Below are 113673 nucleotides of genomic sequence, written 5' to 3'. Positions count from 1 at the left end.
GGGGCGCCGGGCCGGGCACGGTCGGCCTCGTCGCCGTCACCGCGGTCTGGTGGTCGCGTTCGCGTCGAACGGGCGACGCGGGCACCGCCACGGCTTGACCCGTCGAGGCCGCCGCGGCGCCGGGCGAATCCGGGTTGCCGGCGTGCACACATGCGGGGCATCCTCTACCCGGACTCGGGAGGCGATCTTGGAGCGGCGGTTCGTCGAGCACGATCAGTTGGCCGGTCTCGTGCGCGAGGCCTTCGGCGCGGCGCGGCGACCGGTCGACGTCGTCCGGCTCACGGGCGGCAGCAAGAAGGGGGTGTACCGGATCACCCTCGACGATGGCGGGTCGGTGATCCTCTACGTCTGGGGCATCGACGAGAACTACTGGCCGGAAGGCGGCGACGACCTCGCCGATCCGTTCGCCGACGCCTCGGGTGCGGACCTGTTCGAGGCGAGCCGCGCACAGTTCGACGCCATCGGGGTCCGCACGCCCCGGCTGTACCTGATGGACCGCAGCGGCAGCCATCACCCGGCGGACCTGGCCCTCGTCGAGGATGTCAGGGGCGGCACGCTGGAGGCGCTCCTCGCATGCGATCGGCAGGCGGCGCAGGCGGCGCAGGCGGCGCTGCAGGAGCTCGGCGCCGCGCTGCGGGCGATGGCGCGGCAGCGGAGCCCGCACCTCGGCAAGGTCGCGCTCATCGAGAACGGGACGGCCCCGCAGGACCGCAGGCCCGAGCAGGTCGTCCTCGACCGGGCCGTGCGGCACCTGGCGGTCGCCGCCGAACGTGCCGAGCGACTGCGACCGTCGAAGAGCCGGATCGAGGACCTGATCCGCGAACGTGCCGCCGCCGTGCAGCCACGCGAGGGGTACGGCCTGATCCACGGCGAACTCGGACCTGATCACATCCTCGTCGACGGGCAGGGCCGGCCTGTGCTCATCGACATCGAAGGCGCTATGTTCTTCGACGTCGAATGGGAGCACGCGTTCACGAGCATGCGGTTCGGCAGCGCGTACGCACCGCTGCGGCAACCCGGCCTCGACACCGCCCGCCTGGACTTCTACCGGCTCGCGCACTCCCTGGCGCTGATCGAGGGCCCCCTGCGCATCGCCGACGGCGACTTCCCCGGCCGCGGGTTCATGCTGGGCATCGCGGACTGGCACATCGGGCAGGTGCTGGCGGCTGCCGGGGCGCGCTGAAAGCGATCGACACTGGTGACATCGCCGATGCGTATGCGGGCGCGGCTGACCAGGATGCCGGTGTATGAAGCATCGTCGCACGTACCGCGCGGCCGTTGCCGTCGCTGTGATCGTGACACTCGTCCCGGCCGTGCCCGCGGTCGCCGGCGAGCGGTCGCCCGTCCCGGTCGCGGTGGTCTCCGCGCCGATCCCCGGCACGGTGCCCGGTGACCGGCTCGCGCCGGCCGTCGAGGACACCTATCCGTTCTTCTCCACACCCGACGACCTCGCCGCCAAGGGCTACGTCGAGCAGGAGTTCTACCTGTCGGGCGTCGCCGACGGCTGGGACACGCAGGGCAACCAGGTAGCCACCGACGTGCCCTACCGGACCCGGATCGTGGTGCGCCGCCCGTCCGCCGATCGCCGGTTCAACGGCACCGCGCTGGTCGAGTGGCAGAACGTGACCGCCGGCTACGACCTGGACGCGCTCTGGAACGGCACGGCCATGATGCGCGCCGGATACGCCTGGATCGGCGTGTCCGCCCAGCGGGTCGGGGTCGACCAGCTGCGCGGCTGGAGCCCCGCGCGGTACGGCGGCCTCGACGTCACCGGCGGCGGGCAATACGTGGCCGACGAGCTGTCGTACGACATCTTTTCCCAGGCCGCGAAAGCGGTCGGCGCGGGCGGCTCACCGCTGGGGCGGCTCGACGTGCGCACCGTGCTCGCGATCGGCGCGTCGCAGTCCGCCGCGCGGATGACCGTCTACTACCAGAGCATCCTGCCGCAGGTCGAGCCGGTGTTCGACGGGTACGCCTTCATCGTCGGCAACGCGCCGACCCGGGTGGGCCCGGAGCCGGTGTTCCAGGTGCTGTCGGAGACCGACGTGCGCACCCCCGTCCGGCCGTCGCCCGACACCGACCGGTTCCGCCGCTGGGAGGTCGCCGGCGGAGCGCACTCCGGCTGGCGCGGCCAGCAGTACCGGGCCCCGATCTCGGTCCGCGACCTGGGGGCGGCTCCGGTCTACGACTGCGCCCAGCCGCCGTTCAGCCGGGTTCCGGTCGATCACGCCACCGCGGCCGCCTACGACCACCTGGTGCGGTGGGTGCGTACGGGCGCCGCGCCGCCGACCGCCCCGCCGCTGCTGTTCAACGCCGACGGCACCAAGGCCCGGGACGAGCTGGGGCTGGCCCTCGGCGGCATCAGGTACTCCCAGGTGACGGTGCCGACGGCGCGCAACACCGGGGACAACGCCGGGCAGTCGTTCTGCTTCCTGTTCGGCAGCCACCAGCCGTTCGACGAGGCCACCCTCGACGGGCTGTACCGCACCCGGGGTGGCTACGTCGCAAAGGTCGTGCACGCCGACCTCGGCAACGTCCGCTCCGGCTACCTGCTCCCCGCCGACGCCCTGGGCAATCTCCGCGACGCCCTCGCCTCCGGCGTGGGTGGGTGAGTCAACCGCGAGACGGTGACGCGGCACGGACTCCGCGCCGCGTCACCCCTTGGCCGTCAGGTGTTTGGCGAGCACGTCGAGGTGGCTGCCGGGGAACTCCTTCACCGCGGTCAGCAGGGTCACCGGGCCGTCGTGCAGGGATCGACGCAGTTCGGCCAGTGCCTGCTGCGCGGCCGGGTCGTCGAGTTCGGCCTCGTAGCGGGTCACGAACTCGGCCTGGCGCTCGCCGGGAGCCTCGTGATACCAGCGGCGCAGCTCGTTCGACGGGGTGAGGTCCTTGGGCCACTGCGCGATCTCGGCCCGCTCCTTGGCCAGGCCGCGCGGCCACAGCCGGTCCACGAGCACGCGCAGGCCGTCCTCGGGCGAGGGCGGGTCGTACACGCGGCGCATCCGCAGGTTGCCCGCCGGGTCGGCGCGTCTTGTCGGCATACGCCCATTGTCGGACGGCGGGCGGCGCTATCGCGCGCGCTTGGCGTCGAGTCGCTCAGGCACCGGCCAGCGCACGTCCCGGGCGAGCCCGAGCTTCTCGAAGATCCAGATGAGCCGGGCGGCCGGGTCGAGTTGGCCGCGCAGCACGCCGTGCCGGGCTCCGGTCGGATCGGCATGGTGGGAGTTGTGCCAGCTCTCGCCGAAGGACAGCAGCGCCAGCGGCCAGAAGTTGGTGGCCCGGTCCTTGCTGACGAAGGGGCGGTCGCCGACGACGTGGCAGATGGAGTTCACCGACCAGGTGACGTGGTGCAGCACGGCCATCCGGACCAGCCCCGCCCAGAAGAAGGCGCTCAACGCACCCGCCCAGGTGCCGGTGACCAGACCGCCGATCAGCGCGGGGGAGAGCAGCGACACCGCGACCAGCGGGCCGAACAGGCGGTCGACCACCTGGATGTCGCGGTCGGCGACCAGGTCGGGGGCGAACCGGGCCCGGTTGCTCACCTCGCGCCGGAACATCCAGCCGATGTGCGCGTGGAACAGTCCCTTGAGCACCGCGGTGACGCTGGTGCCGTAGCGCCAGGGGGAGTGCGGGTCGCCCTCCCGGTCGGAGAAGGCGTGGTGCCGGCGGTGGTTGGCGACCCACTGGGTCGGCGAGCCCTCGACGGCGAGAGACCCGGCCACGGCCAGCGCGACGCGCAGCCCGCGCCGTGCCTTGAACGACCCGTGGGTCAGGTGCCGGTGGTACCCGGCCGCGATGCCGAAGCCGCTGACCAGGTACGTGGTGATCGCCAGGGTCAGGTCGACACCGGACAGGCCCCAGCCCCACGCGATCGGCATGGCGGCGAGCAGGGCGAGGAAGGGGGTGACCACGAAGATCCAGATCGCGATCGCGCCTGCTCTGCTCTGCGGTGGGGCGAGCATCGGCTTCGGTCCCTGCGCGGTACGGGGGACATCGAGGTGATCGACGACTGCCGTCGGAGTGGTCGCGCCCATGCGACTCCTGTCTGAGATCCGGTGGTGAGGTTCGAGCCGGTAAAACGACACGGCCGGGAGCCCGATGGGTTCCCGGCCGTGATCAGGTTTGCTCAGAGGACGCGAACGCCCGCCGCCTGGGGGCCCTTCTGGCCCTGCACGATGTCGAACTCGACCTTCTGGTTCTCCTCGAGGCTGCGGAAGCCGTTCGACTGGATCTCGGAGAAGTGGACGAACACGTCCGCGCCGCCGCCGTCCACGGAGATGAAGCCGAAGCCCTTGTCGGCGTTGAACCACTTCACGGTGCCCTGTGCCATGTCGTTCCTCCTCAGGAATGGGGCCGCACTCTGCGGCACCCAGCCGTTGTCCCGGCGGCAACATCCGCCCCAAGAGGAAGACGAAACCACCCGCGTGACCTGATTCGCGGGTGTCAAAAGATCAACTACTGAACACGCAAAATCACGACTGAATGACTACAACTCTCCCACACCCGCCGCGATTCCCTGCACGCGGCTCCAATTTCCCGGAAACCGCAGGCCAGCGCCGGTCGGAGCCGGTCTGCGGCTACGCTCCGGGGAGACGCTGATCACCGCCGCGTACCGGTCGAGGAGGAGTCGTGGCCGTCACATCCACCGACCCGCGCGAGCCCGTCCTGTCCGGGGCCACGGTCGTCGTGATCGGCGGCAGCGCCGGCATCGGCCTGGAAACCGCCCGGCTGGCCCGCGCCGAGAGCGCCGAGGTCATCCTCACCGGCCGCAACGCCGACCGCCTGGCCCAGGCCGCCGCCGACCTCGGCGCGCAACGCAGCGCCGCGTTCGACGCCACCGACCCGGCCGCGCTCGAACGGTTCTTCCAGGACCTGCCCGGACCGGTCGACCACGTGATGGTCACCGCCGGCCGGCCCTACTACGGGCTGCTCGCCGACATGGACGTGGAGCAGGCGCGCCGCTCGTTCGACGAGCACATGTGGCTGCCCATCAACGTGGCACGGCTGGCCACGGGCCGGGTCCGGCCCGGCGGGACACTGATCTTCATGGGTGGCACCGGTGCCCGCCGCCCGCATCCGGGCCTGACGGTCGCGGCGATGGGCACCGCGGCGCTGCCCGCGATGACCGCCAACCTCGCCCGGGAACTCGCACCGATCCGGGTCAACCTCATCGCCGCCGGGTTCGTCGACACCCCGCTGTCCGCGCAACTGCTCGGCGACGACCTCGACCGGCGCCGCGAGCGGCTGCGCGCCACGCTGCCGATCGGGCGGGTGGTCGGACCGGCGGACGTGGCCGCGCTCGCCGTGCACCTCATGGTCAACACGGCGCTGACCGGCGCGACGTACGACATCGACGGCGGGCAGCAGCTCCTGCCCGGTTGAGACGGCTCAGAGCCCGTCGACGACGTCCTTCGCCTCGCGCAGGCCCAGGCCGGTGTGCTGGCGTACCAGTTTGATCGCCTCGATCGCCCGGCCCTGCCGTTTGAGCCGGCGGGCGTCGGTCATCAGCTCCGGCCCGAGCAGCGGATCCGCCGGCTGACCGGCTGCCGTCGGCAGGCCCGACTTCGGCAGGGCTGGCGTGCCGCCGGCCGCGATCAGCTCGACGGCCTTGACCGCGTCGGCGAGCGACACCCCGGTGGCGTCCCGCCACAGCTTCACGGCAGGGATCTTCTGGCGCTGGTTCATCAGCATCCGCACCTGCTGCACGAGGAACTCGGCCTCGGGCGCGCCGGAGCCCGCGGAGCCGGTGCCGCTCGCGCGGGCGTGCTCGGCCTGGCGGGCGGCCATCGCGGACCCGAGCAGGTCGGTCGAGTCATGGCGGCTCCGCCGGGCGAGCAGCAGAGCGATGACGACGAGCAGCACCACGATGGCAGCCAGCAGGATCTCGGTCATGGCGCACACGGTATCGGGCGGCCGCCCGTCGCCTCCGGTGCGCCGAACGGCCCGCGTCGGGATGTAGACGCGGGCCGTTCGCAGGACATGTCGCGCAGACCGCGCGAGGTCACCGCTGGCCGTCACCGGCCGCGGGCCCGCCGGGTCATCGGGTCCGGTGACCCGAGGCCCGCCGGGTCGCCGTCAACGATGCGGCCACCGCCACGGCGGCCGTGGCCAGCACGGTCGCCACCAGCACCGGCCAGTGCAGGCGCAGCGCGACCGGCACGCCGACCTCTTGCTCCAGGCCTGCGGCCATGCCCAGCAGCGGCGGGACGGTCACCGCCAGGCCGAGGCCCGTGCCCAGCGCCACCACCAGCAACGCCTCGGCCGCCGCGTAACGCAGCGTCTGGCGCGGTGTGGCTCCGGCCCGGCGCAGCACGGCCAGGTCCGGGCGTCGGCTCTCGGCCGACATGGCCATCGTGTTGACGACCGCGATGCCCGTGTAGCCGACGGACAGTGCGATCAGCACTGACGCGAACAGCCACAGCAGCCGGCTGTCCTCGCCGCTGCCGCGGTCGGCGTACGCCTTCGCGTCGAGCACCTCGACCCCGGGCAGCCCGGCCAGCGTGGCGGCGTCCACTCCCACCACCGCCTCGGCCAGGGCGGACGGATCGTGGCGGCGGACCAGGTCCCGCTGCAGGATGAGATCGTCGTCGACCTGCCCGTCGGGGGTGATCTTCGCGATGGTCAGCCGCTCGGTGTTCCCGTCGGCGAAGACCACGTCGACGGTGCCGCCGACCCGCACGCCCAAGGCGTCGGCGACGCCGGCCGCGACGCTGACCGGGCCGGTCGCGGTGCCGAACGCGGCGATGGACAGGCCGTTCGCGTACACCCGGCTCGGCAGGACCGACCGGCCGCCCGCGGCGGCTTCGGTCAGCCCCGGGGTGCCGTCGGGCACCGCCACGGTGATCCCGGCCAGCTTCGCGGCCTGCCCGGCGGGGTACGCCTCCCGCATGGTGGAGACCATTCCGGACAGCAGCACCGCGAACCCGACCGTGGCGATCACCGGGGCCGCGGTGGCGGCGGTGCGCCGGGCGGCGGTCAGCGACTCGGCCCGCACCAGCATCGGTCCGGCTCCCCGGGTGCCGCGCAGCGGCCAGGAGACCAGCCGCACCAGCGGCGGCACCAGCACCGGGGCGAGCAGCGCGGCGGCGGCGGTCAGCGCCATCGCGGCGAACAGCGCCGAGTTGACCCGCTCGTCGGCCGCGGCGGTGGCGGTGCGCAGCGCCAGGAAGCCGCCTAGCAGCAGCGCGCCGCCGCCGAGCAGCCAGCGGCCAGTTCCCATGACCCGCGCCTCGACCGAGGCCTCCCGCAGCGCGGCCATCGGCGGCACCTTCGCGGCCCGGCGCCCGGCCGCGTACGCGCCGACCAGCGCGACCCCGACGCCGACCGCGACCGCCGCGAGCACCGGCAGGAGCTGCGGCCGGACCTGAAGCCCGGGATCGGCCAGGCCCCACCGCACCAGCAGCCCGCCCGCCGGACCGGCCGCCGCGGTGCCCAGCAGCGCCCCGGCGACGCCACCGGCCGCGCCGACGAGCAGCGCCTCACCCAGCACGAACCGCCGGATCTGGCCCGGGGTCGCCCCGACCGTGCGCAGCAGGCCCAGCTCACGCCGCCGCTGCGTGACGTTGAGCGCGAATGTCGACGCGACCACGAACACGGTCACGAACACCGCCAGGCTCGCCATCGCGATCAGCAGCTGGGTGCCCAGCCAGCGGGTCTTGGCCTGCTGCACCGGCTCGAGCGCGGCCCGCTGCTCACCGGTCGCGACGATCGCCGCGGGTGCGGCGTCGCGCGCGGCGGCCGCGACCGCTTCCGGATCAGCCCCGGCCCGCAGCAGCAAGCCGATCACCAGCACGCCGGGCGACAGCCGCTCCGCCGCGGCATCGGACGTGTACACGCCCGGCCCGCCGACCAGACCCGTGACGGTCACCTCGGCCGGGCCGCCGGCGGTCAGCAGCGTGGTGTGCGCGCCGACCGCGAGTCCGGTCGCGATGTCGGCGGCGACCTGCCCGTCGGCATCCGGGGCCGCACCCGCGACCAGGGGGTATCCGCCCAGCGCGGCACTGGACCAGCCGTGCCCCGCCCCGGCGTCCTCGGCGTCGCCGACCGGCCTGCCGCCGACGACGAGCTGCGCGTAGAACGAGCGGTCGGGCACCGCCGCCGCGACACCGGCCAGCCCGGCCAAGCGATCGGCCAGCGCGGCGGCGTCGGTGGCAGCCCACGGCCGCACGCCGCTGCCGACCCCGGCCGCGTCCGGCGCGACCGGCCCGTGCACCAGCACCGGCGCGGCCGCCAGGCGCTGGGGGGTGCGGGGCTGCGCCGACACGTGCACGAGCAGCGTCATCGCGATCAGCGCGACCCCGAGGGTGAGACCGGCGAACGTGCCGGCCAGCGACGCGGCCCGGCCGCGTACCGCGGCGAGCGCGATCAACGCTGCTCCAGGCGTGCCATCAGGCCGGCGATCTGCTCGGCGCGGCCGGGCATCCGGGCGGCCCCGCTGAGCCGGTCCGCGATCCGCCCGTCGCGCAGGAACACCACCTCGTCGGCGTACGAGGCCGCGACCGGGTCGTGGGTGACCATCACCACGGTCTGCCCGTGCCCGTCCACGGCGGTCCGCAGCAGGCCCAGCACCTCGCGCGAGGCCGCGGTGTCCAGCGCGCCGGTCGGTTCGTCGGCGAAGACCACGTCCGGGCGGGTGATCAGGGCGCGGGCGATGGCGACGCGCTGCTGCTGGCCGCCGGACAGCTCGGCCGGCCGGTGTGCGGCCCGGTCGGCCAGCCCCACCTCGGCGAGCGCGGCCCGCACCGCCGCCGCGCCCGGACGGCGGCCCGCCAGGCGCAGCGGCAGCTCCACGTTCTGCGCCGCGGTCAACGACGCGACCAGGTTGAACGCCTGGAACACGAAGCCGATCCGCTCGCGGCGCAGCACGGTGCGCCGCTGCTCGCTCAGCCCGCCCAGGTCGATCCCGCCGACGCGGACGGTGCCCGAGGTCAGCCGGTCGAGCCCGGCGGCGCACTGCAGCAGGGTGGACTTGCCGGAGCCCGACGGGCCCATGACGGCGGTGAAGGTCCCGGCCGGGAAGGCCAGGGTCAGTTCGTCCAGCGCCGTGACGGCCTGGGCTCCGGCCCCGTACGCCTTGCTGGCGCCGGTCAGCCCGACCGCCTCGGCGATGGGGGATGTGGTGATCGTCATGGCGTCCAGTCCACCCGCGCGGCGGGGCGGGCGCATTGGCGTGGACGGGACTTTGGAGGTAGTGCGTGCACTACCGTCACGAGATCAACCGGCGGGTACCGTCGAGCCGTGCACGCGCGTACCGCCTGGCAGGCCCTGGCTCAGCGGCCGCTGCGGTTCCTGACCTCCTGGTGGCCGTGGCGCTCCTTGGCGTACCTGGTCTCCGGGGTGCTCGTCGGCGGGCTGGTCGGCGCGGTCGTGCTCATGCTCGCCGCGGCCGGGCTGGTGCTGCTGATCGTGCTGGTCGGCGTGCTGGCGATCCTGGCGCTGCTGCTGTCGGGCATCTACGTGGCCCGGTTTGAGCGCTGGCGGCTGCGGCTGGTCGACCTCGACCCGGCCCCCGACCCGCACCAGCAGCCCGCCGTACCGGGCGCGCGGGCCTGGCTGACGACCCGGCTGCGCGAGCCCGCGACCTGGCGCGAGCTGGGCTTCACCGCGCTGTCGCTGGTCGGGCTGTGGTGGATGGACCTCGGCGTGCTGTTCGGCGCGCTCGCCGTGCCCGTCATCGTGATGCTGTCCCCGGTCGACGACTCCGACGTGTGGGGCCTGGCCATTCTCGGGTTCGTCCTGCTGCTGCCCGCCCCGTACACCATCACCGCCTGGGCCGGGGCCAGGGCCGCGTTCACCCGCGCCGTGCTCGCCCCGCGCGACGACGAGCTCGGCGCGCAGCTGCGCGAGGTGCGCGCGTCCCGGGCCCGGCTGATGGACGCGTTCGAGCTGGAGCGCCGCCGGATCGAGCGGGACCTGCACGACGGCGCGCAGCAGCGCCTCGTCTCGCTGAGCGTGCAGCTGGGCCTGGCCGGGCTCGACGCCGAACCGGGTTCGCCGGTCGCCCGGCACCTGGCCGCCGCGCAGGACCAGGTCGCGCTGACGTTGCAGGAGCTGCGGGCGCTGATCCGCGGCGTGCACCCGCAGGTGCTCACCGACCACGGCCTCGCCGACGCCGTCGGCGAGCTGGCGACGCTGTCGCAGGTCCCGGTCGGCGTCGACATCCGGCTGCCGCACCGGCTGCCCGCCCCGGTCGAGGTGACCGCCTACTACGTGGTCGCCGAGGCGCTGGCCAACATCGCCAAGCACAGCGGCGCGCACCGGGCCGAGGTGACCGGGCGGCTGCACACCGACCTGCTCGTACTGGAGATCCGCGACGACGGCACCGGCGGGGCCGACGCCGCGGCGGGCAGCGGCCTGGCCGGGCTGGCCGACCGACTGTCCGTCCTCGACGGACGGATGCGCCTGTCCAGCCCGCCGGGCGGGCCGACCCTGCTGCACGTGGAGGTGCCGTGCCACTCCGGATCGTGATCGCCGAGGACAGCGTGCTGCTCCGCGAGGGCCTCACCAGCCTGCTGGAACGCTTCGGCCACACCGTCACCGCGGCCGTCGGCGACGCCCCGGCGCTGGTCGCCGCGGTGACCGCCGACCGCCCCGACCTGGTCGTCACCGATGTGCGCATGCCCCCGGACCACAGCGACGACGGCCTGCGCGCCGCCGTCACCCTGCGCGACGCCGACCCCGCCCTGCCCGTGCTCGTGCTCAGCCAGTACGTCGAGCAGTCCTACGCCGCGAAACTGCTCGACACCGGCGGCGGCCACGCCGTCGGTTACCTGCTCAAGGACCGCGTCGGCGCGGTGGCGGAATTCGCGCGGGCCGCCGAGCGGGTCGCGGCCGGGGCCACCGTCGTCGACCCCGAGGTCGTCCGCCAACTCCTGCGCCGCAGGCAGGACCCGCTGCAGCGGCTGAGCCCCCGCGAGCGCGAGGTCCTGGAGCTGATGGCCCAGGGCCAGGCCAACGCGGCCATCGCCCGCAGCCTGTTCGTCACCGAGGCGGCCGTGAACAAACACGTCAGCAGCATCTTCACCAAACTCGACCTGCCCCCGGCCGGCGACCAGCACCGCCGCGTCCTGGCCGTGCTCGCCTTCCTCCGCGCCTGATGAAAGGAAGGGCACCTTCTACAACGCATAGCGATGTGAAGGTGCCCTTCCTTCGTGCGCGGGGGTCAAGCGGCCCCAGGCGCGGTGCGGGCCGGGGGCGTCACTGGCGGCGGGGGGCGACGGGGGCGGACAGGCCCGCGCTGAACAGCCGGGTGTCGACCTCGTTGAGCGACAGCTTGAGCGCGCCGAGGGCCACCGAGTCCGCGCCCAGGGTGGACGCGCGTACCTCGGGCATGCGCAGGACCAGCCGCTGGAGTTCGTGGCGCAGCGGGTCGAGCACGAGATCGGCGGACCGGGAGAAGCCGCCGCCGAACACGACCACCTGCGGGTCGAGGGTGAGCACCAGCGCGGCCGCGCCGACGGCGAGGTCCTTGACGTACCGGTTGACCGCGCCGCGGGCCGCCTTGTCGCCCTGCCGAGCGGCGTTGAACACCCAGGCCGCGGCGTCGTCGGGGCTGACCGTGTCGGGCACACCGGGGCAGTTCTGCAGGTGCTCGGGGGCGTTGAGCCAGCGTACGTGCTTGAGCGCGCCGATCTCGCCGGCCGCGCCGCCGAACCCGCGCCGCAGCACCCCGTCGATGATCAGGCCGGCGCCGTTGCGCATGCCGCCGAGCAGGTAGACGATGTCGTCGGCGTCGGTCGCCGCGCCCTTCCACCGCTCGGCCAGCGCCGCCAGCTTGCAGTCGTTCTCGACCACGATCGGGCAGGAGAAGCGCGCGCCGAGGTGCCCGGCCAGGTCGACGCTCTTCCAGCCCGGCAGCGGGGTGAAGAAGCTGGTCCGCCCGGCGGCGTCGACGGCGCCGGTGACCGCGGCGGTGACGGCCCAGATGTCGCCGGCGGACTTGCCTGCCCCGGTCACGCAGGCCTCGAGCACCGCGTCGAGCACGGCGAGGCGCTCGGCGGGCGCGGCCTCGGCGGCGACGGACTGCCGTACGGACTGCACGATGTTGCCGTCGAGGTCGGCCAGCAGCGCCAGGATCTTGTGCACGCCCACGTCGACGCCCACCACGTACCCGGCCCCGGCGCGGAACTGGTAGCGCCGGGCGGGGCGGCCGACGGCGCTGCTCGCGCCGGGTTCGAGCACGGTGGCCCAGCCGTCGGTGACCAGCCCCTGGGCGATGACGTCGACGGCGGGCCGGGACAGGCCGGTGCGCTGGGACAGTTCGGTGACGGTGGACGGCGGGTGGTCACGCAGCGCCCGCACGATGCTCAACGAGTTGAGTTCGCGCAGCCGCGGCAGATCCGTTCCGGTCGTAGCTAGCTCTGTCACGTTCTGTCCCTTGTTTGCGTACGGGAAGACCCGCACAATACGCTTTGATCTTTACAAAATCGTGAAGTGATGGCAAGCCCACTGACAGTGAGCTGACGGTCCGGGCCCGGCTGCGTGTCCCCCTGGCGGGGGAGTGCAACCGGGCCGGTGCCGCCGTGGGCCGGAGCCGTCTTCAGGAGATGGGGTAGGCCTGTGCCGCGGGTGTCACCGCCGGGGCGAAGTCGACCCGCCGCCCGTCGACGGCGTACTCGTACCGGCCGAGCTGCCGGACGTCCGGGCGCGCCGCCAGGTAACCGGTCATGTCGTCCAGCTCCGTGGCCGACAGCCAGCTCGGCGGGTCGGACACGGCCCGGAATCGGCAGATGTCGGCCAGGTCCCGCAGCCACTCCAGCTGCTGCTCGGTGAGCAGGTTCAGGCGGCTGCGGAAGTAGATGACGTCCGGGTCGACCTCGGCCAGCGGCTGCTGCCACAGCCGGTGCAGTGTGTTGACCACGGCGTTGCGGGCCATCGCGTCCGACGGGTCGTCGCTGGCGTAGTTCTGCCACATCGGCGCGACGTCCGGCCCGCTGCGCAGCCCGTCGAGGATGCCCAGCGACGGCAGCAGCATCGCACCGCTGCCCAGCAGGTAGACGTCGTCCCCGGCGACCTCGCGGATCAGCGCCAGCGCGTCGCGGTAGGACTGCTCCCGCTCGCCGCCGTCGGCGCGTACGCCCAGCGCGGCCCCGGCGTTGACGAAGTCGAGCTTCAGGTACTTGAAGCCCCACTCGTGCACCACCCGGTGGGTCAGCTCGGCCAGGTACTCGCGGGTCGCGGGCCGGGACAGGTCGAGGGCGTGGTAGCCGCTGCCCCAGTTGTTGCCGGCGATGACCAGCTCGCCGCGGGAGTCGCGGAGCAGCATCTCGGGCCGCTCGCGAGCCAGTTCGGAGCCGGGCAGGGCGATGAACGGAGCCAGCCACAGCCCGGCCGTCATGCCCGCGTCGACGATCCGGTCCGCCAGGGCCTTCATGCCGGAGGGGAACTTGTGATTGGGCTGCCAGTCGCCGACCAGCCGCTCCCAGCCGTCGTCGACCTGCACCACGTCGAACGGCAGCCCGCGCAGGTCGTCGACATCCTTGGCGAGCTGCTGCTCGGTGATGGTCTCGTAGTAGGCGTACCAGGAGCACCAGACGTTGCCGGCGCGGCGGCCGCTGCTGCCCAGGCGCTGCGCCAGCTGCCGGGTGTACGCGGCGAAGACCTCGTCCTCCGGGCCGTACGCGGCGAACCAGCGGTGGGCGCCGGTCTCGTACCAGCCGGAGATGGTGTCCCGGTCGGCGGCCAGCCGCGGCACGCCCAGGCCGAGCGCGCCCAGCAGCAGGATGTTGCCGTCACCGGCGTCCAGGGCGGCCACCGCGGAGGAGTGGTGGCGGGCCGGGTCGTCCCAGACGGTGTCGTCGGCGGTGAGCCGGCGCTGCGGGTTGGCGATGCGCAGCGGAGCCTCGCTCAGCCGCCGCCAGCCGCAGGGGCTCCATGAGTTGTGCCCGTGCCGGTAGAACAGGGCATCGCCCAGTCCGTGCAGCAACGCGACCCGTCCCGGTGGCAGGACCAGGCCCCCGTCGGCTGCTTGCGGGCTGCCGGGGCCGTCGTGTTCGAGGGCGAAAGTGTGGCCGGCCAGCTCGATGAGCAGTGCCATGGTTCTCCTTGGCGGGTGAGATGCAGATGAGTCGCTGGTGTGGGGTGCGGCGGGACGCGACCATGCGTCCCGCCGCACCTGTGGCGCCGTAGGGCTACTTGAACAGGGCGTTGACCTGGTCGTTGGCCTTCTTCAGGGCGGTGGCCGAGTCGCTCTGGCCGAGGATCGCCGACTGGATGGCGTCCTGCACGAGCTGGCTGACCTCGTTGCCGTGCTCGGTGATCGGCACGAAGAACGTGCCACCGGGCGCGGCGGCCTCGTCGACGAACACCTTCACGTCGCGGCCCTTGGCGGTGTGCGCGGCCAGGGCCTTCTCGCTGGCGGTCTTGATGGCGGGGAAGACCACGCCGTTGCCGCCCACGATGTTCTGGCAGTCGGCCGAGCCCAGGAACTTGACCCACTTCCAGGCCTCGTCCTTGTGCTTGGTGCCGGCCCAGATCGCGTCCGACAGGCCGTTGATCGCCGTCTTGCGGCCCTGCGGGCCGGCCGGCAGCGGAGCGAACGCGAACTTCAGCTTCGCGCCCTCGCCCAGGTAGCTGTTGATCATCCAGGAGCCCGCGAAGGTGATCGCGCCCTTGCCCGCGTTGAGCAGGGAGTCACGGCTCAGCGTGGACGCCTTGTCCAGCGCGGGGGCGTAACCCTTGGCGCTCAGCGACTTGAACCAGTCGATGGTCTGCGCCAGCTTGGGGTCGTCGTACTTGTACTGGGTGCCCCACGGGTTCTTGTCGAGGTAGGTGAACCCGTTGCTGGCGGCCAGGTTGCCCCAGCCGTTCTGGCCCTGCGAGCCGTCGGCCCACTCCGGCAGGTAGCCGAACACCTTCACCTTGGTCTTGTCGAACGCCGGGTCCAGGCCGTTGCGGCCCTTCTCGTCGACCGTGGCCTTGGCGATGAGCTGCTCGAAGGTGCCGCCGTCGGTGGGGTTCCAGGTCAGGTTCGCCAGTGACGCGGCGTCGATGCCCTGGGCCTTGAGGTGCTCGGTGTTGTAGACCAGGGCCATGGTGTCCCAGTCCTTCGGCAGGCCGAAGCGCTGGTCGCCCTTGGTGAACAGGTCGGCCAGGCCGCCCTGGTACTGCGACAGGTCCACCTTGTCGGCGGTCACGTAGGGCTGGATGTCGAGGATCTGGCCGGAGCTGACGAACTGCGGGTAGTACGAGCCCTGGTTGGTCCACACGTCCGGCGCGTCACCAGCGGCGATCTGCGTGGTCAGGTTCTGCCAGTACTCGTTCCAGGCCGCCTGGCTGATCTTGATGGTGATGTTCGGGTTGGCCTTCGTGAACTCGTCGGCGCACTGCTGGTAGGACGCCTTCTGGTTGTCGTCCCACAGCCAGTAGTCGAGGGTCACGGCCGCGCCGGGCTCCTCCTCGGTGCTGCCGCAGGCGGCCAGGCCGGCCGCCACAGCCAGGGTCAGCAGCGCCGCCCCGACCCGTGATGTGCGGATCATCATTTCCTTCTTTCTCGGGGGTGGGTGTGTCACTTGCTTCCGGTGAAGTTCAAGGACTGGACCAGCCGCTTGCCCACGAAGACGAGCAGGAGCAGCACGGGCAGGACCGACAGCGTCGAGGCGGCCATCAGGCCGGTCCAGTCGGGTTGGGTGTTGGGCGACTGCTGGAGGAACACCCCGAGCGCGACGGTGACCAGGCGGTTCTCCTCGTCACGGCCGACCAGCAGCGGCCACAGGTAGTCCTTCCACGCCCACACGGTCGTGGTGAGACCGATCGTGATGAGCGGGCCGCGGCTCATCGGCAGCGCGATGCGCCAGAAGATGCCCCACGGGCCGTTGCCGTCGAGGATCGCCGCCTCCTCCACGTCGCGGGGCAGCGACAGGAAGAACTGGCGCAGGAAGAACACCGCGAACGGCGTCATCAGGATCGTCGGGGCGACCATGCCGGCCATGGTGTTCATCCAGCCGAGGTCCTTGACCAGGATGAAGTTGGGCAGCAGCGTGAAGATCGGCGGCACCATCAGCGCCGCGATCACGATCGCGAACACCAGGTCGCGGCCGGGGAAGCGCAGCCGGGCGAACGCGTACCCGGCCATCGCGCAGAACAGGGTCTGCACCGCGGCGATCAGTCCGCAGTAGACGATCGAGTTCCACAGGTAGCCGGCGAAGTCGAGGTGCGCGCCGGACCCGCCCGCCGCGCGGGCCTCGGCCTCGGTGGTCAGGCCGAGCACCCGCAGGAAGTTGATCAGCGTCGGGTGCTCGGGCAGCAGGCTCGCGTTGTCGGTGTAGATGTCGGCGGCGGGGGTGAGCGCGGTGCGGACCATCCACCAGAACGGGAAGACGGTCACCACGATGACCACGGCCATCGCCACCCAGGCCAGGGCGCGTCCGGGGTTGAAGGTTCTGCGGGTCATGTCTGTCGTCCCCTTCACGCCAGATCCGAGCGCGAGGCGCGCAGCAGGCGCATCTGTATCGCGGTGAGCACGCCGAGGATCAGGGCCAGGAAGACCGCCGCCGCGGCGGCGTAGCCCAGGTGGAAGTACTTGAACGCCTGCAGGTAGATGAAGTAGTAGATGACCTGCGTGGCCGAGACCGGGCCGCCCTTGGTGGTGACCGCGATGGTGTCGAAGATCTGGAACGAGCCGATCAGCGACACGACCAGCACCAGCGCGAGCACCGGGCGCAGCAGCGGCAGCGTGATCCGGCGGAACATGCGCCACTCGCCCGCGCCGTCGATCGACGCGCCCTCGTAGAGGTACTGCGGGATCTGCAGCATCCCGGCGTACAGCAGCAGTGCCGTGTAGCCGGTGTAGGCCCAGGTGTTGATGCCGGCCACGGTCGGCATCGCCCAGGTCTCGTCGGTGAAGAAGCCCACGGGGCCCACGCCGACGGTGTGCAGGAGCTGGTTGACGAAGCCGAGGTTGGTGTCCAGCAGCCACATCCAGAGCAGGCCGATGGTGACGTTCGGGACCAGCCACGGCAGCAGCAGCGTCGCCCGGAGCACGACCGAGCGGGTCAGCCGGTGCATCAGCGACGCGATGCCCAGCGCCAGCAGGGTCTGCGAGCCGATGTTGAGCACCACGTACCAGGCCGTGACCAGCATCGCGTTCCAGAACTGCTCGTCTCGCAGCAGCTTGGTGTAGTTCTCCGCGCCGACGTACGTCGCCGTGTTGAGCATGTTGTAGTCGGTGACCGAGTACCACACGCCCCGGGCGGCCGGGTAGCCGTAGAAGACGGCGAATCCGACCAGCACCGGCAGCAGGAACAGCCACGCCGCCCGCCGGTCGTCTCGCGGTTTTGTCGAGCTCATCAACGTCCTCGGATCCGTCTATCGGTCGGCTCTTGCCAGCCGCCCCGCTCTCGAATAATGATGTAGACCTTCGAAATTTTGTCAACACCTCTTCGTATTACTTCGGTAACGACGAGGAGGACGACCAGCTCAGACCCGCTGCGCCAACGCTCCGACCAGGGCCTATGTGGACCCCGTGTGTCGGCTCAGTGGTGTGCCCGCGTGGCACAGGCACCTCGCACCGCCCGGAGAACAGCCCGACTCCCACCGGAGATCACCGTGAAATCACGTTCACGCGGCCGTACCGTCCTGGCCGCACTCGCCACCGCCGCCCTCGCCGCGGCCCTGACGCTCGCCGGCCCGTCCGGAGCGTCAGCCGCTCCCGCCGGACCGCCGCCCCGTCCCTCGGCGCCCGCCAGCCCCGACCCGTCCCTGCAGGTCCACGCCCTGAGCGCGGCCCCCGGGCCGGTGGACAACCCGCTCAAGGGCTGGGCCAGGTTCTACTCGCCCGGCGGCGACCAGAACAACGGCTTCCCGCACGCGCTGACCTGGGGCTATTTCGGCCTTTCCGAGATCATGACCAGCGCCTCGAACTGCGGCAGCTACAACTGGTCGATCATCGACAGCATGCTGGCCGAGACCGCCGGCTACGGCAACCAGGCCGCCATCCGCATCTACATGACCTACCCCGGCGGCACCGGCAGCCACCCGGCCAACGCCATCCCGCCGTGCTTCAACGGCAACGTCGCCACCCGCGCCGACGCCACCTGGAACGTCACGCACCCCGACTACGACAGCCCGTTCCTGATCAACGCGTTGAAGAACTTCATCGCCGCGTTCGGAGCCCGCTACGACGGCGACCCCCGGCTCGGGTTCATCCACCTGGGCCTGGTCGGGCTGTGGGGGGAGTGGCACACCTGGCCCTACGACACCGACACCGGCGACGGGCTGCCCGACTACATGCCCACCGACGCCAACGGGGCGCAGCTAGTCGCCGCCTTCGACACCGCGTTCAACACCACCAAGGTCGAGATCCGCTACGCCGACGCGGCCGGGGGCGCGGCCAACTCCCGCGACATCGGCTACCACGACGACTCGTTCTGCTTCCGGGAAGGCTCACCCTTGCAGGGCGTGACCCTGCCGCAGTCGATGGGCGGCACCTCCTACGCCCACCTGCAGCGCAACATCGCCACCGGCACCGAGAACAAGTGGATCAGCAGCTCGATCGGCGGTGAACTGCGCCCGGAGATCCAGACGTTCGCGTTCCAGTCCTGGCCGAACGGCTCCGGCACCGTCGACAACCTCAAGGCGTGCATCGAGCTCGCCCACGCCACCTGGATGATCAACGAGGGAAGCGCCGCCTACTCGCCCACGGACGCGAACGTCTCGGCCGCCGTGCGGGCGATGGGCTACAACCTCACCGTCGGCAACTCCTACTTCAAGGACACCGCCAGCGGCACGACCAACGTCGGCGTGCAGATCAGCAACACCGGCGTCGCCCCGTTCTACTACCCCTGGACCATGACCCTCGGGCTCAAGAACAGCTCGGGCGCCGTGGTGCAGACCTGGGACACCCCTTGGGACCTGCGTACCGTCCAGCCGCTGTCCATCCGGGCGTTCCCCGACTGGAACGTGGGATCGGATCCCACGTATCGCAGCTTCGGCTACCCGCAGTACTTCCAGACCAGCGTCAACCTCTCCGCGGTGCCGCAGGGCGGCTACCAGTGGGTGCTTCGGGTGAAGAACCCCCTGGAAACCGTCGACGCCGACGCCAAGAAGCTGCGGTTCGCCAACACCACCCAGAACGCGGACGGCTGGCTCGGCCTGGGCGCGGTGACCGTCGGCACCGGCGGCGGTGGCGACACCTCCGCGCCCTCGGTCCCCGCGGGGCTCACCTCCCCCGGCCAGACGTCGTCGTCGATCTCGCTGTCCTGGTCCGCCTCGACGGACAACGTCGGGGTGACCGGCTACGAGGTGTTCCGCGGCTCGACGCTGGTCGGCAGCCCGGCCGGAACCTCGTTCACCGACACCGGCCTGACCGCGTCGACGAGCTACAGCTACACCGTCAAGGCCCGGGACGCGGCTGGTAACCGTTCTGCGGCAAGCAACACGGTCACCGTGTCCACCACGTCCGGCGGTGGCACGCCCACCGGCTACGAGGCTGAGGCTTCGGGCAACACCCTGTCCGGCGGTGCTCTGGTGGCGACCTGCGCCACCTGCTCGGGCGGGTCGAAGGTCGGCTACCTCGGCAACGGAGCGTCGATGGCGTTCACCAACGTCGCCGGGGGCACCGGCGGCTCGCGAACGGTGACGATCTACTACCTGACGGCCGAGGCGCGCACCGCCGTGGTCAACGGGCAGACCGTCAACTTCGCCTCGACCGGTAGCTGGACCACTGTCGGCTCCACCACCGTCACGCTCAACCTTGCCGCCGGGAACAACACCGTCACCATCGCCAACCCGTCCGGCTGGGCTCCTGACATCGACCGCATCACCGTGTCCACCGCGGGCGGCGGAGGCGACACCACCGCGCCGAGCGCCCCCATGGGCCTGGCCTCGCCGAGCAAGACCGCCAACTCGGTCACGCTGTCGTGGAGCGGCTCGACCGACAACGTCGGCGTGACCGGCTACCAGATCCTGCGCGGCGGCAGCCCGGTCGGCACGTCGACGACCACCGGTTTCACCGACACCGGGTTGGCCGCGTCGACCGCGTACACGTACACGATCAAGGCCTATGACGCCGCCGGGAACTACTCGGCCGCGTCGAGCCCGCTGACCGTGACGACCAACGCGGGCGGCACGACGCCCGTCAGTTACGAAGCCGAGTCCTCCGGCAACACCCGGACCGGCACCGCGGCCGTGGCATCCTGCGCGGCCTGCTCGGGCGGTTCGAAGGTCGGCTACGTCGGCAGCGGCGCGACCCTGTCGTTCAACAACGTCGCCGGTGGCACGGGCGGCACGCGCACCGTGACGATCCACTACCTGTCGGCCGTGGCACGTTCCGCCACGGTCAACGGCCAGACGGTGAACTTCGCGCCCACCGCCAACTGGGACACCGTCGGCACCACCACGGTCACCCTGAACCTGACGGCGGGCAACAACACCATCACCTTCGCCAACCCCTCCGGCTGGGCGCCTGACATCGACCGCATCACCGTCGGCTGACCCTGCCTCGCACGCTCCGGCCAGGCAACGGGGGCCTGGCCGGCCCACCCCCGACCGAGGAAACCCACATGAGAAGAACAGTCCGCCTCACGGTCGCCCTGCTGGCGGCCCTCACCCTCGCCGCGGGCACCCCTGCCGCGGCTCGGCCCGCGCCCACCACACCGGCGTGGACGCCGCTGGCCTACGCCTCCGCGCCCGCCGACAACCCGCTCAAGGGCTTCATGCCGTACGCGGGCAGCTACCAGACCTTCCCGTACAGCATGGAATGGTTCTACCTGCCGGTGCGCGACGTCATGACCGGCCCGAACCAGTTCCGCTGGGACGCCGTGGAACGCCAGCTCAACGCGATCGCCGCCCGGGGCCACCAGGCCGTGTTCCGGTTCTACCTCGACTACCCGGGCAAGCCCACCGGCATCCCGCAGTACCTGCTGGCCCAGGGCCTGGCCACCCACGCCTACGACGACTTCGGCAACAACGGCGTCAGCGTCGCCCCCGACTACAGCGACCCGCGCCTGGTCAGCGCCCTGCAGAACTTCATCACCGCGCTCGGGCGCAAGTACGACGGCGACCCGCGCATCGGCTTCCTCACGCTCGGCCTGATCGGCTTCTGGGGCGAGTGGCACACCTGGCCCTACGACGGCTGGACCAAGCCGGAGAACTGGATGCCGTCCACCGAGATCCTCACCGGCATCCTGAACGCCTTCGAGACCTCGTTCGACGAGACCCGGCTGCTGGCCCGCTACCCGAGCCCGCAGAACAAGGAGCTGGGCATCGGCTACCACGACGACTCGTTCGCCTTCGAGACGCTGCCCGTGCAGTCATGGCACTTCGTGCAGCGCCTCATCGACGAGGGTGTCACCGACAAGTGGCAGCGTGAGCCGATCGGCGGCGAGCTGCGCCCCGAGATCCAGTCCTGCCTGTTCGAGCAGCCGGTCAGCTGCGGGCAGTACGAGGACTTCACGCAGTCCGTCGACCAGACCCACATCAGCTGGATGATCAACCACGCGGCGTTCGCCCCGGACGGCTACACCGGTGACGAGTACTTCCGTGCCCTGGCCGCGGCCAAGTCGCTGGGCTACGAGCTGACCGTCACCGAGGCGGCACTGTCGCGCGACCGGGTGTCGGTGCGCGTGGCCAACCGCGGCACCGCGCCCTTCTACTACGACTGGCGCGCCGAGCTGGCCGCCGTCGACAGCCAGGGCCGTCTGGTGAAGCGCTGGAAGACCGACTGGACCGTGACCGGCATCCAGCCCGGCCAGGACCCCGCCGAGCTGACCAGCCGCATCGACACCCGCGGCCTGCGCCCCGGCAGCTACGACATCGTGCTGCGCGTGGCCAACCCGCTGCCCAACGGCATCCCGATGCGGTTCGCCAACACCAGCCAGGACATCCACACCGGCTGGCTGCACCTCGGGGCCGTCACCACCCGCTGACGGCGCCGCCGCACCACCCGCACCACGGCGCCGCCGGCACCCCGTCGGCGGCGCCCGCACCGAACCCCTTGCTGTTCCTGCACTTCGTCCCGAAGGGAACACCGGTTCATGCCATCCCTACGCAAGCTGCTCGCCACGACGGCGGCAGCGCTGACGATCGCGCTGGTCGCCACCAGCGCGGCCGCCGCACCCGCGGGCCCGCCCGCCCGGCCGCCCGCCGGACCCGGCCCCGACACCAGCCTGACCACCCACACCTACACCTACGCCGACGCCGCGCTCGGCCAGCCGCTGAAGGGGTTCGCCCCCTACCTCTTCCCCGGTGACAACCTGTCCACCAAGTACCCCGGCGGCCTGGTCTGGAGCTACTTCGCCCTCAACGAGGTGATGAAGGACCCGGCCAACTGCGCCGACATCGACTGGAGCGTCTTCGAGAAGGCGCTCGACGAGGCCGCCGTCTGGAGCCGCCAGACCGCGTTCCGCTTCTACCTGGAGTACCCGGGCGGCAGCGGCACCCACCCCGGCAACGGCATCCCGCCGTGCCTGAACGGCAAGATGGCGCTGCGCACCAACGGGTTCTGGGGCACCGTCAGCCCCGACTACGACGACCCGGACGTCATCAGCGCGTTGGTCACCTTCATCAACGCGTTCGCCGCCCGCTACGACAAGGCCGGGCCCGGCGGCACCGCCGACCCGCGCATCGGGTTCATGTCGCTGGGCCTGGTCGGCCTGTGGGGCGAGTGGCACACCTGGCCCTACGACCGGGACCTGGCCGACGGCTACCCGAACCTGATGCCGACCGACACCACGATCCGCACCATCATCGGCGCGTACGACACCGCGTTCGACAACATCCAGCTGGAGGTCCGCTACCCCCTGGCGGGCACCGAGACCGCGAACATCGGCTTCCACGACGACTCCTGGCCGTACAAGGAGTTCCGCAACGGCGGGCAGCTCAAGAGCATGACCCTGCCGATGTCGATGAACGGCTGGGAGGACGCGTTCCTGCAGCTGCAGCTCAACACCGGCACCGAGAACCGGTGGGTCACCCAGTCCATCGGCGGCGAGGCCCGGCCCGAGATCCAGGGCACCCTCTACGCCAACTGGCCGGGCGGGTCCGGGCAGGTCGACGACGTGCTCGCGGCGACCGAGCTCACCCACATCACCTGGATGATCAACCAGACCGGCGCGGGCGGGTACAGCACCAGCGACCCGAAGGTCTCCGCCGGTGTCCGCAAGATGGGCTACAACCTGCACATCCCGCAGGCCAACTTCAATGCCACCGCCTCGGGCGCCTTCAAGGTCGGCGTTACCGTGCAGAACGACGGCGTCGCCCCGTTCTACTACCCGTGGACGGTGCAGCTCGGCCTGCGCAACAGCGCGGGCACGGTCGTGAAGACCTGGGACACCAGCTGGGACCTGCGCACCGTGCAGCCCCTGAAGATCCGCGCCTTCCCGGACTGGAACGTCGGCGCCGACCCGAAGTACCTCGACTTCGGCCGGCCGGTCAACTTCGCCACGACCGTCAGCACCGCGGGCGTGCCCGCAGGCGCTTACAGCCTGGTCCTGAAGGTGCGCAACCCCCTGGAGGCGGTGACCCAGGACGTGCTGCGCGCCCGCCCGGCCGCCAGCAGGCTCACCGACTGGATCATCGACCAGTGGCGGCCGCGCCTGCCGCTGTCGTTCGCCAACACCAACCAGGGCGCCGACGGCTGGGTCAACCTCGGCGCGGTCAGCACCTCGGGGACCTGCACCGGTGACTGCACCGCGCCGTCGGTCCCGGCGAACCTCGCCGTCACCGGGGTCACCAACACCAGTGTGTCGCTGTCCTGGTCCGCCTCGACCGACAACGTCGGCGTGACCGGCTACCAGGTGCTGCGCGACGGGGTCCAGGTCGGCACCCCGACCGGGACGACGTACACCGACAGCGGGCGCTCGCCGGGGCAGACCTACCAGTACACGGTTCGGGCGGTCGACGCCGCGGGCAATGTGTCCAATTCGTCCGCAACGATGTCGGCGACGACCACGGGGTGCGCGGGTGACTGCACCGCCCCGAGTTCTCCCACTCTGTCCTCGCCGGGCAAGACCGACACGAGCGTGTCGCTGTCGTGGACGGCATCCACGGACAACGTGGGCGTGACCGGTTACGAGGTGTTCCGGGGCGGGACGCTGGTCGCCAGCCCGACGGGCACGTCGTTCACGGACAGCGGCCTGACCGCGTCGACGGCCTACAGCTACACCGTCAAGGCGCGTGACGCGGCGGGCAACCGGTCGGCGGTCAGCAACACGGTCGCCGTCACCACGAACGCGGCACCGCCGCAGCCCACCGGCTTGGTGCTCGACAACTACGACGGCACCCCGGCGTACCCGTCGGCGAACCAGAACGACCTCGGCAAGTGGACCGGCGGCAACTGCTTCCTCGACGGCGGCGGCAACGGCGTGATCACCGGCGGGGCGCTGAGCCTGCGCTACAACAACTGCGGCTGGTTCGGCTCCGACGTCGGCGTGGACCTGAGCTCGTACACCTACCTGGTCGTGCGGATCAAGGGCGCGGCCGGCGGCGAGCAGACCCACTTCAACCTGGGCCTGGGCGGTTCGACGAAGGTGTTCGGCGACTTCACCCTCGACGGCGGCGCGCACCCGGTGATCACGACGTCCTACCAGGACATCAAGATCCCGATGGTCGCCAACGGCATCAACCGCAACAGCCCGTCCCAGCTGGCCATGGGCTTCTGGTACGGCGGCAACTCCACCATCACCATCGACCACATCTCGTTCCAGTAGTCGCCCGGCCGCCTGGCAGGGCTCCCGACCCGGCCAGGCGGCCTACCCTCCCGATGCACAGGAAGGCTGCCATGCCCACCCGCTTCATGCGGATGTTCACCGCGACAACGTTACTGGCCACCGTCGCCGCCGTGGCGCTCGGTGCCGCGCCGGCCCAGGCCGCGACCGTCACCTACTCGGCCGACCTGGCCACCGCGTTCGCCAACCCGGAGCGCGGCTACCACAACCGCTACGAGATCATCAACGACCCGGCGGTCAACGACTACGTCAACGCCGCCACCATCCCCGGCTTCAACCCCGACCTGCTCGACCGGACCTTCGCCCGTGCCAAGGCCAACGGCAACACCCTGGTGCACAGCTACCTGCACCTGGACAAGTACAAGACCCAGGCCCTGCCGCAGGCGCTGCTCGACAACCTCGCCTCCGGCCTGGCCGCGGTCCGCACCGCCGGGATGAAGATCGTCCTGCGGCCCGCGTACACCTGGGACGGCTACGCCAGCGTCGCCGAGTCGCAGATCCTCGCCCACATCGCCCAGATCAACGCCGTGATCACCGCGAACGCCGACGTCGTGCTGCACCTGGAGACCGGCTACCTGGGCGCGTGGGGGGAGTGGCACACCGGCACCCTCACCAACTCCTCGTCTGTCGAGGAGGCCCCCGCCCGGTACCGCATCGTCAAGAAGATCGCCGACACCACCCCGGCGAGCATCCCGCTGGCGATGCGCTACCCGATCTACATCAAGGAGATGATCGACCCGACCTCCTGCGTCGTGCCCGAGGGCTGCGGCCTGACCCAGGCGCAGAAGGACCGGATCAGCTTCCACAACGACTGCTTTCTCGCCGACGTCAACGACATGGGCACCTACGACAACCCGTCCTGGATGGGCTGGTACTACATCGAGCAGAAGAAGCAGTGGATGTACGACCTGGCCACCTCGACCGGGTTCAACAAGATGGTCGGCGGGGAGACCTGCGGCTCCGACGGCTACAACGACGCCGCCTGCGTCAACGCGCAGACCGAGATGAACAGGCTCAACTTCACCGAGATCAACGAGGACTACGCGGCCGTCAACACCGACAAGTGGAAGGCCGCCAACCTCGCCGCGAGCGGCAACGACCCGGCCGAGACGTGCTTCACCCGCATCAAGCGCAAGATGGGGTATCGCCTGAGGCTGCTCGACGCCACGTTCCCGACCGCCGTGGCCCCCGGCGGCAGCCTGGCGCTGACCGCGCACCTGAACAACGACGGCTGGTCCGGCCTGATCAAGCACCGCACCGCCTACCTGGTGCTCGACAACGGCGCCAACCGCTACAACCTGCCGCTGAGCAGCGTCGACCCGCGCAGCTGGCTGGCCGGGGCGAGCACCGTCACCGCGAGTGTCACCGTGCCCGGCGGCGCGGTGGCGGGCAACTACAAGCTGGCGCTGTGGCTGCCGGACCCGACGGCGGCGCTGCATTCCCGGCCGGAGTACTCGATCCGGCTCGCCAACACCGGCACCTGGGACGCGGCCAAGGGCTACAACGTGCTCGCGTCCTCGGTCACCGTGGGCTCCTGCACAGGTGACTGCACGGCTCCGTCGACGCCGGCGGGCCTGACCGTGTCCGGGGTGACGAACACGAGCGTGTCGCTGTCCTGGACGGCGTCCACGGACAACGTGGGCGTGACCGGCTACCAGGTGTTCCGCGGCGGCACGCAGGTCGGCACCGCGTCGGGGGCCTCGTTCACGGACACCGGCCGCTCGCCGGGGCAGACGTACCAGTACACGGTCCGGGCGGTGGACGCCGCGGGCAACGTGTCCGGGCAGTCGGCCACGGTCTCCGCGACGACGACAGGCTGCTCCGGGGACTGCACCGCGCCGAGCGCGCCGACGCTGTCCTGGACCGGCAAGTCCGACACGAGCGTGTCGCTGTCCTGGACCGCGTCCACGGACAACGTCGGCGTGACCGGCTACGAGGTGTTCCGTGGCGCGACCCTGGTCGGCAGCCCGACGGGCACCACGTTCACCGACACCGGCCTGACCGCGTCCACGGCCTACGCCTACACGGTCAAGGCACGTGACGCGGCGGGCAACCGCTCGGCGGCGAGCAACACGGTCGCGGTGACCACGGATGCGACGCCGCAGCCGCCCACCGGGCTGATCCTGGACAACTTCGACGGCACCCCGGCGTATCCGTCCGCGGCGCAGAACGACCTCGGCAAGTGGACCGGCGGCAACTGCTTCCTCGACGGCGGCGGTTCCGGCACGGTCACCGGCGGGGCGCTGAGCCTGCGCTACAACAACTGCGGCTGGTTCGGCTCCGACGTCGGCGTGGACCTGAGCGCCCACACCTATCTGGTCGTGCGGATCAAGGGCGCGGCGGGTGGCGAGCAGAATCACTTCAACCTCGGGCTGGGCGGGTCGACGAAGCTGTTCGCCGACTTCACCCTCGACGGGGGAGCGCATCCGGTGATCACGACCGGCTACCAGGACATCCGCATCCCTCTGGTCGCCAACGGCATCAACCGCAACAGCCCGTCCCAGCTGGCCATGGGCTTCTGGTACGGCGGCAACTCCACGGTCACCATCGACCACATCACCTTCCAGTAGCCGATCACCCGGCCGGCCGGGCTCCGCACGCCTCGGATGCCTGGTCGGCCGGCCACCTGCCGGTCGAATATCGGCAATCGACTCATTTTAGGAGTTTTGCGATATAGGCGCAGCATACGCGGGCAGAATGAGCGCGAAGACTCCCTGGTCGCGGAGGCGGGACGCTCATGTCGAACGTAGATCTGGCCCGGATTCAGTTCGCGATGACGTCGATCTACCACTTCATCTTCGTGCCGATCACCATCGGGCTGGCCTTCCTCACCGCGATCCTGCAGACCGTCTGGCACCGCACGGGCCGCGACGAGTACCTGCGCCTGACCAAGTTCTTCGGCACCCTGCTGGTGATCAACGTGGTCGTGGGCGTGGTCACCGGCCTGGTGCAGGAGTTCCAGTTCGGCATGGACTGGTCGGCGTACTCGCGGATGGTCGGCGACGTCTTCGGTGCGCCGCTGGCGATGGAGGGCCTGGCCGCGTTCTTCCTGGAGTCGACGTTCCTCGGATTGTGGATCTTCGGCTGGGGCAAGCTGCCGCGCCGGATCCACCTCACCTCCATCTGGCTCGTGGCGCTGGGCGCCGCCGGATCCGCGGCGTTCATCCTGGCCGCGAACTCATGGATGCAGCACCCGGTCGGCTACGAGATCAACGCGACGACCGGGCGTCCGCAGCTCAACAACATCTGGGCGGTGATGACCAACCCGGTGTTCCTGTGGGGCTACGCCCACGTGCTGCTCGCCGCGCTGGTCACCGGCTGCGTCGTCATGCTGGCCGTGTCGGCGTGGCACCTGCGGCGCCGATCCGAGGCCCCGGTGTTCGCCCGCTCGGCGAAGCTCGCCCTCGTCCTCCTGGCCCCCGCCATGATCTTCCAGATGTTCATCGGCAGCGAGCTCGGCGTCGTCGAGGGCAAGTACCAGCCGATGAAGATCGCCGCGGCCGAGGCGCAGTGGGAGACGTGCCAGCCGTGCTCGTTCTCGATCTTCCAGATCGGCGGCGGCAAGCAGGACCAGACCCCCACGAAGATCATCGAGGTGCCGCACCTGCTGTCGCTGCTCGCCACCAACCACTGGAACGGCCAGGTCATCGGCCTGAACGAACTCAACGCCCAGTACCAGCAGCAGTACGGCCCCGGCGACTACGTGCCCAACGTCTTCATCCAGTACTGGGCCATGCGCGTGATGGCGTACCTCGCGCTGGTGATCGTCCTGCTCGGGTTCTGGGGACTCTGGGTGATGCACCGCAAGCGGCTGGAGACCGCGCACCGATTCCTGTGGCTGGCCGTCTGGGCCCCGGTCCTGGTCGTGCTCATGAACACCGCCGGCTGGCTGCTCACCGAGAGCGGCCGCCAGCCATGGATCGTGCAGGGCCTCATGCTGACCAAGAACGGCGTGTCACCGTCGGTCAGCGCCACCACGGTCGCGATCAGCCTGACCGTGTTCTTCCTGCTCTACGCCGCGCTGACGCTGGTCTGGCTGGTGCTGATGCTGCGCTACGCCCGAAAGGCGCCGCCACCGACCGTGCCCGCCGCCGACGACGTCACCACGCCCGAACCGACCTTCGCTCGCTGAGGCCGCCATGACACTGCCCGACATCTGGTTCATCGCCATCGCCGTGCTGTGGACCGGCTTCTTCATCCTGGAAGGCTTCGACTTCGGGGTCGGCATGCTGCACGGCGTCGTCGGCCGCGACGACGCCGGCCGGCAGATGGCCGTCGGCTCCATCGGACCGCTGTGGGACGGCAACGAGGTCTGGCTCGTCGTCGCCGCCGCGGCCATGTTCGCGGCGTTCCCCGGCTGGTACGCGACCATGTTCTCCGCCCTCTACCTCGCCCTCGTGCTGGCGCTGGTCGCGCTCATCGTCCGCGGCATGGCCTTCGAATACCGCAACAAGGACGCCCACCCGCGCTGGCGGCGCACCTGGAGCACCCTCATGACCGTCGGCAGCGTCGTGGCACCCTTCGTGCTCGGCGTCGGGCTCGGCGACCTCCTGCACGGCCTGCCGATCGGCGCCGACCAGGAGTACGCGGGCACCTTCGCCGACCTGCTGCCGCCCTACTCGCTGTTCGTCGGCCTCACCTTCGTGCTGCTGTGCGCGCTGCACGGCGCCACGTTCCTGGCCCTGAAGACCACCGCCGACGTTCGCGAACGCGCCACCCGCCTCACCCGCCGGGTCGCCCCGTTCACCGCGCTCGCGGTGCTGATCTACATCACCTGGTCCCACGTCCTGTCGGGCAAGGGCTTCTTCCCCAACGTCATCGAGATCGCCGCGGTGCTGGCCGTGCTCGCCGCCGCGTGGCTGGTCAAGGAAGGCAAGGAAGGCTGGGCGTTCACCGCCACGACCTTCGCCATGGCCACCAGCGTGCTGGTCATCTTCACCAACCTCTACCCGCGCGTCATGGTCTCCACCCTGGGCGAGGCCAACGACCTCACCCTGGCCAACACCGCGTCCGGCTCCTACGCCCTCACGGTCATGACCTGGGTCCTCGTCGTCCTGCTCCCGGTGGTCCTGCTCTACCAGGGCTGGACCTACCACGTCTTCCGCCGGCGCATCACCGCCGCCGACCTCGGCGACGAGTGACCCGCTCCGCCGCCGACCCGGCCGCGTGATCAAAAGACGCTATGATCGCCGGATTCGGGTCATGGGGGAGGACAGTTGACAGACACCGCCGTCGCCCCCGCGGGAGCATCCGGCCAAGCCGGAACCGGCAGGCGGCGCGGACGAGCCCCCCTGACGCTCGCCCGGTGGGCGCTCGGTGTCGTCGGCGCGGTGTCGGGCGGGCTGCTCCTCGTCCGGCTCACCGGCCTGGACGCGGGAACCCCGCTGGCGGTGCCCGTGGTGCTGGTCCCGTACGCGGCAGCGCTCAGCGTGCTCGGTCTGGGCGTCATGCTCGCCGTCCCCGCGTTGCGCTCGCGATGGGCGGTGATCGCCGCCGCCCTGCTCGTGGCCGCCCAGGTCGCGGTGCTGACTCCCCGGTTCCTGCCGGACGGGCGGCAGGTCCCGCCAGGGGCGGTCGAGCTGCGGGTGGCCACGATCAACGCCAACGTCGGCGGCGCGGACCCGCAGGAGCTGGTGCGCCTGGTCCGCGAAGAGCGCATCGACGTGCTCGCCGTGCAGCAGCTGCCGACCGCGGGCATCGCCGCGCTCACCGAAGCCGGGCTGGACCGGCTGCTGCCCCACCATGAGCTGCGCCCCGAGTACGACTCCTCGATCTACTCGCGGCTGCCGCTGTCTCTCAGTGGGCCGCTGAACGCCGACACCGCCTGGCCGCAGACCACTGCGGCGGTGACCGTCGGCGGGCGCACCGTACGCCTGATCGCCGTGCACACGTACTACCCGGTCGGCGACCCGCAGCGGTGGACCCGGGACATGGCCGCGCTCGCCGACGTCGCCCGTTCGGCCGGCCCGGACATGGTGTTCCTGGGCGACTTCAACGCCACACTGGACCACGCGCCGATGCGCGACCTGCTTACGGCGGGCCTCGTCGACACCCACGCCGAGCTGGGCCGTGGCTGGGCCCGCACCTGGCCCGTGGGCAAGACTCTCGTGCCGCCCCTGGTGCAGCTCGACCACGTCCTGCACGGGTCCGGCCTGGTGGGCGTCTCCGTCGGCGAACGCACCGTGCCGGGCACCGACCACCGGGCGGTCGTCGCCGTCCTGGCGGTGCCGCCCGCGTAATGCCCCAAGGGAGCGGGCACAGGACCTGCTGGAGTCACCGGACGCCTATGCGAGAAAGCGTCCGGCACGCAGCTCGGGTATCCGGGCGACTTGATTTGGCAACGCCAGGCTCGCGTCGACGGACAGCAGTGACAGCAGCCGGAGCGGCCGTCCGGTCTGGGCGGCCGCCTGCATCTTGTGGTTGCCGTCGAGCAGGAAGTGCGTCAGCGCCCAGTGGGTGGCGTACTCGCCGGTGATGTTGGCGGCGGGCGCGCAGATGTCGAGGATCGACACCGCGACCGCGGTCATCGTGCTCCGCTCGGCGAGCGCCTCGGCGTGGGCCGCGACGCGGGCGGCCTCGTTCCAGGACGGCGGCACCATCGGCACGACGAACTCGAACAGGTGCGTGCCGTCGTCGACCCTGGTGCCGAAGGTGCGGTAATAGGGCGTGCGCGGATTCTCCGGCAGGTCCCAGAAGTTGTTCATACCCCAGACGGCGACCTGCTCCTCGGCGAAGTAGTCGCCGGGCTGCGAGGGGCGGACCAGCCGGGGTTCGACCGACAGCAGCAGGGGCAGATAGTCCCCGCGCGGCAGAAGTTCACTGAACCGGGTCACCACGTCCTGGTCGATGTCGTGCAGGCCGTCGGTGAGCCGGTGCTCGACGTCGGCGATGGAGCACGTCTCGTTCGCGCCCTCCATGCGTTCGAACAGGAACGCGCAGGTGCCGCACCAGAAGCTCAGCTCGTAGGCGGGCTTGTCGCCCAGCCACAGGAACCGGCGGCCGCGCCAGGCGCCGTCGGGTTTGGCGTCCTCGCCGAAACGCAGCCGCGGCTCGGACTCGGTGCCGAGCGACTGAACCGGTCCAGCCGAGATCAACATAGGTGCAGGCTAACTGACCTTGGCGGGTATGTCGCAGGCGTTACCGCGAGATATTGACAGCGTTAATTGAGCGCCCTAGGGTCTGGGCACCGGCCGTGCAATGAAACGTTTTAATCGACGCGATCTTCTCATAAGGAGACGCCATGCACCGTCCCGATCCCGTATCCAGCCCCCGTGGACGACTGGCAGCCGTCCTCGCCGTCCTGCTCACCGCCACCGCCGTCCTGTCCGCCGTACCCGCTGCCGCCGCCACCCCGGTCAGCGTCAGCGGCGCGCACTGGATCTGGTATCCCGAGGGCGACCCGCGCACCACCGCGCCCGCCGCCCACCGCTACTTCCGCAAGACCTTCACCGCGCCCGCCGGCACGGTCACCGACGCACAGCTCGTCGTGACCGGCGACGACACGGTCGACGTGTGGCTCAACGGCAAACCCCTCGCAGGGTCGCCCCGGGCCGTCGACTCCTGGAAGAACGCCCTCTACATCGACCTGGCCCCCGCCCTGGTCAGCGGGACGAACACCCTGGCGATCGCCGCGCAGAACACCGCGTCCGGCCCGGCGGGCCTGCTCGGCCGGGTGCAGGTGACCACTGCGGGCGGCACCACCGACCTGATCACCGACGGCGGCTGGAAGGCGTCGCAGAGCCCCGCGACCGGCTGGGAGCAGCCCGGATTCAACGACAGCGGCTGGCCCGCCGCCGCCGACCTGGGGGCCTACGGCGTCGCCCCGTGGAACAGCTCGGTGATCGCACCGGCGGGTTCCGGCACCTCGCCGTTCGCGGTGGGGGAGGCGACCGTCGAGCGGCGCGTCAACCCGCTGGGCGTGGACGCCGCCGTGCCCCGGTTCGGCTGGAAGCTGACCTCCGGCACCGGCCAGCAGTTCCAGGCCGCGTACCAGGTGATCGTGGCCAGCAGCAGTGCCAACGCGGGCAGCGGCACCGGCGACGTGTGGGACAGCGGCCGGGTCGTCGGCCGTCAGGCCGTCGACGTCGCCTACGCCGGTCCCGCGCTGACCTCGCTGCGCCGCTACCACTGGCGCGTGCGGGTCTGGGACACCCACGGCCGCGTCAGCGGCTGGAGCACCACCCAGTTCTTCGAGACCGGCCTGCGCAACCCGGCCACCGAATGGCAGGCCTCCTACATCGGCCAGCCCGCCGTCACCGACGGCCTGAGCGGCGCCACCTGGATCTGGTATCCCGAAGGCGACCCGATCGCCGGACTACCGCCGATGACCCGCTACTTCCGCCGCACCGTGAGCCTGTCGAGCGCGCCGGCCCAGGCGAGCCTGGTCGTCACCGGCGACGACACCGCCGACGTGTGGGTCAACGGCACGCAGGTCAGCAGCTCGCCGCGGGTCGTCGACTCGTGGAAGCAGGCGACGGTCGTCGACCTGGCGGGCCGGCTGACCACGGGCAACAACGTCATCGCGGTCGCCGCGCAGAACACCACCCAGTCGCCGACCGGTGTCATCGCCAAGCTCACCATCGGCGGCGGCCCCACCGTCACCACCGACGCGAGCTGGAAGGCGTTCCAGTCCGCCCCGTCGGGCTGGCAGCAGGTGGGCTTCAACGACAGCGGCTGGGCCGCCGCGCGAGCGCTCACCGCGTACGGCAGCGGTCCGTGGGGGTCCAACGTGGTCGTGCGTCGGGCGGCTCCGCTGCTGCGCAAGGGCTTCACGATCAGCAAGGCGGTCGCCTCGGCCCGCCTGCTGACCACCGCCCTCGGCCTGCACGAGACCCGGCTCAACGGGGCCAAGGTCGGCGCGGACGCGCTCGCGCCCGGCTGGACCGACTACAACAAGCGCCTGCAGTACAAGGTGTACGACGTCACCGGCCAGCTGCGGCAGGGCACCAACGCCCTCGGCGCGTGGCTGGGCAGCGGCTGGTACTCGGGCAGCCTCGGCATGGCCGGCTCGCAGCGCTACGGCACCCAGCCGTGGTACTCCGCCCAGCTGCACATCACCTACACCGACGGCACCAGCGCGGTGATCCGCACCGACAACACGTGGAAGGTCGCCACCGGCCCGATCCGCGCCGAGGACCTGTACGCCGGTGAGGAGTACGACAACCGGCTCACCGTCAACGGCTGGGACGGCCCGGACTACAACGACGCCTCCTGGGCTACCGCCGCGGCCCGCACCGGCACCGCGCCCCGGCTGGTGTCGCAGGTGGACAACGGCGTCACCGTGCAGAGCGAGCTGCGCCCGGTCTCGCTCAACCAGCCCAAGCCCGGCGTATGGGTGTTCGACCTCGGCCAGAACTTCACCGGCTGGAACCGGCTGCGGGTCACCGGAACCGCCGGGACCGTGGTCACGATGCGCCACGCCGAGGTGCTCAACGCCGACGGCACCATATACACCGACAACCTACGCGCCGCGGGCCTGGCCACCGACCGATACACCCTGGCCGGAACCGGCGCCCAGGAGGTCTGGACGCCGCGGTTCACCGTGCACGGCTACCGCTACGTCGAGGTGACCGGCTTCCCGGGCACCCCGAACCTGGACACCGTCACCGGCCTGGCCGCCTGGACCAGCGCGTCCCAGCCGGGCACGCTGACCACCTCCAACACCCTGATCAACCAGCTCCAGCAGGCGATCGTCTGGGGGCAGCGCTCCAACATGCTGTCCATCCCGACCGACTGCCCGAACCGCGACGAGCGGCTCGGCTGGACCGGCGACATCGCCTCCTTCGCGGCCACGTCCACGTTCAACATCGACATGCAGGCGTTCCTGGACAAGTTCGCCGACGACCTGACCGACGCCCAGCACGCCGACGGCGCGTTCACCGACACCGCACCCGACGCCTGCTGCGGCGCGGGCACGGCCGGCTGGGGCGACGCGGGCGTGATCGTCCCGTATACCCTGTGGCAGCGCTACGGCGACCTCAACGTCGTCAACCAGCACTTCGACGCGATGGCCCGCTGGGTCGACTACCTGCGGTCCACCTCCGGCGCGGACCTGATCCGCAACACCGGCGGCTACGGTGACTGGCTCAACGTCAACGACGACACCGCCCGGGACCTGATCGCCACGGCGTTCTTCTCCTGGTCGGCGCGCCTGGTGTCGCGGATGGCCGCGGCGACCGGGCGCACCGCGCAGGCGAGCAGCTACGGCACGCTCGCCGACCAGGTCGCCACGGCGTTCACCAACCGCTGGGTCGCCGCCGACGGCACCGTCGCCGGCAACACCCAGACCGGGTACGTGCTGGCGCTGGCGTTCGGGCTGCTGCCCGCCAGCCGGGTCGCCGGGGCGGTCAACAAGCTCGTCGCCGAGGTCGCGGCGTCCGGCGGGCACCTGACGGTCGGCTTCCTCGGCGTCGAGAACCTGCTGCCGGTGCTCGCCGACAACGGGCGGGCCGACATCGCGTACCAGATCCTGCTGCAACCCGGCTATCCCGGCTGGGGCTACATGCTCAGCAAGGGGGCGACCACGATCTGGGAGCGCTGGGATGGCATCCAGACCAACGGCGCATTCCAGACCCCGTCGATGAACTCCTTCAACCACTACGGCCTCGGCTCGGTCGGGGACTTCCTCTACCGGCAGGTCGGCGGCCTGTCCGCGGCCAGCCCCGGGTACCAGACGCAGCTCGTCGCGCCGCGTCCCGGCGGCGGGCTGACCTCGGCGAAGTCGGCCATGCAGACGCCGTACGGGCAGGCGGTCAGCGACTGGTCGGTGTCCGGCGGGGTGCTCACGCTGCGGGTCACTGTCCCGGCGGGCACCTCGGCGACGGTACGGGTCCCGGCGGCCTCGGCGGCCGCGGTCACCGCACCGGCGCAGGCCGTGCCGTTCGGCTACGGCCAGGGCGCGGCGTCGTACCACCTGCCCTCGGGCAGCTACGTGTTCACCGCCCCGGCGTGACCACGCGTCGCTGAACCAGGGACCGCCCCGGCCCGTCCGGGGCGGTCCCGCCCGTCGACACGTGCTACCGTTCGCGCATGATCTCGCGTCGTCAGGGCTGGTGGCCCGCCACTTAGGCGGTCACTCCCTGCACGCGTACACCGCGGCCGCCTCCGGACGAGGCGGCCGTCGTCGTTGACAGGCCTCGACCGGTCGCCCGACCTTCGAGGACTGACGATGACCTGGACCACGATCCTCTCCACGCTGCTCGCCCGGCGCGACCTCACCGCCGCCGAGTCCGCGTGGGCGATGACGCAGATCGTGCGCGGCGAGACCACCCCGGTGCAGCTCGCCGCGTACCTGGTCGCGCTGCGCGCCAAGGGCGAAACGGCCGTGGAGGTCGCCGGTGCGGCGGACGCGCTGCTGGCCCACGCCGCGCCCGTCGACTTTCCCGGCCCGGCCGTCGACATCGTCGGCACGGGAGGCGACGGCACCGGGGCCGTGAACATCTCCACCATGGCGGCGATCGTCGTCGCGGCGACCGGCCTCACCGTGGCCAAACACGGCGGGCGGGCGGCCTCGTCGACCTCGGCCGGTTCCGGTGACGTCATCGAACGCCTCGGCATCCCGCTCGACCTGCCGCCCACGCGGGTCGCGAAGGTCGCCGAGCAGGCCGGCATCGCCTACCTGTTCGCCCCGGCCTTCCACGCCGGGATGCGCCACGCCGGGCCGGTACGCCGCGAACTGGGCGTGCCGACGATCTTCAACGTGCTCGCGCCGCTGATCAACCCGGCCCGGCCCGCGTACGCGCTGGTCGGGGTGGCCGACCCGCGGTTCGTGTCGGTGCTCGCGTACGTGCTGGCCGCCCGCGGCTGCCGGGCGCTGGTCGTCCGCGGCGACGACGGCCTCGACAAGCTGTCCACGAGCACCACCTCGCAGGTCGTGGAGGTGCGCGACGGGCAGGTCCGGCACGCGGTGCTCGACCCGGAGCGGTTCGGCATCGCCCGGTCCGCACCCGGGGCCCTGCGCGGCGGCGACGCGGCAGCCAACGCCGCGGTCGTGCACGCGCTGCTCGCCGGGCAGCGCGGCCCTGTGCGCGACGCGGTGCTGCTCAACGCGGCCGCGGCCTGCGCGACGGCCGACGGGGACGGGGACCTGGACGACCGGATCGCGGCTGCGCTGGTCCGCTGCACCACCGCGATCGACACCGGGGCGGCCGCGACGACCCTCGACCGCTGGATCACCGCATCCAGTTGCTGATTCCCGCAGCGGGCCTACAGGTCTCGTTCATCCAGGACGCGTTCCCACTCGCCGATCAAGCCGGTCGTGAGCGCCTCGTCCAGGTGACCGTCTTCGACGGTGCCGATCTCTTCCCCTGCGAATTCAACTACCAACGAGACATGATGCTCGTCAGAGAATCGACCGATCTCGCCGAGAAGGTCCTTGACCTCGTCCAGGTGGGCTCGGTCGATCGCGGGATCCATCTCCTCGCCCCAGGGTGGCCGCGCCGTGTGGATCGACAGCACGAACCCCGGCGGGCCACCTGATTCGTTCAGCAGTTCAGGTGGCCCGAGGATCCAATGCCGCCGGTGGGCCAACTGCTGAGACAACACTCGCATCGCGTCGGCGACCGGGCCGGACGTCCGTCCTTCCACCATGGCGCTGAGCCGGTCGATCGGGTGATCGTCTCGCATGGGACCCTCCCGCGACAGTTTGCCGACCGGGCTCGCGCCGGTCGCTCCGGGTTCGTTCAGCGGGCGGTCAGGTCCAGGTCCCAGGAACCACGGACGTAGCAGAACAGCTGGGGCGGCTCGTCGGTCGGCCGTGCGCCCGACCAGGCGGCGGTGATCTCCGCCCATACGGGTTCGTCCGGATCGTGGTTGTGGCCGAGTATCTGGTAGGCGAGGTCGTCGCCGTTCTTGGCCGCCGACTGCAAGACTTCGTAGGCCGCCCGGTCGGTGCCGCGTCCATGCAGCACGGACGCCAGATTCGTCGCGGCGTACGGGTCGCCGTCGGCGACCGCTCGGCGGAACATTTCTTCCGCCCGCTGATCCTGCCCGGTGTCGGCCAGGACGTTGCCGAACGCGTTGGCTGCTCCAGGTACGTCCTCGATCGCCTGGGAGAGCAACTCCTCGACCTCGACGATGACGTCCTGCCGATCGCGGCTGCTCTCGTGCCACAGGAACTCGGCCAGCCGCACCAGCGCAGGTCGATGTCCGGCGGCTATCGCGTCGCGAAGAAGCTGCTCGGCCTCTTCCTGGTGACCGCCGCGAGAGGCGAGGTCGTCAGCCCGATCGAACCACACCTGCGCGTCGTTCACGGCAGACACGATATGCGACCGTGCACCGACGCGCAGACCAGTACTCCGCCCGGCGGCGCATCCGTTAACCCCTAAACCGGCGTTTGTCCAGGCCTGCCTTCGGCATACAACTGGATCTAGATGATTTTTCGTCGTCCAGGCGACAACAAATCATCTAGATCCGGGGCAGGTCATGGGGTTTCATGTACTTGATCTTTGCTGCTGTCCATGATTGCTTGTAGGAGAGCAGGGGGTAGGTGTCTGCGGGCATCGAGGATCTCCAGGCCGAGGATGCGGCCCTCGGCGTCGGCATCCAGGTTGAACATGCCGTCTGCCGGGTCGAAGGGAATCATCTGCTTCGCCGCCCCGGCCGCGAGCGGGTGCTCGAGGTAGACGTACGCCGCGTCGGCTTCGCTGTCGTAGGTGCAGACCAGTGGAATTCGAGCCTTCACGTACATGGCCGTCAGGCTCGCACGGAACGGGTGTCGCCGCTGCCCTGCCTACGGCTCACTGAGTCTCGGCGGCCTGATCGGGTGCGGTCTCCGGCTCGGCGGCAGGCCCGGCCATCGGGATGTTGCGCAGGCTGAGGACCAGGATAAGTGCCACGCCACCGACCAGCGCGATGTCCGCGACGTTGCCCACGAACGGGCCGTAGTCGATGAAGTCCACCACGTGCCCGCGCATGAAGCCGGGCTCCCGGAACAGCCGGTCCAGCAGGTGGGTGAACGCTCCGCCGAGCATCATGCCGAGCCCGATCGCCCAGGCCCGCGACTGCACCCGGCGGGAGACGTAGATGATCGCCACGACGGCCGCGGCCGCGATCAGCGTCAGCACCCAGGTGTACTCGGTGCCGATGGAGAAGGCGGCCCCCGGGTTGTAGGTCAGCCGCAGCTGCAGCAGGTCGCCGATGACGTCGATCGGCGCGCGGCCGGTCAGTTCGGCCACCGCCCACCACTTGGTCAGCTGATCCAGCACCACCAGCACGGCCGCCAGGACGAGCACCAGCACGAACAGCCGCGAGCCGCGGCGTCCCGCCGCCGGGACGGTGGAAGCAGACTGCCCTGTTGCCATCACGATCTCTCCGTACACCGTTGACCGACTCGCCGGCTGGCAACCTTAACCTACGCGCGAGCCGCCCCGGGAGCTGTGATCACAGGTCTGGCAGGGCGCCGGTCCGGACGTGGTCGTGGACTGCCGCCCGCAGCAGGTCGAGGAAGCCGACCAGGTGCGGGGCGACGATGCCCACCCGCTGATCGGCGTTGCGATAGACCCCGTCACACACCTCGCCGATCGCGTACCGGGCTGCCGCGGCGTCCGCGCCGGGGTGTTCCGCCACCGCGACGTCGGCGAGCCTGCCGATGGCGTGTTCCGCCTGCTCCTGGCCCAGCAAGCCGGCGCGCGGCAGGTCCGCCAGGTGCTCGGCGGCGGTCTCCCGGGTGCGCGGGTCGGGCCCGGAGAGGCGTGCCAGCAGCGGGGCGAGGTCGGTCGGCAGCCAGGTCATCGGAGGAGCCTAGAACGGCGGCCGCCGCGTGCGGTGATCATCCGTGGGCGGCAGGTCTTGCCGATTCGTGCATAACATCTCAAATCAGTACGAGACACTGTAATCGCGGTGTCTCGCGCATCGGGGCGGCCGCCTGCCGACGTGAAGGGTGCGTTACGTGCTGATTCTTGCGATCTTGGTATGGGGCTTCCTGGTCGGCTGGCTGGCGTGGTTGATCGTGCGCGGTGGTGGTTTCCGTGACATCCGCTGGCCGCAGGCGGTGGCCGCCGGGCTGATCGGCTCCTTCGTCGGCGGCCTGGGCATCAGCTTGCTGAGCGGCGACGGTCTGGCCCTGCGCCCGTCCGGCCTGATCGGCTCGGTGATCGGAGCTGTGATCGTGCTGCTGATCTGGGGCGCGATCCAGCGCCGCCGTGCACGCTGAGCAGCCCGGTCAGCGGCGGCGTACGGCGAAGCGCTCGACCGTGAGCGTGCCCCCGTCGACGCGGACACCGAAGCCGTAGCGGTACGTCGCGCGCACGGCCGGGTCGTCCAACCGGATGTGCCGGCCGACGTCGGCGGTGAACAGGTACTGCCACACGCCGTCGTTGCCGATCGCGTACGCGGTCAGCTCGTCGCGGTGCAGGACGCAGGCCAGCCGGGCGTTCGGACCCGGATAGTTGATCTGCCCGTCGAGTTGGGTGACGCGGTTGCCGGTCAGCACCCCGCCGACGCGTACGTCCCAGCCCGCGCGCTTGAGCTTGTGGTTGTACCAGACCAGGGCGTAGTTGGACGCGTCCTTGACCAGCCCCGCGAACAGGCTGTCCTGGCCCGTCGCGGCGGAGTTGGCGTAGGAGCGCTGGCTCACGATGGCAGCGACGTTCGTGTGCGTGGCGGCCACGTCGGAGCGCAGCAGCCCTGCGGCAGGTCGGGCAGCATGAAGTACGGGTGGAAGTAGTCGCCGTCGGCGATGTACTTCTGCTCCGAGGCGATGACGTCGGTGAAGCCGTGCGACCAGGGGTCGCCGGGGCGGTCGCGGACCGGGCCGCTGTACGTCTCGGTCAGGCGCCACTTGCCGATGAGGCAGGTGCGGTAGCCGGCGTCGCGCAGCGTCGCGGGCAGGGTCTGGAACGTGGTCGGCAGGAGGTCGTCGCCGGACGGGCCGAGGAACTCGGTGATGCGCACCCGGGCCGCGAAATGTGAACGGCGCGGGCGGACCGGACGACCGGCCTGCCCGCGCCATGGTTTCACGGTCACGGATTGGCTGCGGTGACCAGTTGCGCGATCGTTTCGAGGGTCAGTGGGCTGCCCGGGAACGCCGCCATCCGGCTCAACGGCACCCCGGCCATCAGGGTGAACATCTGCGGGTCGGCGGCCATGCCGATCAGGCCGCCGCCGCCCTGGGCGGCCGCCGCGGCGAACGCCTGCGCGAGCACCTGCCCGCCCAGCGGGTCGGACAGCCACTCGCCGAGCGTCGACTCGGCCGTCAGCGGCACCCGGGTGTCGTCGCCGTCCACCTTCACGGTGACGGTGCAGCGCAGGTCGCGTGACGACGCGCCGACGGCGAGCAGGTAGTCGCCGCCCTCGACGGCCCAGCGGCGCAGACTCGGGTCCCAGTACGCGAGGTCGTCGCGGTCGATGCGGACCACCACGTCGGCCGTCTCCCCGGCCGCGATCGCGACATGCGCGAAGCCCTTCAGCTCCCGTGGCGCGCGCCGGACCCGGGAGCCGGGCAGGCTCGCGTACACCTGCACGACCTCGCGCCCGTCCCGGCCGCCGGCGTTGGTCACCGGGACGCGCACCTCGATCCCGTCGTCGTCGGCCGTCGCGGTGGCGTCACCGTACGCGAAGGCGGTGTAGGACAGGCCGAAGCCGAACGGGTACGCGACCTCCTGCTCACGGGCGTCGAAGCCGCGGTAGCCGACGTGGATGCCCTCGCCGTAGCGCACGTGGCTGGCCTCGCCGGGGAAGTCCAGGTGGGACGGGTGGTGCGCGAGCTTGAGCGGGATCGTCTCGGTGAGCCGCCCGGACGGGTTGACGACGCCGAACAGCACGTCCGCGATCGCCCCGCCGCCGGCCTGGCCGAGCAGCCAGCCCTCGACGAGCGCGGGCACGTCGCGGTCCCACGGGCTGGTGAGCGCGACCGCGCCGTGCGACAGCACCACGATGGTGTTCGGGTTGACCGCGGCGACCCCGGCGACGAGCGCGAGCTGCGCGGCGGGCAGTTCGAGGGTGTCCCGGTCGGCGCCCTCGGTCTCCTGGGTGGTGCCGATGAACACCACGGCCGCGTCGGCGCGCCGGGCGGTCTCCACAGCCTCGGCGGTCAGCCGCTCGTCGCCGGCACCGTCGGCGGTGTAGCCGGCGGCGAAGCGCACCGGCCCGTCGAACAGCGCGGTAATCTCGGTCAACGCGTCGTCGAGCCGGGTCGGGTTCATCTGCGAGCTGCCGCCGCCCTGGAAGCGCGGGGTGCGGGCGTGCTCGCCGATGACGGCGATCGTGATGTCCTGGCGGGGCAGCGGCAGCAGGTCGCCGTCGTTCTTGAGCAGCACGATGCCACGTCCGGCGGCCTCGCGGGCCAGCGCGTGGTGGGCGTCGGCGTCGTAGCTCGCGGCCGGGTCCAGGGCCGCGACCGAACGTTCGACCAGGGCGCGCATCCGCGCGGCGGAGGTGTCCAGGGCTGCCGGGTCCAGGGTGCCGTCGGCGACGGCCCGCACCAGCGCCTCGTCTCCGGCGTGGTCGGGGCCCGGCATGGTCAGGTCGAGTCCGGCGCGTACGGCGGCGACCCGGTCGACGACCGCGCCCCAGTCGGACACGACCAGGCCCTCGAAGCCCCACTCGTCGCGCAGCACCGTGGTGAGCAGCCAGGGGTCCTGCGAGGCGTGCACACCGTTGATCCGGTTGTACGAGCACATCACGGTCCACGGCTGCGCCTGCCGCACGACCCGCTGGAAGGCGCGCAGGTACATCTCGCGCAGGGTGCGCTCGTCGACGTCGGCGCTGACCCGCATCCGGTCGGTCTCCTGGCTGTTGACCGCGAAGTGCTTGAGCGACGCGCCGACGCCGCGGCTCTGCAGGCCGCGTACCCACTCGGTGGCGAGCACGCCGGTGAGTAGCGGGTCCTCGGCGTAGTACTCGAAGTTGCGGCCGCCGAGCGGGCTGCGCTTGAGGTTGATGCCGGGGCCGAGCAGCACCGACACGCCCATGGCGCGGGCCTCGTCGCCGAGCGCCTCGCCGACCCGGCGGACCAGGTCGGGGTCCCAGGTCGAGCCCAGGGCCACCGCGGGCGGGAAGCAGGTCGCGGGTTCGCTGGCCAGCAGTCCGGGCTGGCTGGCGTCCGCGATCTGCTTGCGTACGCCGTGCGGCCCGTCGGTCAGCATGATCTTCGGCAGGTCGGCGACGGCGGAGCTGTGCCAGAAGTCGCCGCCGCTGGTGAGCGCGGCCTGCTCAGCGGTGGTGAGCCGGGATGATCCCGCGTCGGTGGTCAAGTGGTTCCTCCCTGGGGTGGACTCCGGCGGACGTTACCTAGCACCTAGTAGGTAGTAGCCTGGCTGTAACCTAGGGCCTGTGCCGCGCTGCGGCAAGGGGTGCAGCGGAAGGTGGCGTGCCGATGACCGTGCCGGCCTACCGGCGGGAGCGCGCCCGCCTGCCCGCGGCGCAACGCCGTCGCCAGATCATGGAGGCGACCGCCGAGCTCATCGCCGAACGCGGGTTCTGGGGCCTGTCGATGCAGGACGTCGCCGACCGGTGCGGGCTGACCGTGCCCGGCCTGCTGCACCACGTCGGCTCCAAGGACGGCCTGCTGGTCGCCGTCCTGGAGCACCGCGACGCCGAGGACGCCCGGTCGCTGGCCGCGCAGCTCGGCATCGGGGACCTCACCGCCCCGTGGGCCGGCGGCGCGCTGCCGCCGGGCGTTGACCTGCGGCGGATGTGCGCCGCGCTGGTGCGCCGCAACGCCGGGCAGCCCGAGATCGTACGGCTGTTCGCCGTCCTGGAAGCCGAGTCGCTCGCGCCCAGCCACCCCGCGCACGACTACTTCGCCGCACGCCAGGAGCACACGCTGGCCGTGTTCGCCGCGCTCGCCAAGGACGTCACCGCCGAACCGCACGCGCTGGCCCGCCAGCTCATGGCCATGATGGACGGCCTGCAGATCCAGTGGCTGCGCTCCCCGCAGACCAACGACCTGGTCCAGGCCTGGGAGGACGCGGCGGAGCTGCTGTTCGCCGACCGGTGACCGAGTTCCCGGTCCACGCCCCGCCGGGCCGGTAGCGTCAAGGGGTGATCGCTTCGTGGTCTACCGCGTTCGGTGCGCGGCGAATAGGCTAGCAATCCGGTCGGAGATGTGGGAAAGAGCCGGCCGGTAGCCGAGGAGAGCACAGATGACGTTCCACTGGTTTCTGCCCACGTCAGGTGACGGCCATGAGGTCGGCGCGGCCACCGTCGCGGCGGGCGCGGCCCGGCACGCGCGTACGGCGTCGATCGGCTACCTCGCCGACGTCGCCCGCGCCGCCGAGCAGTCGGGCTTCACAGCGGCCCTGACCCCGGTCGGCGCGGCCTGCCCCGACCCGTGGATCGTGTGCGCCGCCGTCGCCCAGCACACCGAGCGGCTCAAACTGCTCGTCGCATTCCGGACCGGGTTCGCGCTGCCCACGCTGATCGCCCAGCAGGCCGAGGCGTTCCAGGCGATGTCCGGCGGACGGCTGGCCCTCAACGCGGTGACCGGCGGCGACCGCGCGGAACAGCGCGCGTACGGCGACTTCCTCGACCATGACGCGCGCTACGACCGCACCGCGGAGTGCCTGGAGGTGATCCGGCGCTGCTGGGCGGGGGAGCGCTTCGACTACCGGGGCGGGCACTATCGGGTGGAGGGCGGCGGCTTCGGCGCGGCGCTGGACCCGGCCCCGCCGATCTACTTCGGTGGCGCGTCCGCCGCCGCCGAGCAGGTCGCGGCCCGGCTGTCCGACGTGTACCTGATGTGGGGCGAGCCGCCGTCGGCGATCGGCGAGCGGGCCGCCCGGATGCGCGCCCTGGCCGCCGAGAACGGCCGCACCCTGCGGCTGGGCCTGCGCATCCATGTCATCGCCCGGCCCACCTCGCAGGAGGCCTGGGCCGAGGCAGACCGGCTGCTGTCGGGCATGGACCCCGCTCGCATCGCCGCTGCCCAGCAGCGTTTCGCCCGGATGGAGTCGGTCGGCCAGGCCCGCATGGCGGCCCTGCACGCCGGCCGGGCCGACGGCCTGGTCATCGCGCCGAACCTGTGGGCCGGGGTCGGCCTGGTCCGCGAGGGCGCGGGCACCGCCCTGGTCGGCAGCTACGCCGAAGTCGCCGAGCGGCTCAGTGAGTACGCGGCGCTCGGCGTCGACGAGTTCATCCTGTCCGCGTGGCCGCACCTGGAGGAGGCTCGCCGGGTCGGCGAGCACGTGCTGCCACTCGTGCGCACCGCCCCGGCCTGACCCCCGCGTCCCAAGATCGCTCGACTTGCCAGGCACCTGTGCGTATCTTGAGTGCGCTTTCGCCCACCTGCCTGGCAAGTCGAACGATCTTGGCGGGTGGCGACCGCCGTCCGGCTGCGGCGGGACCGGCGGCCCTGGCATCCTGGACATGCGGCAGCCGCACATGCTGTCGCGCTGGGCAGGTGCGAGATGAAATACGACGAGACCGTCATCGATCCGAGCGTCCCGCCGAGCGGCGCGGGCTGCGTGGAGTGCGACCAGACCGGCGGGTGGTGGTTCCACCTGAGACGCTGCACGGCCTGCGGCCACATCGGCTGCTGCGACAACTCCCCGGCCCAGCACGCGACCGGTCATGCCAAGGCGAGCGGGCATTCCGTCATCTGCAGCTTCGAACCGGGCGAGGACTGGTTCTGGGACTACCGGACCGAGTCGTTCATGCACGGTCCCGCGCTCGCGTCGCCCACCCACCACCCGGTCGACCAGCCCGCGCCGGGGCCTCGCGGCCGGGTGCCTGCCGACTGGCAGGCCAAACTCCATCCGTGACCGCAGCCGGGGGAGTTCCTCACGCGGCCGACAGCACCGAGCGCTCGGCTTCCGGTGGAACTGGCACGATGACACTCGTCATGGACTGCCATACACACATCAGGAGTCTCCCGTGCCCATGATTCAGCTCACCGCGCCCGCGGGCGCGCTCACGCCTGCGGGCCGTGACAGCATCCAGAAGACCCTGGCCGCGGTGCTGCTGCGCTGGGAGGGCGCACCGGACAACGCGCTGTTCCGCAGCCTGGCCTGGACCTACCTGCACGAGCTGCCCGCCGGGGCGCAGACCACCGCCGAGGACGACGCCCCCCGGTTCCGGGTGGAGATCACCGTTCCGGTGGGCGCACTGTCCGAACGCCGCAAGGCCGGGCTCGTCGGCGAGATCACGACCGCCGTGCTGGACGCGGCGGGCCTGACCGACGCCGACGCCCAGCGCGTCTGGGTGCTCATCCACGAACAGCCGGACGGCACCTGGGCCGCGGGCGGCAGGATCGTGCGCTATGCCGACCTGGTCGCCCTTGCCGCGCAATAGTCCGGTCAGTCGCGTAGCAGCGGCAGCAGCTGGTCGCCCTGCCGCCTGATCTCCGGCAGGTATGGCGTATCGGAGAGCACGAAGTGGGTGACCCCGAGCTGCTGATACCTGCGCAGTGACCTCGCCACGTCCTCGGCCGAGCCGACCAGCCATGTGGTGCCCGCACCGCCGCCGCCGAACCGGCCGGGAGCTGTGTACAGGTTGTCGTCGAGCACCTCGCCCCGCTCGGCGAGGTCGAGCAGCCGCCGCTGCCCGACCGCGGCCCGCCAGCGCGGGTCGCGTGCTGCCGGGTCCTGCCCGTCGGCCATCTTCGCGACCTTGGCCTCGGCATCGGCCCAGGCCAGCTCCGTCGTGTCGCGGACCAGGGTGGTGACGCGCAGCCCGAACTCCAGCGGCGCGTGCTCGCGTTCCAGCTTCTGCTCCAGTTCCCGCAGCCGCTCGATGCGCTCGCGTACGCCGTCGAGCGGCTCGCCCCAGAACAGCTGCACGTCGGCGTCGGTGGCGGCGACCTGCTCGGCGGCCTCGGACGCGCCCCCGAAGTAGAGGCGCGGGTGCCTGCGGTCGCCGCGCACGACCGTGCGGGGCACCACGGTGGCATCGGTGACCCCGAAGTGCTCCCCGTGGTACGTCACGTTCTCCTCGGTCCACAGCCTGCGCACGATCCGCAGGAACTCCCGGGTGCGGTCGTAGCGCTGCGCCTGCTCGCCCTCGGAGTCGCCGTACGCGGCCAGGTTGTCCTTGCCCGACACGATGTTGACCAGCACGCGCCCGCCGGTGAGGTGGTCCAGGGTCGCGGCGGCCGAGGCGAAGTGGGCCGGCCGCCAGTAGCCGGGCCGGATCGCGATCAGCGGCTGGAACGTCGTGGTCTGCGTGGCCAGCGCGGTGGCGACGGTGAAGGTGTCCGGCCGTCCCCACCCGGTCCCGAGCAGCGCCCCGCCCCAGCCGTGCTCCTCCAGCGCCTTGGCGTGCCCGACCAGGGTTTGCAGGCTGTTGTGGCCGTCGACGACGTCGTCACCGCGATGGCCGGGCTTGGCCTGGTTGGGGATGTACCACAGGAACTCGGCGCTCATCAGGCCTCCTTCGCACCGCGGCGGCGCTGCGCGGGGTCGGCCAGCGACGGCGGCGCGTAACCGGCGTCGGCCTGGTTGAGCGTGGTGCCCGGCGGGACGATGGCGTCGATCCGGTCGAGCACGTCCGCGGACAGCGTCACCTTGCCCGCGCCGAGCTGGGACTCCAGGTGCGCCAGGGTGCGCGGCCCGATGATGGCCGAGGTGACGGCCGGGTGCTGCAGGACGAACGCGATCGCCAGGTGGATCAGCGACAGCCCGGCCTCGTCGGCCAGCGCGGTCAGCTCGGCGACGGCGGTCAGCTTGCTCGCGTTGGCGGGCACGGCGGGGTCGTACCGGGCAGGGAAGCGCTCGGCTCGGCGGGACACCGGCCCGTCCACCCCGGTCTGCTGCCGGCCGGACAGCCAGCCACCGGCGAGGGGACTCCACGGGATCACCGCCAGGCCGTATCGCTGCGCCACCGGCAACACCTCCCGCTCGATACCCCGAGCCAGGATCGAGTACGGCGGCTGCTCGCTGACCACCCGTTCCCGGCCGCGCTGCTGCGCGATCCACTGTCCCTCCACGATCGCCGACGGCTCGAACGTCGAGGTGCCGATGTAGCGGATTTTGCCCTGGCGTACCAGGTCGGACAGCGCGCCCAGGGTCTCGTCGAAGTCGGTGTCCGGCTCGGGCCGGTGCACCTGATACAGGTCGATCCAGTCGGTGCCCAGGCGGCGCAGGCTGTTCTCCACCGCCCGGTGGATCCAGCGGCGGGAGTTGCCGCGGTGCTGGGGGTTCTCGCCGACCTGGCCGTGGAACTTGGTGGCCAGGAAGACGTCGTCGCGCCGCCCGCCGGCCAGCGCCTTGCCCACGATCTGCTCGGATTCGCCGTGGGAGTAGACGTCGGCGGTGTCGATGGCGTTGATGCCCTCGTCGAGGGCCCGGTGGATGATGCGGATGCCGTCCTCGTGGTCCGGGTTGCCCCGGTCGCCGAAGTTCATCGCGCCGAGCGTCAGCGAGCTGATCTGCACGCCGGTGCGTCCGAAGGGGCGGTAGTCGACCATGATGGGTCCTCTCTGGAGGTCAGCGGGCGGCGGCGGGTTGCCGCGTGTGGCGGTTGGCGGGGCGGGGCAGTCCGTAGTGCTCGCGCAGGGTGGTGCCGGTGTACTCGGTGCGGAACAGGCCGCGGTGCTGCAGGATCGGCACGACGTGGTCGACGAACGTCTCCAGGCCCGACGGCAGCACCGGCGGCATGATGTTGAAGCCGTCGGCCGCGCCGCTGCGGTACCACTCCTCGATGGCGTCGGCGACCTGCTCCGGCGTGCCGGCGAAGGTGCGGTGGCCGCGCCCGCCGCCGAGCCGGCCGATGAGCTGGCGTACGGTCAGCCGCTCCCGCCGGGCCAGCGTGACGATCAGCGTGTACCGGCTCTTCGCGCCCTCGATCTCGTCCTCGTCGGGCAGGTCGGCGGGCAGTTCCCGGTCCAGGTCGAGGTCCTCGGGGGCGACCCGCAGCGTGGTGGCGAGCTGCTTTCGCGCGTACTCCGGCTTGATCAGCCGGTCCAGCTCGGCCTCCAGCGCGAGGGCTTCGGCCTCGGTGGAGCCGATCGCCGGCACGATGCCCGGCAGGATCTTGATCGTGTCCGGGTCGCGGCCGGCCTGCGCGGTGCGCCACTTGAGGTCCCGGTAGAACGCCTGCGCCTCGGCGAGGGTCTGCTGGGCGGTGAAGACCGCCTCGGCGTACCGGGCGGCCAGCTCCTTGCCGTCCTCGGACGAGCCCGCCTGCACCAGCAGCGGGTGGCCCTGCGGGCAGCGCGGCACGTTGAGCGGCCCGGCGACCCGGAAGTGCCGTCCGGTGTGCTCCGGCGGGTAGAGCAGCGTGTCGTCGCCCCACCGGCCGCCGTCCTTGTCGCCCAGCGGAGCGGCGTCGTCCCAGCTGTCCCACAGTTTCAGCGACACGTCGACGAACTCGGCGGCCCGCTCGTACCGCTCCCGGTGGGCGGGTAGCTCGTCGAGGTTGAAGTTGCGGGCCGCGTCCACACCGGCGGTGGTGACGATGTTCCAGCCGGCCCGGCCGCCGCTGACGTGGTCCAGCGACGCGAACCGGCGGGCCAGGTTGAACGGCTCGTTGTAGGTGGTCGACGCGGTCGCGATCAGCCCGATGTGCTCGGTCGCCCCGGCCAGCGCGGTGAGCAGCACGGTCGGTTCGAGGGTGCCGGAGGGCCGCCGCCCGATGCTGTTCCAGAGCACGGGGCTGTCGGCGAGGAACAGCGAGTCGAGCTTTCCTCGCTCGGCGATGCGGGCCAGGCGCTTGAAGTGCTCGACGTCGGTCTGCGCGAACGGGTCGCTCTCCGGCAGCCGCCAGGCGGCCTCGTGGTGGCCGACGCCCATCAGGAACGCGTTGAGGTGCAGCATGGTCATCCTTCCGTCTCGACGCCCAGCGAGCGCAGCAGCGACTCCCGGTACGCCAGGAACCGCGGCTGCCGGTGGGAGCGGGGTTCGGGCAGGTCGATGGCGGTGTCGACGGTGATCCGGCCCTGGTCGATCACCAGTACCCGGTCGGCGAGGGTGACGGCCTCGTCGACGTCGTGCGTGACGAGCAGCACCGCGGGCCGGTGCCGCCGGCACAGCTCGCGCAGCAGGTCGTGCATGCGCAGCCGGGTCAGCGCGTCCAGCGCGCCGAAGGGCTCGTCGGCCAGCAGCAGGTCCGGTTCGGAGACCAGGGCGCGGGCCAGCGCGACGCGCTGCTGCTCGCCGCCGGACAGCTGGTGCGGCCAGGCCTGCTCGCGCCCGGACAGGCCGACCTCGGCCAGGGCGGCCCGGCCCCGCTGCGCCGCGTCCGGTCCGGACAGGCCGAGCACGACGTTGTCGAGCACGTGCTGCCAGGGCAGCAGCCGGGCGTCCTGGAACACGACCGAGGACTTCTCCGGCACGTCGATGACGCCGGAGCCGGCCACGTCGCGATCCAGGCCCGCCAGCGCGCGCAGCAGGGTGCTCTTGCCCGAGCCGCTGCGGCCCAGCAGGGCCGTGAACTCGCCCGCGCCGATCTCCAGGTCGAGGCCGTCCAGGACGGTCCGCTCGCCGAAGCCGCGCCGCAGCCCCCGGGTGCGCACCGTGCGGGTGCCAGTCAGTCCGCCAGGGTGCGTCGCCATGACAGCGCCTTCCTCTGCGCGAGCCGCACGGCGCCGTCGGACAGCAGCCCGAGCAGGCCGTACAGCACGAGGCCGACGATGATGACGTCGGTCTGGCCGTACTGGCGGGCCAGTTCCATCATGTAGCCGATCCCGCTGGTGGAGTTGATCTGCTCGACGACCACCAGGGACAGCCACGCCCCGACGACCGCGAAGCGCATCCCGAGCAGGAAGCCCGGCAGTGCCCCGGGCAGCACGATCCGGCGCAGGAACACCCCCGGCCGCAGCCGCAGCGATTCGCCCAGCTCGACGTACCGGCTGTCGATGCTGCGCAGGCCGTTGTGGGTGTGGATGTAGACCGGCACGAACACGCCGAGCACGATCGTGATGACCTTCATCTGTTCGCCGATGCCGAGCCAGAGCACGAGCAGCGGGATCAGCGCGACGCCCGGGATGGCGCGTTTGATCTGGACCGGCCCGTCGAGAATCGCCTCGCCCCACCGGCTCAGGCCGGACATGAGGGCGAGCACGGTGCCGATGGCGGTGCCGATGGCCAGGCCGAGTCCGGCCCGCTGGGCCGAGACGGCGAGGTTCTCCTGCAGCCGACCGTCGGCGACGAGTTCGCCCGCGGTGGTCACGACGGTCCAGGGGGCGGACAGGGTGCGGGTGTCGAGCCAGCCTGCCGCCGAGCCGATCGCCCACAGCGACAGCAGCAGCACCGGGCCGAGGACCGCCCCGAACGGGATGGCCCGGCCGGGCCCGAGCCGGCGGCGCGGCCTGCGAGCGGGTACGGCCGCCGCGGACGTGCGCGGCCTGGTGAGCACCGACGCGGTCATCGGGCGCCTCCGGCGAGCGCGTCGGCGGCGACGGTCTCGTACCGCCGGTCGTACAGGTCCTCGGCCTTCAGCGGCTTGTTGCCCGTCTCCTTGGCCAGCAGGTCGATGGTCTCCTGGTGGCGGGAGATCGCGTCGGTCCAGGTGGGCGGGATGTCGGCGACACCGGAGTTGGCCACGATCCACCGGCCGTCCTCGACGGTCAGCCCCTGGTCCTTGACGTAGTACCGCTCGATCCACTCGTCGGGGTTGGCCTCGCGCCAACGCCAGGCTCGCGCCCACACCTGCACGTACTGGCGGATCGCGGCCGCCTTCGCCGGGTCGGCGAGCACGGTGACCGGCGCGTACAGGTGGCCGGGGTCGTCGCGCAGCCCGTGCGCGATCGTCGTCGCGCCGTCCTTGCCGTACTTCGTCTCGTACCGCTTGACCTGCACACCGCCGATCGGGGCGACGTCGACCTGCCGGGCGGCGAGCGCGTTGACGTAGACGTCGCCGGTGCTCGGCAGCTCGACCAGGTCGACGTCCTGCTTGGCCAGTCCTGCCTTGTGCAGCACCCGCAGCACCAGCGCGCCCTGTGCCTGGCCGGGGCTGTAGGCGACCTTCTTGCCCCGGATGTCGCCGAGCGCGGCGACGGCGACCCCGGGCGCGATGCCCAGCCGGTAGATGGCGTGGCCGAGCGGGTCCTGGCGGAACTTCGAGGCCACGATCTTCGTGGGGATGCCGGTCCAGTGCGAGTGGATCGGCGGGATGTCGGCGACCGAGCCGATGTCCAGCGCCCGGGCACGGAACGCCTCCAGCGTCTGCGGGCCGCCGCTGAGGTTGGCCCACTCCACCTCGAACGTCAGGTTCTTCGCCTCGCCGGAGTACTCGATCGCCTTCTGGTGCTCCTTGTCGCCCACGACCAGCCTGGTGCCGGTCGGCGTGGACTCCAGCAGGGGCGCGGTGAGCGCCAGCGCCGCGTTCGGCGGCTCGTCCTGGGCGCACGCGGTCAGGCTCAGGGCGACCGCGCCGAGCGTCGCGGACAGGAACGTGCGGCGGTGCATGGGTGGGGGTTTCACTGGGGTCTCCTTCGTCGTTCGGGGACGCAGGGGGAGGGCGGCATGAGGGTTTCCCGCCGACGGGCATGCGTCGGCCGGGCACGGACGAGCACGGCGCGGCATGGCACGGCCGTGGATCGGGGAAGAGAAGCGGCAGCCGGTGGTCGGCTTCGTCGCGAAAGGAGGCGGTGCTGCTCAGCAGCAGCCGCGGGCGGTGGTCCAGCAACGGCAGCAGCCCCGCGACACCGCGACTGCGGTGGCGTCGAGCGGGGTCTGCCGAGTGGTCATGCCGGAGACGCTATCCTACATATCCTATCGGCGAAATAGGAGTTCCAATTAGTGGGATTCGCCGGTCGAAAACGTGCCGGGCCAGGCATTCGCCCAGCCCGGCACGAGAAACCGGATGCTCGCGTCAGCCGGCCCGGACCGTCTCGTTGCCGTACCGTTTGCCGGACTCCCCGTCGGCCGACAGAAACCACCGCGCCGCCTGCCACCGCTGCCGCCACCGATCCTCGGTCATCCCAGGCTGGTCGAGGTGGTGGCGGGTGTTGGCCAACCGCCGCCCACCGCGCACCACCCGCACCCGACCGTCCTGCCAGTCCCGCATCGCCGCGGCGTGCCGGGCCCGCAGCACGCCCAGACGGCGACGCTTGCCGAACCATTCCGAGCGCGAGCGGTACCCGCCCGGGGCACGTTTGGTGCCGCGTTGGCCGATCGGCTGGGCCAGGCGGTGGGCCAGCATCGCGATCCCGGCCTCCAGGCCACGGATGTGCGCGTCCAGCCTGCGCCGGGACAGTGCCCACTGATCGTGGCTGGCCCGGGTGATCGAACCAGCCCACCGCGACGACGACACAACGGTCAGTGAACGCTTCCGCTCAGCCCACCGGCCGGCGTCGTGACCGAGACCGTCACGGCAACGGGCCTTCAGATCCCCCGACGCCAGCCCGCCCAGATGCTGCCCGACCAGCACCAGCACCCGCTCATCGGCCGGAGTCAGGTGTTTGGGCCGGTCACGGACCGACACACCCGAAGGCCCCGCCGCCACGAACGGTGCAGCAACCGCACGCAACACCCGACCCCGCCCGCTCAACCCCGACCACCACCGGCAATCGACACAGCACTGCCATGCCCGCACAGCGCCCATGTCCAGCTCAGGCCACAATGACCCGACCACATCGCTTTGCGGCGGACATCCATATCAGACAGATCGGAACCCTAGCCTTCGCGTACGACAATGCCCCATGCCCCCACATGTCAACGCCCAAGGAAGGTCGGCCAGCGGGCCGAGTCCACATACGCACTACCTGACCAGACGCCTCGGGCGGCCCGCCGAACCGGCGGGTCGCCCGAGTGATCGGTGTGTCAGGCGTCGACCCGCTCGCGGTTCGGGGCGGCTTCGACCGGGGCGAAGGCCACGGTGCGGGGCGTCGTAAAGGCGTGCACGAAGCCGGCGATCGACAGCAGGGCCAGCACCAGGGCGGCGAGGTAGGCGACCAGCGCGGCCTGGCCCGCCTTGACGCCGAACTCGCTGAACCCGTAGGTGGTCAGCAGCAGGCCCCGCAGGGTCTCGCCCTTGAACACGGTCTCCCGCTGGGCGGTGACGTCGGCCAGCTGCTGCTGCAGCGCGGCGAGGTTCGGGTCGTTGTTCTTGGCCGCCTCGGCCACCTGCGTGCGCAGCTGCGCCTGCGGAACACCGAGGTCGGCGTAGGTCTTGCCGTTCGCGGTGTTCTTCAGGTGCAGGCCGATGAACTCGTTGGCGTACACCTCGGCCTGCTTGCCGGTGGTCATCTTCTGCCCGGCGTACTCGACCAGGCCCGGCTGCTCGCGCTCCTCCGGGGTGAGGGTGTCCAGGGTCTTGAACGTGATGTTCTGCTGGGTGAGCTGGTCGGCGACGTAGGTGTTGGCGAAGTTCGCGTTGGCCGACAGCACGAGGCCGGCGACGGTCAGCAGGATGGCGATGGCCACGCCGCCGAGGCTGAACATGAGGTCGAGGGTCCTGCGCTTCATCGTCGTCTCCTTGGACGTCGGGGGTCTGCACACAGAGTCCCGCCCGTCACACCTGTCACAGCAGAGTTCGACGGCCCCTCGTCACGGGACCAAAGACTCCCCGCCGACCGGACCGTGGACCCGCCTATCCTTTGCGGAGCTGCGCATTCGTCGAGAGGGGCCTGGCAGTTGAGCGGGGAGCACCGGGTCGTGATCCGGGTCGCGGGAAACACCGGCGGTCCGGCGTTGTTCGCTCTGCGCGCCAAGGGCTACCGGGTCGAGCTGAGCTACCTGCTGGACAGGCCCGGCGAGTACACGGCCGAATACACCGCCCTGAAGGACGGCCGCCTGTTCAGCGCCGGAACCGGGGAGGAGCTGCTCGGGCTCGTCGCGATGTGGGAGACGCGCGGCGACGGCTGGCGCACCGGCACCGACGAGGAGCGGTCATGGCACGACGCCCTCATGGAGGCGGCGACGGTCCATGACCGCGACGGAAACGTGGTCGACGACAGCTGAATCCCGCGTACCTCAGTCGACGGTGACGACCTGCTCGAACGGCAGGATGTCCGGATCTCGTGGTCGTCGAGCAGGAACACACGGATCACCCCCCGCATTCTCCGCTCCGGCCGCCCGCCCGGGTAGGGACCAAAGACCCGTCACCGGCCGGGACCCTCGCCCCGCCCGCCACGGGCCCGCCGGCACTGCCCGCCGCGCCGCGCCGGGCGGACAGTGAGGGCATGACAGCAGTCGAGACGAACCGCGAACAGGTGCTGCGCGACGCGGCCCGCACCGCGCTCGCCGCGCCGTCGGTCTTCAACACCCAGCCGTGGCGCTGGCTCGCCGGCCCGGACGGGCTGCGCCTGTACGCCGACCGCCGGCGCCTGCTCCCGGTCGCCGATCCGGTCGGCCGCCTGCTGACCGTCAGCTGCGGGGCCGCGCTGCACCATGCCCGCACCGCCCTGGCCGCGACCGGCCACGACGTGCAGGTGCGGCAGCTACCCGACCCGGCCGACCCGGACCTGCTCGCAGAGCTGCGCATCGTCGGCCCGCACCGGCCGCAGCTGGCCGAGCTGCAGGCCTACGCGGCGATCAAGCGCCGCCGGACGGACCGCCGGCCGTTCACGTCCGAGCCGGTGACCGAGGACGCCTGCTGGGCGCTGATCCTCGCGGGCGAGCGGGAGCACGCCCACGTCCACCTGGTCGACGTCGACCAGATCCCGGTGCTGGCCATGGCGGCCGTGCGGGCCGGTGCGCTGCAGCTGTCCGATGCCGACTACCGGGCCGAACTCGCCGACTGGACGCACCGTCCACCGTGGAGCGGCGAGGGCGTGTCCACCGAGACCACGGTACGGGCGGTGCAGCGGCGGGTGCCGATCCGCGACTACGCGCCGTTCGGCGGCCAGACGATGCACCCCGGCCGCGACACCGACGCCGGAGCCCGCTACCTGATCGTCTTCACCGACGACGACACCCCGTCCGCGTGGCTGCGGGCCGGGCAGGCGCTGTCCGCGATACTGCTCACCGCCGCCGTACACGGTCTGGGCAGCGCGCCGATCAGCGACGTCACCGAGGTCGCCGACACCCGCGACGAGCTGCGCCGGCTGCTGCCGGGCCTCGGCGAGCCGCAGGTGTGCGTCCGGGTCGGGCACCCCCAGCCCGGCGGACCACCGCCAGTCATACGGCGGGCCGCCGAGGAGTCGATCAATCCCGTCACCCCGACCGGAGACAGCCGTTGACCGATGCCGTCGGTGAAGGCGCGGCCGTTCAGAACCCGGCGCTGCCACCGTCCGAGCCGTAGAAGGTCGCGTCGTCGAACTGCTTGCCCGAGCCCTTGCCGCGCTGGCCCGACCGGCCGAGGCGAGCGCTCTGCCGGGACGCGGCGCGCACGGCCCGCCGGGCCTGCTCCAACGGCGTGCGCGGCCGTCGTCGGCGCAAAATCATGATCACTGCCAGCAGTGCGATGCCGATCGCGCACAGCGGCGCGGCGATCGCGAGCAGCAGAAAAAGAAGGTCCCCGTTCATGGCGACACCGTAGGAGGGTGCCGCAACGGCGGCCTTGCGATCAGGTGTTCACCGGCCGCGCCGCTTCTGAGGGGTGCGGGGGTTGGGTCCGCCGCGCCGTGCGGGCGTCCGCCCGGACGCGGGCGTGGCACGGGGCGCGGCCTTGGCCGCGGGCCGCGCGGGCGGTTCGGCCTGGGCGCGGCCGCGGGTGCTGTTCGCGGTTCGGCCCCGGACGATCCCGATCATCTCCTCGACCAGGTCGGTGTACCGGTCGCGGGCCCACACGAGCCCGATCGACGACGTCGGGGCGTCGGTCACCACCCGGTAGGTGAGGTCGCGGCGGTGGTGGGCGCGGGCCAGCGACTGCGGCACGACGAGCACGCCGACGCCGGCGGCCACGAGCTCGACGGCGTCGGCCGTCGTCTCCGGGCGGTGATCGAGGACGGCCGGGGCCCCTGGCACGCCGGTCCAGTCGATCACGTCGTCCAGGGGGCTCAGCAGCATCTCGTCGGCGAGGTCGGCGACGGTCAGCTCGTCGGCGGCCGAGAGCAGGTGATCGCGCTGCACCACGACGACCGTCACCTCGGTGTACAGCGGGATGGCGTGGAAGACGTCCTGGTCGACCGGCGTCCGGAGCAGGCCGGCGTCGGCCTCCACGGCCAGCAGCGCGGCGGCCTCGGCCGCCTCGGCGGGCTCCACCCGCAGGTCCACCTCCGGCCGGCGCTCGGACCAGACCCGCGCCCACTTGTCGACGGTGACGCCGGGCACGGCCAGCAGGCGGAACACGGGACGGGCGTCCTCGGGGTCGGGCACGGTTACCTCCGGAGCGTCGACCGGCCAGGCACCGGCGTACGGGCAGCGCTGCGGTTGGCGCAACCTGGTCAGGGTACCGGGAGCCCGGTGTCCCCGGACCGGTGACGGCAGGCACCGCGGTCAGTGGCGACCTGCCGGACCGCTAGGCTGAGCCGGTGACCAAGCCCAAGAAGCCCCAGGTGATGAAGGCCGCCACGGCGGCGCTGAAGCTGGACGTGTACCTGCCGGCCACGCCGAAGGAGTTCCAGGAGAGCTTGGTTTCGCGCGAGGAACTCGACGAGCTGCAGCGCAACCCTCCGCAGTGGCTGTCTGACCTGCGCCGCGACGGCCCGCACCCGCGCAACGTGGTCGCCGCGCGCCTGCGGGTGTCCAACAGCGGGCTGGCCCGCGCGGGCATCACCGAGGCGCTCACCACCGCGCAGATCGCGGAGCTGGTCGCGGACCCGCCGGAGTGGCTGATCGCCGAGCGTGCCACGCACGCCGAGGTGCTGCGTGAGCAGAAGCGCCTGAAGGAGCGACAGGAGCAGGAGCCGGTGGCGAAGCCCACGGCCGCCCCTAAGCGCCCTGAGCGCCGCAAGAGCCCGGCCGCGCGGGGCGGGCGCACCGCGCGGCGATGAGGCGCCGCCCGGCCGGGGCGAAGCACGGACCTGGCCGGGAAAAGATCGTTAGCATGAATGGGTGCCGGCTCTGGGCGATCCGTCGGCGGCCGCTCTCGAAGAGGCTGCCTCGGTGTTCGCGAGCCTGCGCCCGCGCCTGTTCGGCATCGCCTACCGCATGCTCGGCAGCGCGGCCGAGGCCGAGGACATCGTGCAGGAGGCCTGGCTGCGCTGGCAGGCCTACGACCGTGACACGGTGCGGGATCCGGGTGCGTTCCTCGCCACGACGACGACCCGGCTGGCGATCAACGCCGCGCAGTCGGCCCGTGCCCGCCGGGAGACCTACATCGGGCCGTGGCTTCCCGAACCAGTCGATACCAGCGCAGATCCGGCTTTAGGGGCGGAACGGGGCGAAGCACTGGAAATGGCGATGCTGGTCCTGATGGAGAAGCTGACGCCGACCGAGCGGGCCGCGTACGTGCTCCGGGAGGCGTTCAGCTACCCGTACCGGCAGATCGCCGACATCGTCCAGGCGACCGAGGACAGCGCCCGTCAGCTGGTCAGCCGGGCCCGCAAACGGGTCGCCGACTCCCCGCGCGAGTCGGTGCGCCCCGCCGAGCAGCGGCCGCTGCTTACCGCGTTCCTGACCGCGGCCCGCAACGGCGACTTCGCCGCGCTGGAGGAGCTGCTCGCCTCCGACGTCGTCAGCTACTCCGACAGCGGCGGAGCGGTGCGCGCCGCCCGTATCCCGGTCGTCGGCCGGACGACGGTCGCGAAGTTCATCGTGGCGTTCTCCCCGCACTTCTGGACCGGGGCCGAGTTCACCTGGATCGAGGCCAACGGCCGGCCCGCAGTGCTGATCTCCCGGGACGGCGTCAGCATCGCGCTCGCGGCGATCCATGCCACACCGGAAGGCATCGACCAGGTCATGTGGGTGATGAACCCCGCCAAACTCGCCCGCATCTCCACCGCGAGCCCCGCATGATCGGCTCGCGGGCTGTCACAGGCGACCCGGCTGCCCTGTCTTAGCTGGTGGAGGGCGGCGACCGGCCGCCCCGGCGCACAGGAGGACGTCATGAAGATCGTGGTGATCGGCGGTACCGGCCTGATCGGCTCGAAGCTGGTGTCCAAGCTCGGCGAGCACGGCCACGAAGCGGTGGCCGCCTCCCCGAACACGGGCGTCAACACCCTCACCGGCGAGGGCCTGGCCGACGCCCTGACCGGCGCGGACGTGGTGATCGACGTGTCGAACTCGCCCTCGTTCGAAGACGCCGCGGTGATGGACTTCTTCACCACCTCCACCCGCAACCTGCTGAACGCCGAGGCGGCGGCGGGCGTCGGGCACCACGTGGCCCTGTCGGTGGTCGGCACCGACCGGCTGCAGGCCAGCGGCTACTTCCGGGCCAAGAGCGCCCAGGAAGAGCTGATCGAGAACTCGCCCGTCCCGTACTCGATCGTGCACGCGACGCAGTTCTTCGAGTTCGTGAAGAGCATGGCCGACGCGGCCACCGACGGCGACACCGTCCACTTCGCCCCGGTGCTGTTCCAGCCCATCGCGAGCGACGAGGTCGCCCGGGCCGTCGGCCGGGTCGCGGTCGGCGCGCCGCTGAACGCGACGGTCGAGGTGGCCGGACCCGAACCGGTCCCCATGGACGAGTTCTTCCGCGACGCCCTGGCCGGCCGCAACGATCCGCGACAGGTCGTCACCGACCCGCACGCCGCCTACTTCGGCGCCGAACTGGGCGAGCGGACCCTGCTGCCCGGCGACGGCGCGGCCCTCGGCGAGATCCGCTACCGCGACTGGCCGGGCCGCGACGGCACTGCGAAATGAACCGTCCTGGAGGAACGATGAATACCCCGACCGGCGACAACGCCTTCCTGCACGACCTCGAGACCGAGGTCAGGGCCGAACTGGCCCAGGCCGCGGCGAGCCTGCCCGAGGAGCAGGCCGTCGAGGCGCCCATGGACGAGTGGATGCTCGATCCGGCGTACACCCAGAGCGAAGAGGTCGGCCTGCGCAACCTGCTCGGCGCGGTGGAGGCCGTGGAGGACACCTCCCGGCCCGACGACGGCAGGCGGAGGCGGGCATGACGGCGGGCCATCTGCTCAACCAGACCGGACCGGACCACGGCGAGGCATACGCTCGGCAGGTGAGCGGCGCTCCAGCACACGCGCACGGCAGCCGGGTGGCCGCGCGGGACCATTGCCTGAGCATGGCGCGCGCCGTCGACCGGCCCACCGGCGCGGCCCGCTACGGGCGCATGTTCCCCGGCCTCGCCCCGCTGGGCACCGACCCGCAGCTGCTGGTGCGCGCGGGCGTCGACGGCGGGGTCTGCGACGCCACGGCGGTCCTGGACCGGCTCAACCCCGGGCGCGACGACGCTACCGAGGCCGCCGGCTGGCCCTTCTTCGGCCAGCTCATCGCCCACGACATCACCGCCGACCGCTCGCCGATCATGGGCGGGGTCGACCCGGAGGCGCTGCGTAACGCCCGCGCCCCGAAACTCAACCTGGAGATGGTCTACTCCGACGGCCCGATCGGCTCGCCGTTCCTGTTCGACGTGCACGATCCGGCGAAGTTCCTGCTCGGGCCGGACGGCGGCGACGTGCCGCGCAACCAGCAGGGCGTGGCGCTGATCGGCGACCCCCGCAACGACTCGCACCTGTTCGCGCTGTCGCTGCACATGGCGCTGCTGCGCGCGCACAACCGCATCGTCGACCTGCTCCGCGAGAAGGGCGTGCCCGAGGCCGACGTGTTCGACAAGGCCCGGATCACCCTCACCTGGCACTACCAGTGGATCACGGTCCACGACTTCCTGCCGCGCCTGGTCGGGGCGGAGCTGGTCGAGCAGGTGCTGGCTGAGGGCGGCCGGTGGTTCGCGCCACCGGCGGGGCAGGCGTACATCCCGCTGGAGTTCGCCGACGCCGCGTTCCGCTACGGCCACGGCCAGATCCGGCACACCTACCGGCTCGTCGACGGCGGCCCCGCCGTGCCGCTCTTCCCGGACCTGGTCGGCTTCGGCCCGGTGCCCGCCGACCGCAGACTCGACCTCGCCCAGATCTTCGACCTGCCCGGCCACCCGCCCGCGCAGCGGGCCAAACGCCTCGACGGGCGGCTCGCCGCCAGCCTCATCGGCCTGCCCGAGCAGGTCACCGGGGCCGTCGACACGGAGGCGTACCGCTCGCTGGCCGTCCGGGACCTGCTGCGCGGCGACACGACCGCGCTGCCCAGCGGCGAAGCCGTCGCCGGGCTGCTCGGGGCGGACCCGCTGACCGCTGACGAGCTGGAGCAGAGCTGGCCGCAGGGCACCCCGCTGTGGTTCTACATCCTCAAGGAGGCCGAACACCGCGGCGGCGGCGACCGGCTCGGCCCGGTCGGCGGCCGCATCGTCGCGGAGGTCCTCATCGGCCTGCAGCGTGCCGACGCCCTGAGCTACCTGAGCCTGGAACCGGACTGGCAGCCGGTCCTGCCGTCCGCCGGTGCGGGCTTCGGCATGGCCGACCTGCTCACCCTCGGCCTCGCCGGCCGGGCGTGACCACGGCGACATCGGCCACCCATCTCATCACGGAGGAATCTCTCATGGCAGGCAGCAACCCGGCCGGCGGGCAGCCGAGGTCGACCGCGTGGCAGACGGCGCTCACCATGCTGCAGGAGGCGCAGCCGCCGTTCATCCCGGCGGGAGCCCACGCGATGACCGTGGTCATCGAGTATCCGCCCGGCGACCCCGGCACGCCGCCGCACCGGCATTCGGGCCCGGCCTTCGGGTACGTGCTGGAAGGCGAGATGCTGTTCGAACTGGAGGGCGAGCCCGAGCGGGTCGTCCGCGCGGGCGAGGTGTTCTGGGAGCCCGGCGGTGACGTCATCCACTACCAGGACGGCAACAACCGCGACGACGCACGCGTGCGCTTTCTCGTCACCATGCTGTGCGAACCCGGCAAGCCGATGCTCGTCCTGGTGGACGACGAGGAACTCGCCCAACGCAAGGACAGGCGTGCGCCTCGGCCGACGTGAGCCGCGAGCACGCGCCACGCGGCCGGGCGGTGGCGGCGAGCGGTCGCCGAACCCCGCGGCAGACTGGGCTGCCGCCCAGGTCGCGGAGGTACGCGACGACCCGCTGCGCCGCATCGCGCTGCTGGCCCGCACCTACCACGGTCCGGAGGGCCGGGCCCCGCAGCACCTGCCGTTCCGGCGGGCCGCGATGTCGTTCATGCGCTGGCAGGCGCGCCGCGGCGTGCTCAACTCCCTCACCGCGCAGCCGCCGGGCAGTCGCTGGTGGCGAGCCGTCAACGACCGGCTGCTGCGCGACGGCTGCGAAGCAATGGCCCGCTCGGGCGGCATGCCGGGCGAGCCGTCGTCACCGGCGGTCGCGCTGTGGACCGCCTTCATCCACCACCCGACGGCACGCAACTGGTACCGGGCCCACAACGCCAGCATCTGCGCCGGCTATCTGGACAACCGGGAGCTCGCCGAACGCGAGTCGATGCCCGAACGCTTCTTCCTCAACGTCGCCCTGCTCCGGGTCCTGTACACGCACGCGCTGGTCGCCGCGCCGAAGCTGGCCCTGGGCAGGCTCGCCGTGCTGGGCCGGCTGCTCGGGGACCCGCGACTGGGCATGGCCGGGGTGTTCCTGTCGCTCGGCCGGGTCCTGCCCGACCGCTACCCGCCGGCCGAGGAGCTGCGCGCCTACCTCGCCCACGAGCACCGTTTGGGCCGGATGCTCGACTACGGCGTGATCCAGCCGCGCCTGCAGCTGCTGTACGAATGGTCGGCGTGCGAACTAGGCCTCCCCGGACTGCGCGACCTCGTACGCGACGGCAACCCCACCTACGCCTGGTCCTACGAGGACCGCGACGTCTGGACACCGCCCGCCGGACCGCTGCCGCGCCTCCTGGGCCGGATCACAGCGGCCCGGCCGTGACGGCGACCGTATGCTGTCGCCCTCACGGAGGGCAGCCACGATGGTGTACGGGCAGAGCGCGACCGAGACGTTCGAGTGCTCGCGATGCGCGGGTGTGGTGACGTACGGCGTGGTCGGCTGGCTGGACGGGGTGCGGATCCGCTGGGACGCCTCGGAGCGGTGCGCCGGCTGCGCGTACGCCGTGGAGAGCCTCCTCGGCCCGAGTGTCGACGGGAGGGACCATGCTCTGCTGCGCGCGCAGGGCGGCTGGTTCGGATTGCAGGTGACCGTCCCGGACGCCGACCGGGTTCGCCTCGTGAAGGAGCTGCGTGCGGCGCTGAACCTGCCGATGTCCGAGGCCGCCCGCATGCTGACCGTGCGGACGGGGCCGCTCGCCTGCGGGCTGGAGCTGGAGATGCGCAGGTTGGAGGCCATCGTGCGGCAGGCCGTCACCGACGCGCGGACCACCGTCGTGCGCGTCGGTGACTGAGCAGGTCCCGACCGGTCAGGTCGTCGGCGGGCGTACGCCGGGTCGGCTCCACTGCGCGGTCGGGCGGCCGTCGAGCCGCCACGGGTGTCCGCTCGCGCGGGGCCAGCCGTCAGGTGATTCCTCCCAGCCCTCCTGGCGGCCGTACACCGTCAGATCGAGGGCGTGGTAGCTGGTCATCATCGCCTCGACACCCCGGCCGGTGGTCCAGTACGTCTCGTAGACCTGGTCGCCGTCACGCAGGTAGCAGGCGATGAACCCGAAGTCGCGCCCGTCGGCCAGGGCCGGATCGCTGTAGCGTGCCGAATACCAGGGGAACGGGTACCCCATGAACTTCGCGAACGCGGCACTGTCGGCGTACGGCCCCTGGCAGAACACGGCGTAGGTGACGTCCCGGGCGTGCAGGTAGTCCAGCAGCTGCACGTGGCAGGTGGAGAAGGTGCAGCCTTCGCACTGCTGCTCGAACGGCTCGTCGTCGTGCCACATGTGGAAGTACGCGATGAGCATCCGGCGTCCCTCGAACACGTCCACCAGCGGGGTCGGTCCGCCGGGGCCCTGCACGGCGACCGGCGGCATCAGGGTCATCGGCAGCCTGCGGCGAGCGGCGGCGATGGCGTCGCCCTCGCGCGTATGGGCCTTCTCCCGGGCCAGCAGTTCTTCGCGGGCCCGCAGCCAGGTCCGCCGGTCGACGACGGGCGGGTTCTCGGCGCGGAGCACGGGGTTCGCCGACATGGTGTAGTCCTCTCGTGAATCGGATCGGTCACGGTTCAGACGAGCGGGGGCGGCTTCCTTCATCGGTCACCGATGAAGGTTCGGTCTGCCGATCGTCAGTACCGTCGTGACGAACGAACTCCGGGAGAACCGCATGTCCGACGCGCCTGACGAGCGGGCCGCACGGCTGCAGGCTGCTTTCGGCGAGCACCGCCGCGACCTGCACCTGCACTGCTACCACCTGGTCGGCAACGTCCCCGACGCCGACGACCTGGTGCAGGAGGCGTTCCTGCGCGCCTGGCGAGCCCGCGACCGCTTCGAGGGACGCGCCTCCGTGCGGACCTGGCTGTACCGGATCGCCACCAACGCCTTCCTCGACAGCCGCAAAGCCGCAGCCCACCGGACCACGCCGGCGGGTGACCTGCTGGAGTGGTCCACCGAGATCGGCCCCTATCCCGACGCCCTGCTCGCCGACGACCCGCAGAGCGGCGTGGCCGCCCGAGAGACCGTCGAACTGGCCCTGATCGCGGCGCTCAGGTACCTGCCGGGACGGCAGCGGGCTGCCTTCGTGCTGTGCGACGTCCACGGGTGGCGGCCGCAGGAGGTCGCGGCCGCGCTCGGCACCCCGGTCACCGCGGTCAACAGCCTGCTCCAGCGGGCCCGCCACACGGTGCGCCACCACGCCCCGGCCGACCCGCGGGACTGGCGGCGGCCGCCGTTGACCCGACAGGACGAGGAGATCCTGCGCCGGTACGCCGACGCGGCCGATCCACCGTCGTTACGCGCCCTGCTCGCCGAGGACGTGCGCATCACCATGCCGCCCGAGCCGCCGGTCGTCGGGATCGACGCGGTCGTGGCGTTCCTCTGCCGCCCCCTCGACTGGCGCACCTTCCCCGGTTCCGCGAATGGGCGTCCCGCGCTGATCTGCTACCTGCGCAGGCCCGGCAGCCCGCGCTACGAGGCCCTGGTCGTCGACGTGCTCCGGATCGAGCACGGAAAGATCGTGGAGAGCAACGCCTTCGTCGGCGCGCACCACGTCGCCGCCTTCGGCATGGCCGCGACGCTGGAACCCTAACCGGCGCAGGTCACCAGGCTGCACCAGCGGCGCATGCCGGCCTCGTCCAGGAACAGCCACCGGCAGTGGGACTCCGTGCAGGACCGTACGGTCAGCCGTCGGGGGTCGGCGAGCAGTTCGGCGGCGCTCCAGGCGGCGGCGTGCAGGGGCAGCCGCAGTCCGGCGTCCAGGCCGGGCCGCCAGCGGCCGCCGCCGGTCTCGTCGCGGGTGTACTCCAGCGTCTTCGCGGCCGCCTCGGCAGCCCTGGCGACCGCGTCGAACGCGGCGTGGTCGGCGTGCCCGTTGAGGCAGGCGTACACCTGTGCGCGAAGTGTCCGGGCCTGCTCCAGGGTCCGGTCGGCCTCGGCCGGGTCGCGGGCGGCGAGCGTGAGCAGACGGGTGACGGTCGGGTCGTCGGCGAGCCCGATGTAGCCGCACCACACGGCGAAGGTGTTGTAGCCGCGCAGCCACTCGGCGCCGGGTGGGGGCGGCGTCGGCAGACCCCAGCCGGCAAAGGTGTTGCAGAAGTCGAGCGCGGGATGCCCGCCGACGGTCCACGGCAGCACCTCCTCGCGGATCCGCACTTCGTACACCGCGCGGCGCGGCTGGTCCAGGCGCGCATCGTTGCGGAGGATGCGACGGTGCAGTTCCTGCAGGTCGGGGCCGGGGTCGACGCCGAGTTCGGTGGCCAGGGCCTTGCGGGTGGCCTCGTACAGCAGCAGGGCGTCGGCCTGGCGGGCGGCGCGGTATTGGGCGGTCATCAGGAGGCCGACGAGCCGTTCGCGCAGGGGATACGCGTCGGCGAGCCCGGCCAGGTCCTTGCTCACGCGGGCGTGCCGACCGAGGGCGAGCTGCGCCTCGGCGCGCATCTCGACGGCGACCAGCCGGGCCTCGTCGAGCTGCCCGTCGAGCCGGTGCCGCAGCGCGTCGTCGGCCACGTCGGCCAGCAGCGGCCCTCGCCACAGTTGCAACGCGCCGTCGAGCAGGGCGGCCCGCACGGCGGGATCGGCGGCGTCCAGCCCCTGCTGCACGGTGCGGTGGAAGTCGGTGACGTCGACCCGGTGGTCGTCGGCCTCGACGAGGTATCCGTCGGCGCGCGTGGTGATGCGCACGCCGTACGGGTTCAGTGCGGCGCGCAGGCGGCCCACGTAGGTGTACACGGCGCCGCGCGCCGAGGCCGGAGCGCTGCCGTTCCACAGCAGGTCGATGAGGCGGTCGATGGTGACCAGGTGCCCGAGGTCGAGCAGCAGCAGGGCCAGCAGGCAGCGTTCCTGGCGGCGGCTGGCGATCTCCACGAGACGGCCGTGGTGACTCGCCTCGAACGGGCCGAGCAGGCGGAACTCCATACCGGTAGGACGCTCGGACCTGCCCGAGTGGTTGACCTTGACGCTTGTGGAGGAGGTGGTGAGGCATACCGCGAAGTCGGCGTGTCGCCGCTGGCAAATCACGTGAGTCGTCCTTATTGGCCCCTTTTCGGTGGTCAGGCCGTGGTGAGCCGGCCGCGCCAGGCTGTCCCGGCACGTGACGAAGCAACAGGAAGGAAGCGTTCATGCGTCGAGCAGTCATCGCGGCCGCGGTCATGGTCACCGCGCTGCTGGCCGGGGCCGCGCCGGCTCAGGCCACCGAACCGGCCGGCGGAGCCGGTGCGCACGGCGGCTGGGTGCCGGCCCCGTCGGCCGCCTTCGAGCAGCCCGCCGGGGCTCGCTGCGACTTCGCCATCCGCAGTGAGCCGATCCGGGACGAGGTGCGCAAGCTCGTCCTGGACACCTACGCCGACGGCAAGCCGAAGCGCGAGCTGTACGCCGGCGACCTCATCGTCAGGTACACCAACCTGGAGACGGGGGTGTTCACGGAGGTCGACGCGAGCGGCACGGCGATGGTCCAGTACGGCACGGACGGGTCGATGACCTATTACGTGGTCGGCCCGGTGATCTTCGGGTTCCGGGCGGACGGCAGCACCCTGCCGCGCGGCATGTGGCTGATCGACGGCGTCTACACGGTGGCGTTCACGCCCACGTTCCAGAAGACCCTCACGATGGTCCACGGCACCACGACCAACCTCTGCACACTCGTGGACTGAGCGGGACGTGGCCGGGTGGCACCGCACACCCGGCCACGCGCCGCTCGATGCCGTCGCGTACGACATGTTGTGGCGTGGATCGCCTTAACACGGGTCGGTTCGGTACGAGCGGGTTCGATACCGTGAGCGCATGGCTGACGACACCGCACCTGCCCGCCGGTCCCTGCGCGCGATGCTGGAGCGGGCCGAGGCGGGGGTGCTGCTGCTCGGCATCACCCCGCCGCGCAGCAGCGTCTCGGCGGAGCAGGCCGCCCAGATCGCCGAGGTGACCCTGGCCCGGCTGGCCACGGTGGACCTCGACGGACTGATCCTCTACGACATCGACGACGAGAGCGACCGCAACCCGCAGGAGCGCCCGTTCCCGTACCTGCCGACGATGGACCCCGTGTCGTTCCACCGCGACCACCTCGGCGGCTGGGAGCGGCCCGCGGTCATCTACCGGTGCGTCGGCAAGTACACCGAGCCCGAGCTGGCGGACTGGCTCGGCGAGGTGGACACCGACCGGGTGCTGAGCGTCTTCGTCGGCGCGTCGTCGCGGGACAAGGGCGTGCGCACCGGTCTGACCCAGGCGTACGCCCTGCGCGACCGGGTCCGCGCCGACCTGCCGCTCGGCGCGGTCGCCATCACCGAGCGCTACACCCGCAGCGGCGACGAGCACCTGCGCATGCTGACCAAGCAGGACCGCGGCGCGTCGTTCTTCATCACGCAGGTGGTGTACGACGTCGACGCGACCAAGAGCATGCTCTCGGACTACTTCTACACCTGCTCGCAGAAGGGCGTCGCGCCGCGCCCGGTGATCTTCACACTGTCGGTGTGCGGTTCGCTGAAGACGCTGTCGTTCCTGCACTGGCTCGGCGTGGACGTGCCCCGCTGGCTGGAGAACGCGCTGCGCTACTCCGAGGACCCGCTGACGGAGTCCTACCAGCAGTGCATCGCCACGGCTCGCGAGCTTTCCGCGTTCTGCCGGCGGCTGGGCGTGCCGTTCGGGTTCAACGTCGAGAGCGTGTCCATCCGCAAGGTCGAGATCGAGGCCTCGGTCGAACTCGCCCGTGAGGTCCGCGAGCTGCTCAACTCCTGAGCCCGGTCATATGCCCGGGGCGGTGTGGAAGACCACCGACCACGGCGGCGGCGCTCCTTCGGCCCGCTCCGGCACGGGCAGCCCCGCGGACCGGGTGAGGACCTCACCGGCGACGGCGGCGAAGCGCAACGCCGCAGGGTGCGGTGAGCGGCGCGGCCACACGGCCGCGACCTGCTGCCAGAGGGGGTCGCCGGTCAGCGGCCGCCAGGTGACCCGCGGCTCGCGGCGGGTCGCCGACTCCCGCTCCAGCGCCACGCCCTGACCGGCGAGCACCAGCCCGCACAGGAACTCGGGGTTGCGGGCGTGCCGGATCCGGCCGGGGGTGAAGCCGTGCTCGCGGCACACCGCCAGCAGGTGGTCATACCAGTCGGGCGCGGTGGCGCGGGGGAACACGACCAGGCCGTGCCCGGCCAGGTCGGCCAGGGTCAGCTCGTTCGACCTGGCCAGCGGGGAGGTGCGGGGCAGCACCACGCCCAGCCGCGTGCGGACGGCCGGGCCCGCGCACAGGTCCACGTCGTCAACCGGCTGATGCAGCAGGCCCACGTCGAGCCGGGCGGCGGCGAGCAGTTCCAGCTGCTCGGCCGTGGTCAGCTCCTGCAAGTCGACGTCGAGCCCGGGGGCCTGTTCGGCCAGTCGGCGCAGCAGCTCGCCCAGGGCCGCCGCCGGGGTCTCCGGCGGCACCCCGGCGCGCAGGGTGCCGAGCGCACCGTCGCGGACGCTGCTCATCAGGGTGCGCAGCCGCTGCTCGGCGGCCAGGAACTCCCGTGCTTCGTCGCGCAGCGCATGGCCTGCGGCGGTCAGGGCCGTCTCGCGGGGCAGCCGGTCGAACAGGGTCACGCCGAGCTCGTCCTCCAGCCGCCGCATGGCCTGGCTGAGCGGGGGCTGCGCGATGCCGAGGATCGCCGCCGCCCGGCTGAAGTGCAGTTCCTCCGCGACGGTCAGGAAGTAGCGCAGGTGTTTGGAGAGATCCACCGTCCGACCATAGGCTGACCAGATGTTGATCACGAACCGGATCGCGGAGGTGTTCGCCGACGCGGAGATGCGGGGGTGGCTGCACGCGCGCGACCTCGACACCGGCCGGGAGGTCGCCGTCGGGGCCGACGACCAGGTCGTCATCGGCTCCATTTTCAAGATATTGCTCGTACTGGAGTTCGCCCGGCAGGCCGTCGCCGGCTCGCTCGACCCGGCCGAACGGGTGCTGGTCCGCTCGCGCGACCGGCTCGGCGGCTGGGGGACGGCCGGCTGCGCCGACGACGTCGAGGTGTCGCTGCGCGACCTGGCCTACTTCACCATGTCCGTCAGCGACAACACCGCCGCCGACATGCTGCTGAGCCGCATCGGCGGCCCGGACCTGCTGCCGCTGCTCGCCCAGGAGCTGGGCCTGGTCCGCACCAGGCTGATCGGCGGGCCCCGCGAGATCCTGGAAACCATGATCGCCGATGTCGGCGCGCGTGACGACGACGAGTTCGCCCGGATCTTCCCCGCCCTGCCCGAGGAGCGGGTCCGGGCGCTGCGGGTGTACGACCCCGCGCACACGAACTCCAGCACCCCGGAGGAGATCACCCGGCTGCTCGCGCTGATCTGGCGGGACGAGGCCGGCCCGGCGCAGGCCTGCGCGACCGTGCGCGCGCTGATGTTCCGGCAGTTGTTCTGGACCCGGCTCGCCGCCGCCTTCCCGCCCGGCGTCCGGGTCGCCGGCAAGACCGGCACGCTGCCCGGCCTGCACATGGAGGCCGGTGTCGTGGAGTACCCGGACGGCGGCCGCTACGCGCTGGCGGTGTTCGCCAGGACCGAGCGGCTGTCCATGCCGCGCCTGGACCTCGACCTGGTGCTCGGGCGGTCCGCGAAACTGGCCGTCGACGAGCTGCGCGGACAGTGACATAGGACACCTGCCGCCGTCGTCGGCTGACGCCTGAACTGGGGTGATATCCGGACCGATATGGCAGGTGCCGTTCTCCGATCTTGGACGGTGCCGTCGGCCGGGTGTTTCGCTGCGCTGGTCACCTTGATCCACCGCACGAGGGGAAACACCATGTCAGAGCACCAGGTCGACCGCCGCCGCTTCCTCGCGACGGCCGCCGCGGGCACCGCGCTCACCTCGATGGCCGCCATCCCGGCCGTCGCCGCACCGGCCGTCGCCGCGCCCAGCCCCCGGTCGAGCACCGCGAAACGGCAGACGGCTACGTTCCGCTGGCTGGGCACCTCCGGCTGGCGCATCGACATCGGCGCGCGCACCGTCCTGATCGACCCGTACGTCACCCGCTTCCCGACCGGCCTGTTCACCGGCGCGTTCGACCCCGCCACCGCGCTCACCGTCGACGCCGCGACCGTGGCCGCGCACGTGGGCAAGCCGGAGACCGTGTTCGTCACGCACACCCACTGGGACCACTTCAACGACGTGCCGCACGTGGCGACGAGCACCGGCGCCCGGGTCTTCGGCACCCTCACCGCGTACCACCTCGGGCTCGCGGCAGGCGTGCCCTCCGCGCAGCTCAGCCCGGTGAAGGGCGGGGAGGTGCTGGCGTTCGGCGACTACTCGGTCGAGGTCGTGCCCGCGCTGCACAGCCGCAACGGGTCGTACTCGATGGCGTTCCCCGGGGTGCGCACCAGCCCGCCGAGCCCGGCCCCGGCCACCATCGCCGACCTGCCCGAGGGCGACACGCTGTCGTACCAGCTCACCGTCACCGGCGGGCCGTCGGTGTTCTTCATGGGCGCGAGCGACTTCGTCGAGCGCAACCTGCGCGGCCTGAACCCGGACGTGGCGATGCTGGCCCTGCCGTCCAGCACCTCCACCCACGAGTACGTGCCCCGGCTGATCGAGGCGCTGGACCGCCCGGCGGTCGTGGTGCCGGTGCACTGGGACAACTTCGAGACGCCGCTGCAGAACCCGCCGGTCGTCGCGCCCGCCGACGCCGAGCGGCTGGCCGCGTTCGAGGCGGCGATCCGCCAGGTCGCCCCGCGCACGACGATCCTGCGCCCGCAGTACGCCACCCCGTACACGTTCTGACCGGGGCACGGCCTCGACCGGGTCGCCAAACCCGGTCGAGGCCGGCGGCCCGACAGTGCGATCATCGGCCGATGACCAGGCAACGGATCGTCATGAGCGCCGACTACTGCTGCGGCCACCCGCTGTCGGTCACCGACGCCGACGGGATCTCGCAGGTGCGCGACCCCGCGTCCCTGCCGATCAGCGAGGCGCTCGTCAGCCGCCTGGCGGCCTGGAAGCGGCGCTTCGACCAGACCCTCGACCATCAGTACCCGCCGGACTCCGGGTTCGCGTCGCCCAACGACGAGCACGAGTTCTACGCCGACGGGCTGGTCCTGGCCACGGCGCTGGCCCTCGAACTACTGGACAGCCATGTCGTCGAGTACCACGACGACCGGTACCCGGAAGGCCTGCGCGAGCTGCGCCTGCTGGCGGACGGTGCGGTGTTCGTGGACGACGGCCGGCTCGTCCTGCCCGCGCACTGGTCGGATCTCGCCGCCGACCCCGACCGGCGGCATGCCCTGCTGGCACAGTTCGAGCACGAGCGGGCCGCCGGGCACGTCCTGGAAGGCAAACCCCTGGTGTTGCTCGCGCGCTGCACCCGGTGCGACGACATCCTGTTCCGCGTCCAGGACGACGGCAGGTACGCCGTCGTGCACCTCACCCGCAGCAGCAGCCGGGAGCCGCAAGCCACGTTTCCGTGGACGGACCTGCACGAGAACCGGGTCGCACTGCTCGCCGATCTCAGCGAGAAGCATTACCGGAGTCCCGCCCAGCCCTCAGGTCCTGGCAGGTAATGCGCCGCGTTCGACCGGGAAGCGTTCGCAGGTTCTTCTCAGCTTCACCGACCGTCCACGCCGAACCCGTGCCTCACTTAACGTGATTCCATGCGAAAAGCCCGAATCATGGGGATGATGGTCGCCACCTGCTCGCTGCTGGCCGGCTGCAGCCTCCTCCCGCCGAGCCTGACCGGGCAGGTCGGTCTGGCCGGCATCGGGGACCCCTACTTCCCGACGTACGGCAACAGCGGCTACGACGTCGAGCGATACCAGCTGAAGGTCAAGTTCGATCCGGCCACCGGGCGGCTGGACGGGACCACGACGGTGCGTGCCAAGTCGACCCAGGCCCTCGACCGGTTCCACCTCGACCTGTACGGGCTGACGGTCAGCAAGGTCACCGTCGACGGGCGGGCCGCCAAGTCCACGCGCGAGGGCGACGAACTGGTGATCACCCCGGCCGCGCCGGTCGCCTCCGGGGCCGTCTTCACCACCGAGGTCGTCTACGGCGGCCGCCCCGCCGACACCCCGGACGGCGACGCCGAGAACAACGGCTTCTTCACCAGCCGGCGCGGCGCGGTGGCCGTCGGCGAGCCGCAGTCGGCGGCGGCCTGGTTCCCGGTCAACGACCACCCGCGCGACAAGGCGCTGTACGACATCGAGCTGACCGTGCCCCCCGGCTACAGCGGGATCAGCAACGGGCTGCTGCGCGGGCGCACCGAGAACGCGGGCTGGAGCACCTGGCGCTGGGAGGTGACCTCGCCGATGGCGTCCTACCTGGCGCTGATGGCGGTCGGCAAGTTCCGGCTGGCGCAGGGCGAGCACAAGGGCAAGCCGGTGATCACCGCGATCGCGGAGAAGGTCCCGGTGGGGGAGGCGGACCGCAACCTGGCCCGGACCCCGGAGGTCGCCGACTTCCTGGAGACGATCGCCGGTCCGTACCCGTTCGACGCCTACGGCGGGATCGTGGTCGCCGAACGCCGCGTCGAGGACGAGATGGAGAGCCAGACCCGCCCGGTGTACACCGCCGAGACCTGGGCCGAGGGCCCCGACACCGGCATCCTCGCGCACGAGCTGGCACACCAGTGGTTCGGCGACAGCGTCTCGGTCGACACCTGGCGCGACATCTGGCTCAACGAGGGCTTCGCCACCTACGCCGAGTGGATGTGGCTGGAGCACGACGGCGGCCCGACCGTGCAGCAGCAGTACGACAAACGTTACGCCGACAAGAAGTCGGACCTGTGGAAGGTCCCGCCTGGCGACCCGGGCCGCGAGGAGATCTTCTCCGACAGCGTCTACGAGCGCGGCGGCATGACCCTGCACGCGCTGCGCCGCCTCGTCGGCGACGACACGTTCTTCGGCATCCTGCGCACCTGGACCGAGCGGCACAAGGACGGCAACGCCAGCACCGCCGACTTCATCGCCCTGGCCGAGCAGGCCGCGGGCCGGCAACTGGACGGCTTCTTCGACCAGTGGCTGTACACCACCGGCCGCCCGTCCTGACGGCATGAGGCCCGGCGACCCGTTTCGGGCGCCGGGCCTCGACCGCGGCTACGCCACCTCGATGTAGTCCAGTTCGGCCCAGCGGGACAGGAACGTCAGCCGCACCGTGTTCGTGCCGGCCGTCAGGTTGACGTCGACCGGGACCTGCCGCCAGGTCTCCCAGCCGGTGTTCGGGTAGTTCACGGTGGTGGGGGAGCCGCCGTTGACGGTGAGCGTGTTTCGTAATAGGAAAGAAAGCATCAAGAAACAGGAGTGTATCGAAGTATATCGTTATAGTCATCCGGTGTCCGAGCCGCGCGGTGCTCACCAGCCGATGCGGGCCGCCACCGGCAGATGGTCGCTGCCGGTGGCGGGCAGCACCCACGAGCTTTGCGTCGTGACGCCGCTGACCAGGATCTGATCGATCCGCACCACCGGGAAGACGGCCGGCCAGCTGAAACCGAAGCCGTCCCCGGCTGTCTCCTGAGCCGACAGCAGCTGCGTGGTGAGGCCGGACAGCGCACGGTCGTCGACCGTGCCGTTCAGGTCGCCGAGCAGCACCACGCGCTCATTGCGCTCGGCGGAGACGGCCTCGGCGAGCGCCTGGGCGTTGCGGTCCCGATCGCCGGTCGAGAACCCGCCCCGAGGGTTCACCCGGGCCGACCCCAGGTGGGCCACGTACACCGCGAGCGGGCCCTTGCCGGTGGCCACCGTGGTGCGCAGCGCCCGGTTGTAGGCCAGCTTCTCCTCGGCCGGCTTGGCGTCCCCGAGCGGTCCCGCGTCCATCCCGGTGTCGATCGGCCGGGTGTCCGACAGCGGCAGCCTGCTCCACAGCCCGACCGTGCCCTGCACCGTGTGGTACGGGTAAACCGCCGCCAGCCCTTGCTCGTAGGTTCCCCGGGCCTGCTCGGTCAGCTCCACCAGGGCCAGCACGTCCGCTCCGGAGGCGGCCAGGTCGCGGGCGGTGCCGGCCGGGTCGGGATTCTCCGCGCCGACGTTGTGCTGCACCACCGTGAGGTCGCCGCCCGGCTGGGACTTGTCGGCGAGCAGCCCCCCGAACAGGTTCAGCCACACCACCACCGGCAGCAGCAACGCAGCCACCGCGGCGGCGGAGCGACGCCACAGCGCCCCGGCCAGCACCACCGGGATGCCCAGGCCGAACCACGGCAGGAAGGTCTCCACCAGACTGCCGAGGTTCCCGATCCGGTTCGGGACCAGCTCGTGCAGCAGCATGCACACGCCGAGCACCAGTGCCAGCGCCGTGAACACCGGGCCGCGCTTCCAGAGGCCGGGCTGGGAGAATGCACGGATCGCTCCGCGGGCGCGGATGCGCCAGGTCCCGGCTTCGATGTCCGAACGGATGCCCGCGTCCTGGGCCACGGAGCCGGTCACCCGGAGATCGGCACTGCTCTGCTCGGTCTCTGCCGTGTCCACGTGCGTCATCGTCCGTCCTCGCTCGTTGCCGGTTTCCGTCGGTGATTCGATCACGCAGCGTGTTACCGGAGCGTGAGTGGCTTCAGTGGCAGTCGGAAAGCGCTTGCCATAGGATCGTCCCAATCCTGCGAACGGAGGGAAAACCACCCGCGCCGCAAAGTTCGCAATAGCTGTCCAATGAGGGCCGACCGACAGTCGGCTATTGCCGTTTTGCCTCATTCAATGCAACAAAACTGCAAATCAGAGGCATTGACTGGTTTATGTACACCTTTCTATGTTGGCTGGAAAGCGCATTCCAACACAGGGAGGTCCACAGTGCAGGAAGCGCACGTCCCCTTCCGGCGGAGCAGGCGCGCCCGCAGCGCCCTGGCCGCCGCCGTCAGCGTCACCGTCACGGCGCTGGTCCTGACCGTCGGCGCGGCCGCCAACGCGGCCACGCTACTGTCCGACGACTTCAACGACGGCAACGCCACCGGCTGGAGCACCTCGGGCGGCAGCTGGTCGGTGTCGTCCGGCGCCTACTCCCAGTCGAGCACCGGCGCCAGCGCCAAGGCCCTGTCCGGCTCGACGTCCTGGTCCACCGCCACGGTGTCGGCCAAGGTCCGGCCCAACACGTTCAGCAGCTCGGCCTCGCGCGGCATCGGCGTCGCGGCCCGGGTGCAGAGCACGTCGAACTTCTACGCCCTCGTGCTCACGTCCACCGCGGTCCAGATCCGCAAGGGCGGCACCACCACGCTGGCCTCCGCGCCGTTCTCTGCGGCGACCGGCACCTGGTACACCCTGTCGCTGAGCGCGACCGGCAGCTCGCTGGTCGGCTCGGTCAACGGCACCCAGGTGGTGTCGGTCTCGGACGGCTCGTACGCCACCGGCCGCGCCGGCCTGCTCGCCAACTACACGGCGGGCTCGTTCGACGACGTGCTGGCCACCGACGCGGCCGGCCCGAGCCCGTCGACCCCGCCGACCACACCCGCCTCGCCACCGGCGTCACCGTCGGCCTCACCGTCCGCGCCGCCCTCGCCGAGCACCAGCCCGCCGCCGCCCCCGGGCGGGATCGTCGGCTGGGCCACGCAGGCCGGCGGCACCACCGGCGGCGCGGGCGGGGCCACCGTCACCGTGAGCACCTGGGCCGACCTGCGGACCCAGGCCCAGGCCGCGGGCACCAGGACGATCCTGGTCAACGGCATGCTCAGCGGCTCGGGCACCATCGAGGTCACCGCGAACAAGACCATCCAGGGTGTCGGCGCGAACTCCGGCATCTCCGGGACCACCCTCAACATCGAGGACATGCACCCGGCCAACGTGATCATCCAGAACCTGAACATCCGCGGGGTGCCCGGCGGCGACGCCATCCAGATCGAGAACGCCACCCACATCTGGATCGACCACAACACGATGTCCAGCACCATCGAGAGCGACGTCGACTTCTACGACGGCATGGTCGACATCACACACGCCGGCGACTACATCACGGTGTCGTGGAACATCCTGCGCAACCACTGGAAGAACTCGCTGGTCGGGCACTCCGACGGCAACTCCGGTGAGGACGTCGGCCACCTGCGGATCACGTACCACCACAACTGGTTCGACCGGACCTTCGAGCGCAACCCGCGGGTGCGCTTCGGCGAGACGGTCCACGTCTACAACAACTACTACTCCAACATCGACAACAACACCTCGTCGTACGGCATCGCCTCGACGATGAACGCCGGGGTGCTGGTCGAGGGCAACGTGTTCGAGAACGTGGTGCAGGCGTGCTGGTCGGCCAGCGGCTACGCCGACTCCGACCCGGGCCGCCTGGTGGCCCGCGACAACCTGCTCACCGCGTCCGGCCCGTGCGAGACCAACGGCTCGGTGGCCGCGGTCCCGTACGCCTACACCGCCCAGAGCTCCGCCACGGTCAAGTCCTCCGTCACCGCCGGCGCAGGCGCCGGCAAGCTCTGACCGAGGAAAGGAAGGGCACCTTCTACAACGCGGAGCGTTGTGAAGGTGCCCTTCCTTTCATGCCATGGGGCAGCGGCCGGTTGGCGAGAGCTGGGCGCGCAGGTTCGCCGGGGCGAGGCGGCCGAGGAACCTGGGGGCGGCCGAGGCGGCGTTGGACGACTCGACGGTGTACGCCTGGGCCAGCCGGGAGGTGGTCAGGGTGAGCTGTCGCATCGCCAGGGCCGAGCCGACGCACACCCGTGGTCCGGCGCCGAACGGCAGGTAGGCCATCCGGGGCGCGGGCCGCCCGGTCAGCCAGCGGCCCGGGTCGAACTCGTCCGGGCGCTCCCACCAGCGCGGATCACGGTGGATCAGGTACGGGTTCAGCAACACCTCGTCGCCGGGGTTCAGCGACCAGTCCGCCAGCGTGGTCGCCGTGCGCGCGGTGCGGGTCATCAGCCACACCGGCGGATACAGCCGCAGCACCTCCTTGACCACCGCCTCGGCCAGCGGCAGCCGGGCCGTGGGCAGGGCGTCGCCCGCCTCGGCGCGCAGGTCGGCGACCAGTTCGGGGCACAGTGCGAGCTCGCGCACGATGGACACGATCGCGGCCGCAGGGATGCCGTGCCCGCCCATGAGGATGCCGCGCAGTGTCGCCATCACCGTGCCGTCCGGCATCACCGGGTCGGCGTCGAGCAGGAAGTCCAGCAGGTCGCGCGGCGTCGCCGGGCGGGTGTCGCCGCGCCGCCGCCGGACCAGGCCGGTCAGCGTCTGCACGGTGTGCCGGTGCACCCGGAAGAAGCGGCGGTGGCGGGGCAGCGGCAGCCAGGCCGGGAACTGGTACGACGACGCGGTGAACGGCTCGGTGATGTCGAGGTTGTCGGCCAGCAGTTCCGGCAGGCCCGCCGCGTCGTGGCCGAAGCAGTAGTCGGCGACGGCGTACGCGGTGAACGCGCGGGCCAGCGGGAGGATGTCGACTTCATGCGTGGTGGCGGACCGGGCGAGCTCGTCGAGGATCTCCACGGTGCGGGCGTCGGCGGCCGCGGCGGAGGTGTGGTTGAGGCCGGGCCACACCGTGCGGCGCGCGGACATCCAGGCCCCGGCCTCGGCGGCGGCGCTGCCCAGGTCGGGCCGGGCGTCGAACGGCGCGAGCTCGGTGAGGAAGTCGGTGTTGGTGCGGGCGAGCACATCGTGGGCGACCCCGGGATCGGTCACGAAGACCGTGCGCTCGTCGAAGGCGAACACGTCGCCGTACTCGCCGTGGGTGCGGCGCAGGAAGCCGATGCGGTCGTCGTCGTACGCGGGCGTGTTGCCCATCAGCCAGTGCCCGCGCGGCCCCGGCGGCCGGGTGCGCTGCTCGGCCCGCGCCATCGCGTTCTCCCTACGGTCGCAGGTCCCCGGATCGAGGTCCTGCGACCGGGTTTTCGGGGCGGGGGTCGGCCTACTCGGGGTAGTTGTAGAACCAGTACGGGTACCGGCCGCTGACCTGTGACCTGCCCATCAGGCGAGCGGCGACGTGGCGGAGCGCACGCACCATGACAACCTCCTATATAGAGAGGCTTACATTGCCGAGCATCGTTTCACGCGGCGCGGGCGGGCGCAACGGGCTCGGCGAGCCGAGGGCCCGACCACGGCCAGGCGAGCCCGCCGAGCACCGCGTCGACCAGCAGCCGCTCGACGTCGCGCAGGAATCGCTCGGCCACATCCGGAGGCAGGTATGCCGTGTCGCCGGTGACGGCCAGGCCCATGCCACCGGGCGCGTCGATCACCTCCACCCGGATCAGCCAGGTGAACGTGTCCAGCCCTTCGGCGACCGCGAAACTGCTCCGCGCCAGGGCCGCTCGCAGCGCGGCCTCGTCCAGGTCGTCGCCGGGCGCGTCGGCCTCGGGCGCGAGCCGGATGTCGTTGAAGTAGCAGTGCTTGTTGACCCCCGTGGCGTACGGCAGCCCGGCCGCCTCGTGCGCCGCCGCCATGCGCTCGGGGTCGTAGTAGGCGTGCCGGTAGGCCTCGACCGCCGCGTGCCAGACCCGGGGCAGCGCGGCGTTGAACGACGGCCGGTCGGCGAGGTCGATGACCAGCAGGCCGAGCTGGTTCAGCTTCGAGATCGCCTCCCGGTACTCGTCGGCGGACCGGTTGTTGACCATCGTGTAGATCCCGCACGTGTCCTGGCCGGACCAGGCCGCGATGACCCCGGCGACCGCGGTCAGCAGCACCGTCGAGCTGGACACCCGCTCGCGCCGTGCCACGGCCCGCGCGGCCGTGTCGGCGGCCGCCGAGGTCAGCACGCAGCGCTGGAAGCGGGGTGAGCGGGCGGGTCCGACGGTGGGCAGGGTGTCGGCGGGCAGCCGGTGGTGGCTGTCGAGCCAGTAGCGCACGGCCCGCTCGCAGCGCCGCCGCAGGCGTTCGCCGTCCTCCAGCCGGGCGATGTCGGCCGACTGCGCGGGCGGGGCGGCGGACACCTCGCCGCGTACCAGCAGCAGGCGCAGGTCACGCAGCACGAGTTCGGCGGCCCGGAAGTCGACGGTCGTATGGCTCAGCACGACGACGATCTGCCGCACCTGCCCGTCGGCGACCAGCAGGGCGAACCGCTGGGGCCACTCCCGGTCGTGTTCGAACGGCGTGGCCGCCAGTTCGGTGGCCACCTGCTGGGCGAGTGCCGCGCCGCCGCCGCCCGGCGGTTCTTCGAGCGGGATCACCAGCACGGGCTGCTCGCCCCGCTCGGCCACGACCTGGCGCGGCTGCCCGCCGACCTCCTGCACGCGGGTGCGCAGCGAGCTGTGCCGGGAGACGAGCGCGCCCACGGCCCGTAGCGCCGTCGGCACGTCGAGCGCGGTCCGGCGCGGGGCGGCGACGACTCGGCGCAGGCTGAACATGGCGTGGGCGGCGCCGTGGCGGCGGATGGCGATCCACAGCGCCCGCTGGCCCCAGGTGAGCGGCGCGCCCGGGTCGGCCGGGCCGGCGAAGGGGGCGGTCGCCTGCGTGGCGTACGCGATCGTGGTGGCCGGTGCCGCGGTGTCGGTGGAGTGGCCGTGGGCGGACATCACGACAGCGTAGGACGTCGATGACGGAAAGCGCTTTCCTCCGTTCGGCCGATCCCTGCCCGCCGCCCCCGGATGCAGACTCGGGTCGATACATGCGGGCGAGATGCCGATCCCCGCTTCCAGGTCGCGTTAGGAGACGTTCTCCCATGCCCGGGATCGGCGAACCCCCGCTTCAACCGTGCCGGACAGTCCCCGGGCTGCTCGCGTGGCGGCGTGCCCGCAACCCCGCCGACGTCGCCATCGAGGTCGCCGGCGTCGACACGCTGACCTTCGAGCAGTGGGACCGTGACGCCTCCGCGCTCGCCTCGGCGCTGCGCGGCCAGGGTGTCACCCCGGGCGCGGCCGTCGGGCTGGTCTTCGCCGGGCGCGACTGGACCAGCTTCGCCGTGGCGTACTGCGGCGTGCAGCGGGCGGGGGCCGTCGCCGTGCCGCTGCCCGACCAGCTGCCGCCGGCCCGGCTGTCCCAGCTGCTCGCGGCCTGCGGAGCCGGCCTCGTCATCAGCGGCCGCGCGGAGGTGGACGCGCTGGTCGAGGCGGGCGCGCCGGACCCGGCCGACGACGCCCGTCCCGAGGGGATCGCCCAGATCCTGTTCACCTCGGGCACCTCCGGGCGGCCCAAGGCGGTCGCCGCGACCCACGCCAACCTCACCGACGGCGTACCGGCGCACCCGAAGCGCCTGGCGCTGGCCCACTCCCGGCGCTTCCTGCACGCCTTCCCGATCGGCACCAACGCCGCGCAGACGATGCTGGTCAACGCCCTGACCGCGCGCCCGTCGGCGCTGACCCTGCCGCGTTTCACGCCGCGCCGGTTCGCCCAGCGGCTGCCCGAGGTCGGCACCGTCTTCCTGGTGCCCGCGACCGCGATCGAGCTGCTCGACTCCGGCGCGCTGGACGGCCTCGACCTGTCCGGGGTGAACCTGGTCGGTTCGACGGCCGCGCCGCTGCCGCCGGCCGTCGCCCTGCGGCTGAGCCGGGCGTTTCCGAGCGCGGCGATCGTCAACCACTACACGTCCACCGAGGCGGCTCCCGCCCATACCAACATGATCTTCGACCCGGCGCACCCGGACGCGGTCGGCCGGGTGACCACCGGCGCGGTGCGGATCACCGACGCCGACGGCAGGCCGCTGCCCGACGGCGAGGTCGGCCACGTCTGGCTGCGCTCGCCGCACGCCCGCCGCTACCTCGGCGACGACGACGCGACCCGGGACACGTTCCAGGACGGCTGGGTCCGGATGGGCGACCTGGGCCGGTTGCACGGCGGCCACCTGTTCCTGTCCGACCGCGACAGCGACGTGGTCAAGTCGGGCGCGTACAAGATCTCCACGCTGGAGGTGGAGGCCGCCCTGCACGAGCACCCCGCCGTGGCCGCGGCCGCGGTGGTCGGCGTGCCGCACCCGGTGCTCGGCGCACGCCTCGCGGCGGCGATCGTGGCCCGCCCCGACGCGGGCGAGGTCGGCCTGCCCGGCATCCGCGCGTTCCTCGCCGAGCGGCTCGCCGACCACCAGCTGCCCGGCGACCTGCTCGTGCTCGATCAGCTCCCGCGCAATGACGCGGGCAAGGTCCTCAAACGACAGCTGGTGAAACTCTTCCCAGCCGGCACCGGAGGTGGCGCGTGAATCCGATCAGCCACGGCGTGTGGTTCACCGAGCAGGCGGCGGTGGCGGGCACCGCGTACCACATGGCGCTCGGGGTCTGGTTCGACGGCGAGCTGGACCGGCACGCCCTCGGCGAGGCCTGCGCCGCCGTCGTGACGAGACACCCGGCCCTGGCCTGCGCGGTCGTCCTCGACGGCGACCTGCCCCGGCTGGTCCCCGCCGCAGAGAAGATCACCCTGAGCGACGCGCCGCACAGCGACGCCCGGGTGCGCGAGGAGATCGCCCGGCCGTACGACCTGAGCCGCGGCCCCCTGGCCCGGTTCACGCTGCTGCGCGAGACCCCCACCCGCCACCTGCTCCTGTTCACCGCCCATCACCTCGTCTTCGACGGCATGTCCAAGGACCTGCTGCTCGCCGACCTCGCCGCCGCCTACCGCGGCGCGGACCTGCCGCCGCTGCCCGACACGGCCGCCGCCGAACCCGGCGAGCAGGCCGTGGCAGCCGCCCGCGCCTACTGGGCCGACCACTGGACCGGTGTCGGCGAAGCCGTGCTGCCCGACCTGACCGGCACCCCGGACAGGTCGAGGCCGTCCAGCGCGCCGGAGTCGAGCAGCTCGATCGACGCCGCCGAACCAGGGCACACCGTCGAACTCCGCGTGCCGCCCGTCGACGTCCCCGGCCTCACCCGGTTCGAGGTGCTGCTCGCCGCGATCCACGTGCTGCTCGCGCGGTACGGCAACACCGGCCTGCCCGTCGCCGTGGGACTGTCCACGCGCGACGAGCACACCGCCGCGGGCATCGGGCTGCACGTCAACGAGCTGCCGATCGGAGTGGCCCCGGCCCGTGGCCGGTTCCGGGAGTACGCCCACGACCTGCGCTCGCGGCTGCGTGAGCTGTATCGGCACCGCACCGTGCCCCTGGCCCAGGTCGTGGGCGGCCTGCGGGCCGCGCCGTCGCTGACCACGGTGTCGGTAGGCTACCGGCGGCGCGGCCCCGCTCCGGCCTTCCCCGGCCTGTCCACGGACGTGCTCTGGTCGCTGTTCCACGGCGCGGCGCGCAACGCCCTGCACCTGCAGATCGTCGACGGCCCCGACGGCGACCTCGCGGTGAGCCTGCAGCACAGCCCCGCCCACCTGCCGACCGCCGCCGTACACCGGATCGGGCAGCACCTGCGCACCGTGCTCGCCGCCGTCGCCGCCGACCCGGACACCGACGTCGCGACCATGGCGGTCATGCCGGACGAGGAGCTCGCCGCCGTCCTGCACGACTGGAACGACACCGCCCGCGAGCAGCGCGGCACCGTGGCCCAGCTGTTCGCCACCCAGGCCCGGCTGCGCCCGCAGGACATCGCGGTCGTCGACGGCGACCACCGGCTCACCTACGCCGAACTGGACGCCGCCGCCGCCGAACTGGCGACCCGGCTGCCGGGTCCGGGCGCGCTCATCGCGATCCGGCTGCCCCGTGGCCGGCAGGCGCTGGTGGCGATGCTGGCCGTGATGCGGGCCGGGTCCGCGTACGTGCCGATCGACCCGGCCTATCCGGTGGCCCGGCAGGAGCTGATCCTCGCCGACGCCCAGCCCGCACTGGTTCTCGACGACCTCGACGCCGTCCCGGCCGCGTCGGCGGGCGGCGAGGTTCCGGCAGGCACCGCGTACGTCATGTACACCTCCGGCACCACCGGCCGCCCCAAGGGCGTGGTCGTGCCGCACACCGCCCTGGCCAACCTGCTGCTCGGCATGGCCGAGACGGTCGGCAGCAGGCCGGGGGACCGGTGGCTCGGGCTCACCCCGCTGTCGTTCGACATCTCCGGCCTGGAGCTGTTCCTGCCCCTGGTCACCGGCGGCCGCCTCGTGATCGCGGGGGAGCCCGGCAACCTGGACGGCCGGGCCGTCAACAGCCTGATCGAACGCGAAGGCGTCACGCATGTGCAGGCCACCCCGTCGGGCTGGCAGGTGCTGCTGGAGGCCGGTTTCGACGGCCGGTCCTCGGTCACCGCACTCGCCGGCGGCGAGAACCTCCCGCTCGACCTCGCCAGGAAACTGCGCGCCCGGGTGGCCCGGCTCGTCAACGTGTACGGCCCCACCGAGACCACCATCTGGTCGACCGCCGAGGAGATCCCCGCCGAGCCCGACACCGTCACCATCGGCCGCCCGATCGCCAACACCAGCACCTACATCCTCGACGACGACGGACGACCACTGCCCATCGGCGTATGGGGCGAGCTGTGCATCGGCGGCCTCGGCGTCGCCGACGGCTACCTGCGCCGCCCCGACCTCACCGAGCAGCGCTTCCGCCCCGACCCGGTCGGCGGCGGGCGGCTCTACCGCACCGGCGACCGGTGCCGCTGGACCGCCGGCGGCCGCATCGCCTTCGGCGGGCGCAACGACAGCCAGGTCAAGGTGCGCGGGCACCGCATCGAGCTGGAGGAGATCGAGACGCACCTGCGCGAGCACCCCGGTGTCGCCCAGGCCGCCGTCACGCTGCGCGGCGGCGAGCTGGCCGCCTACCTCGTAGCCCGCGGCGACGCCCCCGACGCCGCCGAACTGCGCCGCCATCTCGCGAGCCGGCTGCCCGCCGCGACGGTGCCGACCTCGTGGACGGTGCTCACCGGGCTGCCGGTCACGCCCAGCGGCAAGCTCGACCGGGCCGCGCTGCCCGAACCGACCCCGGTCCGCGCCCCGGCAGCTCAACCTGCCGAAGGCGGCTCCGACGAACTCGTCGAGGTCCTGCGCGGCATCTGGCAGGACGTGCTCGGTGTCGACGACATCGGCGTCGACGAGGACCTGTTCGACCTCGGCGGGCACTCGCTGACCATCACCCGGATCAACGTGCGCATCATGCAGCACCTCGGCCAGGACGTGCCGCTGGAGGTCTTCTTCGACACGCCGACCATCGCCGACATCGCCGCGTACCTGCGGGAGCAGTCGTGAGCGCCGAGCTGAGCGGGCGGCTGGCCACGCTCGTCCAGGACGTCACCGGCGGGTCGGTCACCGCGGGCCAGGCACTGAGCGGCGGTTCGCTGCGCGCCCTGGGCCTGGACTCGCTGGGAGCGTTGCGGCTCATCGACTCCATCGACCTCGAATTCGGTGTCGAGATCGACCTCGGGTCCGGATCGGACACCCTCGACGCGATCACCAGGATGGTGGCTGACCGGCTATGAGACACCTGCCGCTCTCCGCGCTGCAACAGCGCTTCTGGTACCTGTGCACCGCGTACCCCGGCGACGCGTCGCCCATCCTGGTGCTCAACTGGCGGCTGCGCGGTCCGCTCGACGTGTCCGCCTGGCAGGCGGCCGTGAGTGCGGTCGTCGACCGGCACGAGAGCCTGCGCACCGGCTTCGTGCTCCGCGACGGCGAACCCGTCCAGGTGGTCCTGCCGCCCGCCGGGATCGACACCGAGGTCATCGACCTTCGCGGGCTTCCGGAGGACGAGCGGGAAGGCCGCGCGGCCGAGCTGCTGTCGGGCCGTACCCATCGGCTGCTCGACCTCACCGAGGACCCGCTGGTCGGCTCGTGCCTGCTGCGGCTGGCCGACGATCACCACGTGTGGTGCTTCACGATGCACCACCTGCTCGCCGACGGGGCGTCGCTGCGCATCGTCGGCCGCGAGATCCGGGCCGGTTTCGTCGCCGCGCTCGACGGGGCCAAACCCGACCTGCCCGACCTGGAGCTGCAGTACGGCGACTTCGCGTTGTGGCAGGCCGAGCAGGACCAGGCCGGCGACCTGGCGTACTGGCGTGAGCGCCTCGCCGGGGCACCGCAGCTGCAACTGCCGACCGACCTGCCGCGTCCGGCGGAGAAGTCCGCGCACAGTGCCGAGCACCTGCATCAGATGAGCCCGGAGCTGGCGGGGCAGGTCGTCGAGCTGTCCCGTGCCGCTCGCTGCACGCCGTTCATGGTGCTGCTGGCCGCGTTGCAGGTGCTGCTGGGCGAACGAAGCGGTCAGGACGACTTCTGCATCGGCACCCCGGTCGCGGGGCGGGTGCGTGCCGAGTTCGAGCCGGTGGTCGGGCTGTTCGCCAACACCCTCGCGCTGCGTGCTGACCTGACCGGCGACCCGACCTTTACGGACCTGCTCAGACGTACGCGGACGACGGTCATCGGCGGGTTGCAGCGGCAGTCGGCGCCGCTCGGGCGGGTCATCGCGGCGCTCGGTGTGCCCCGTGAGCCAGGGCGGACCCAGCTGTTCGATGTGGTGTTCAGCATGCGCAACGACACCCCGGCCGCGTTGTCCCGGCTCGGGCCGGTCGAGGTCGAGGGATTCCCGCACGGGCACGCCAAGGTGCTGCACGATCTGGTGTTCGACATCTGGCGGCTTGACGAGACGGGGCTGCGCGCGGGGATCCGGTACGACACGGCGCTGTTCCGGCCGGACAGCGTCGAGGGGATGGCCCGCCGGTATGAGCAGATCCTGTCCGCCGTGGTCGCCCGGCCCGGCGACCGACTGTCCGAGCTGGTGGTATCCCGTGGGTAGGCACATTGCGTTCTTCAACATCCCCGCGATCGGGCACGTGTTCCCGACGTTGCCGGTGGTGGAGGAGCTGACCCGGCGCGGGCACCGGGTGACGTACTGCACGACCGAGGAGCGCCGGCCGGTGGTCGAGGCAGCGGGGGCGGTCGTGCGGGCGTACCGCTCGCTGCGCCCGCCGGACCACGACCCGACGCTGTGCGCGCCCGCCCGCGACGGGTACATCAGTCAGACGCTGCTGGCTTTCCTCGAAGAAGCCGAGGCGACGTATGCGCAGCTCGCGCCGCTCTACCGGGACGACCGGCCGGACCTGGTGGTCTTCGACCGGATGGCGTTCGCCGGGCGGATGCTGGCCGCACGGCTGGACGTGCCGACCGTCCAGCTGTGGCCGATGCTGGTGTCCAACGAGCACTGGTCGATGGGGCAGGCCCTGGCGGCGTTCGACCCCGCCGACCCGGTTCTCGGGGTATACCAGTCCCGGTTGGAGGCGTTCCTTGCCGAGCACTGCCCGGTGCTGGACCCGGCGCAGTTCCTCAACCCGCAGCCCGAGGCGCACCTGGCGTTCTACCCGCGCTCGTTCCAGTACGCGGGGGAGCTGTTCGGGGCCGGGTACCGGTTCGTCGGGCCGTGTCTGCGGAGCACGCCGCTGCGGTGGCGGCCGCCGCGCGACCGTGACGTGCTGCTGGTGACCCTCGGCACCGTGTACAACAACCGGCCCGACTTCTACCGGCACTGCGTCGAGGCCTTCGGTGGTACCGACTGGCACGTGGTGCTCGCCGTCGGGGAACGCATCGAACTCGGGGCGCTGGTTCGGGTGCCGGGTAACGTCGAGGTGCGGCGGTTCGTGCCGCAGCTCGACGTGCTCGCCCACGCCACGGCCATGATCTGCCATGCGGGTATGGGCGGTGTGATGGAGGCGATGAGCGCCGGGGTGCCGGTGCTCGCCGCGCCGCAGACGTTGGAGCAGGAGGCGAACGCTCTGCGGGTGGAGCAGCTAGGACTCGGCACCCGGCTGACCGCCGAGCACGCCGACCCGGGCGCGCTCCGGACCGCGATCGAACTCATGGTCAAGGACCCGGCCGTCATGGACGGCGTCGACCACATGCGCCGCGCGATCACCGTTGCCGGCGGCACGGCCCGCGCCGCCGACATCATCGAGCAATGCGTGCTCTGACGGCTGGTCGTTGCACCGCATTATGGTCAGCTACACGCGGACCGGTTTCTGGCTGGGACTTGAGCCGGTGACCTCTTCCGTGCGAACGCGGTGAGGACCTGTCTTCCCGTGTCGCCCACCGTCGACGCGCCTGGAGTTTGGCGCAGCCGTCCGCATCTGGAAGCGCTCGGCAGAGGCGGAAGTCAGCGGGTTCGCTGACTTTTCGCTGACTCTCCAGCCGAAGATCACCCCACTCCCCGAGCATCGCCAGTCAGGCGCACCGCCAGTTGGACGATTGCCAGGAACTGACCGGGTTGCCCGGAACACCTTCTAGCGTCCGCTGGCAGGCTGACCGGCTGTGACCGCCCATGCCCCTCCACGGCACCGCCTTATGGCACTGGTCTGGCACGACGATCAAGCTTGTCTCGCCGGTCGAGGGTCCACCGCCGGTCAGTCTCCTCGGCGATCTCAGCGCAGCGCCGGCAGGCTGTCGGACGGTCAGGGCTCCAGCTGTAGCCGTGACCGTCGAACCCGGCGGTAGACACGCCGCACAGCGTGCTCTCCCGGTAGACGTGCGGATGGCAAATGCCGGACGGGTCGATGTTCTCGCACCAGCGACTCGAGAGCGGCATGTAGGGCGGCAGACCCGGCTGCTGACCATCGAGCACAACCTTCACCCGGTCGGCAGTGGAAATCGGTGACCCGGTGACCAAGAGCCATCTGTGATGATTTGATGAGATTCAGGACTGTTCGGCCACCGACGCGTGCTTGGCGGCGCCGATCGGAACGCGGGCCTGGAGGAGATTCTCGATGTGGCGGAAGAGCATGGTCGGGGTGGCCGCGATCCTGGTGACAGCCCTGTCCGGATGTGCCCAGTCGACCCTTCCGCCGGTCGGCCGGGACGGCCCGCGTTCGGCTGACCGGGATGCCCAGCTCACCGCCGCGCTTCCCGAGCTGATGCGGCGGGCCTCGATTCCGGGGGCGATCGTCGGCGTCTGGCAGGAGGGCAAGCCCGCATACGTACGGGCGTTCGGTGTCCAGGACACGAGCACCGGACAGCCCATGACCGCAGATCTCCACATGCGGATCGGCAGCCTCACCAAGACGTTCACCGTGACCGCCCTGCTGCAGCTCGCACAGCAGGGGAAACTCGGACTCGACGACCCGATCGACCGGCACGTGCCCGGTGTGCCGAGCGGCGATGTGATCACCTTGCGCCAGTTGGCCGCGATGCGCAGCGGGCTGTTCAACTACGCGGACGTGACCCTCGCCAGCCTGTCGAGCGAGCCTGATCGCCAGTGGACGCCGCAGGAGCTGCTCGCCGTCAGCTTCAGCCGTCCGCTGCTCTTCGAGCCGGGTACGAAGTTCGACTACTCCAACACCAACACCGTGCTGCTGGGGCTCGTCGTCGAGAAGGTCTCCGGCCAGTCGATCGAGGCATTCATCGACCAGCACATCCTGAAACCGGAAGGGCTGGGGAGCACCGTCTTCCCGTCCGGCTCCGACTTCCCCTCACCCCATTCCCAGGGGTACGCGAAAGCCGCCGACGGTGCGACCGTGAACGCCACGAACTGGAACTCGTCATGGGGTTGGGCGGCCGGTCAGATGGTGTCGACGCTCGACGACGTCCGTGTCTGGACCCAGGACCTGGCCATGGGCAAGCTGCTCACCCCCGAGATGCTCCAGCAGCGTGATCAGTTCCTGCCGGCGCCCGAGGAGGGACAGGGTGCTCTGTACGGACTGGCGATCGAGAACCAGAACGGCTGGATCGGCCACAACGGCAACATCGCCGGCTACATGACGTATCCGTACTACCTGCCTGACGAGCAGACCACCATGGTCGTGATGCTCAACTCGAATGTCGACGTGCCGGGGAGCTGGGCTCTGATGGAAGGGATCGCGAAGATCGTCAGCCCGAGCCATCCCTGGCCCAAGCTGCCCACCGAGTAGCGGGGCGGGTCAGGCTAGGGCGTTCTCGCCTGCCAGCCAGGCGGCGTGCAGCTTCGCGTACGGCGACCCTGCCGCCGCGATCAGCTCGTCATGGCGTCCCCGCTGCACTGCCCGCCCGTCGTCGATCACGATCACCTCGTCGGCCCCGCGCGCCGTGGCCAGCCGATGCGCGATCGTGATCGTGGTCCGCCCGCGTGACACCAGGTCCATCGCCTTCCGCAGCCGCACCTCGGTCGCCGGGTCCACGGCACTGGTCGCCTCGTCCAGGATCAGCAGGTCCGCGCCCGCGGCGTGGGCCCGCGCCACCGCGACGAACTGCCGCTCGCCGACGCTGAGGCCCTGACCGCGCTCGCCGACCACCGTGTCCAGCCCTTCGGGCAGCCCGGCCGCCCAGTCCAGCAGGCCCAGCTCACCCAGCACCCCGGCCATCGCGTCGTCGTCGAGTGGCCGCCCGAACCGGATGTTGTCGGCCAGTGTGCCCCGGAACAGGAATCCCTCCTGCGGCACCATCACCACCCGCTCGCGCAGGCAGCGCAGCCGCACCCGGTCGAGGGGCATCCCCGCCAGCAGCACCTGCCCCCGGCTCGGCTCGGCCAGCCGGGCGACCAGCTTCGCCAGCGTGGTCTTGCCGGCCCCGGTCTGGCCCACGACCGCGACCCGGCTGCCCGCGGCGATCTCCAGGTCCACGTCCCGCAGCACCTCGGCCGACGTGTCCGGGTAGACGTAGCCCACCTGGCGCAGCGTCACCGTGATCGGGCCCGGGGGCAGGTCGACGGCTTGGGCGTGGTCGGCGGCGTCCGGGGTCTCGTCGAGGATGTCGAGCACCCGCCGCCACCCGGCGACCGCGTTCTGCAGCCCGTTGAGCATCTCCCCGGCGACCTGTGCGGGCAGCGCGAACTGGGCGACCAGGAACAGGAACGCGGCGATCTCGCCGACGGTCATCCGCCCACCGACGCCCAGCAGCACCCCGACCGCGGCCGTCGCCGCCATCGCGACACCGGTGGCGATCTCGCCGACCGAGTACGCGGTGACGGTCAGCCGCGACGCCCGCTGGGCGGCCAGCCGGTGCGCGTCGACCGCCTCGTCCAGGCGGGCGACCGTGCGGGCCGAGGCGTTGTAGGAGCGGATCACCTCGGCGCCCACGACGCTCTCCGACACGACCGCCAGCATCTCCGCCGAGCGCTGCCGCACCGCCCCGTACGCCTCGGCCAGGTCGCGCATGCAGGCCCGTACGACCCAGACGACCGGCGCGAACACGGCCAGCACCACCAGGGCCAGCGGCCACGAGTAGAGGAACATGACCGTGCCGGTGACCAGTGTCTGCCCGACGCAGATGAACAGGACCACGCCGTTCCACTGCAGGAACGAGGTGACCTGGTCCACGTCGGAGGTGGCGCGGGCAACCAGCGCGCCGCGCTGCTGCGCGCCGACCCGGTGCACCGGCAGGTCGTGGACGTGCCGGAACACCTTCACCCGGACGGCCGCCAGGGCCGTCTCGCTGACCTCGAACAGGCGCAGCATCATCGCGTACCCGCAGATCATGGACAGCAGCAGCACCGCCAGCCCGGCCGCGCCGATCACCGCGACCACCCCGGCGTCCGGCCCGCCCGGACCGCGCAGCCCGTCGTCGATGCCGCGCTGCACCGCCACCGGCACCGCGGCCCGGCCCGCGGTCATGCCCACCGCCAGCAGCAGCGTGACGGTCAGGCCCTGCCGCAGCTCGGGCGACAACCGCATGGCCCGCCGCAGGGTGTCCCACATCGTGTCCCCGCCCTTCACTCCGTCACCCGCCGGTCGTAGGCGGCCAGCAGTTCCCGGTAGCCCGGCGCGGACCGCATCAGCTCGTGGTGCGTGCCGGTCGCGGCGACCCGCCCCTGGTCGAGGTACACGACCTCGTCTGCCAGCGCGATGGTCGGCCGCCGGGTCGCCACCACGAGCATCGCCGGGCCGCCCGGGGCCGACCGCAGGCCCGCGACGAGGTCCGCCTCCACCACCGGGTCCACGGCGCTGGTGGCGTCGTCGAGCACGAGCAGCCGTGGCCCTCCGGCGAGCGCGCGGGCCAGCGCGATCCGCTGGCGCTGCCCGCCGGACAGCGCCACGCCGCGCTCGCCGAGCCCGGTGTCCAGGCCCTGCGGCAGCAGCCGGACGAAGTCGTCGGCCCGTGCCACGGCCAGTGCCCGCCAGATCGCGTCGTCGTCGATGCCGGTCCGCCCGAGCGCGACGTTGGCGCGCACGCTGTCGGCGAAGACGAACGGCACCTGCGGCACGTACGCCACCGCCGCCGCGAACGCCGCCGCCGTCAGCTCCCGTACGTCGACCCCGTCGACCAGCACCGTTCCCGACTCAGGCGACAGCAGCCGGGCCGCGAGCGCCGCGACGGTCGACTTGCCGGAGCCCGTCGGCCCCACCAGCGCGACGACCCGGCCCGGCGCGATCCGCACCGACACCTCGCGCAGGCTCCGTACGCTCACCCGGCGCAGGCGCAGCTCGGCGGGGCCGCCGAGCACGGCGGTGCCGGAGGGGGAGTCGTCCGCCGCGGCGAGCACCCGGTCGACCCGTTCGGCTCCCGCCACTGCCCGGGGCAGCGCGCCCAGCAGCCAGCCGATGGCGCGGATCGGCATGTCCATCAGCGCGAACAGGAACGCCGCCGCCGTGAGGTCGCTCAGGTCGAGCGCGCCCTGCTCGCACCGCCACGCGCCGACCACCAGCACCGCGACGGTGCCGACCTGGGGGAGCGCGTCGATCACGGGATCGTGCCAGGCCCGGGTCCGGCCGATGGCGACCAGCGCCTGCCGCAGCTCGCCGACCTGGCCGCCGAACCGGGCCGTCTGGTGATCGGCGCGGCCCATCACCTTGACGGTCAGCGCCCCGTCGAAACTCTCGTGCGCCAGCGCGGTCACCTGCGCCCGCAACGACTGGGCGAGCCGGTAGCGCGGCGCCACCCGGCGCGAGTACGCCGCGAACACCGCGACCAGCCCCGGGAAGACCACCAGGCCGACCAGGCCGAGCGTCCAGTCCACGGCGAACAGCGCGGTGAGCGCCCCGGCCAGCAGGAACACCGTCGCCACGGCGTACGCCAGGCTGCCGGCGGGGGAGGCCGCGGCGTCGACGTCCGACGACGCGTTCGACAGCAGCGCCCCGGTCGGGTTGTCGCGGTGCCAGTCGGGCGGCAGGCTCAGGTACTTGCGGACGATGCCTTTGCGCTGCCGGGCCTGCAAACTCTGCTGCAGGTAGACCGCGCCCAGCCGGCGGCTGAAGATGCCGACCACCTTCAGCGTGCTCAACCCCAGCAGGACCGCAGCGGCCCCGGCCAGCAGCCCCGCGTCGACCTGCCCACGGTCCAGCATCGGCGCGACCACGTCGGCCACCACCGCCCCGACCGCGAAGGCGCTGCCGATCGACAGCACCACCACCAGCCCTGCCCCGCCGAGCGAGACCAGGAACAGCCGGGGCTCGGACCGGATCATGCGGCCGCACAGGCGGGTGCCCTGGGAGATCAGCTCGCGCGTCTTCATCGCAGGGCCTCGACCCACAGCTCGGCGACGGTCCGCATCAGCGCGGCCTCGTCGAACCCGAGGTCTGCCCGGTGCTCGCCGTCGCGGGCGGCGGTGGCCGACCGGGACAGGGTCGTGCCCTCCTGGGAGTCCCTGGCCAGGATCTCGTCCAGCCCGGACGGCGCGGCCAGGCCGCAGTGGGCGAACAGCGACTTGAGCACGCCTGGCGGGTCGGCGAGCAGGTCCTCGTAGGTGGCGGTGAACACGTCCACACCGCGGTGCCGCAGCGCGAGGGCGCGTTCCAGCTGCGCCACCCACTGGCAGGCCATGACCTCCTCGGGGGACAGCAGGCGGCCGACCCGCTGCCGCCACCGGGCGACCAGGGGTATCAGCCGCCCGAGGCGGTCCTGCACGGCCGCCGGGTCGGTGTTCAGCGCCGGGTCGTAGCCCGCGAACGCCCGCGCGGTCGACCGTGCCCAGGACAACGGCTCCCGGTACAGGAAGACGGAGGCGAACTGCGGGAACTCCTCGCGCAGCAGCCAGGCCAGTTCGATGACGAAGCTGCGCGGTTTGACGGCGACGGGACGTCCCAGCGACAGCAGCCGTACGCAGCTCCGGGTCAGTTCGCGCAGCTCCGGTTCGGGCAGGCGCGGGGCGAGCATGACCAGCTGCGTGAGCACGTCCGGTTCGGACAGCCCGGTCAGGCCGCCGCGTTCGGCCAGCGCGGCGGCGACCAGGGTCGAGCCGCACCGGCCGGTCGAGTACAGGAACACCCCGCTCGGCTCGCCGGGTGTGGCCAGCGCGTGCAGCTCGTCGTAGGACAGGGCGACGAGTCCGGTCGCGTGCTCGTACTGCGCCTGGAAGTAGAACGGCGCGCCGTCGGGGTCGACGTCGGTCCTGGTGAACAGGGCCCGGCGGGTGTCGTGGTCGAGGCAGTACAGGCTGTGGCCGGGTTCGGTGAGCACGATGCCCGGATCGACGGAGGCCACCGGCTCGCACCGGAAGTCGGCGGGGCCCGCCACGGCGAGAGGGTAGGGCTTGGTCTTCTCCACAAGGGCGAGCAGCTGCGCCATCACACCGTCCCGGGGAGAAGACGGGGGCGGCATGCCGGCCGCCCCCGTCTGCACTTCTCGGTCCCGGTCAGGGAACCGAACCTCGCGGACCAACGCTACGGGTAAGCGTTTTCCCTAATCAAGTATGTGCATGTGCAGATTTGTTGCATGCCATCAAAGCCGGTGGAGGCCGTTATTCCGCGCGAAATCCGGCGTCATCGGGTCACAGCAGCCACAGCGGCACGGCCGCGGCCAGTGCCTGCGCGCCGGTGTCGTTCGGGTGGATGTGGTCGCCGCTGTCGTACGCGGGCAGAACCTTGCCCGGGTTGGCCGGGTCACGCAGGACCTGGTCGAAGTCGAGCAGCCCGTCGAACTCGTTGTCGCCGCGCAGGTACGCGTTCACCGCCTGGCGGACGGCCTCCTTGTCGGCCGTCCAGGACGAGTAGCCCTCGAACGGGCCGAGCGTGGCCACCACGACCCGCAGCCCCCGATCCTTGGCCTGGATCGCAAGCTGGCGCAGCCCGGCGATGATCCGGTCGGCGGGGTAACCCGACAGGTGCACGTCGTTGATGCCCAGCTCCACGATGACGGTGCGCACGCCGGGCTGGCTGAACACGTCGTCGTCGAGGCGGGCCAGGGCGCTGTCGCCGAGCGCGGGCGAGTTGAGCGTCAGCCCGTCGCGGGTCACCTGGTTGCCGGCCAGGCTCAGGTTGAGCACGCCGGGGTCGGCCAGCGCCGGCCAGGTGCCGGTGATCCGGCTCGCCAGGTAGTCCGGCCAGCGGGTGTTCGCGCCGAGTGTGGAGCCCGAGCCGTCGGAGATCGAGTCACCGAGCACCACCACGGTGCCCAGCCCGGTCGGGGTGAGCACTTCGATCCCGGCCAGGTAGTAGAAGTGGTTGTAGGCGGCGGTCTGGCCGCTGCCGTCGACGTCGCCGGCGCGGTCGCCCGCGTAGACGTACGAGGTCTGCCGGGCGGTCCAGTGCCACGACGTCGCACCGGTCGCGGTCGGCAGGTAGAGCGTCACCGCCAGGTCCTGGGAGGCGGAGACGGGCAGGTCGACCGGATCGCTGAGCACCTCGGCGCCCTTGTAGACCACGGTGGAGCCGCTGCCGTTGAAGGTGACCTCGCGCAGGCTGCCGGGCTGCAGCGTCGGCGAGCCGGCGGCCACCGGCAGGCCGACGGTGGCGTGGCCGATGGTCAGCGGCTGCGTGCCGTACGCGTTGGTGAAGCGCAGCCGGACCTTCTGCCCGCCGAGGGAGACCCGCACGAGCTGGCGGATCGACTGGTCGGTGAAGCCGTTGAGCGAGCTGCCGGTGTTCGCCAGGCTCGGCGCGGTCAGCGCGGTGCCCCAGGTGCCCACCCAGCGCGGCGGCAACCCGCCGGAGGCCGGTCCCGCCGCGCCGACCAGGGTGGTGGCGAGCAGGCCGAGCGCGGCGAGCGCGGCCGCGGCGCGTCTTCGGTTGATCATCACGTGTGGAACCTCCGTCGATTCCCGAGGGGATGCGGCGGACCGTCCCGCCACCGGCATCACGATGTCAATAAATCTCCAATGTGGAGATATACGAATCTGCTGTCGTGATTACCGGTTCGGCTGATTTATCTGGTACGTCCGGACGTGCGGTGGGCGGGCCGCCCGGGGGGCACCGGGCGGCCTGCCGGTCTACCGCGGATCAGAAGCGCGCCCCGACGTCCGCGCCGTTCGCCGGACGCAGGAACGTGGACGCGGGGATCGAACCGTCGGAGGTACGGGCCCCGGTGATCGTGCTCGGATCCGTGCTCTGCAATGACCAGGTGCCGCCGAGGTCCCACGAGTTGCCCGAGCCACTGGAGTTGGAGCCCAGCGACACGGCGGTCCCGTTGGCCACCGCGAGGTTCTTGGTCAGCGTGCTGTCCGAGCGGTTGGCGTTGAACCCGGTCCCAGGGTTGTCCCAGGCCGTGCAGCGATCGATCACATGCTGGCCGGGATTGTTGTTGTCGATGAAACCGCCGACCGCGTTGTCCCAGGTCATGCTGTTGCGTACGGTGTGGCTCGCGGCCACCGCGTTGCCGCCGAGCTTGAACCCGTTGCCGTCGCCCGTGTAGTTGGGCAGGTTCCACCGGTTGAAGCCGTTGCCCCAGGACAGGCTGTTCTCCAGCAGGATCGGCGAGGAGAACATCCAGAAGTCGAGGCCGTCGTCGGAGTTGTTCCACAGCCGGGCGCCGCGCACCACGTTCCCGCTGCCGGAGCCCTCCTTGATGGCCAGGCCGTCGGCGCTCTCGCCGTTCTTGCGCGGGTCGCGGTTGCCGTAGCTGTCCAGGTTCAGGATCAGGTTGTTGCTGGAGGAGCCCTGCAGGTGCAGGCCGCTCTCGTAGTTGTCGCGGGTGACCAGCCGCTCGAACACGTTGTTGTTGGTGTCCAGGCCGAAGACGGCGTACGGCCCGTGGATGATCTCCAGGCCGATGATGCGCCACCAGTCGCCCTCGATGTGGATCGCGCCGCGCTCGGAGCGGGGGATGGTGGAGTCCACCGCACCCGGGGTGTACGACATGTTCTCGCCGTCGAGCACGACCTTCTCGCTGCCGTAGTTGCGCAGCACGATCGGCTGGCTGGACGTGCCGTTCTTGAGGATCTGCACGTTCGTGCTCGGCGCGTACGTCCCGCCGCGCACGTAGATCGTGTACCCGGGCTGGGCCAGGTCCACCGCGCGCTGGATGGTCTTCACCGGGGCGCTCAGCGTGCCCGCGTTCGCGTCGTTGCCGCTGGTCGCCACGTACAGCGCGGTCGTGGGTGGCGGGGTGGAGCCGGTCTCGAATTCCAGGTGGTCCACGTTCGCCAGGCCGGTGGACGTGGTCGGGGTGAGGCGGACGGTGTTGCTGCCGACGTTCACGTTGACGGTCAGCGTCTTGGTCGTCCAGGCGTCCCAGGCGCCGGTGCCCTCGAAGGACACGGTCTGCACGGTCGTGCCGTTCACGGCCAGGGCGGCCGGTCTCGCGGTCGTGGTGCCGTTGGCGAAGCGGACACCCAGCGTCGCGGTGCCCGCGGCCGATGCCGTCACCGTGAACTGCACGTATCCGCTGGTGCTGTTGGTGCCGTTGCAGAAGCCGGAGCCGGAGAACCCGGTCCAGTTGCTGTCGATGGTGCCGACGCAGACGGCGGGCGAGGTCTCGGCCTCGTGGCGGGTCGGTGCGGCGGCGGCCATGGGCGCGGGCAGCGCGAGCACCGCGCCGACGGCCAGGGCGGCGCCCGCGGCCAATGATGTGACTCTCATCTGTCTCCCATGCTGGAGCGGCGTGGTGCGAGCGCACGCAAGTGCGGGTCACACGCCGCAGGGGCGGGACGACGCGCGAGGGTCCTCGCCCGGAGAAGAGCCCGGAACGTCGATGCGACCCAGTCTCGGGAAAGCGCTTGCCAATTGGCAAGGGTTGACGTTTGCAGATTTGTTGCAGGCAAACGCCGTCCGATCGGGAGACCCGGAATCGATCACTCGGCCCACGGGAATGTGGGAAATTTGGACAATGGGGGCTAAGACGTTCCGGGGTTTCGTACCGTGGATCATCTTCTGGGTGGTGAGCGGGCCGAGCACCTGGGAGTTCGCGGCCGGCGGGGCGCTGGTCGCCGCGTTGATCCTGTTGATCCCGTCGCACGAGCACGGCCGGATCAAGCTGCTGGAGGTCGTCTCGGTGCTGTTCTTCGGCGCGCTCACCGTCGCCGGGCTGGTGCTCGACCACAGCCGCCTGCTGTGGCTGGAGCAGTACGCGCAGGCGATCTCCAGCGCGGTGCTGGCGGTGGTCGTGCTCGGCTCGCTGGCGTTCACGCCCTTCACCGAGCAGTACGCCCGCGAGCAGGTGCCGCAGCAGTTCTGGTCCTCACCCCGGTTCAAACACGTCAACCGGATGCTGACCCTGGTCTGGGGGCTGGTGTTCGCCGTCTGCGCGGTGCTCGGCTTCCTCGCTCAGCCGGAGAACGGCGGCTCCGCGTGGCTCAACTGGATCATCCCGATCGCGCTGCTGGCCGGGGCGTTCAAGTTCACCGCCTGGTATCCCGAGCACGTGAAAGCCGCCGCGCAGGCGGCCGGGGCGTCCACCGCCTGAGCGCGGTCAGGACCTGCCGGGCAGGGTGCTGTCGTCGCGGGCGTCCATGTACATGTCGGACGTGATCTTCCAGCCGTCCGGCTGCCGTACGAGCACCTTCAGGGAGAAGTTTCGCCGCACGGGCATGGTCGACCCGTCGGCGCGCTGCTGTCCCTCGCGTTCGAGACAGGTCTTCACCACCGCCACGTCCGCCGACGGCCGGCGCAGCTCGACCTGCGGCGGCCCGAGCGGGCGACCCGCAGCGAAATGCGGGTCGGCGAACAGGTCTGCCAGGTAGGCCGCGATCTGCGCGCCGCCGGTGCGGCTGGTCCCGAAGGCGTTCGTCCAGTCGGCGTCTGCGGTGTACAGCTCGGCGACGCCGTCGGCGGACAGGCTCGCGAACGCCTGCGCCAGGCGCGTGAGCACCGCGCCGATCGCCTCCTCGTCCCGCGCGCTGCCCGCGACCCCGCCCATGCCCGCAGCATACGACCCGTCACCGCCCCGGAACTGCGGAAACGCGCACCCGACCGAGACCGTCCAACTAAGATCAAGACGGGGGGTACGGGAGGAGTGCCGTGACCGCGACACAGCACCAGCCGCTGCGGCGGCGTGAGCAGGACGGCTGGGCGATCATCGAGAACGAGCCCGCCACGGCCCGGCGCCGGGTGCTCATGTTGCCGGGCCTGTTCTGCACCGCCGAGTTCTATTCCGCCATGCTCGCCGATCCGGCGCTGGCCGATGCCGGTGTGCTCGCCATGGCCGCAGACCCGCCCGGATTCGCGGGCCGCCCCGTGCCGTCCGGGTTCGACTACACGATCGAACGCTACGCCGAGCTGGTCGAAGAGTTCGCCGCCCGTGAGGCCGTCGACGTGATCGTCGGACACTCGTACTTCGCCAACGTCGGCATCGAGATCGCCGCGCGAGGCGACTACCCGGGCCGCCTGCTGCTGCTGTCGCCGTCCTTCTCCCGTGATGACGAGGAGCACGACCTCATCGCCCTCGACGAGGCCGGCCACGTCCCGGTGGTCGGCACGCTGGTCTGGCTCGGCATCAACCCGACCCTGAAGAAGGGCATGCGCGACCGGCTGCCCTCGGACCGCTTCAACGAGCTGTTCGCACAGATGAAACGCAACCCGCACGCCGCCAACCGGCGGCTGGTCGCCGGCTTTTTCGACAACCTGCGCCGGCACGGCGACCTCGCCTCGCGGCTGGCCGGCACGGGCAACACGGTGTGGGTCGGCCGCGGCGACCGCGACGAGGTCGGCTTCACCGCGCAGGAACAGGCCGCCATCGCCGCGGCCCCGCACGTGACGCTCAAGACCATCCCCGGCGCGGCCCACTTCTCCATCACCGACACCCCGCACGAGGTCGTCGAACTCGTCCTCGCGCTGCTGGCAGAAAACCCGGCCGGCACGAGTCCGTGAACATGGGACGGTCGGCACTGCCGGAGTGACCAACGGCCTGCCTAACGTGCGCCGCATGTCAATGCAATGGTTGTCGCGCTTCGGCGCGGTCTGCGGCGTCATCCTCGCCCTGTCCCTCGGCGTGCCGGGTGTGGTGGAGGCGTTCACCGGGGAGACCACGGTGACCAGCTTCGTCGCCGGGCTCGGCGCGGCCTTCGGAGCTCCCGCGCTGTACGCCTACCAGCTGCGCCAGGCGGACGCGGCGGGCCGGTTCGGCGCGGTCGCGTTCGCCGTCAACGTCATCGGGCTCGGACTGTTCACGGGGGTCGGCTTCGCGCTGAACCTGGTCCTGTTCTTCCTGGACGAGGCGACCGTGTCGGCGGTGCTCGACGGGCCGACCCGGTGGGCGGTGCTGGGCAGCGGGATGGTCTTCATCGCGGGCAGCGTCCTGTTCGGAGTGTCCATGTTGCGGGCCGCAGTGCTGCCCCGGGTCGCTGCGGTGGGCTACATCGTCTCGCTGGTCATGCTCGCCGCGCTCGCCCCGCTGCCGGACTCGTTGCTCAGCAGTGCCGCGCACGTCGCGGCCGCGGCTTCACTGGTCTGGCTGTCGGCCGCCGCCTGGGCCGTACCCTCGACCCGTGAACCCTGACCGTTCCGTCCGGTGGGTGTCGCCGGTGCTGTACACGGCGGTCCTGGCCGCCGGGCTGCACGCCTGGCTGGTCGGCATCGGCGACACCCGGCTGCCGCTGTTCCTCGGCGGCATGGCCGCGCTGTTCGCCCTGGAGTTCGTGCGGCACGACCTGATCGCCCTGCTCGGCCGCATCGCGCTGATCGCCGCCGTCGTCTTCGCAGACGGATCGGGCCTGTCCCGCGTGCTGCTGGCCCTGCTGCCGTTCACCGCGTACTTCGCCTTCGGCCGGACGGCCGGCATCGCGCTCGGCGCTGCCTGCCTGGCCGGGGTCGCCACAGTCCTGCAGCTGCGCAGCCCTGGCTGGACGTCCGACAGCGAGCAGGTGTCGGACCTGCTCATGCTGGCCCTGGCCATCGCTTTGGCCATCGCGATGGCGGCGGTGGCGGTGGAGGAGCGCCGGGGTCGCGAACGCATCGCGGAGCTGTCCGCGGCGGCCGAGCGGCAGCGGCTCGCGCGCGACCTGCACGACGACCTGGGCCATCATCTGACCGCCGTCATCGTGCTGCTGGAGAAGGCCGAGGCGTTCCGCGAGCGCGACCCGCAGGCCGCGCAGCGCGCCCTGGCCGACGCGAGCAGCTCGGCCCGGCGTGCGCTGACCGAGGTGCGCACCTCGGTGCGCTCGTGGGACTTCCACCTCGGCACGGCGCTGCGCGAGCTGTGCACCGACACGGTCGTGCTCAGGTTCGCCGGGGACGAGAGCCGCTACTCCGAGCCGGTGCTGCGCTCGCTGTTCCACGCCGCGCAGGAGGCGATCACCAACGCCCGGCGGCACGCCGGGGACGGGGTCGTCGAGGTGTACGCCGACCTGGGTCCGGAGCGGGCGCTGCTGACGGTCACCGACACCGGGCCCGGTTTCACCGCGGACCGCGAGGGGTTCGGGCTGCGCGGCATGCGCCGGCGCGTCCGCGGCGTCGGGGGCCAGGTCGAGGTGCGCAGCGAAGCCTCGTCGGGCACCCGGATCGAAGTGACGGTGCCGCTGTGACGACACGCGTGGTGGTGGTCGACGACCAGCGGCTCATCCGGGAGGGGATCGCGTCGCTGCTCGGCATCCAGGACGGTGTCGAGGTCGTCGGGACGGCGGCCGACGGCCACGAGGCGGTCGAGGTCGCCCTGCGCACCGGCCCCGACGTGGTGCTGATGGACGTGCGCATGCCGGGCATGGACGGTGTGGCGGCGGTGGCGGTGCTGTCGGCGAAACTGCCCGCGTGCCGGGTGGTCATGCTGACCACCTTCGACGACCAGGACTACGTGGTGCGGGCGCTGCAGGCGGGCGCGGCCGGATACCTGCTCAAGGACCTGCCGTCCCGGGAGCTGGCCGCCGCGGTGAAGCTGGCCCACGCGGGGGTGCTCCCGCTGGACCCGGCGGTCGTGGCGCGCCTGACCGCCGCCGTCCCGCGGCGCACCCCTGCCGTCGCGTTGAGCGTCCGGGAGACCGAGATCCTGCGGTTGGTCGCCCAGGGGATGACCAACCGCGAGATCGGCCGCGAGCTGCACCTGAGCGAGGGCACCGTGAAGAACCACATGTCGCGTATCCTCGACCGCCTCGGCCTGCGCGACCGGACCCAGGCCGCCGTCTACGCCCGCGACCACGGACTGACGTCCTGAACCGACCCGGGCCGTCGACCCGCGTTTTCCGGCTGCGCCGGGGTGAGGGGCGCGGTAGCTTGGCGCGGTGACCGACGACCTGGACGAAGTACGCGCCCTGCTGCCCGGTGTGACAGTGTCCCCGGTGGACGCCCTGGGTGGCAGCAGCCGTTCCGCGGTCCGCCGGGCACTGATCACGCGACCGGGCGAGCCGCCGACGACCGTGATCGTGAAGACCTTCCTCCATCCGGAGAGCTGGGCGCGCGAGTCGGCCGCCCTCGCGGTGCTGCCCCCGGGCACGCCGGCGCCGCGGCTGCTCGCCGCCGGGCCGGTCCCGCCCGTCATCGTCATGTCGGACCTCGGCACCGGCACGAACGTGGCTGACGCCCTGCTCGGCATGGACCCGTCGGCCGCCGAGTCCGCCGTGTACGCCTGGGCCGACGCGATCGCCGCCGTGCACCGGACGACAGCGGGATTGCGTGAGGCCTTCCGCGCCGAGCTGGACGCCCGTGCCCAGCCGGGTTCCGCGCCGATGACCTCGGTCGCGGCCCAACTCGACCAGAACATCACCGGCCTGCGGGAGGCGTGCGGGCCGCTCGGTGTCGCCGTGCCGCAGTCCCTGGCCGACGCGTTCCGAGCCGAGGCGGCCCGGCTCGACGACGATGCCGTGTCGGCGCTGTCGCCGAGCGACGCCTGCCCGGACAACAACGTGCTCACCGGCGACGGGCTCGCACTGATCGACTTCGAGCACGCCGAGTGGCGGCACATCGCCTGGGACGTGGCCTACCTGCGGGTGCCGTGGCCGTCGTGCTGGTGCTCCTGGCGGCTGCCGGACGACGTGGCCGACCGGGCGGTGGCCCGCTACCGCGACGCGATGGCCGCCCACCTGCCGTACGTGAGCACGCCGGAGTTCGACCGCGACCTCGCCTCGGCCACGGTCCTGTGGGCGGCGCTGTACTCGTCGTGGTTCCTGCCGCAGACCCTCGCCGCGGACCCGGCCGCCGCGAAGGGGCTGGACTCGCCTCGGCGGCGCGCGCTGCTGCTGCACCGCCTCGACCTCGCTCGCCGCACCTCGGCGCTGCCGGAGATCGCCGCGTTCGCCGGCGAGCTGCGGGAGGCGCTGGTGGGCAGGTGGGGCGAGGTGCCGTTGGCGCTCGCCCGGGCCTTCCGCGGTTGACGGGTCCCGGCTATTCGAGGTTCTCCCGGGAGATCGGCGGGCCGATCCGGAGGTCGCGGAACGTGGCCTCCAGGCCCGCGCGCTCCGGCGAGCAGCACATGACACCGACGTCGACGGTCTCCGGCAGGTCGAGGTAGCCGAGGCGGGCCAGCCGCCACGTGCCGTCGGGGCTGCGGAAGTGCACGGTCAGGGCCTCGCCGAAGCGGGTCACCCGCATCGCCATCTCACCGCGGTGACCGGGCACCGGCACCATCGACACGTCGGAGAACTCGCGGGTGTACACCGTGCTGACGTGCACGGTGCCGGAGGTGACCTCCAGGCCGGTCTTCAGCCAGTTGCCCGCGTCGGCCCGGACCATCATGCCGGCCTGGTCGAACAGCGTCGTGTGCGTGGCGGACACGACGACCTCGGCGGTGAAGTCGCCCGTCACCGGCCGGTGGTAGAAGTGCCCGTTGTCGGTGACCCAGCCGTAGAACGTCCTGCGCCAGAAGTCCGTTCTCGACTCGGTGACGGCGCGCAGCACGTCGCCTTCCTGCGACCATTCACCCGGCTCGTTCAGCCAGGACATCCCCGTCAGCACAGCGCAGATGGTAACTCAACGCCAGTCACCAGGGGCTGTGCTACTCCGGTCGGCTCAGCGGATACCACTACGTGCACGAGGCCGCGCAGGATCCGCTCATCGCGCGGCTGCTACGGCGCTACACGGACGACGAAGCCACCCCGACACTGCACCTGGTGCCACCTCGCGACAAGCCCGGCGGCTCCTGCACAGCAGGGAAATCTCGCCGGGTGGTCACACCCGGCGCGTCGTCGATCGCTGCGGCCACGCGGCGATCGTAGCGTCGTGGAGCTGGCCGTGCGGTCCACGCGATACGGCCGGCAGCCCTGGAATCCAGCCAGCTCGGGCAGGGTCGGCGGCGAGCCGTCGCGCGACGGTCCAGGCGTCGGCGTACGCCGTGGCGTAGTGGTTGCGGACCATCTCACCCGGCGTGGTTGTTGTCCAGGTTGATGTTGCCCTGCCAAGCGCGCGGCCGGTTCGGGAAGTGCCAGCTCAGCAGGAACTCGAAGTCCCTGCCCTCGCCGGGGGCGAGCCGGTGTGCGATGCCCAGCGAGCCGACCCGCAGCCTGGTGAACCAGTCCGGGTACGGCGGTTCGTCGATGCTGAACCTGGTCTCGGGCGTCAGCCGCCCCGTGGAGCACAGCTCGTCCCAGAACACCTGCACGCCGTCCTGCCAGAACCCGGACAGCCACTGCGGCTTCGCCGTTGTGTCCGGGTCGGCGGTGGCCGGCACCGCGGTGCCGTGCCGGGTGTCGTCGTCCGGCAGGTCGCTGCCGAACCGGATGCCGCGCAGTCCGTCCTCGTCGGCTCACGCGTTCGACGGCTGCCCGGCGTACTTCGGGAAGTGGTGCACGCCGAGCTCCCGGACGGCGTTTTCAGGTTGTACGGGCATGACGGGGCACATCTCCGTCCAGGGGGCGACGGGTCAGCTGGGTGAGTTCAGCGCTCGGCGCGTAGCCGCTCGCGGGCGGCGAGGGCGTGCACGGTCGGCGCGGTCGCCGGATACAGGTCGAGGTAGAGCGCGTACAGCTCGTCGTAGTCGGCGCGGGCCGACAGCTGCGGCGTACGCGTGTCGACGATCGGATTCCACCGGTCGATGTCGGGCTCGCCGATCGCGCCCGCGGCCAGGAACGCCGCCCCGAACGCGGCCCCGATCGTCTTGGCGGGGATGGCCTGCGGCAGACCGGTCACATCGGACACGATCTGGGTCCACAGGCTGCCCTGCGCACCGCCGCCGACCGCCACGATCCGCTCCACCTGCCCGCCGGCCTGCTCGATCGCGGCCACGTTGTGCCGCACACCGAACGCCGTCGCCTCCAGCGCCGCCCGGTACAGGTCGCCGCGGGTGTGCGCGACGGTGAGCCCGGCCAGCACCCCGCGCGCGTCGGGATCGGCGACAGGGGTCCGCTCCCCGGCGAAGTACGGCAGCATGAGCAGCCCGTGCGCGCCCGGCCCGGCGGCCTCGGCCAGCGCCAGCAGCTCCGGGTAGCCGGGCGAGCCGAACAGCTCGCGCAGCCAGCCCGTGATCGCGCCCGAGGTGGCCATGCCCCCGGCGAGGTTGCGGGTGCCGGGCAGCGCGCCGACCGTGCCCCACAGCGTCGGCGAGGTCAGCGGCTTGTCCACGGTGTTGATGAGGAACATCGTGGTGCCGTACATCAGCATCAGGTCGCCGACCCGGTGCGCGCCGACGCTGATCGCCTCCGACCAGGCGTCGATCGTGCCCGCGATCACCGGCGTGCCGGCGGCGAGCCCGGTCTCGGCCGCGGCCTGCGCCGACACGTCGCCGACGACGTCGCCGGGCCACACCAGCGGCGGCAGTTGCGCCCCGGCGGCGACCTCGGCCGCCCACGGGCCGTGCCAGCCCTGCGCGACCGCGTCGTACATCGGGGTGCACTGGCTGGCCGAGTGGTGGTCGAGGTAGTAGGCGCCGGTCAGCTTCCAGCCGAGCCAGGTGCTGGGCTGGAACAGCCGCCAGTCCCCGGCGACGGCCCGCGGCTCGTGCTCGGCCAGCCAGGCCAGCTTCGGCCCGACCGCCTGCGTGCTCAGCGCCGAGCCGCACCGCTCGCGGATCACGTCGGTCCCGCCGAGCCGGTCGGTCAGGCGCCCGATCTGCGCGGTGGCGCGGGAATCGATTCCATACAGGACCGCGGGACGGCGCGGCTCGCCCGCCAGGTCCGTGACCAGCACGCACGGGCCCATGCCGCTCACGCCCACCGACCGCACCAACGCAGGTTCGGGCGCGCCGGGCGCGGCCAGCAGCTCGCGGATGATGCCGGCGGCCTCGTCCCACCAGACGTGGGCGTCCATCTCGACGTGACCGGGCGCGGGCCGGAGCACCTCGTGCTCACGGGTGGCGGTGGCGACGATCGTGCCGTCGAGCGCGACGAGCACGCCCTTGCTGCTCGACGTCCCGATGTCGACGCCGAGGACACAGGCTTGCCGCAACATGCCCGTACCTTGTCAGAAATCGATTTCACGATCAAGCACCGACACCGGCGCGGCGTTGCCCGGTGGGCTCAGTTGACGGGGGTCAGCTGGTTGCGCAGGGCGATGGTGCGGGCCGGCTGGTCGTCGCCGGTGATGCGTTCCAGCAGCAGTTTCGCCGCGGTGGTGCCCAGGTGCCGGGCGGGCATGTGCACCACCGTGATCGGGATCGGCACCAGCGGCAGGAAGGGCAGGTCGCCGAAGACCGCCATGCCGGTGGCCGGAGGCAGTTTGCTGTGCTCGGACAGCACTCGCAGGGCACCGACGCTCATCAGGTCGTTCGCGACGAACACCGCGTCGGGCGGCTCGGGCAGCGCCAGCAGTTCACTCATGGCCGCCGCGCCGCCCTCGGCGCGGAAGTCGGCGTATCGCAGGTAGCGCTCGTCGACCGGCCGCGCGGCGGTGACCGCGTCGCGCCAGCCGTCGGCGCGTTGCGTGGCGGTCTCGACGTCGCTCGGGCCGGTGATGCAGGCGATGCGCTGGAATCCCTGCTCGACCAGGGCCTGCGTGGCGGCCCGGCCGCCGGCCCGGTGGTCGACGATGACCGCGTCCACGTCCACGCCGTGCGGGCTGCGGTCGACCGCCACGACCGGGCACTTGCGGGCGATCAGGCCGCTGAGGTCGCTGTTGCCGCCGGCCGCCGCGATGATCACACCGGCCATGTTCGCGCTCAGCGCGACGTCGAGGTAGCGCAGCTCGGTGTCGTGGTCCTCGTCGGTGTTGCACAGCACCACCGAGTATCCGGCGGCGCGGGCCACGTCCTCGACGCCGCGGGCCAGCGCGGTGAAGAACGGGTTCTCGATGTCCGGGATGACCAGCGCGATCACCTCGGAGCTCTGCAACCGCAGGGTGCGCGCGGTGCGGCTCGGGGTGAACGCGAGCGCCTTGGCCGCCTTGCGCACCGCCTCGGCCTTCTCGGGGGACACGTTGGCGCCGTTGAAAACGCGCGAGACGGTGGCGGGGGAGACACCGGCCGCGGCGGCGACCTCGTAGATCGTCGGCATCGTTTCCTCATCGATCGGCCGGCCGTCCCGCCGGTGGAGCTGTGGGGCGTGTGGGCTGGGGCGTCGGCGACCCGTTGACACGGTTGCCGCCTCACCCTACCGGACCGCAGTGAAATCGATTGCACACGCGGTGCCTCCGCGGTGCCGCCGAACCTGTTCCGCATCGTCGACATCTGGATCCGCTCGACGACTTCTCCCTCACCCGCGTCTGATCCCGGGATCGGCGGGCCTAGCGCAGGGCCCGCCGATCAACCGTCCAGCCTGAAAACGACGTGGCGGACCGACAGGCCGGTGCCCTCGTCCACGTACGGGTCGCCCGCGACCCGCGCCCCGCAGGCGAGGTAGAAGCCGACGGCGGACTCGCGGGCGTCAGCCCACATCACGTGTTCACCCTGGGTGCGGGCCCGGTCGGCGACCGCGGCCAGCAGCCGCCGCCCACAACCACGGCGCTGGTACGCGCAGTCGACCGCCATCGCCCAGAAATAGCGCGCCGGGACCCCGGGTTCGTCGGGACACGGCCACGTCACATGCGATACCGCGCCGATCACGGCCGCGCCGTCGACCAGCGCCAGATGCTCCGCGCCGTCGTCGATCCGGATCGCGGGCGACGCCCAGGCGAGCACCTCGGACCGCAGCCGGTGGGTCTGCTCGGGAGCCGCCTCGACCAGATCCATCCGGCAACCATAGCGGCGACGCGTACCCTCCGCTGATGGCTATCGCTGACGAGACCGGCTGGGAGCGGCTGTTCCACGCGCTCGGGCCGGCCGGCGACCTTCCGGCGATCCTCACCGCGCTGTGCGGCTCGGACTCCGACGCCGCCGGTGAGGCTTTCGCCGCGCTGTGGCCACGGGTGTTCGCCGGCGGCCGCCTCACCCCCGCGACGCCCAAGGCCGTACGCCATCTGGTGTCGGTGCTCCACGACCCGGCCCTCGGCGCAGGCGACCATACGATCCGGCCCGGTGTCCTGTTCCTGCTGCGCGAGATCGCGCGGGTGACGGCAGACGCGGAGGAGGTCAGGCATCACGCCGCTGTCGACGGCAATGTCCAGGACTGGCTCGCCGGCCACCTGGCACACCCCAGCCCACCTGCCGTGCACGAATGGTCGGACGGCGACGGTCCCGGAAGGGTGCTGCTGCACAACGCGGTCGTGGACTCCTTCGGCCTGCTGCCGCAGGTCTTCGCGGCGGTGTGGCCGATTCCGGCCGCCTGGCCCGCGCGAACCCGGGTGATGGCCGCAGCCGCGACGGCGATGCTGGTCCGGCACCCTGAACTCGCGGACCGCCGATCCGAGGTGATCGCCTATCACCAGGAGACCGCACGGCACACCGCCGATCGCCACGACTGTGCCGGCCTGGTCCTCGGCCTGGGAGAGCTCGGCGTCGCGCCACGGGACTGGCTCGACGACCCGCGACTGGCGGTTCGCACCTGTGCCGCCCTCGCGCCGGCGCTGGCCGACGACGCCGAGGCGACCGAGGTGCTGATTCGAGCCGCGGAACATCCACGCGCGTTCGACCACTCGTTCACCGAGCCGTTCGTGGCACCGGCGTACCGCGTGATGTGCCCGCCCCAGTTGCAGGAAGGGCCGCACCGGGTGCTGATCCGGACTGTCTGCGAGCGGGTCGGCGACTTCGGGCGGTTGTTCCACGCGGCCCTGGCAGCGGCCGACCTGCGCGGCTTCGACTCGTTCGCGGTCGAGTCCGGGCCCCACGACGACGGATACCGCTTCGTCTTCGAACTCGACCCCGATTGGCTGCCGCGGGGCGCGCGCCTGCCCGCCTGAGTCACCGGGGGTCGGCGTCACTGCGGCGGGTCCTCCCCGGTGAGCCCGTCGACGGCCTCGCGGAGCAGGTCGGCGTGGCCGACGTGGCGGGCGTACTCGTCGTGCAGGTCCACGACGATGCGGCGCAGGTTCGGCGACGTGCCGTCGGCCGCCGCCGTGTACTTCGCCGGCTGGTCGAGCCCTCCGTCGGCCAGGGCCTTGCCCAGCGCCGCCCGCGAGCGGTCCACCGCCCCCTGCCACAGCCGGTAGAGCTCGGCGGGCTTGTCGTCGGCCGCGCTGCGCCAGATCCATCCCGGGTCGGCGGCCTCGGGCACGTTCAACGGCGGGCCGGGCGCCTCGCCGGTGAAGTCGATCGTGTACCGCTCCTCGACCGCCGCCATGTGTTTGAGCAGGCCGGCGAGGGTCAGCGTGGACGGCGGCTGGGCACGGTTCAGGCCTGCCGCGTCCAGCCCGCCGCACTTCCAGGCGAACGTGGCGCGCGAGCGGTCGAGGGCGAACAGCAGCATCTCGACCTCGCCGGCCGTCATGGAAGGCTCGTTGATCGTGGTGTCCAGGACGATGTCGTCGGTCATGGGAGGCAGGCTAGATTCGGTTCCGGACGTTTCGCGTCCGGAACCGCAGCGCAGGAAGGACAGCCGGTGACCCCCGAGGCGAGCCCCACCGCACGGGCGCTGATGGCGCTGGAACTCCTCCAGGCCAGCCCCGGCATCACCGCCGACCGGCTCGCCGACAAGCTGGGCGTGTCCGAGCGGGCCGCCCGGCGCTACGTCGGCGTGCTGCGCGAGGCGGGCATCCCGATCGAGTCGGTGCGCGGCCCGTACGGCGGCTACCGGGTGGGTCGCGGCCTGCGGCTGCCGCCGCTGGTGTTCAGCGCGGCGGAGGCGCTCGGCCTGGTCATGGCGGTCCTCGACGGCCACCACGACGCCGGGGACCCGACCAGCGCCGTCGGCAGCGCGCTCGGCAAGATCGTGCGGGCGCTGCCGGAGCCGGTCGCCGCCCAGGCCGAGGCGGTCCGCCGGGCGACCGCGCCCGCGCCCGACCGCGGCGCCGCCCGGCCCGACCCGCAGACCACCACGGAACTCGTACGCGCCTGCTCCGAGCAGCGGCGCGTGCGGCTGCGCTACCGGTCCGAGGCCGGTGTGGAGCGCGACCTCGACGTCGACCCGTGGGCGGTCGTCGTACGCCACAGCCGCTGGTACCTGCTGTGCTGGTCGCACACCTCCGACGGCCGCCGCGCCTACCGCATCGACCGGGTGCGTGGCCTCGAACTGCTCGCCGAGGACTTCGTCCCACCGGCCGACCTCGACCCGGTCGCCACGCTGGAGGAACACCTCGCGGTCGGCTGGGACTACGCCGTCGAGGTGATCATCGAAGCGCCGCTGGACACCGCTGCCCGGCACGTGTCACGCAACCTCGGCCGCCTCGAACCGGTCGACGCCGGCACCTGCCGCCTGACCGGCACGACCAGCAACCCCTGGTGGTACGCCGAACAGCTCACCGCCCTGCCGGCCCCGTTCCGGATCCTGGGCGGCCCGGAAGTCCGCCACACCGCGCAGGTGCTCGGCCGGCGGCTGCTCGCCGCGGTCGAGGACGCGCCGAGCGGCGATCCCGAGTCAGGTCGGCGTTCGTGACGGGCTTGCGATCGGAGGTCGCCATTGCGCCGCCACCCATGCATCCATTTGGTAATCCCGTCGCGCACGTATGTGCGTGTTCCTTAAGGAAGCACTCCTGGGCGGGGCGGCGGGGGTGCTCTTACCAGCCGTACCAGCGGTACCGGCGCAGGTCAGGGGTGATACGGAATCTTGGCTGGTACGGCTTGAGTCGCACCAGCGGCGGTGGCAGTAGCGGCCCGGAGAGGCTGTCGTCGTGTTGGTACTGGGCGTTCGTCCGGTGTCGGTACGTTGATGTGTCTGTATAGGTTGCGCTGGTGGGTGGGCGGCGGGTCAAGCGCGCGGTGATCGCTGTCGTGGTGGGTGTGGCCATGGCGGTGGTTACGTGGTCGTTGGTGGCTGATGGCAAACCGCCGCTTGCGGTGGTGACAGGGGTCGCGGCGGCGTTGGTCACTGCGTTCCTGCCGGGGCTTGTGGACGCGGCCCGCGGGCGGAATGGCGCCATAGAACCGCCGGCGGTGGTTGGCCCACCCCCGAAGGCTCCGCAGGTGGTTGGTCTGTTGCCGCGGGAGGCGGCGCATTTTCAGCCGCGGACCGTCGAGATGACCCGGTTGCGTGCTGCGGTGGCGGGGCCGGGTCGGGTGGCGTTGGTAGCGCTACCAGGTGCGCGTGGTGCGGGTAAGACGCAGTTGGCTGCGGCGTACGCGCGTGAGTGCATCTCGGCTGGGTTCGATCTGGTTGCCTGGCTGAACGCGGAGTCAGGTCCGGTGTCGGGCTTGGCTGACGTGGCCAGGGCGCGTGGTCTGGGGCCAACCGATAGCGCGCCGGAGGTGCTGGCGGGGGCGGCGTTGCGGTGGCTGGAGGCCGATGAGCAAGCATGGCGGCTGGTGGTTCTCGACAACGTCGACGACCCGGATGAGCTACGCAACTGGTTGCCGTCGCGTGGCGGGGCGAAGGTTCTGGTGACGACGAACCGGGCCGAGTTCACGCAGATGGACGGTGTGAACGCGGTCGAGGTCGGCATGTTCACCGAGTTGGAGGGTCGGCGGTTCCTACACGAGATGACTGGTCTGCCTGACGGTGAGGATGCGCGGGCGGTGGGTGCCGAGCTGGGTTGGTTGCCACTGGGATTGGCGCAGGCAGGTGCGTACATCGCGCGGGGCAGACACAGCTACCGGCAGTATTTGGAGCTGCTGGAGCGGCAGCCGTTGGACGAGACGATGCGGCAGCGGGCGGGAGCGCAGCACGCGGGGGTGCTGGCGGCTACAGCGCTGAGCATGGCCGTGGTGGCAGAGGCTGACTGGTCAGGTGATGCGGTGCGGCTGCTATCGGTGCTGTCAGTGCTGTCACCAGATGGAGTGAGCCGGCGGCTGCTGGAGCAGGGTGCGACGGGGTTGGGATTGGCTGGCGGGGTGCTGCCAGCGTTGAATGTGCTGTCGGGCTGGTCGCTGGTGGTGCTGAGCGGTCCGGTCGACGCGCAGGACCGAGTGTTAGTAGCGGTGCACCGATTGACCGCCCGGATCGTTCGCCTATACGGAGAGCAGCCACGCGCGGTGGTGCCAACCGCGGCGGCGGCGGATGCCGCGGTCAAGACCGTGGAAGTTTTGTCGGCGGGTCTGCCGCTGATGCAGGTGGCGTTGCGGCGGGCTGATGTCGAGGAGTTGGCCGGGCATGTGAAAGCGGTGCGTGCTGGCATCCCGGTCGAGCCGTCCGAGCAGTTGCTGGCCCAGGTCGACTGGGCGGGCCGAGCGCTCGTGACCGCAGGCGATCTTTCACACGCGACCTCACTGCTGGAGACGAACCTGGTCGACCGGGTGCGAGTGCTTGGTAGCGAGCATCCCGACACGCTGATCTCCCGCAGCAACCTCGCCTTCGCCTACCGGCTAGCGGGGAGGGCGGGTGAGGCGATCACTCTAGACGAGCAGGTATTGAGCGTCCGGGTGCGGGTGCTGGGCAACGAGCATCCAAACACGCTGCTCTCGCGAAACAATCTCGCCGCCGCCTACCAGTCGGCAGGGCGGATCGGTGAGGCAATCACCCTGTACGAGCAGACGTTGGCCGACCGAGTGCGGGTGCTGGGCAGCGAGCATCCCAACACGCTGACCTCCCGCAACAACCTCGCCTCCGCTTACCAGTCGGCAGGGCGGATCGGTGAGGCAATCACCCTTATCGATCATACACTAGTCGACCAGGTGCGGGTGCTGGGCAACGAGCACCCCGACACAATGACCTCACGCAACAACCTCGCCTACGCCTACCAGTCGGCAGGGCGGATCGGTGAGGCGATCTCCCTGTACGAGCAGACGTTGGCCGACCGGGTGCGCCTATTGGGCAGCGACCACCCCTCCACGCTGGCCTCCTGTAACAACCTTGCAGCCGCCTACCTGGCGGCGGGACGGGTTGGTGAGGCGATCGCCCTGCATGAGCGGACGTTAGCCGACTGTGTGCGTGTGCTGGGTGGCGATCATCCCGACACATTGGCCTCCAGTAACAACCTCGCCTACGCCTACCAGTCGGCGGGGCAGGTTCGTAAGGCGATCCCCCTGTACGAGCAGACGTTGGCCGACCGGGTGCGGGTGCTGGGCAGCGACCACCCATCCACGCTGATCTCCCGCAACAACCTCGCCCACGCCTACCGGGCGGCCGGACGCAAGAAGGAAGCGACACGCCTGTTGCGCGGGAGCAAACCTGAGTGACGTGACCCAGGTCAGCGACGAATTGCATACATGAGAACATATGTGCGTACGGCTAAAGAATGCAAGGGCTCAGCCGAGCGTTCGCGCTGGTCAGGCGGCATCCACGGGCGGCTGCGAATTCCGCTCGCTTCGCCGCTGAGTCTGAACACGACACCAGGCGTTCAGGCCCATCTTTGCGATCGTGAAGAAGACGATTGCTACTGGTGGGGCAACGGCGGCTGCCGAGACTGGCAGTACATGTGCGAGAAAGGCAGAAACGCACGCCACGGCGCTGGCCTGCCCGACCCCTAAGGACTTGGTCAGCTCGGCGCGTTCGTCCACGTATTTAGACTCCGCGCACAGCAGGTCGTGGACTTCGTCCCAGAACCTTTCGATGTACTCGCTGCGGCCGGGGCCTGCTCCGAACGGAAGGGTCGTGCTGTCATACGTTGCGGAAAGCCACTGCTGGGCCAAGTCGTCCTCGGGAACCCCCGAGCTGACCAATTCGTCAAGGACCCGAAGCTGATAGCCTGGCAAGCTCTTCGTCCAATCGTCATAGCTACCGACGATTAGGGAAGACAAGCTGCTCATTAGATCATCTCCTGAAGGTATTCAGCTGACACGGCATGTGTGGTCTGATGTTGGGTCGATATATCAGATCCCAAGAATTTGATCTGGTAGCGGCTGTTTGGGGTATATGCACCAAGGAGAACCGCTGCCACACGCCCGGATCTGGGATCGATAATCGGAGACCCTGATTGCCCGGGGCGTGAGGTTGAGTTAATAACGAGATATTTGCTCTTGATTGCGGAATTCTCCATGCGAACCCTTGCACCTACAGTCGAGTCGAATCGAGTTAGCACGAATCTGTGTGTATCTGCATGTGGGAAACCGGCCGTCACAAATCGCTCACCAGGCAGAAGATCATCGCTGCTACCAAGGACGTATGCGTCGATTCTCCCCTCCCTAATTCGAAGAGTGCACAGGTCTCGAAACGGGTTGACCTCCGCGACGTCTGCATCCATATATTCAATAGGTCCAGGGCTAAGATCCTGATAATCACCGGGATTGTCAGCCCTTGCCTTGACAAGGACGATATTTGAGCGATCACCTCCGATTACGTGGTTGGCGGTCGCAAAGATATTTGGCCCAACAGAGAAGCAAGTTCCAAGAATGGACGGACCGTCTGGACTCATTCTCCCAACCGCGAAAATGTGGCCTACTTTCGGAGGCATCAATCACCCTTTCGTCGCGTGCAGACGGGATGGACAGTAGGCGGTCACCCTGGCCTCTGGCGTGACGACACACCGAAAACATCTTTAGAGTCCTTCCGCGATTCGCTCATATCGGCACTAAATGACATTATCGGGCGGACTAGTGCAACCAGTCGCTTGGGGAAGTCCTGGCCCTACGGAGAATGGGTGCCCCATAACCCCGAGTTCTGCTTGTGACCCTGCGCCGCCGGCGGTGCGGCTCAAGCCGTACCGCTCAAGATCCCGTACCGCCCCCGACCTGCATTGGTACGACTGGTACGGGTACCCCCGGCAGGCCAGGACATGAGTGCTTCCTTAGGCCACATCTCATTTGGTGAGGTGGTTGTAGCAGGTCAGGGTGCAGGCGATGTCGGCAAATGCGAGGAAGTGTTCAGGGGTTCGCTCGTAGCGC

General features: G+C 71.5%; 104 protein-coding genes and 1 pseudogene (1 of these 105 only partly in view). 54 read left to right on the top strand and 51 right to left on the bottom strand.

Features of this window, described 5'->3' with window-relative positions:
• From AB0B35_RS07160 to AB0B35_RS07150, 3 genes are all read left to right on the top strand, one after another.
• On the top strand, positions 1-98 hold the final stretch of the coding sequence (locus tag AB0B35_RS07160) for a DUF4184 family protein (protein WP_361041828.1). Its footprint begins 655 nt before the window's first position; the window shows 98 of its 753 coding nt (coding positions 656-753); its start codon lies beyond the left edge, outside the window; the stop codon is at positions 96-98.
• An 89-nt stretch (positions 99-187) separates the two neighbouring features.
• The gene (locus AB0B35_RS07155) at positions 188-1183 is read left to right on the top strand and encodes a phosphotransferase (RefSeq protein ID WP_361041826.1); all 996 of its coding nucleotides are present in this window, start codon (positions 188-190) and stop codon (positions 1181-1183) included.
• A gap of 64 nt (positions 1184-1247) precedes the next feature.
• Positions 1248-2612 carry an alpha/beta hydrolase domain-containing protein gene (locus AB0B35_RS07150; RefSeq protein ID WP_361041824.1) on the top strand — a complete coding sequence of 455 codons (1365 nt, stop codon included), beginning with the start codon at positions 1248-1250 and terminating at the stop codon, positions 2610-2612.
• Positions 2613-2654: 42 nt separating this feature from the next.
• Here AB0B35_RS07150 and AB0B35_RS07145 read toward each other — a convergent pair whose 3' ends face one another.
• The 3 genes from AB0B35_RS07145 to AB0B35_RS07135 all read right to left on the bottom strand — a co-directional run bounded on the left by AB0B35_RS07145 (position 2655) and on the right by AB0B35_RS07135 (position 4330).
• Positions 2655-3041, bottom strand: a complete 387-nt coding sequence (locus AB0B35_RS07145; RefSeq protein ID WP_361041822.1) for a DUF488 family protein — start codon at positions 3039-3041, stop codon at positions 2655-2657.
• Between the two features lie 27 nt (positions 3042-3068).
• On the bottom strand, positions 3069-3962 hold the full coding sequence (locus AB0B35_RS07140; RefSeq protein ID WP_361042174.1) for an acyl-CoA desaturase: 894 nt from the start codon (positions 3960-3962) through the stop codon (positions 3069-3071).
• A 164-nt stretch (positions 3963-4126) separates the two neighbouring features.
• A complete protein-coding gene (locus AB0B35_RS07135) occupies positions 4127-4330 on the bottom strand; it encodes a cold-shock protein (protein WP_155368292.1) in 204 nt (67 codons plus the stop codon).
• 299 nt (positions 4331-4629) lie between these two features.
• Here AB0B35_RS07135 and AB0B35_RS07130 point away from each other — a divergent pair, with 299 nt between their 5' ends.
• Positions 4630-5382, top strand: coding sequence for an SDR family oxidoreductase (locus AB0B35_RS07130; RefSeq protein WP_361041820.1), 753 nt, complete (start codon positions 4630-4632; stop codon positions 5380-5382).
• Between the two features lie 6 nt (positions 5383-5388).
• Here AB0B35_RS07130 and AB0B35_RS07125 read toward each other — a convergent pair whose 3' ends face one another.
• From AB0B35_RS07125 to AB0B35_RS07115, 3 genes are all read right to left on the bottom strand, one after another.
• A complete protein-coding gene (locus tag AB0B35_RS07125; RefSeq protein ID WP_361041818.1) occupies positions 5389-5892 on the bottom strand; it encodes a ribosomal protein L7/L12 in 504 nt (167 codons plus the stop codon).
• Between the two features lie 145 nt (positions 5893-6037).
• A complete protein-coding gene (locus AB0B35_RS07120) occupies positions 6038-8368 on the bottom strand; it encodes an FtsX-like permease family protein (protein WP_361041815.1) in 2331 nt (776 codons plus the stop codon).
• The gene (locus AB0B35_RS07115; protein ID WP_361041813.1) at positions 8365-9129 is read right to left on the bottom strand and encodes an ABC transporter ATP-binding protein; all 765 of its coding nucleotides are present in this window, start codon (positions 9127-9129) and stop codon (positions 8365-8367) included. The genes AB0B35_RS07120 and AB0B35_RS07115 overlap by 4 nt, the downstream gene beginning before the upstream one ends.
• A gap of 108 nt (positions 9130-9237) precedes the next feature.
• Between AB0B35_RS07115 and AB0B35_RS07110 the strand changes: the two genes are divergently transcribed.
• Both AB0B35_RS07110 and AB0B35_RS07105 read left to right on the top strand, forming a co-directional pair.
• The gene (locus AB0B35_RS07110) at positions 9238-10467 is read left to right on the top strand and encodes a sensor domain-containing protein (RefSeq protein WP_361041811.1); all 1230 of its coding nucleotides are present in this window, start codon (positions 9238-9240) and stop codon (positions 10465-10467) included.
• Entirely contained in the window at positions 10461-11096 is a 636-nt protein-coding gene (locus tag AB0B35_RS07105) for a response regulator transcription factor (RefSeq protein ID WP_361042171.1), read from the top strand. Before AB0B35_RS07110 ends, AB0B35_RS07105 begins: the two co-directional genes overlap by 7 nt.
• 100 nt (positions 11097-11196) lie before the next feature.
• Here the strand turns inward: AB0B35_RS07105 and AB0B35_RS07100 are convergent, their stop codons facing one another.
• From AB0B35_RS07100 to AB0B35_RS07080, 5 genes are all read right to left on the bottom strand, one after another.
• Entirely contained in the window at positions 11197-12366 is a 1170-nt protein-coding gene (locus AB0B35_RS07100; protein ID WP_361041809.1) for an ROK family transcriptional regulator, read from the bottom strand.
• A gap of 172 nt (positions 12367-12538) precedes the next feature.
• Positions 12539-14035: a glycoside hydrolase family 36 protein gene (locus AB0B35_RS07095; RefSeq protein ID WP_361041806.1), complete on the bottom strand. Its 1497-nt coding sequence runs from the start codon at positions 14033-14035 to the stop codon at positions 12539-12541.
• Between the two features lie 94 nt (positions 14036-14129).
• Positions 14130-15476 carry a sugar ABC transporter substrate-binding protein gene (locus AB0B35_RS07090; protein ID WP_361041804.1) on the bottom strand — a complete coding sequence of 449 codons (1347 nt, stop codon included), beginning with the start codon at positions 15474-15476 and terminating at the stop codon, positions 14130-14132.
• Between the two features lie 29 nt (positions 15477-15505).
• Entirely contained in the window at positions 15506-16390 is an 885-nt protein-coding gene (locus tag AB0B35_RS07085; RefSeq protein WP_361041802.1) for a carbohydrate ABC transporter permease, read from the bottom strand.
• 14 nt (positions 16391-16404) lie between these two features.
• Entirely contained in the window at positions 16405-17286 is an 882-nt protein-coding gene (locus tag AB0B35_RS07080) for a sugar ABC transporter permease (RefSeq protein ID WP_361041800.1), read from the bottom strand.
• 258 nt (positions 17287-17544) lie between these two features.
• On the opposite strand from AB0B35_RS07080, the gene AB0B35_RS07075 reads away from it, so the two are divergent.
• The 7 genes from AB0B35_RS07075 (at position 17545) to AB0B35_RS07045 (ending at position 30901) form a co-directional block, all read left to right on the top strand.
• Positions 17545-20430, top strand: coding sequence for a carbohydrate-binding protein (locus AB0B35_RS07075; protein ID WP_361041797.1), 2886 nt, complete (start codon positions 17545-17547; stop codon positions 20428-20430).
• A 68-nt stretch (positions 20431-20498) separates the two neighbouring features.
• A complete protein-coding gene (locus AB0B35_RS07070; RefSeq protein ID WP_361041795.1) occupies positions 20499-21863 on the top strand; it encodes a DUF4832 domain-containing protein in 1365 nt (454 codons plus the stop codon).
• Between the two features lie 108 nt (positions 21864-21971).
• Entirely contained in the window at positions 21972-24644 is a 2673-nt protein-coding gene (locus tag AB0B35_RS07065) for a fibronectin type III domain-containing protein (protein WP_361041793.1), read from the top strand.
• A 71-nt stretch (positions 24645-24715) separates the two neighbouring features.
• Positions 24716-27232, top strand: a complete 2517-nt coding sequence (locus tag AB0B35_RS07060) for a DUF4832 domain-containing protein (protein WP_361041790.1) — start codon at positions 24716-24718, stop codon at positions 27230-27232.
• 167 nt (positions 27233-27399) lie between these two features.
• Positions 27400-28794, top strand: coding sequence for a cytochrome ubiquinol oxidase subunit I (locus AB0B35_RS07055; RefSeq protein WP_360526486.1), 1395 nt, complete (start codon positions 27400-27402; stop codon positions 28792-28794).
• 7 nt (positions 28795-28801) lie between these two features.
• Positions 28802-29803 (top strand): cytochrome d ubiquinol oxidase subunit II, encoded by a 1002-nt coding sequence (gene cydB, locus AB0B35_RS07050; RefSeq protein WP_360526483.1) that lies wholly within the window; start codon positions 28802-28804, stop codon positions 29801-29803.
• Positions 29804-29878: 75 nt separating this feature from the next.
• Positions 29879-30901: an endonuclease/exonuclease/phosphatase family protein gene (locus AB0B35_RS07045; protein WP_361041788.1), complete on the top strand. Its 1023-nt coding sequence runs from the start codon at positions 29879-29881 to the stop codon at positions 30899-30901.
• Positions 30902-30946: 45 nt separating this feature from the next.
• Here AB0B35_RS07045 and AB0B35_RS07040 read toward each other — a convergent pair whose 3' ends face one another.
• Positions 30947-31759: a hypothetical protein gene (locus AB0B35_RS07040; protein ID WP_361041785.1), complete on the bottom strand. Its 813-nt coding sequence runs from the start codon at positions 31757-31759 to the stop codon at positions 30947-30949.
• 143 nt (positions 31760-31902) lie between these two features.
• Here AB0B35_RS07040 and AB0B35_RS07035 point away from each other — a divergent pair, with 143 nt between their 5' ends.
• Together AB0B35_RS07035 and trpD are read left to right on the top strand one after the other, a co-directional pair.
• Positions 31903-35613, top strand: coding sequence for a family 78 glycoside hydrolase catalytic domain (locus AB0B35_RS07035; protein ID WP_361041782.1), 3711 nt, complete (start codon positions 31903-31905; stop codon positions 35611-35613).
• Between the two features lie 216 nt (positions 35614-35829).
• Positions 35830-36852, top strand: a complete 1023-nt coding sequence (trpD, locus tag AB0B35_RS07030) for an anthranilate phosphoribosyltransferase (protein ID WP_361041780.1) — start codon at positions 35830-35832, stop codon at positions 36850-36852.
• A gap of 14 nt (positions 36853-36866) precedes the next feature.
• On the opposite strand, the gene AB0B35_RS07025 is transcribed toward trpD, so the two are convergent.
• From AB0B35_RS07025 to AB0B35_RS07005, 5 genes are all read right to left on the bottom strand, one after another.
• Complete coding sequence (locus tag AB0B35_RS07025) at positions 36867-37286, bottom strand: hypothetical protein (protein ID WP_361041777.1); 420 nt, start codon at positions 37284-37286, stop codon at positions 36867-36869.
• A gap of 56 nt (positions 37287-37342) precedes the next feature.
• On the bottom strand, positions 37343-37912 hold the full coding sequence (locus tag AB0B35_RS07020; protein ID WP_361041775.1) for a hypothetical protein: 570 nt from the start codon (positions 37910-37912) through the stop codon (positions 37343-37345).
• A 170-nt stretch (positions 37913-38082) separates the two neighbouring features.
• Complete coding sequence (locus AB0B35_RS07015) at positions 38083-38349, bottom strand: DUF2283 domain-containing protein (protein WP_361041772.1); 267 nt, start codon at positions 38347-38349, stop codon at positions 38083-38085.
• 49 nt (positions 38350-38398) lie between these two features.
• Positions 38399-38962 carry a signal peptidase II gene (locus AB0B35_RS07010; RefSeq protein ID WP_361041769.1) on the bottom strand — a complete coding sequence of 188 codons (564 nt, stop codon included), beginning with the start codon at positions 38960-38962 and terminating at the stop codon, positions 38399-38401.
• A gap of 79 nt (positions 38963-39041) precedes the next feature.
• Positions 39042-39392, bottom strand: a complete 351-nt coding sequence (locus AB0B35_RS07005; RefSeq protein WP_361041767.1) for a hypothetical protein — start codon at positions 39390-39392, stop codon at positions 39042-39044.
• Positions 39393-39540: 148 nt separating this feature from the next.
• On the opposite strand from AB0B35_RS07005, the gene AB0B35_RS07000 reads away from it, so the two are divergent.
• Positions 39541-39813, top strand: a complete 273-nt coding sequence (locus tag AB0B35_RS07000) for a GlsB/YeaQ/YmgE family stress response membrane protein (RefSeq protein ID WP_361041764.1) — start codon at positions 39541-39543, stop codon at positions 39811-39813.
• Positions 39814-39822: 9 nt separating this feature from the next.
• On the opposite strand, the gene AB0B35_RS06995 is transcribed toward AB0B35_RS07000, so the two are convergent.
• From AB0B35_RS06995 to AB0B35_RS06985, 3 genes are all read right to left on the bottom strand, one after another.
• Positions 39823-40236, bottom strand: a complete 414-nt coding sequence (locus AB0B35_RS06995; protein ID WP_361041762.1) for a hypothetical protein — start codon at positions 40234-40236, stop codon at positions 39823-39825.
• Positions 40233-40553, bottom strand: coding sequence for a sulfatase-like hydrolase/transferase (locus AB0B35_RS06990; RefSeq protein WP_361041760.1), 321 nt, complete (start codon positions 40551-40553; stop codon positions 40233-40235). Before AB0B35_RS06990 ends, AB0B35_RS06995 begins: the two co-directional genes overlap by 4 nt.
• A 68-nt stretch (positions 40554-40621) precedes the next feature.
• A complete protein-coding gene (locus AB0B35_RS06985; RefSeq protein WP_361041758.1) occupies positions 40622-42853 on the bottom strand; it encodes a glycoside hydrolase family 3 C-terminal domain-containing protein in 2232 nt (743 codons plus the stop codon).
• Positions 42854-42975: 122 nt separating this feature from the next.
• On the opposite strand from AB0B35_RS06985, the gene AB0B35_RS06980 reads away from it, so the two are divergent.
• The 4 genes from AB0B35_RS06980 to AB0B35_RS06965 all read left to right on the top strand — a co-directional run bounded on the left by AB0B35_RS06980 (position 42976) and on the right by AB0B35_RS06965 (position 45890).
• Complete coding sequence (locus AB0B35_RS06980) at positions 42976-43599, top strand: TetR/AcrR family transcriptional regulator (protein ID WP_361041755.1); 624 nt, start codon at positions 42976-42978, stop codon at positions 43597-43599.
• A 145-nt stretch (positions 43600-43744) separates the two neighbouring features.
• Positions 43745-44818 carry an LLM class flavin-dependent oxidoreductase gene (locus AB0B35_RS06975; RefSeq protein ID WP_361041753.1) on the top strand — a complete coding sequence of 358 codons (1074 nt, stop codon included), beginning with the start codon at positions 43745-43747 and terminating at the stop codon, positions 44816-44818.
• 189 nt (positions 44819-45007) lie between these two features.
• Positions 45008-45361: a UBP-type zinc finger domain-containing protein gene (locus AB0B35_RS06970; RefSeq protein WP_361041751.1), complete on the top strand. Its 354-nt coding sequence runs from the start codon at positions 45008-45010 to the stop codon at positions 45359-45361.
• Between the two features lie 118 nt (positions 45362-45479).
• Positions 45480-45890, top strand: a complete 411-nt coding sequence (locus tag AB0B35_RS06965; protein ID WP_361042168.1) for a tautomerase family protein — start codon at positions 45480-45482, stop codon at positions 45888-45890.
• Between the two features lie 5 nt (positions 45891-45895).
• Here the strand turns inward: AB0B35_RS06965 and AB0B35_RS06960 are convergent, their stop codons facing one another.
• The 8 genes from AB0B35_RS06960 to AB0B35_RS06925 form a co-directional block, all read right to left on the bottom strand.
• Positions 45896-46960, bottom strand: coding sequence for an LLM class flavin-dependent oxidoreductase (locus tag AB0B35_RS06960; RefSeq protein WP_361041748.1), 1065 nt, complete (start codon positions 46958-46960; stop codon positions 45896-45898).
• Positions 46960-48003, bottom strand: coding sequence for an aldo/keto reductase (locus tag AB0B35_RS06955; protein WP_361041745.1), 1044 nt, complete (start codon positions 48001-48003; stop codon positions 46960-46962). The genes AB0B35_RS06960 and AB0B35_RS06955 overlap by 1 nt, the downstream gene beginning before the upstream one ends.
• A 19-nt stretch (positions 48004-48022) precedes the next feature.
• Positions 48023-49357: an LLM class flavin-dependent oxidoreductase gene (locus AB0B35_RS06950; RefSeq protein ID WP_361041743.1), complete on the bottom strand. Its 1335-nt coding sequence runs from the start codon at positions 49355-49357 to the stop codon at positions 48023-48025.
• The gene (locus AB0B35_RS06945; RefSeq protein WP_361041741.1) at positions 49354-50088 is read right to left on the bottom strand and encodes an ABC transporter ATP-binding protein; all 735 of its coding nucleotides are present in this window, start codon (positions 50086-50088) and stop codon (positions 49354-49356) included. Before AB0B35_RS06945 ends, AB0B35_RS06950 begins: the two co-directional genes overlap by 4 nt.
• Positions 50064-50903 (bottom strand): ABC transporter permease, encoded by an 840-nt coding sequence (locus AB0B35_RS06940; protein ID WP_361041739.1) that lies wholly within the window; start codon positions 50901-50903, stop codon positions 50064-50066. Before AB0B35_RS06940 ends, AB0B35_RS06945 begins: the two co-directional genes overlap by 25 nt.
• The gene (locus AB0B35_RS06935) at positions 50900-51958 is read right to left on the bottom strand and encodes an ABC transporter substrate-binding protein (protein ID WP_361041737.1); all 1059 of its coding nucleotides are present in this window, start codon (positions 51956-51958) and stop codon (positions 50900-50902) included. Before AB0B35_RS06935 ends, AB0B35_RS06940 begins: the two co-directional genes overlap by 4 nt.
• 391 nt (positions 51959-52349) lie before the next feature.
• Positions 52350-52790 carry a hypothetical protein gene (locus AB0B35_RS06930; protein WP_361041735.1) on the bottom strand — a complete coding sequence of 147 codons (441 nt, stop codon included), beginning with the start codon at positions 52788-52790 and terminating at the stop codon, positions 52350-52352.
• A 509-nt stretch (positions 52791-53299) separates the two neighbouring features.
• The gene (locus AB0B35_RS06925; RefSeq protein ID WP_361041732.1) at positions 53300-53944 is read right to left on the bottom strand and encodes a hypothetical protein; all 645 of its coding nucleotides are present in this window, start codon (positions 53942-53944) and stop codon (positions 53300-53302) included.
• A gap of 168 nt (positions 53945-54112) precedes the next feature.
• Here AB0B35_RS06925 and AB0B35_RS06920 point away from each other — a divergent pair, with 168 nt between their 5' ends.
• The gene (locus AB0B35_RS06920) at positions 54113-54439 is read left to right on the top strand and encodes a hypothetical protein (RefSeq protein WP_361041729.1); all 327 of its coding nucleotides are present in this window, start codon (positions 54113-54115) and stop codon (positions 54437-54439) included.
• A gap of 221 nt (positions 54440-54660) precedes the next feature.
• The gene (locus AB0B35_RS06915; protein ID WP_361041726.1) at positions 54661-55659 is read left to right on the top strand and encodes a nitroreductase family protein; all 999 of its coding nucleotides are present in this window, start codon (positions 54661-54663) and stop codon (positions 55657-55659) included.
• Positions 55660-55687: 28 nt separating this feature from the next.
• Here the strand turns inward: AB0B35_RS06915 and AB0B35_RS06910 are convergent, their stop codons facing one another.
• Entirely contained in the window at positions 55688-55945 is a 258-nt protein-coding gene (locus AB0B35_RS06910; protein WP_361041723.1) for a hypothetical protein, read from the bottom strand.
• Between the two features lie 48 nt (positions 55946-55993).
• Positions 55994-56800, bottom strand: a complete 807-nt coding sequence (locus AB0B35_RS06905; protein WP_361041721.1) for a LysR substrate-binding domain-containing protein — start codon at positions 56798-56800, stop codon at positions 55994-55996.
• A 92-nt stretch (positions 56801-56892) separates the two neighbouring features.
• Here AB0B35_RS06905 and AB0B35_RS06900 point away from each other — a divergent pair, with 92 nt between their 5' ends.
• From AB0B35_RS06900 to AB0B35_RS06865, 8 genes are all read left to right on the top strand, one after another.
• Entirely contained in the window at positions 56893-57354 is a 462-nt protein-coding gene (locus tag AB0B35_RS06900) for a DUF5997 family protein (RefSeq protein WP_361041719.1), read from the top strand.
• A 61-nt stretch (positions 57355-57415) separates the two neighbouring features.
• Positions 57416-58318 (top strand): RNA polymerase sigma-70 factor, encoded by a 903-nt coding sequence (locus AB0B35_RS06895; protein ID WP_361041717.1) that lies wholly within the window; start codon positions 57416-57418, stop codon positions 58316-58318.
• 90 nt (positions 58319-58408) lie between these two features.
• Positions 58409-59164, top strand: coding sequence for an SDR family oxidoreductase (locus AB0B35_RS06890; protein WP_361041716.1), 756 nt, complete (start codon positions 58409-58411; stop codon positions 59162-59164).
• Between the two features lie 17 nt (positions 59165-59181).
• Positions 59182-59424, top strand: a complete 243-nt coding sequence (locus tag AB0B35_RS06885; protein ID WP_360526388.1) for a hypothetical protein — start codon at positions 59182-59184, stop codon at positions 59422-59424.
• The gene (locus AB0B35_RS06880; protein ID WP_361041713.1) at positions 59421-60869 is read left to right on the top strand and encodes a peroxidase family protein; all 1449 of its coding nucleotides are present in this window, start codon (positions 59421-59423) and stop codon (positions 60867-60869) included. Before AB0B35_RS06885 ends, AB0B35_RS06880 begins: the two co-directional genes overlap by 4 nt.
• Before the next feature lie 44 nt (positions 60870-60913).
• Positions 60914-61345, top strand: coding sequence for a cupin domain-containing protein (locus AB0B35_RS06875; protein ID WP_360526382.1), 432 nt, complete (start codon positions 60914-60916; stop codon positions 61343-61345).
• Complete coding sequence (locus tag AB0B35_RS06870; RefSeq protein ID WP_361041711.1) at positions 61326-62252, top strand: hypothetical protein; 927 nt, start codon at positions 61326-61328, stop codon at positions 62250-62252. Before AB0B35_RS06875 ends, AB0B35_RS06870 begins: the two co-directional genes overlap by 20 nt.
• A 40-nt stretch (positions 62253-62292) precedes the next feature.
• Complete coding sequence (locus AB0B35_RS06865) at positions 62293-62721, top strand: hypothetical protein (protein WP_361041708.1); 429 nt, start codon at positions 62293-62295, stop codon at positions 62719-62721.
• Between the two features lie 15 nt (positions 62722-62736).
• Here AB0B35_RS06865 and AB0B35_RS06860 read toward each other — a convergent pair whose 3' ends face one another.
• Positions 62737-63450, bottom strand: coding sequence for a DUF899 family protein (locus tag AB0B35_RS06860; protein WP_361041706.1), 714 nt, complete (start codon positions 63448-63450; stop codon positions 62737-62739).
• A 133-nt stretch (positions 63451-63583) separates the two neighbouring features.
• Here AB0B35_RS06860 and AB0B35_RS06855 point away from each other — a divergent pair, with 133 nt between their 5' ends.
• Positions 63584-64504, top strand: a complete 921-nt coding sequence (locus AB0B35_RS06855; protein ID WP_361041703.1) for an RNA polymerase subunit sigma-70 — start codon at positions 63584-63586, stop codon at positions 64502-64504.
• On the opposite strand, the gene AB0B35_RS06850 is transcribed toward AB0B35_RS06855, so the two are convergent.
• Positions 64501-65829 carry a BTAD domain-containing putative transcriptional regulator gene (locus tag AB0B35_RS06850; protein WP_361041700.1) on the bottom strand — a complete coding sequence of 443 codons (1329 nt, stop codon included), beginning with the start codon at positions 65827-65829 and terminating at the stop codon, positions 64501-64503. The two genes, AB0B35_RS06855 and AB0B35_RS06850, sit on opposite strands and share 4 nt — an antisense overlap.
• A 203-nt stretch (positions 65830-66032) precedes the next feature.
• Here AB0B35_RS06850 and AB0B35_RS06845 point away from each other — a divergent pair, with 203 nt between their 5' ends.
• Together AB0B35_RS06845 and AB0B35_RS06840 are read left to right on the top strand one after the other, a co-directional pair.
• A complete protein-coding gene (locus AB0B35_RS06845) occupies positions 66033-66563 on the top strand; it encodes a hypothetical protein (RefSeq protein WP_361041697.1) in 531 nt (176 codons plus the stop codon).
• Positions 66564-66693: 130 nt separating this feature from the next.
• Positions 66694-67641 carry a 5,10-methylenetetrahydrofolate reductase gene (locus AB0B35_RS06840; RefSeq protein WP_361041695.1) on the top strand — a complete coding sequence of 316 codons (948 nt, stop codon included), beginning with the start codon at positions 66694-66696 and terminating at the stop codon, positions 67639-67641.
• A 6-nt stretch (positions 67642-67647) separates the two neighbouring features.
• Here the strand turns inward: AB0B35_RS06840 and AB0B35_RS06835 are convergent, their stop codons facing one another.
• Entirely contained in the window at positions 67648-68613 is a 966-nt protein-coding gene (locus AB0B35_RS06835; protein WP_361041692.1) for a LysR substrate-binding domain-containing protein, read from the bottom strand.
• Between the two features lie 22 nt (positions 68614-68635).
• On the opposite strand from AB0B35_RS06835, the gene AB0B35_RS06830 reads away from it, so the two are divergent.
• From AB0B35_RS06830 to AB0B35_RS06815, 4 genes are all read left to right on the top strand, one after another.
• Positions 68636-69520, top strand: a complete 885-nt coding sequence (locus tag AB0B35_RS06830; protein WP_361041689.1) for a serine hydrolase — start codon at positions 68636-68638, stop codon at positions 69518-69520.
• A gap of 153 nt (positions 69521-69673) precedes the next feature.
• Positions 69674-70648, top strand: coding sequence for an MBL fold metallo-hydrolase (locus AB0B35_RS06825; protein WP_361041687.1), 975 nt, complete (start codon positions 69674-69676; stop codon positions 70646-70648).
• Positions 70649-70719: 71 nt separating this feature from the next.
• Positions 70720-71424 (top strand): hypothetical protein, encoded by a 705-nt coding sequence (locus tag AB0B35_RS06820; protein WP_361041684.1) that lies wholly within the window; start codon positions 70720-70722, stop codon positions 71422-71424.
• 90 nt (positions 71425-71514) lie between these two features.
• Positions 71515-72906 carry a M1 family metallopeptidase gene (locus AB0B35_RS06815; RefSeq protein WP_361041681.1) on the top strand — a complete coding sequence of 464 codons (1392 nt, stop codon included), beginning with the start codon at positions 71515-71517 and terminating at the stop codon, positions 72904-72906.
• Between the two features lie 48 nt (positions 72907-72954).
• Here the strand turns inward: AB0B35_RS06815 and AB0B35_RS06810 are convergent, their stop codons facing one another.
• Positions 72955-73149 carry a hypothetical protein gene (locus AB0B35_RS06810; protein ID WP_361041679.1) on the bottom strand — a complete coding sequence of 65 codons (195 nt, stop codon included), beginning with the start codon at positions 73147-73149 and terminating at the stop codon, positions 72955-72957.
• A gap of 60 nt (positions 73150-73209) precedes the next feature.
• Positions 73210-74328 carry an endonuclease/exonuclease/phosphatase family protein gene (locus tag AB0B35_RS06805; protein WP_361041677.1) on the bottom strand — a complete coding sequence of 373 codons (1119 nt, stop codon included), beginning with the start codon at positions 74326-74328 and terminating at the stop codon, positions 73210-73212.
• Positions 74329-74634: 306 nt separating this feature from the next.
• Between AB0B35_RS06805 and AB0B35_RS06800 the strand changes: the two genes are divergently transcribed.
• Positions 74635-76260: a pectate lyase gene (locus AB0B35_RS06800; protein WP_361041674.1), complete on the top strand. Its 1626-nt coding sequence runs from the start codon at positions 74635-74637 to the stop codon at positions 76258-76260.
• A 57-nt stretch (positions 76261-76317) separates the two neighbouring features.
• Here AB0B35_RS06800 and AB0B35_RS06795 read toward each other — a convergent pair whose 3' ends face one another.
• Both AB0B35_RS06795 and AB0B35_RS06790 read right to left on the bottom strand, forming a co-directional pair.
• Positions 76318-77610, bottom strand: a complete 1293-nt coding sequence (locus tag AB0B35_RS06795; protein WP_361041671.1) for a cytochrome P450 — start codon at positions 77608-77610, stop codon at positions 76318-76320.
• A 209-nt stretch (positions 77611-77819) separates the two neighbouring features.
• Positions 77820-79280 carry a condensation domain-containing protein gene (locus AB0B35_RS06790; RefSeq protein WP_361041669.1) on the bottom strand — a complete coding sequence of 487 codons (1461 nt, stop codon included), beginning with the start codon at positions 79278-79280 and terminating at the stop codon, positions 77820-77822.
• Positions 79281-79426: 146 nt separating this feature from the next.
• Here AB0B35_RS06790 and AB0B35_RS06785 point away from each other — a divergent pair, with 146 nt between their 5' ends.
• From AB0B35_RS06785 to AB0B35_RS06760, 6 genes are all read left to right on the top strand, one after another.
• Positions 79427-80896: a class I adenylate-forming enzyme family protein gene (locus AB0B35_RS06785; RefSeq protein ID WP_361041667.1), complete on the top strand. Its 1470-nt coding sequence runs from the start codon at positions 79427-79429 to the stop codon at positions 80894-80896.
• Complete coding sequence (locus AB0B35_RS06780) at positions 80893-83805, top strand: amino acid adenylation domain-containing protein (RefSeq protein WP_361041665.1); 2913 nt, start codon at positions 80893-80895, stop codon at positions 83803-83805. The genes AB0B35_RS06785 and AB0B35_RS06780 overlap by 4 nt, the downstream gene beginning before the upstream one ends.
• Complete coding sequence (locus AB0B35_RS06775) at positions 83802-84035, top strand: phosphopantetheine-binding protein (RefSeq protein WP_361041662.1); 234 nt, start codon at positions 83802-83804, stop codon at positions 84033-84035. Before AB0B35_RS06780 ends, AB0B35_RS06775 begins: the two co-directional genes overlap by 4 nt.
• The gene (locus AB0B35_RS06770; RefSeq protein WP_361041660.1) at positions 84032-85348 is read left to right on the top strand and encodes a condensation domain-containing protein; all 1317 of its coding nucleotides are present in this window, start codon (positions 84032-84034) and stop codon (positions 85346-85348) included. The genes AB0B35_RS06775 and AB0B35_RS06770 overlap by 4 nt, the downstream gene beginning before the upstream one ends.
• Positions 85341-86516, top strand: a complete 1176-nt coding sequence (locus AB0B35_RS06765) for a macrolide family glycosyltransferase (protein WP_361041657.1) — start codon at positions 85341-85343, stop codon at positions 86514-86516. Before AB0B35_RS06770 ends, AB0B35_RS06765 begins: the two co-directional genes overlap by 8 nt.
• Positions 86517-87305: 789 nt before the next feature.
• The gene (locus tag AB0B35_RS06760) at positions 87306-88445 is read left to right on the top strand and encodes a serine hydrolase domain-containing protein (RefSeq protein ID WP_361041654.1); all 1140 of its coding nucleotides are present in this window, start codon (positions 87306-87308) and stop codon (positions 88443-88445) included.
• 9 nt (positions 88446-88454) lie between these two features.
• Here the strand turns inward: AB0B35_RS06760 and AB0B35_RS06755 are convergent, their stop codons facing one another.
• The 5 genes from AB0B35_RS06755 to AB0B35_RS06735 all read right to left on the bottom strand — a co-directional run bounded on the left by AB0B35_RS06755 (position 88455) and on the right by AB0B35_RS06735 (position 96239).
• Positions 88455-90206 carry an ABC transporter ATP-binding protein gene (locus AB0B35_RS06755; RefSeq protein WP_361042166.1) on the bottom strand — a complete coding sequence of 584 codons (1752 nt, stop codon included), beginning with the start codon at positions 90204-90206 and terminating at the stop codon, positions 88455-88457.
• Between the two features lie 14 nt (positions 90207-90220).
• A complete protein-coding gene (locus AB0B35_RS06750; protein WP_361041651.1) occupies positions 90221-91960 on the bottom strand; it encodes an ABC transporter ATP-binding protein in 1740 nt (579 codons plus the stop codon).
• Positions 91957-93012, bottom strand: a complete 1056-nt coding sequence (locus tag AB0B35_RS06745) for a hypothetical protein (RefSeq protein ID WP_361041648.1) — start codon at positions 93010-93012, stop codon at positions 91957-91959. The genes AB0B35_RS06750 and AB0B35_RS06745 overlap by 4 nt, the downstream gene beginning before the upstream one ends.
• Positions 93013-93214: 202 nt before the next feature.
• Positions 93215-94459 (bottom strand): SGNH/GDSL hydrolase family protein, encoded by a 1245-nt coding sequence (locus AB0B35_RS06740; RefSeq protein ID WP_361041645.1) that lies wholly within the window; start codon positions 94457-94459, stop codon positions 93215-93217.
• A 202-nt stretch (positions 94460-94661) separates the two neighbouring features.
• Positions 94662-96239, bottom strand: a complete 1578-nt coding sequence (locus tag AB0B35_RS06735; protein WP_361041642.1) for a right-handed parallel beta-helix repeat-containing protein — start codon at positions 96237-96239, stop codon at positions 94662-94664.
• Positions 96240-96486: 247 nt separating this feature from the next.
• On the opposite strand from AB0B35_RS06735, the gene AB0B35_RS06730 reads away from it, so the two are divergent.
• The gene (locus tag AB0B35_RS06730) at positions 96487-97062 is read left to right on the top strand and encodes a hypothetical protein (protein ID WP_361041640.1); all 576 of its coding nucleotides are present in this window, start codon (positions 96487-96489) and stop codon (positions 97060-97062) included.
• Positions 97063-97068: 6 nt separating this feature from the next.
• On the opposite strand, the gene AB0B35_RS06725 is transcribed toward AB0B35_RS06730, so the two are convergent.
• The gene (locus tag AB0B35_RS06725) at positions 97069-97515 is read right to left on the bottom strand and encodes an SgcJ/EcaC family oxidoreductase (RefSeq protein WP_361041637.1); all 447 of its coding nucleotides are present in this window, start codon (positions 97513-97515) and stop codon (positions 97069-97071) included.
• Between the two features lie 101 nt (positions 97516-97616).
• On the opposite strand from AB0B35_RS06725, the gene AB0B35_RS06720 reads away from it, so the two are divergent.
• The 5 genes from AB0B35_RS06720 (at position 97617) to AB0B35_RS06700 (ending at position 101896) form a co-directional block, all read left to right on the top strand.
• Positions 97617-98465 (top strand): alpha/beta hydrolase, encoded by an 849-nt coding sequence (locus tag AB0B35_RS06720; RefSeq protein WP_361041635.1) that lies wholly within the window; start codon positions 97617-97619, stop codon positions 98463-98465.
• A gap of 55 nt (positions 98466-98520) precedes the next feature.
• Positions 98521-99093: a hypothetical protein gene (locus AB0B35_RS06715; protein WP_361041633.1), complete on the top strand. Its 573-nt coding sequence runs from the start codon at positions 98521-98523 to the stop codon at positions 99091-99093.
• On the top strand, positions 99083-100117 hold the full coding sequence (locus AB0B35_RS06710) for a histidine kinase (RefSeq protein ID WP_361041631.1): 1035 nt from the start codon (positions 99083-99085) through the stop codon (positions 100115-100117). Before AB0B35_RS06715 ends, AB0B35_RS06710 begins: the two co-directional genes overlap by 11 nt.
• Positions 100114-100740: a response regulator transcription factor gene (locus AB0B35_RS06705; protein ID WP_361041628.1), complete on the top strand. Its 627-nt coding sequence runs from the start codon at positions 100114-100116 to the stop codon at positions 100738-100740. The genes AB0B35_RS06710 and AB0B35_RS06705 overlap by 4 nt, the downstream gene beginning before the upstream one ends.
• A gap of 67 nt (positions 100741-100807) precedes the next feature.
• Complete coding sequence (locus AB0B35_RS06700) at positions 100808-101896, top strand: phosphotransferase (RefSeq protein WP_361041626.1); 1089 nt, start codon at positions 100808-100810, stop codon at positions 101894-101896.
• A 10-nt stretch (positions 101897-101906) separates the two neighbouring features.
• Here AB0B35_RS06700 and AB0B35_RS06695 read toward each other — a convergent pair whose 3' ends face one another.
• Positions 101907-102476 carry a DUF1349 domain-containing protein gene (locus AB0B35_RS06695; RefSeq protein WP_361041623.1) on the bottom strand — a complete coding sequence of 190 codons (570 nt, stop codon included), beginning with the start codon at positions 102474-102476 and terminating at the stop codon, positions 101907-101909.
• 26 nt (positions 102477-102502) lie between these two features.
• Between AB0B35_RS06695 and AB0B35_RS06690 the strand changes: the two are divergent.
• Positions 102503-102736, top strand: a pseudogene (locus tag AB0B35_RS06690) (hypothetical protein); the annotation flags it as partial.
• A 140-nt stretch (positions 102737-102876) separates the two neighbouring features.
• On the opposite strand, the gene AB0B35_RS06685 reads toward AB0B35_RS06690, so the two are convergent.
• The 4 genes from AB0B35_RS06685 to AB0B35_RS06670 form a co-directional block, all read right to left on the bottom strand.
• Positions 102877-103239, bottom strand: a complete 363-nt coding sequence (locus tag AB0B35_RS06685) for a GH116 family glycosyl-hydrolase (protein ID WP_361042163.1) — start codon at positions 103237-103239, stop codon at positions 102877-102879.
• A gap of 155 nt (positions 103240-103394) precedes the next feature.
• On the bottom strand, positions 103395-104903 hold the full coding sequence (locus AB0B35_RS06680; protein WP_361041620.1) for an FGGY-family carbohydrate kinase: 1509 nt from the start codon (positions 104901-104903) through the stop codon (positions 103395-103397).
• 68 nt (positions 104904-104971) lie between these two features.
• Positions 104972-105943, bottom strand: coding sequence for a LacI family DNA-binding transcriptional regulator (locus AB0B35_RS06675; RefSeq protein ID WP_361041617.1), 972 nt, complete (start codon positions 105941-105943; stop codon positions 104972-104974).
• A gap of 248 nt (positions 105944-106191) precedes the next feature.
• Positions 106192-106617, bottom strand: a complete 426-nt coding sequence (locus AB0B35_RS06670) for a GNAT family N-acetyltransferase (RefSeq protein ID WP_361041615.1) — start codon at positions 106615-106617, stop codon at positions 106192-106194.
• A gap of 35 nt (positions 106618-106652) precedes the next feature.
• Here AB0B35_RS06670 and AB0B35_RS06665 point away from each other — a divergent pair, with 35 nt between their 5' ends.
• A complete protein-coding gene (locus tag AB0B35_RS06665) occupies positions 106653-107723 on the top strand; it encodes a hypothetical protein (RefSeq protein ID WP_361041612.1) in 1071 nt (356 codons plus the stop codon).
• A 17-nt stretch (positions 107724-107740) separates the two neighbouring features.
• On the opposite strand, the gene AB0B35_RS06660 is transcribed toward AB0B35_RS06665, so the two are convergent.
• Positions 107741-108295, bottom strand: a complete 555-nt coding sequence (locus AB0B35_RS06660; RefSeq protein WP_361041609.1) for a DUF664 domain-containing protein — start codon at positions 108293-108295, stop codon at positions 107741-107743.
• Between the two features lie 66 nt (positions 108296-108361).
• Between AB0B35_RS06660 and AB0B35_RS06655 the strand changes: the two genes are divergently transcribed.
• Together AB0B35_RS06655 and AB0B35_RS06650 are read left to right on the top strand one after the other, a co-directional pair.
• Positions 108362-109354, top strand: a complete 993-nt coding sequence (locus AB0B35_RS06655) for a WYL domain-containing protein (protein WP_361041606.1) — start codon at positions 108362-108364, stop codon at positions 109352-109354.
• Positions 109355-109650: 296 nt separating this feature from the next.
• A complete protein-coding gene (locus tag AB0B35_RS06650; protein ID WP_361041603.1) occupies positions 109651-112029 on the top strand; it encodes a tetratricopeptide repeat protein in 2379 nt (792 codons plus the stop codon).
• A gap of 90 nt (positions 112030-112119) precedes the next feature.
• On the opposite strand, the gene AB0B35_RS06645 is transcribed toward AB0B35_RS06650, so the two are convergent.
• Both AB0B35_RS06645 and AB0B35_RS06640 read right to left on the bottom strand, forming a co-directional pair.
• Positions 112120-112599 (bottom strand): hypothetical protein, encoded by a 480-nt coding sequence (locus AB0B35_RS06645; protein WP_361041600.1) that lies wholly within the window; start codon positions 112597-112599, stop codon positions 112120-112122.
• Positions 112599-113204, bottom strand: a complete 606-nt coding sequence (locus tag AB0B35_RS06640) for a serine protease (protein ID WP_361041597.1) — start codon at positions 113202-113204, stop codon at positions 112599-112601. Before AB0B35_RS06640 ends, AB0B35_RS06645 begins: the two co-directional genes overlap by 1 nt.
• Between the last annotated feature and the right edge of the window lie 469 nt (positions 113205-113673).

Origin of the sequence: Catellatospora sp. NPDC049133 (assembly GCF_040648455.1) — a bacterium.
Taxonomy (GTDB): Bacteria; Actinomycetota; Actinomycetes; order Mycobacteriales; family Micromonosporaceae; genus Catellatospora; species Catellatospora aurea.
The sequence above is the reverse complement of the archived record's forward strand: the minus strand, read 5'-3'. Positions and strand labels throughout refer to the sequence as shown.

Coding starts and splice junctions, on each gene's coding strand:
- AB0B35_RS07150 (WP_361041824.1), top strand. CDS start 1,248: ATGAAGCATCGTCGCACGTACCGCGCGGCCGTTGCCGTCGCTGTGATC.
- AB0B35_RS07145 (WP_361041822.1), bottom strand. CDS start 3,041: ATGCCGACAAGACGCGCCGACCCGGCGGGCAACCTGCGGATGCGCCGC.
- AB0B35_RS07140 (WP_361042174.1), bottom strand. CDS start 3,962: ATGCTCGCCCCACCGCAGAGCAGAGCAGGCGCGATCGCGATCTGGATC.
- AB0B35_RS07135 (WP_155368292.1), bottom strand. CDS start 4,330: ATGGCACAGGGCACCGTGAAGTGGTTCAACGCCGACAAGGGCTTCGGC.
- AB0B35_RS07125 (WP_361041818.1), bottom strand. CDS start 5,892: ATGACCGAGATCCTGCTGGCTGCCATCGTGGTGCTGCTCGTCGTCATC.
- AB0B35_RS07115 (WP_361041813.1), bottom strand. CDS start 9,129: ATGACGATCACCACATCCCCCATCGCCGAGGCGGTCGGGCTGACCGGC.
- AB0B35_RS07095 (WP_361041806.1), bottom strand. CDS start 14,035: ATGGCACTGCTCATCGAGCTGGCCGGCCACACTTTCGCCCTCGAACAC.
- AB0B35_RS07090 (WP_361041804.1), bottom strand. CDS start 15,476: ATGATCCGCACATCACGGGTCGGGGCGGCGCTGCTGACCCTGGCTGTG.
- AB0B35_RS07085 (WP_361041802.1), bottom strand. CDS start 16,390: ATGACCCGCAGAACCTTCAACCCCGGACGCGCCCTGGCCTGGGTGGCG.
- AB0B35_RS07080 (WP_361041800.1), bottom strand. CDS start 17,286: ATGAGCTCGACAAAACCGCGAGACGACCGGCGGGCGGCGTGGCTGTTC.
- AB0B35_RS07070 (WP_361041795.1), top strand. CDS start 20,499: ATGAGAAGAACAGTCCGCCTCACGGTCGCCCTGCTGGCGGCCCTCACC.
- AB0B35_RS07065 (WP_361041793.1), top strand. CDS start 21,972: ATGCCATCCCTACGCAAGCTGCTCGCCACGACGGCGGCAGCGCTGACG.
- AB0B35_RS07060 (WP_361041790.1), top strand. CDS start 24,716: ATGCCCACCCGCTTCATGCGGATGTTCACCGCGACAACGTTACTGGCC.
- AB0B35_RS07055 (WP_360526486.1), top strand. CDS start 27,400: ATGTCGAACGTAGATCTGGCCCGGATTCAGTTCGCGATGACGTCGATC.
- cydB (WP_360526483.1), top strand. CDS start 28,802: ATGACACTGCCCGACATCTGGTTCATCGCCATCGCCGTGCTGTGGACC.
- AB0B35_RS07040 (WP_361041785.1), bottom strand. CDS start 31,759: ATGTTGATCTCGGCTGGACCGGTTCAGTCGCTCGGCACCGAGTCCGAG.
- AB0B35_RS07035 (WP_361041782.1), top strand. CDS start 31,903: ATGCACCGTCCCGATCCCGTATCCAGCCCCCGTGGACGACTGGCAGCC.
- trpD (WP_361041780.1), top strand. CDS start 35,830: ATGACCTGGACCACGATCCTCTCCACGCTGCTCGCCCGGCGCGACCTC.
- AB0B35_RS07025 (WP_361041777.1), bottom strand. CDS start 37,286: ATGCGAGACGATCACCCGATCGACCGGCTCAGCGCCATGGTGGAAGGA.
- AB0B35_RS07015 (WP_361041772.1), bottom strand. CDS start 38,349: ATGTACGTGAAGGCTCGAATTCCACTGGTCTGCACCTACGACAGCGAA.
- AB0B35_RS07010 (WP_361041769.1), bottom strand. CDS start 38,962: ATGGCAACAGGGCAGTCTGCTTCCACCGTCCCGGCGGCGGGACGCCGC.
- AB0B35_RS07005 (WP_361041767.1), bottom strand. CDS start 39,392: ATGACCTGGCTGCCGACCGACCTCGCCCCGCTGCTGGCACGCCTCTCC.
- AB0B35_RS06980 (WP_361041755.1), top strand. CDS start 42,976: ATGACCGTGCCGGCCTACCGGCGGGAGCGCGCCCGCCTGCCCGCGGCG.
- AB0B35_RS06975 (WP_361041753.1), top strand. CDS start 43,745: ATGACGTTCCACTGGTTTCTGCCCACGTCAGGTGACGGCCATGAGGTC.
- AB0B35_RS06970 (WP_361041751.1), top strand. CDS start 45,008: ATGAAATACGACGAGACCGTCATCGATCCGAGCGTCCCGCCGAGCGGC.
- AB0B35_RS06965 (WP_361042168.1), top strand. CDS start 45,480: ATGATTCAGCTCACCGCGCCCGCGGGCGCGCTCACGCCTGCGGGCCGT.
- AB0B35_RS06960 (WP_361041748.1), bottom strand. CDS start 46,960: ATGAGCGCCGAGTTCCTGTGGTACATCCCCAACCAGGCCAAGCCCGGC.
- AB0B35_RS06955 (WP_361041745.1), bottom strand. CDS start 48,003: ATGGTCGACTACCGCCCCTTCGGACGCACCGGCGTGCAGATCAGCTCG.
- AB0B35_RS06950 (WP_361041743.1), bottom strand. CDS start 49,357: ATGACCATGCTGCACCTCAACGCGTTCCTGATGGGCGTCGGCCACCAC.
- AB0B35_RS06945 (WP_361041741.1), bottom strand. CDS start 50,088: ATGGCGACGCACCCTGGCGGACTGACTGGCACCCGCACGGTGCGCACC.
- AB0B35_RS06940 (WP_361041739.1), bottom strand. CDS start 50,903: ATGACCGCGTCGGTGCTCACCAGGCCGCGCACGTCCGCGGCGGCCGTA.
- AB0B35_RS06925 (WP_361041732.1), bottom strand. CDS start 53,944: ATGAAGCGCAGGACCCTCGACCTCATGTTCAGCCTCGGCGGCGTGGCC.
- AB0B35_RS06915 (WP_361041726.1), top strand. CDS start 54,661: ATGACAGCAGTCGAGACGAACCGCGAACAGGTGCTGCGCGACGCGGCC.
- AB0B35_RS06910 (WP_361041723.1), bottom strand. CDS start 55,945: ATGAACGGGGACCTTCTTTTTCTGCTGCTCGCGATCGCCGCGCCGCTG.
- AB0B35_RS06890 (WP_361041716.1), top strand. CDS start 58,409: ATGAAGATCGTGGTGATCGGCGGTACCGGCCTGATCGGCTCGAAGCTG.
- AB0B35_RS06885 (WP_360526388.1), top strand. CDS start 59,182: ATGAATACCCCGACCGGCGACAACGCCTTCCTGCACGACCTCGAGACC.
- AB0B35_RS06880 (WP_361041713.1), top strand. CDS start 59,421: ATGACGGCGGGCCATCTGCTCAACCAGACCGGACCGGACCACGGCGAG.
- AB0B35_RS06875 (WP_360526382.1), top strand. CDS start 60,914: ATGGCAGGCAGCAACCCGGCCGGCGGGCAGCCGAGGTCGACCGCGTGG.
- AB0B35_RS06865 (WP_361041708.1), top strand. CDS start 62,293: ATGGTGTACGGGCAGAGCGCGACCGAGACGTTCGAGTGCTCGCGATGC.
- AB0B35_RS06860 (WP_361041706.1), bottom strand. CDS start 63,450: ATGTCGGCGAACCCCGTGCTCCGCGCCGAGAACCCGCCCGTCGTCGAC.
- AB0B35_RS06855 (WP_361041703.1), top strand. CDS start 63,584: ATGTCCGACGCGCCTGACGAGCGGGCCGCACGGCTGCAGGCTGCTTTC.
- AB0B35_RS06850 (WP_361041700.1), bottom strand. CDS start 65,829: ATGGAGTTCCGCCTGCTCGGCCCGTTCGAGGCGAGTCACCACGGCCGT.
- AB0B35_RS06845 (WP_361041697.1), top strand. CDS start 66,033: ATGCGTCGAGCAGTCATCGCGGCCGCGGTCATGGTCACCGCGCTGCTG.
- AB0B35_RS06840 (WP_361041695.1), top strand. CDS start 66,694: ATGGCTGACGACACCGCACCTGCCCGCCGGTCCCTGCGCGCGATGCTG.
- AB0B35_RS06830 (WP_361041689.1), top strand. CDS start 68,636: ATGTTGATCACGAACCGGATCGCGGAGGTGTTCGCCGACGCGGAGATG.
- AB0B35_RS06825 (WP_361041687.1), top strand. CDS start 69,674: ATGTCAGAGCACCAGGTCGACCGCCGCCGCTTCCTCGCGACGGCCGCC.
- AB0B35_RS06820 (WP_361041684.1), top strand. CDS start 70,720: ATGACCAGGCAACGGATCGTCATGAGCGCCGACTACTGCTGCGGCCAC.
- AB0B35_RS06815 (WP_361041681.1), top strand. CDS start 71,515: ATGCGAAAAGCCCGAATCATGGGGATGATGGTCGCCACCTGCTCGCTG.
- AB0B35_RS06805 (WP_361041677.1), bottom strand. CDS start 74,328: ATGACGCACGTGGACACGGCAGAGACCGAGCAGAGCAGTGCCGATCTC.
- AB0B35_RS06795 (WP_361041671.1), bottom strand. CDS start 77,610: ATGGCGCGGGCCGAGCAGCGCACCCGGCCGCCGGGGCCGCGCGGGCAC.
- AB0B35_RS06790 (WP_361041669.1), bottom strand. CDS start 79,280: ATGTCCGCCCACGGCCACTCCACCGACACCGCGGCACCGGCCACCACG.
- AB0B35_RS06785 (WP_361041667.1), top strand. CDS start 79,427: ATGCCCGGGATCGGCGAACCCCCGCTTCAACCGTGCCGGACAGTCCCC.
- AB0B35_RS06770 (WP_361041660.1), top strand. CDS start 84,032: ATGAGACACCTGCCGCTCTCCGCGCTGCAACAGCGCTTCTGGTACCTG.
- AB0B35_RS06760 (WP_361041654.1), top strand. CDS start 87,306: ATGTGGCGGAAGAGCATGGTCGGGGTGGCCGCGATCCTGGTGACAGCC.
- AB0B35_RS06755 (WP_361042166.1), bottom strand. CDS start 90,206: ATGTGGGACACCCTGCGGCGGGCCATGCGGTTGTCGCCCGAGCTGCGG.
- AB0B35_RS06750 (WP_361041651.1), bottom strand. CDS start 91,960: ATGAAGACGCGCGAGCTGATCTCCCAGGGCACCCGCCTGTGCGGCCGC.
- AB0B35_RS06745 (WP_361041648.1), bottom strand. CDS start 93,012: ATGGCGCAGCTGCTCGCCCTTGTGGAGAAGACCAAGCCCTACCCTCTC.
- AB0B35_RS06740 (WP_361041645.1), bottom strand. CDS start 94,459: ATGATCAACCGAAGACGCGCCGCGGCCGCGCTCGCCGCGCTCGGCCTG.
- AB0B35_RS06735 (WP_361041642.1), bottom strand. CDS start 96,239: ATGAGAGTCACATCATTGGCCGCGGGCGCCGCCCTGGCCGTCGGCGCG.
- AB0B35_RS06730 (WP_361041640.1), top strand. CDS start 96,487: ATGGGGGCTAAGACGTTCCGGGGTTTCGTACCGTGGATCATCTTCTGG.
- AB0B35_RS06725 (WP_361041637.1), bottom strand. CDS start 97,515: ATGGGCGGGGTCGCGGGCAGCGCGCGGGACGAGGAGGCGATCGGCGCG.
- AB0B35_RS06715 (WP_361041633.1), top strand. CDS start 98,521: ATGTCAATGCAATGGTTGTCGCGCTTCGGCGCGGTCTGCGGCGTCATC.
- AB0B35_RS06680 (WP_361041620.1), bottom strand. CDS start 104,903: ATGTTGCGGCAAGCCTGTGTCCTCGGCGTCGACATCGGGACGTCGAGC.
- AB0B35_RS06675 (WP_361041617.1), bottom strand. CDS start 105,943: ATGCCGACGATCTACGAGGTCGCCGCCGCGGCCGGTGTCTCCCCCGCC.
- AB0B35_RS06670 (WP_361041615.1), bottom strand. CDS start 106,617: ATGGATCTGGTCGAGGCGGCTCCCGAGCAGACCCACCGGCTGCGGTCC.
- AB0B35_RS06665 (WP_361041612.1), top strand. CDS start 106,653: ATGGCTATCGCTGACGAGACCGGCTGGGAGCGGCTGTTCCACGCGCTC.
- AB0B35_RS06660 (WP_361041609.1), bottom strand. CDS start 108,295: ATGACCGACGACATCGTCCTGGACACCACGATCAACGAGCCTTCCATG.
- AB0B35_RS06645 (WP_361041600.1), bottom strand. CDS start 112,599: ATGAGCAGCTTGTCTTCCCTAATCGTCGGTAGCTATGACGATTGGACG.
- AB0B35_RS06640 (WP_361041597.1), bottom strand. CDS start 113,204: ATGAGTCCAGACGGTCCGTCCATTCTTGGAACTTGCTTCTCTGTTGGG.